Annotated in this window: 112 protein-coding genes (2 of these 112 cut by a window edge); 50 read left to right on the top strand and 62 right to left on the bottom strand. The window is 71.4% G+C overall.

What is annotated here, in order from left to right; genetic code table 11:
- Positions 1 to 656 carry the 3' portion of a hypothetical protein gene (locus HQQ88_RS16155; protein ID WP_131881870.1) on the top strand. The gene continues 22 nt to the left of window position 1, outside the view, so only the last 656 of its 678 coding nucleotides appear in the window; its start codon lies off the left edge, out of view; its stop codon occupies positions 654 to 656.
- 26 nt (positions 657 to 682) lie between these two features.
- Here HQQ88_RS16155 and HQQ88_RS16150 read toward each other — a convergent pair whose 3' ends face one another.
- The gene (locus HQQ88_RS16150; RefSeq protein ID WP_123339097.1) at positions 683 to 1,291 is read right to left on the bottom strand and encodes a helix-turn-helix domain-containing protein; all 609 of its coding nucleotides are present in this window, start codon (positions 1,289 to 1,291) and stop codon (positions 683 to 685) included.
- Between the two features lie 67 nt (positions 1,292 to 1,358).
- On the opposite strand from HQQ88_RS16150, the gene HQQ88_RS16145 reads away from it, so the two are divergent.
- On the top strand, positions 1,359 to 2,345 hold the full coding sequence (locus HQQ88_RS16145) for an NAD(P)/FAD-dependent oxidoreductase (protein WP_173170257.1): 987 nt from the start codon (positions 1,359 to 1,361) through the stop codon (positions 2,343 to 2,345).
- Between the two features lie 62 nt (positions 2,346 to 2,407).
- Here the strand turns inward: HQQ88_RS16145 and HQQ88_RS16140 are convergent, their stop codons facing one another.
- The 14 genes from HQQ88_RS16140 to HQQ88_RS16075 all read right to left on the bottom strand — a co-directional run bounded on the left by HQQ88_RS16140 (position 2,408) and on the right by HQQ88_RS16075 (position 13,686).
- Entirely contained in the window at positions 2,408 to 3,073 is a 666-nt protein-coding gene (locus HQQ88_RS16140) for a pentapeptide repeat-containing protein (protein ID WP_123937311.1), read from the bottom strand.
- Positions 3,074 to 3,107: 34 nt separating this feature from the next.
- The gene (locus HQQ88_RS16135) at positions 3,108 to 3,518 is read right to left on the bottom strand and encodes a DUF6314 family protein (RefSeq protein WP_173170255.1); all 411 of its coding nucleotides are present in this window, start codon (positions 3,516 to 3,518) and stop codon (positions 3,108 to 3,110) included.
- 9 nt (positions 3,519 to 3,527) lie between these two features.
- Positions 3,528 to 3,782: a c-type cytochrome biogenesis protein CcmI gene (gene ccmI / locus HQQ88_RS16130; protein WP_123294874.1), complete on the bottom strand. Its 255-nt coding sequence runs from the start codon at positions 3,780 to 3,782 to the stop codon at positions 3,528 to 3,530.
- Positions 3,779 to 4,132 (bottom strand): hypothetical protein, encoded by a 354-nt coding sequence (locus HQQ88_RS16125; RefSeq protein ID WP_173170253.1) that lies wholly within the window; start codon positions 4,130 to 4,132, stop codon positions 3,779 to 3,781. The genes ccmI and HQQ88_RS16125 overlap by 4 nt, the downstream gene beginning before the upstream one ends.
- Before the next feature lie 168 nt (positions 4,133 to 4,300).
- Positions 4,301 to 5,386 (bottom strand): NAD-dependent epimerase/dehydratase family protein, encoded by a 1,086-nt coding sequence (locus HQQ88_RS16120; RefSeq protein WP_173170251.1) that lies wholly within the window; start codon positions 5,384 to 5,386, stop codon positions 4,301 to 4,303.
- The gene (locus tag HQQ88_RS16115; RefSeq protein ID WP_133937564.1) at positions 5,386 to 6,579 is read right to left on the bottom strand and encodes a zinc-dependent alcohol dehydrogenase; all 1,194 of its coding nucleotides are present in this window, start codon (positions 6,577 to 6,579) and stop codon (positions 5,386 to 5,388) included. Before HQQ88_RS16115 ends, HQQ88_RS16120 begins: the two co-directional genes overlap by 1 nt.
- 124 nt (positions 6,580 to 6,703) lie before the next feature.
- Entirely contained in the window at positions 6,704 to 7,591 is an 888-nt protein-coding gene (locus HQQ88_RS16110; RefSeq protein ID WP_173170249.1) for an aminoglycoside phosphotransferase family protein, read from the bottom strand.
- 106 nt (positions 7,592 to 7,697) lie between these two features.
- Positions 7,698 to 8,255: a TetR/AcrR family transcriptional regulator gene (locus tag HQQ88_RS16105; RefSeq protein ID WP_173170247.1), complete on the bottom strand. Its 558-nt coding sequence runs from the start codon at positions 8,253 to 8,255 to the stop codon at positions 7,698 to 7,700.
- Between the two features lie 27 nt (positions 8,256 to 8,282).
- The gene (locus HQQ88_RS16100; protein WP_367917038.1) at positions 8,283 to 9,815 is read right to left on the bottom strand and encodes an MFS transporter; all 1,533 of its coding nucleotides are present in this window, start codon (positions 9,813 to 9,815) and stop codon (positions 8,283 to 8,285) included.
- Between the two features lie 69 nt (positions 9,816 to 9,884).
- On the bottom strand, positions 9,885 to 10,535 hold the full coding sequence (locus tag HQQ88_RS16095; RefSeq protein ID WP_173170245.1) for a DNA alkylation repair protein: 651 nt from the start codon (positions 10,533 to 10,535) through the stop codon (positions 9,885 to 9,887).
- Positions 10,536 to 10,651: 116 nt separating this feature from the next.
- Positions 10,652 to 11,848 carry a peptidoglycan DD-metalloendopeptidase family protein gene (locus HQQ88_RS19965; RefSeq protein ID WP_134196156.1) on the bottom strand — a complete coding sequence of 399 codons (1,197 nt, stop codon included), beginning with the start codon at positions 11,846 to 11,848 and terminating at the stop codon, positions 10,652 to 10,654.
- Positions 11,849 to 11,971: 123 nt separating this feature from the next.
- On the bottom strand, positions 11,972 to 12,448 hold the full coding sequence (locus HQQ88_RS16085; RefSeq protein ID WP_111085859.1) for an SRPBCC domain-containing protein: 477 nt from the start codon (positions 12,446 to 12,448) through the stop codon (positions 11,972 to 11,974).
- Complete coding sequence (locus tag HQQ88_RS16080) at positions 12,445 to 12,852, bottom strand: helix-turn-helix transcriptional regulator (RefSeq protein ID WP_131922763.1); 408 nt, start codon at positions 12,850 to 12,852, stop codon at positions 12,445 to 12,447. Before HQQ88_RS16080 ends, HQQ88_RS16085 begins: the two co-directional genes overlap by 4 nt.
- A gap of 78 nt (positions 12,853 to 12,930) precedes the next feature.
- Positions 12,931 to 13,686 (bottom strand): helix-turn-helix domain-containing protein, encoded by a 756-nt coding sequence (locus HQQ88_RS16075; protein WP_123937299.1) that lies wholly within the window; start codon positions 13,684 to 13,686, stop codon positions 12,931 to 12,933.
- Between the two features lie 76 nt (positions 13,687 to 13,762).
- On the opposite strand from HQQ88_RS16075, the gene HQQ88_RS16070 reads away from it, so the two are divergent.
- A complete protein-coding gene (locus HQQ88_RS16070; protein ID WP_173170243.1) occupies positions 13,763 to 14,581 on the top strand; it encodes a sulfite exporter TauE/SafE family protein in 819 nt (272 codons plus the stop codon).
- Positions 14,582 to 14,685: 104 nt separating this feature from the next.
- Complete coding sequence (locus HQQ88_RS16065) at positions 14,686 to 16,497, top strand: gamma-glutamyltransferase (protein WP_173170306.1); 1,812 nt, start codon at positions 14,686 to 14,688, stop codon at positions 16,495 to 16,497.
- 107 nt (positions 16,498 to 16,604) lie between these two features.
- Here HQQ88_RS16065 and HQQ88_RS16060 read toward each other — a convergent pair whose 3' ends face one another.
- On the bottom strand, positions 16,605 to 17,648 hold the full coding sequence (locus tag HQQ88_RS16060; protein ID WP_173170241.1) for an NAD(P)-dependent alcohol dehydrogenase: 1,044 nt from the start codon (positions 17,646 to 17,648) through the stop codon (positions 16,605 to 16,607).
- Between the two features lie 176 nt (positions 17,649 to 17,824).
- Here HQQ88_RS16060 and HQQ88_RS16055 point away from each other — a divergent pair, with 176 nt between their 5' ends.
- Entirely contained in the window at positions 17,825 to 18,265 is a 441-nt protein-coding gene (locus HQQ88_RS16055; RefSeq protein ID WP_111085865.1) for an OsmC family protein, read from the top strand.
- 113 nt (positions 18,266 to 18,378) lie between these two features.
- Positions 18,379 to 19,908 (top strand): threonine/serine exporter ThrE family protein, encoded by a 1,530-nt coding sequence (locus tag HQQ88_RS16050; RefSeq protein WP_123294858.1) that lies wholly within the window; start codon positions 18,379 to 18,381, stop codon positions 19,906 to 19,908.
- A gap of 37 nt (positions 19,909 to 19,945) precedes the next feature.
- Here HQQ88_RS16050 and HQQ88_RS16045 read toward each other — a convergent pair whose 3' ends face one another.
- Positions 19,946 to 20,629, bottom strand: coding sequence for a TetR/AcrR family transcriptional regulator (locus HQQ88_RS16045; protein ID WP_131881101.1), 684 nt, complete (start codon positions 20,627 to 20,629; stop codon positions 19,946 to 19,948).
- A 179-nt stretch (positions 20,630 to 20,808) separates the two neighbouring features.
- Between HQQ88_RS16045 and HQQ88_RS16040 the strand changes: the two genes are divergently transcribed.
- Positions 20,809 to 21,126: a hypothetical protein gene (locus tag HQQ88_RS16040; RefSeq protein WP_123937293.1), complete on the top strand. Its 318-nt coding sequence runs from the start codon at positions 20,809 to 20,811 to the stop codon at positions 21,124 to 21,126.
- A 90-nt stretch (positions 21,127 to 21,216) separates the two neighbouring features.
- On the opposite strand, the gene HQQ88_RS16035 is transcribed toward HQQ88_RS16040, so the two are convergent.
- Positions 21,217 to 22,143, bottom strand: a complete 927-nt coding sequence (locus HQQ88_RS16035) for an SDR family oxidoreductase (RefSeq protein WP_123294855.1) — start codon at positions 22,141 to 22,143, stop codon at positions 21,217 to 21,219.
- 198 nt (positions 22,144 to 22,341) lie between these two features.
- Between HQQ88_RS16035 and HQQ88_RS16030 the strand changes: the two genes are divergently transcribed.
- Complete coding sequence (locus tag HQQ88_RS16030; RefSeq protein ID WP_173170239.1) at positions 22,342 to 23,058, top strand: hypothetical protein; 717 nt, start codon at positions 22,342 to 22,344, stop codon at positions 23,056 to 23,058.
- A gap of 1 nt (position 23,059) precedes the next feature.
- On the opposite strand, the gene HQQ88_RS16025 is transcribed toward HQQ88_RS16030, so the two are convergent.
- The 3 genes from HQQ88_RS16025 to HQQ88_RS16015 form a co-directional block, all read right to left on the bottom strand.
- Entirely contained in the window at positions 23,060 to 23,842 is a 783-nt protein-coding gene (locus tag HQQ88_RS16025) for an endonuclease/exonuclease/phosphatase family protein (protein ID WP_173170237.1), read from the bottom strand.
- A 34-nt stretch (positions 23,843 to 23,876) separates the two neighbouring features.
- Positions 23,877 to 25,370 (bottom strand): LCP family protein, encoded by a 1,494-nt coding sequence (locus HQQ88_RS16020; protein WP_173170235.1) that lies wholly within the window; start codon positions 25,368 to 25,370, stop codon positions 23,877 to 23,879.
- Between the two features lie 88 nt (positions 25,371 to 25,458).
- Positions 25,459 to 26,811, bottom strand: a complete 1,353-nt coding sequence (locus tag HQQ88_RS16015; RefSeq protein ID WP_131881086.1) for an MFS transporter — start codon at positions 26,809 to 26,811, stop codon at positions 25,459 to 25,461.
- Positions 26,812 to 26,920: 109 nt separating this feature from the next.
- Here HQQ88_RS16015 and HQQ88_RS16010 point away from each other — a divergent pair, with 109 nt between their 5' ends.
- Together HQQ88_RS16010 and HQQ88_RS16005 are read left to right on the top strand one after the other, a co-directional pair.
- Entirely contained in the window at positions 26,921 to 29,167 is a 2,247-nt protein-coding gene (locus HQQ88_RS16010; protein ID WP_173170233.1) for an FAD-dependent oxidoreductase, read from the top strand.
- A 29-nt stretch (positions 29,168 to 29,196) separates the two neighbouring features.
- Positions 29,197 to 29,973 carry an IclR family transcriptional regulator gene (locus HQQ88_RS16005; RefSeq protein WP_123294849.1) on the top strand — a complete coding sequence of 259 codons (777 nt, stop codon included), beginning with the start codon at positions 29,197 to 29,199 and terminating at the stop codon, positions 29,971 to 29,973.
- A gap of 105 nt (positions 29,974 to 30,078) precedes the next feature.
- Here the strand turns inward: HQQ88_RS16005 and HQQ88_RS16000 are convergent, their stop codons facing one another.
- Together HQQ88_RS16000 and HQQ88_RS15995 are read right to left on the bottom strand one after the other, a co-directional pair.
- On the bottom strand, positions 30,079 to 30,729 hold the full coding sequence (locus HQQ88_RS16000) for a GntR family transcriptional regulator (RefSeq protein ID WP_123294620.1): 651 nt from the start codon (positions 30,727 to 30,729) through the stop codon (positions 30,079 to 30,081).
- Positions 30,730 to 30,741: 12 nt separating this feature from the next.
- Positions 30,742 to 32,865, bottom strand: coding sequence for an efflux RND transporter permease subunit (locus HQQ88_RS15995; protein ID WP_173170231.1), 2,124 nt, complete (start codon positions 32,863 to 32,865; stop codon positions 30,742 to 30,744).
- Between the two features lie 136 nt (positions 32,866 to 33,001).
- Between HQQ88_RS15995 and HQQ88_RS15990 the strand changes: the two genes are divergently transcribed.
- Together HQQ88_RS15990 and HQQ88_RS15985 are read left to right on the top strand one after the other, a co-directional pair.
- A complete protein-coding gene (locus HQQ88_RS15990) occupies positions 33,002 to 33,415 on the top strand; it encodes a MarR family winged helix-turn-helix transcriptional regulator (protein ID WP_173170229.1) in 414 nt (137 codons plus the stop codon).
- A 78-nt stretch (positions 33,416 to 33,493) separates the two neighbouring features.
- The gene (locus tag HQQ88_RS15985; protein WP_173170226.1) at positions 33,494 to 34,534 is read left to right on the top strand and encodes an LCP family protein; all 1,041 of its coding nucleotides are present in this window, start codon (positions 33,494 to 33,496) and stop codon (positions 34,532 to 34,534) included.
- Between the two features lie 88 nt (positions 34,535 to 34,622).
- On the opposite strand, the gene HQQ88_RS19960 is transcribed toward HQQ88_RS15985, so the two are convergent.
- The 6 genes from HQQ88_RS19960 to HQQ88_RS15955 form a co-directional block, all read right to left on the bottom strand.
- Positions 34,623 to 35,321 carry a transglycosylase family protein gene (locus HQQ88_RS19960; RefSeq protein WP_173170224.1) on the bottom strand — a complete coding sequence of 233 codons (699 nt, stop codon included), beginning with the start codon at positions 35,319 to 35,321 and terminating at the stop codon, positions 34,623 to 34,625.
- 302 nt (positions 35,322 to 35,623) lie between these two features.
- Positions 35,624 to 36,775, bottom strand: a complete 1,152-nt coding sequence (gene rlmC, locus HQQ88_RS15975; RefSeq protein ID WP_173170222.1) for a 23S rRNA (uracil(747)-C(5))-methyltransferase RlmC — start codon at positions 36,773 to 36,775, stop codon at positions 35,624 to 35,626.
- 7 nt (positions 36,776 to 36,782) lie between these two features.
- Positions 36,783 to 37,661, bottom strand: coding sequence for an SMP-30/gluconolactonase/LRE family protein (locus HQQ88_RS15970; RefSeq protein ID WP_248704356.1), 879 nt, complete (start codon positions 37,659 to 37,661; stop codon positions 36,783 to 36,785).
- Between the two features lie 37 nt (positions 37,662 to 37,698).
- Positions 37,699 to 38,319, bottom strand: a complete 621-nt coding sequence (locus HQQ88_RS15965; RefSeq protein WP_165901140.1) for a DedA family protein — start codon at positions 38,317 to 38,319, stop codon at positions 37,699 to 37,701.
- A 66-nt stretch (positions 38,320 to 38,385) separates the two neighbouring features.
- Positions 38,386 to 39,045 carry an FCD domain-containing protein gene (locus HQQ88_RS15960; RefSeq protein ID WP_173170220.1) on the bottom strand — a complete coding sequence of 220 codons (660 nt, stop codon included), beginning with the start codon at positions 39,043 to 39,045 and terminating at the stop codon, positions 38,386 to 38,388.
- The gene (locus HQQ88_RS15955) at positions 39,042 to 39,764 is read right to left on the bottom strand and encodes an SDR family oxidoreductase (protein ID WP_123294611.1); all 723 of its coding nucleotides are present in this window, start codon (positions 39,762 to 39,764) and stop codon (positions 39,042 to 39,044) included. The genes HQQ88_RS15960 and HQQ88_RS15955 overlap by 4 nt, the downstream gene beginning before the upstream one ends.
- 45 nt (positions 39,765 to 39,809) lie before the next feature.
- Here HQQ88_RS15955 and HQQ88_RS15950 point away from each other — a divergent pair, with 45 nt between their 5' ends.
- Positions 39,810 to 40,559 (top strand): SDR family NAD(P)-dependent oxidoreductase, encoded by a 750-nt coding sequence (locus HQQ88_RS15950; RefSeq protein ID WP_159570658.1) that lies wholly within the window; start codon positions 39,810 to 39,812, stop codon positions 40,557 to 40,559.
- 4 nt (positions 40,560 to 40,563) lie between these two features.
- On the opposite strand, the gene HQQ88_RS15945 is transcribed toward HQQ88_RS15950, so the two are convergent.
- On the bottom strand, positions 40,564 to 40,971 hold the full coding sequence (locus HQQ88_RS15945; protein WP_111085883.1) for a MarR family winged helix-turn-helix transcriptional regulator: 408 nt from the start codon (positions 40,969 to 40,971) through the stop codon (positions 40,564 to 40,566).
- Positions 40,972 to 41,052: 81 nt separating this feature from the next.
- Here HQQ88_RS15945 and HQQ88_RS15940 point away from each other — a divergent pair, with 81 nt between their 5' ends.
- From HQQ88_RS15940 to HQQ88_RS15905, 8 genes are all read left to right on the top strand, one after another.
- The gene (locus HQQ88_RS15940; RefSeq protein WP_173170218.1) at positions 41,053 to 41,997 is read left to right on the top strand and encodes a zinc-binding alcohol dehydrogenase family protein; all 945 of its coding nucleotides are present in this window, start codon (positions 41,053 to 41,055) and stop codon (positions 41,995 to 41,997) included.
- Positions 41,998 to 42,106: 109 nt separating this feature from the next.
- Positions 42,107 to 45,019 carry a Na+/H+ antiporter subunit A gene (locus HQQ88_RS15935; RefSeq protein ID WP_173170216.1) on the top strand — a complete coding sequence of 971 codons (2,913 nt, stop codon included), beginning with the start codon at positions 42,107 to 42,109 and terminating at the stop codon, positions 45,017 to 45,019.
- Positions 45,016 to 45,468, top strand: a complete 453-nt coding sequence (locus tag HQQ88_RS15930; RefSeq protein WP_243648937.1) for a Na(+)/H(+) antiporter subunit C — start codon at positions 45,016 to 45,018, stop codon at positions 45,466 to 45,468. Before HQQ88_RS15935 ends, HQQ88_RS15930 begins: the two co-directional genes overlap by 4 nt.
- Entirely contained in the window at positions 45,465 to 47,156 is a 1,692-nt protein-coding gene (locus HQQ88_RS15925; protein WP_173170214.1) for a Na+/H+ antiporter subunit D, read from the top strand. Before HQQ88_RS15930 ends, HQQ88_RS15925 begins: the two co-directional genes overlap by 4 nt.
- A complete protein-coding gene (locus tag HQQ88_RS15920; protein WP_173170212.1) occupies positions 47,153 to 47,737 on the top strand; it encodes a Na+/H+ antiporter subunit E in 585 nt (194 codons plus the stop codon). The genes HQQ88_RS15925 and HQQ88_RS15920 overlap by 4 nt, the downstream gene beginning before the upstream one ends.
- Positions 47,734 to 48,078, top strand: a complete 345-nt coding sequence (locus HQQ88_RS15915) for a sodium:proton antiporter (RefSeq protein WP_131844853.1) — start codon at positions 47,734 to 47,736, stop codon at positions 48,076 to 48,078. Before HQQ88_RS15920 ends, HQQ88_RS15915 begins: the two co-directional genes overlap by 4 nt.
- 5 nt (positions 48,079 to 48,083) lie before the next feature.
- Positions 48,084 to 48,431 (top strand): monovalent cation/H(+) antiporter subunit G, encoded by a 348-nt coding sequence (locus tag HQQ88_RS15910; protein WP_254067182.1) that lies wholly within the window; start codon positions 48,084 to 48,086, stop codon positions 48,429 to 48,431.
- Positions 48,432 to 48,498: 67 nt separating this feature from the next.
- Positions 48,499 to 49,731 (top strand): ATP-binding protein, encoded by a 1,233-nt coding sequence (locus HQQ88_RS15905; RefSeq protein ID WP_173170208.1) that lies wholly within the window; start codon positions 48,499 to 48,501, stop codon positions 49,729 to 49,731.
- A gap of 55 nt (positions 49,732 to 49,786) precedes the next feature.
- Here the strand turns inward: HQQ88_RS15905 and HQQ88_RS15900 are convergent, their stop codons facing one another.
- Positions 49,787 to 51,052 carry an MFS transporter gene (locus HQQ88_RS15900; protein ID WP_131881058.1) on the bottom strand — a complete coding sequence of 422 codons (1,266 nt, stop codon included), beginning with the start codon at positions 51,050 to 51,052 and terminating at the stop codon, positions 49,787 to 49,789.
- Positions 51,053 to 51,258: 206 nt separating this feature from the next.
- Here HQQ88_RS15900 and HQQ88_RS15895 point away from each other — a divergent pair, with 206 nt between their 5' ends.
- On the top strand, positions 51,259 to 52,305 hold the full coding sequence (locus HQQ88_RS15895; protein WP_123294602.1) for an aldo/keto reductase: 1,047 nt from the start codon (positions 51,259 to 51,261) through the stop codon (positions 52,303 to 52,305).
- Positions 52,306 to 52,313: 8 nt separating this feature from the next.
- Here HQQ88_RS15895 and mgrA read toward each other — a convergent pair whose 3' ends face one another.
- Positions 52,314 to 53,357 (bottom strand): L-glyceraldehyde 3-phosphate reductase, encoded by a 1,044-nt coding sequence (gene mgrA, locus HQQ88_RS15890; RefSeq protein ID WP_173170206.1) that lies wholly within the window; start codon positions 53,355 to 53,357, stop codon positions 52,314 to 52,316.
- A gap of 147 nt (positions 53,358 to 53,504) precedes the next feature.
- Between mgrA and HQQ88_RS15885 the strand changes: the two genes are divergently transcribed.
- From HQQ88_RS15885 to soxR, 3 genes are all read left to right on the top strand, one after another.
- On the top strand, positions 53,505 to 53,960 hold the full coding sequence (locus HQQ88_RS15885) for an iron chaperone (protein ID WP_133938943.1): 456 nt from the start codon (positions 53,505 to 53,507) through the stop codon (positions 53,958 to 53,960).
- Positions 53,961 to 54,010: 50 nt separating this feature from the next.
- Positions 54,011 to 55,057, top strand: a complete 1,047-nt coding sequence (locus HQQ88_RS15880) for a YdcF family protein (RefSeq protein ID WP_173170204.1) — start codon at positions 54,011 to 54,013, stop codon at positions 55,055 to 55,057.
- Positions 55,058 to 55,154: 97 nt separating this feature from the next.
- On the top strand, positions 55,155 to 55,637 hold the full coding sequence (gene soxR / locus HQQ88_RS15875; protein WP_173170202.1) for a redox-sensitive transcriptional activator SoxR: 483 nt from the start codon (positions 55,155 to 55,157) through the stop codon (positions 55,635 to 55,637).
- Here soxR and HQQ88_RS15870 read toward each other — a convergent pair.
- Positions 55,634 to 56,074, bottom strand: coding sequence for a MarR family winged helix-turn-helix transcriptional regulator (locus HQQ88_RS15870; protein ID WP_216834907.1), 441 nt, complete (start codon positions 56,072 to 56,074; stop codon positions 55,634 to 55,636). The genes soxR and HQQ88_RS15870 overlap by 4 nt on opposite strands.
- 46 nt (positions 56,075 to 56,120) lie before the next feature.
- Here HQQ88_RS15870 and HQQ88_RS15865 point away from each other — a divergent pair, with 46 nt between their 5' ends.
- The gene (locus HQQ88_RS15865) at positions 56,121 to 57,362 is read left to right on the top strand and encodes a multidrug effflux MFS transporter (RefSeq protein ID WP_173170200.1); all 1,242 of its coding nucleotides are present in this window, start codon (positions 56,121 to 56,123) and stop codon (positions 57,360 to 57,362) included.
- A gap of 9 nt (positions 57,363 to 57,371) precedes the next feature.
- Here HQQ88_RS15865 and HQQ88_RS15860 read toward each other — a convergent pair whose 3' ends face one another.
- Positions 57,372 to 58,070 carry a phosphatase PAP2 family protein gene (locus HQQ88_RS15860; RefSeq protein WP_173170198.1) on the bottom strand — a complete coding sequence of 233 codons (699 nt, stop codon included), beginning with the start codon at positions 58,068 to 58,070 and terminating at the stop codon, positions 57,372 to 57,374.
- 89 nt (positions 58,071 to 58,159) lie between these two features.
- On the opposite strand from HQQ88_RS15860, the gene poxB reads away from it, so the two are divergent.
- Positions 58,160 to 59,884, top strand: coding sequence for a ubiquinone-dependent pyruvate dehydrogenase (gene poxB, locus HQQ88_RS15855; protein ID WP_173170196.1), 1,725 nt, complete (start codon positions 58,160 to 58,162; stop codon positions 59,882 to 59,884).
- Positions 59,885 to 59,950: 66 nt separating this feature from the next.
- Here poxB and HQQ88_RS15850 read toward each other — a convergent pair whose 3' ends face one another.
- Positions 59,951 to 60,634 carry an SDR family NAD(P)-dependent oxidoreductase gene (locus HQQ88_RS15850; RefSeq protein WP_173170194.1) on the bottom strand — a complete coding sequence of 228 codons (684 nt, stop codon included), beginning with the start codon at positions 60,632 to 60,634 and terminating at the stop codon, positions 59,951 to 59,953.
- 101 nt (positions 60,635 to 60,735) lie between these two features.
- On the opposite strand from HQQ88_RS15850, the gene HQQ88_RS15845 reads away from it, so the two are divergent.
- Positions 60,736 to 61,578, top strand: coding sequence for a helix-turn-helix transcriptional regulator (locus HQQ88_RS15845; RefSeq protein ID WP_173170192.1), 843 nt, complete (start codon positions 60,736 to 60,738; stop codon positions 61,576 to 61,578).
- 146 nt (positions 61,579 to 61,724) lie between these two features.
- On the opposite strand, the gene HQQ88_RS15840 is transcribed toward HQQ88_RS15845, so the two are convergent.
- From HQQ88_RS15840 to HQQ88_RS15830, 3 genes are all read right to left on the bottom strand, one after another.
- Positions 61,725 to 62,024 carry a Dabb family protein gene (locus HQQ88_RS15840; RefSeq protein ID WP_173170190.1) on the bottom strand — a complete coding sequence of 100 codons (300 nt, stop codon included), beginning with the start codon at positions 62,022 to 62,024 and terminating at the stop codon, positions 61,725 to 61,727.
- 29 nt (positions 62,025 to 62,053) lie between these two features.
- On the bottom strand, positions 62,054 to 62,941 hold the full coding sequence (locus HQQ88_RS15835) for an SDR family oxidoreductase (RefSeq protein WP_173170188.1): 888 nt from the start codon (positions 62,939 to 62,941) through the stop codon (positions 62,054 to 62,056).
- A 121-nt stretch (positions 62,942 to 63,062) separates the two neighbouring features.
- Positions 63,063 to 63,794, bottom strand: a complete 732-nt coding sequence (locus HQQ88_RS15830) for a trypsin-like serine protease (RefSeq protein ID WP_123671152.1) — start codon at positions 63,792 to 63,794, stop codon at positions 63,063 to 63,065.
- Positions 63,795 to 63,965: 171 nt separating this feature from the next.
- On the opposite strand from HQQ88_RS15830, the gene HQQ88_RS15825 reads away from it, so the two are divergent.
- Positions 63,966 to 64,589 (top strand): TetR/AcrR family transcriptional regulator, encoded by a 624-nt coding sequence (locus tag HQQ88_RS15825; RefSeq protein ID WP_173170186.1) that lies wholly within the window; start codon positions 63,966 to 63,968, stop codon positions 64,587 to 64,589.
- Entirely contained in the window at positions 64,586 to 65,293 is a 708-nt protein-coding gene (locus tag HQQ88_RS15820; RefSeq protein WP_173170184.1) for an NAD(P)-binding domain-containing protein, read from the top strand. The genes HQQ88_RS15825 and HQQ88_RS15820 overlap by 4 nt, the downstream gene beginning before the upstream one ends.
- Positions 65,294 to 65,309: 16 nt before the next feature.
- On the opposite strand, the gene HQQ88_RS15815 is transcribed toward HQQ88_RS15820, so the two are convergent.
- The 5 genes from HQQ88_RS15815 to HQQ88_RS15795 form a co-directional block, all read right to left on the bottom strand.
- Positions 65,310 to 66,347 (bottom strand): carboxypeptidase-like regulatory domain-containing protein, encoded by a 1,038-nt coding sequence (locus tag HQQ88_RS15815; protein WP_173170182.1) that lies wholly within the window; start codon positions 66,345 to 66,347, stop codon positions 65,310 to 65,312.
- Between the two features lie 97 nt (positions 66,348 to 66,444).
- A complete protein-coding gene (locus HQQ88_RS15810; protein WP_173170180.1) occupies positions 66,445 to 67,707 on the bottom strand; it encodes a type II toxin-antitoxin system HipA family toxin in 1,263 nt (420 codons plus the stop codon).
- Positions 67,704 to 67,919 (bottom strand): helix-turn-helix domain-containing protein, encoded by a 216-nt coding sequence (locus tag HQQ88_RS15805; RefSeq protein ID WP_173170178.1) that lies wholly within the window; start codon positions 67,917 to 67,919, stop codon positions 67,704 to 67,706. The genes HQQ88_RS15810 and HQQ88_RS15805 overlap by 4 nt, the downstream gene beginning before the upstream one ends.
- A gap of 250 nt (positions 67,920 to 68,169) precedes the next feature.
- Positions 68,170 to 70,305: an Ig-like domain repeat protein gene (locus HQQ88_RS15800; protein ID WP_173170176.1), complete on the bottom strand. Its 2,136-nt coding sequence runs from the start codon at positions 70,303 to 70,305 to the stop codon at positions 68,170 to 68,172.
- A gap of 114 nt (positions 70,306 to 70,419) precedes the next feature.
- Positions 70,420 to 71,724, bottom strand: a complete 1,305-nt coding sequence (locus tag HQQ88_RS15795) for a HupE/UreJ family protein (protein ID WP_173170174.1) — start codon at positions 71,722 to 71,724, stop codon at positions 70,420 to 70,422.
- A gap of 122 nt (positions 71,725 to 71,846) precedes the next feature.
- Here HQQ88_RS15795 and HQQ88_RS15790 point away from each other — a divergent pair, with 122 nt between their 5' ends.
- Entirely contained in the window at positions 71,847 to 72,587 is a 741-nt protein-coding gene (locus HQQ88_RS15790; RefSeq protein ID WP_173170172.1) for a hypothetical protein, read from the top strand.
- 23 nt (positions 72,588 to 72,610) lie between these two features.
- Here HQQ88_RS15790 and HQQ88_RS15785 read toward each other — a convergent pair whose 3' ends face one another.
- The 5 genes from HQQ88_RS15785 to HQQ88_RS15765 all read right to left on the bottom strand — a co-directional run bounded on the left by HQQ88_RS15785 (position 72,611) and on the right by HQQ88_RS15765 (position 79,017).
- Positions 72,611 to 73,534, bottom strand: a complete 924-nt coding sequence (locus HQQ88_RS15785) for an ROK family protein (protein ID WP_207895507.1) — start codon at positions 73,532 to 73,534, stop codon at positions 72,611 to 72,613.
- Complete coding sequence (locus HQQ88_RS15780) at positions 73,531 to 75,219, bottom strand: ABC transporter ATP-binding protein (RefSeq protein ID WP_173170170.1); 1,689 nt, start codon at positions 75,217 to 75,219, stop codon at positions 73,531 to 73,533. Before HQQ88_RS15780 ends, HQQ88_RS15785 begins: the two co-directional genes overlap by 4 nt.
- Complete coding sequence (locus tag HQQ88_RS15775; protein WP_111085912.1) at positions 75,219 to 76,112, bottom strand: ABC transporter permease; 894 nt, start codon at positions 76,110 to 76,112, stop codon at positions 75,219 to 75,221. The genes HQQ88_RS15780 and HQQ88_RS15775 overlap by 1 nt, the downstream gene beginning before the upstream one ends.
- Before the next feature lie 55 nt (positions 76,113 to 76,167).
- Entirely contained in the window at positions 76,168 to 77,127 is a 960-nt protein-coding gene (locus HQQ88_RS15770) for an ABC transporter permease (protein ID WP_123294582.1), read from the bottom strand.
- Positions 77,128 to 77,220: 93 nt separating this feature from the next.
- A complete protein-coding gene (locus HQQ88_RS15765; RefSeq protein WP_173170168.1) occupies positions 77,221 to 79,017 on the bottom strand; it encodes a peptide ABC transporter substrate-binding protein in 1,797 nt (598 codons plus the stop codon).
- Between the two features lie 216 nt (positions 79,018 to 79,233).
- Here HQQ88_RS15765 and HQQ88_RS15760 point away from each other — a divergent pair, with 216 nt between their 5' ends.
- Genes HQQ88_RS15760 through HQQ88_RS15750 form a run of 3 tightly spaced genes read left to right on the top strand, consistent with a single transcriptional unit; the run spans position 79,234 to position 82,704 of the window.
- Positions 79,234 to 80,418 carry an ROK family protein gene (locus tag HQQ88_RS15760; protein WP_123294580.1) on the top strand — a complete coding sequence of 395 codons (1,185 nt, stop codon included), beginning with the start codon at positions 79,234 to 79,236 and terminating at the stop codon, positions 80,416 to 80,418.
- A complete protein-coding gene (locus HQQ88_RS15755; protein WP_367917037.1) occupies positions 80,411 to 81,967 on the top strand; it encodes a M81 family metallopeptidase in 1,557 nt (518 codons plus the stop codon). The genes HQQ88_RS15760 and HQQ88_RS15755 overlap by 8 nt, the downstream gene beginning before the upstream one ends.
- Positions 81,964 to 82,704 (top strand): copper homeostasis protein CutC, encoded by a 741-nt coding sequence (locus HQQ88_RS15750; protein ID WP_173170164.1) that lies wholly within the window; start codon positions 81,964 to 81,966, stop codon positions 82,702 to 82,704. Before HQQ88_RS15755 ends, HQQ88_RS15750 begins: the two co-directional genes overlap by 4 nt.
- A 13-nt stretch (positions 82,705 to 82,717) precedes the next feature.
- On the opposite strand, the gene HQQ88_RS19650 is transcribed toward HQQ88_RS15750, so the two are convergent.
- The 5 genes from HQQ88_RS19650 to HQQ88_RS15725 form a co-directional block, all read right to left on the bottom strand.
- On the bottom strand, positions 82,718 to 83,905 hold the full coding sequence (locus HQQ88_RS19650) for a Fic family protein (RefSeq protein WP_123294577.1): 1,188 nt from the start codon (positions 83,903 to 83,905) through the stop codon (positions 82,718 to 82,720).
- A 161-nt stretch (positions 83,906 to 84,066) separates the two neighbouring features.
- Positions 84,067 to 85,407 (bottom strand): extracellular solute-binding protein, encoded by a 1,341-nt coding sequence (locus tag HQQ88_RS15740; RefSeq protein ID WP_173170162.1) that lies wholly within the window; start codon positions 85,405 to 85,407, stop codon positions 84,067 to 84,069.
- Between the two features lie 64 nt (positions 85,408 to 85,471).
- On the bottom strand, positions 85,472 to 86,422 hold the full coding sequence (locus tag HQQ88_RS15735) for a carbohydrate ABC transporter permease (RefSeq protein WP_243648935.1): 951 nt from the start codon (positions 86,420 to 86,422) through the stop codon (positions 85,472 to 85,474).
- Entirely contained in the window at positions 86,419 to 87,330 is a 912-nt protein-coding gene (locus tag HQQ88_RS15730; protein WP_123294575.1) for a carbohydrate ABC transporter permease, read from the bottom strand. Before HQQ88_RS15730 ends, HQQ88_RS15735 begins: the two co-directional genes overlap by 4 nt.
- Positions 87,327 to 89,360, bottom strand: a complete 2,034-nt coding sequence (locus tag HQQ88_RS15725) for a beta-galactosidase (RefSeq protein WP_173170160.1) — start codon at positions 89,358 to 89,360, stop codon at positions 87,327 to 87,329. The genes HQQ88_RS15730 and HQQ88_RS15725 overlap by 4 nt, the downstream gene beginning before the upstream one ends.
- A 216-nt stretch (positions 89,361 to 89,576) precedes the next feature.
- Here HQQ88_RS15725 and HQQ88_RS15720 point away from each other — a divergent pair, with 216 nt between their 5' ends.
- The 4 genes from HQQ88_RS15720 to HQQ88_RS15705 all read left to right on the top strand — a co-directional run bounded on the left by HQQ88_RS15720 (position 89,577) and on the right by HQQ88_RS15705 (position 94,016).
- A complete protein-coding gene (locus tag HQQ88_RS15720; protein WP_131881010.1) occupies positions 89,577 to 90,599 on the top strand; it encodes a LacI family DNA-binding transcriptional regulator in 1,023 nt (340 codons plus the stop codon).
- 81 nt (positions 90,600 to 90,680) lie between these two features.
- On the top strand, positions 90,681 to 91,700 hold the full coding sequence (locus HQQ88_RS15715; protein ID WP_173170158.1) for a Gfo/Idh/MocA family protein: 1,020 nt from the start codon (positions 90,681 to 90,683) through the stop codon (positions 91,698 to 91,700).
- On the top strand, positions 91,697 to 92,725 hold the full coding sequence (locus tag HQQ88_RS15710) for a Gfo/Idh/MocA family protein (RefSeq protein ID WP_367917036.1): 1,029 nt from the start codon (positions 91,697 to 91,699) through the stop codon (positions 92,723 to 92,725). The genes HQQ88_RS15715 and HQQ88_RS15710 overlap by 4 nt, the downstream gene beginning before the upstream one ends.
- Positions 92,726 to 92,774: 49 nt before the next feature.
- Positions 92,775 to 94,016, top strand: a complete 1,242-nt coding sequence (locus HQQ88_RS15705) for an MFS transporter (RefSeq protein WP_173170156.1) — start codon at positions 92,775 to 92,777, stop codon at positions 94,014 to 94,016.
- A gap of 15 nt (positions 94,017 to 94,031) precedes the next feature.
- Here the strand turns inward: HQQ88_RS15705 and HQQ88_RS15700 are convergent, their stop codons facing one another.
- Positions 94,032 to 94,664 (bottom strand): ATP-binding cassette domain-containing protein, encoded by a 633-nt coding sequence (locus tag HQQ88_RS15700; RefSeq protein ID WP_367917035.1) that lies wholly within the window; start codon positions 94,662 to 94,664, stop codon positions 94,032 to 94,034.
- Positions 94,665 to 94,714: 50 nt separating this feature from the next.
- Here HQQ88_RS15700 and aztB point away from each other — a divergent pair, with 50 nt between their 5' ends.
- Genes aztB through HQQ88_RS15680 form a run of 4 tightly spaced genes read left to right on the top strand, consistent with a single transcriptional unit; the run spans position 94,715 to position 98,962 of the window.
- Positions 94,715 to 95,593, top strand: a complete 879-nt coding sequence (gene aztB / locus HQQ88_RS15695; protein WP_173170154.1) for a zinc ABC transporter permease AztB — start codon at positions 94,715 to 94,717, stop codon at positions 95,591 to 95,593.
- A complete protein-coding gene (locus tag HQQ88_RS15690; protein ID WP_173170152.1) occupies positions 95,590 to 96,831 on the top strand; it encodes an ABC transporter in 1,242 nt (413 codons plus the stop codon). The genes aztB and HQQ88_RS15690 overlap by 4 nt, the downstream gene beginning before the upstream one ends.
- Positions 96,832 to 96,866: 35 nt before the next feature.
- On the top strand, positions 96,867 to 97,757 hold the full coding sequence (locus HQQ88_RS15685) for a metal ABC transporter substrate-binding protein (protein WP_173170298.1): 891 nt from the start codon (positions 96,867 to 96,869) through the stop codon (positions 97,755 to 97,757).
- Between the two features lie 26 nt (positions 97,758 to 97,783).
- On the top strand, positions 97,784 to 98,962 hold the full coding sequence (locus HQQ88_RS15680; RefSeq protein WP_173170150.1) for a hypothetical protein: 1,179 nt from the start codon (positions 97,784 to 97,786) through the stop codon (positions 98,960 to 98,962).
- Positions 98,963 to 99,041: 79 nt separating this feature from the next.
- Here HQQ88_RS15680 and HQQ88_RS15675 read toward each other — a convergent pair whose 3' ends face one another.
- A complete protein-coding gene (locus tag HQQ88_RS15675; protein ID WP_123294566.1) occupies positions 99,042 to 99,398 on the bottom strand; it encodes a VOC family protein in 357 nt (118 codons plus the stop codon).
- Between the two features lie 177 nt (positions 99,399 to 99,575).
- Here HQQ88_RS15675 and HQQ88_RS15670 point away from each other — a divergent pair, with 177 nt between their 5' ends.
- Entirely contained in the window at positions 99,576 to 100,034 is a 459-nt protein-coding gene (locus tag HQQ88_RS15670) for a DUF4383 domain-containing protein (protein WP_111086495.1), read from the top strand.
- A 144-nt stretch (positions 100,035 to 100,178) separates the two neighbouring features.
- On the top strand, positions 100,179 to 101,000 hold the full coding sequence (locus tag HQQ88_RS15665) for an aldo/keto reductase (RefSeq protein WP_123294565.1): 822 nt from the start codon (positions 100,179 to 100,181) through the stop codon (positions 100,998 to 101,000).
- A 71-nt stretch (positions 101,001 to 101,071) separates the two neighbouring features.
- Here HQQ88_RS15665 and HQQ88_RS15660 read toward each other — a convergent pair whose 3' ends face one another.
- Together HQQ88_RS15660 and HQQ88_RS15655 are read right to left on the bottom strand one after the other, a co-directional pair.
- Positions 101,072 to 101,659, bottom strand: a complete 588-nt coding sequence (locus HQQ88_RS15660) for a HEAT repeat domain-containing protein (RefSeq protein WP_173170148.1) — start codon at positions 101,657 to 101,659, stop codon at positions 101,072 to 101,074.
- Positions 101,659 to 102,066: a hypothetical protein gene (locus HQQ88_RS15655; RefSeq protein WP_173170146.1), complete on the bottom strand. Its 408-nt coding sequence runs from the start codon at positions 102,064 to 102,066 to the stop codon at positions 101,659 to 101,661. Before HQQ88_RS15655 ends, HQQ88_RS15660 begins: the two co-directional genes overlap by 1 nt.
- Positions 102,067 to 102,229: 163 nt before the next feature.
- On the opposite strand from HQQ88_RS15655, the gene msrA reads away from it, so the two are divergent.
- Positions 102,230 to 102,751 carry a peptide-methionine (S)-S-oxide reductase MsrA gene (gene msrA / locus HQQ88_RS15650; RefSeq protein ID WP_173170144.1) on the top strand — a complete coding sequence of 174 codons (522 nt, stop codon included), beginning with the start codon at positions 102,230 to 102,232 and terminating at the stop codon, positions 102,749 to 102,751.
- Between the two features lie 90 nt (positions 102,752 to 102,841).
- On the opposite strand, the gene HQQ88_RS15645 is transcribed toward msrA, so the two are convergent.
- The gene (locus tag HQQ88_RS15645) at positions 102,842 to 103,843 is read right to left on the bottom strand and encodes an aldo/keto reductase (protein WP_131844884.1); all 1,002 of its coding nucleotides are present in this window, start codon (positions 103,841 to 103,843) and stop codon (positions 102,842 to 102,844) included.
- Between the two features lie 159 nt (positions 103,844 to 104,002).
- On the opposite strand from HQQ88_RS15645, the gene ppk2 reads away from it, so the two are divergent.
- The 3 genes from ppk2 (at position 104,003) to HQQ88_RS15630 (ending at position 106,046) form a co-directional block, all read left to right on the top strand.
- Positions 104,003 to 104,911 (top strand): polyphosphate kinase 2, encoded by a 909-nt coding sequence (gene ppk2, locus HQQ88_RS15640; RefSeq protein ID WP_243692344.1) that lies wholly within the window; start codon positions 104,003 to 104,005, stop codon positions 104,909 to 104,911.
- A gap of 86 nt (positions 104,912 to 104,997) precedes the next feature.
- Positions 104,998 to 105,534 (top strand): hypothetical protein, encoded by a 537-nt coding sequence (locus HQQ88_RS15635; RefSeq protein WP_173170142.1) that lies wholly within the window; start codon positions 104,998 to 105,000, stop codon positions 105,532 to 105,534.
- Positions 105,531 to 106,046, top strand: a complete 516-nt coding sequence (locus tag HQQ88_RS15630; RefSeq protein WP_173170140.1) for a DUF6611 family protein — start codon at positions 105,531 to 105,533, stop codon at positions 106,044 to 106,046. Before HQQ88_RS15635 ends, HQQ88_RS15630 begins: the two co-directional genes overlap by 4 nt.
- Positions 106,047 to 106,088: 42 nt before the next feature.
- Here the strand turns inward: HQQ88_RS15630 and HQQ88_RS15625 are convergent, their stop codons facing one another.
- Entirely contained in the window at positions 106,089 to 106,898 is an 810-nt protein-coding gene (locus HQQ88_RS15625; RefSeq protein ID WP_165901286.1) for an N-acyl homoserine lactonase family protein, read from the bottom strand.
- Between the two features lie 76 nt (positions 106,899 to 106,974).
- Here HQQ88_RS15625 and HQQ88_RS15620 point away from each other — a divergent pair, with 76 nt between their 5' ends.
- Together HQQ88_RS15620 and HQQ88_RS15615 are read left to right on the top strand one after the other, a co-directional pair.
- Positions 106,975 to 107,625, top strand: a complete 651-nt coding sequence (locus HQQ88_RS15620) for a cyclase family protein (protein WP_173170137.1) — start codon at positions 106,975 to 106,977, stop codon at positions 107,623 to 107,625.
- On the top strand, positions 107,622 to 108,308 hold the full coding sequence (locus HQQ88_RS15615) for an alpha/beta hydrolase (RefSeq protein WP_173170135.1): 687 nt from the start codon (positions 107,622 to 107,624) through the stop codon (positions 108,306 to 108,308). Before HQQ88_RS15620 ends, HQQ88_RS15615 begins: the two co-directional genes overlap by 4 nt.
- A gap of 30 nt (positions 108,309 to 108,338) precedes the next feature.
- Here HQQ88_RS15615 and HQQ88_RS15610 read toward each other — a convergent pair whose 3' ends face one another.
- The 3 genes in view from HQQ88_RS15610 to HQQ88_RS15600 are tightly spaced (at most 19 nt apart) and all read right to left on the bottom strand, a layout consistent with a single transcriptional unit that may run on beyond the window.
- Positions 108,339 to 109,616, bottom strand: a complete 1,278-nt coding sequence (locus HQQ88_RS15610) for an amidohydrolase family protein (protein WP_173170133.1) — start codon at positions 109,614 to 109,616, stop codon at positions 108,339 to 108,341.
- Positions 109,617 to 109,635: 19 nt separating this feature from the next.
- Complete coding sequence (locus tag HQQ88_RS15605; protein WP_111086467.1) at positions 109,636 to 110,454, bottom strand: ABC transporter ATP-binding protein; 819 nt, start codon at positions 110,452 to 110,454, stop codon at positions 109,636 to 109,638.
- On the bottom strand, positions 110,451 to 111,035 hold the end of the coding sequence (locus HQQ88_RS15600) for a dipeptide/oligopeptide/nickel ABC transporter permease/ATP-binding protein (protein ID WP_367917034.1). Its footprint extends 1,176 nt past the window's final position; only the last 585 of its 1,761 coding nucleotides appear in the window; its start codon lies beyond the right edge, outside the window — the gene reads right to left on this strand; the stop codon is at positions 110,451 to 110,453. The genes HQQ88_RS15605 and HQQ88_RS15600 overlap by 4 nt, the downstream gene beginning before the upstream one ends.

Below are 111,035 nucleotides of genomic sequence, written 5' to 3'. Positions count from 1 at the left end.
CGACATCCGGGATCACGGCGACGCTGACGGCGGCACTGGCGGTCGGACTCGCCCTGACGGGCTGCGCCCAGAGCGCACCAGCGGGGCCGGGTACGCCGTCCGCGACGACGGCGGAGAGCACCGGCACACCGAGCGCCAGCCCGAGCAGCACTCCGGAGCCGACATCGACGATCACGCAGGTCCCCGGGGTCGACTACGACGGCGGCACGGTGCCGACGAGCTGCACCGATCTCATCACCGCCGGCAAGTGGGACGACGCGTTCGCCTCCGCTCCGCTGAACGACCCCTCGGTCGTCGGCGACCCGGTCGCGATCCCGAAGAGCGCCTTCACCCCCGTCCTGCAGGCCGACGGCAAGCGTCTGTACTGCGTGTGGCGGGAACCGCAGGCCGACATCTCCTACCTGTCGATCGCGGTCGACGTCGTGGACTCGGCAACCGCGAGCGCAGCGCTGCAGAAGCTGCCGGACGACGGCTACGACTGCGGCAACGAGGCCGGTGGCTACCAGTGCCAGAAGGTGTCGAAGAACGAGCAGTACCCCGTCACCGACGGGGACACCTACTTCACGCGTGGTGACATCGGCATCCACATCCAGCAGTCGAACATCGAGACCTCGGGTCTCCTCGACGACGTCATGGACCACGTCTTCACGGCGTAGATCGAGCGGGCCCGCGGGCCAGCGGGTCAGCGCGTCGGTCGCGACCGCACGTGCGCCCGCTCCCCCTGCGGCCCGTACAGGCACAGCACCTCGGTCACCGAATCGGTGACGTTGCCCATCCAGTGCGGGGTGTGGGTGTCGAACTCGGCGACCTCCCCCGGCCCGAGGTCGAGGTCGTGTTCGCCGAGCACCAGGCGCAGGCGGCCGGACAGCACGTAGAGCCACTCGTACCCCTCGTGCGTCTTGAGCGACGGTTCACCGCCCGGTGTGTTCGGCGGGAACAGCTGCTTGAACGACCGCACGCCGCCGGTTCGCTTCGTCAGCGGCACGACGACCCGGCCGCCGTGCACCTCGGGTTTCATGTGCACCCGGGGGTCGCCGGTCTGGGGCGCTCCGACCAGGTCGTCGAGCGGCACCTGGTACGCCCGCGCCAGTGGGAGCAGCAGCTCGAGCGTCGGCTTGCGCTGCCCTGACTCGAGCCGCGAGAGCGTGCTCACCGACACCCCGGTCTCCTCCGACAGGGCGGCGAGCGTGACGTCCCGGTGGGCACGGAGCGCGCGCAACCGCGGCCCCACCCCGTCGACGACCTGGGCGGTCGTGCGGGGGGCGACTGGTTCCTGCGGGCCGTGGGACATGCTGTCCAGTTTGCCACATCAGCAAGGTTCCTTGCTGTCCGCGACCCATCGGCCGCATGCTCCTTGCATGCGTGATCACTACGACGTCATCGTCATCGGCGGAGCAGCCGCCGGCCTCTCCGCCGCCCTCGCCCTCGGGCGCTCCCGCCGCTCCGTCCTCGTCGTCGACGCGGGCGAGCCCCGCAACGCGCCGTCGGCCGGCGCCCACAACTACCTCGGGCGCGAGGGCGTCGCCCCCGCCGAGCTGTCCGCGATCGGTCGCGGCGAGGTCGCCGCCTACGGAGTCGAGGTGACGGCCGGGAGGATCGTGGCCGCGTCCGCCACGACGGGTGACGGCACCGACCCGGTCGGCTTCTCGGTCACGTTGGACCCCGGCACGGTCGTCACCGCCCGCAGGCTCGTCGTCGCCTCCGGCGCCGTGGACGTCCTGCCGCAGGTACCCGGCCTGGCCGAGCAGTGGGGGCGCGGGGTCGTGCACTGCCCGTTCTGCCACGGGTGGGAGATCCGCGACCAGCGCATCGGCGTGCTCGTGACGACACCGAACGGCGTGCACCACGCGCTGATGTTCCGGGCGTTGAGCGAGCACGTGACGGCGTTCGTCACCGATCCGGCACTCGTCGACGACACCGCCCTGGCCGGTTTGCGGGCCCGCGGGATCGAGGTCGTGGACGACACGGTCACGCAGGTCCGCTCGTCGGAGGGCACGCTGACCGGGGTCACGCTCGGCTCCGGCGAGGTCGTCGAACTCGACGCCCTGGCCGCGGCGAGCACCGCTGAAGCGCGCGTGGACTTCCTGTCCGGGCTCGGCCTGGTCGCCACCGACCAGTTCATGGGTGACTTCCGGTACGCGAGCGCGCTGACGGTCGACCCGGCCGGGCAGACCTCGGTGCGCGGTGTGTACGCGGCCGGCAACGTGGCGGCCCCGATGGCGACGGTCATCGCGTCCGCTGCCGCCGGGGTCCAGGCCGGGGCTGCGGCCCACGGCGACCTGGTGCAGGCCGACCTCGCGGCAGCGCTGGCCGCCGCGGCGGGCTCCGGGCGAGTCTCGGCCTGAGCGACAGTCCTCGCGCTCGGAGCCGCGAGGAGTGTCGTCCACCCCGAGACTCGGGGCAGCCGTCAGTCGACGCGGTAGCCCGCCTGCGCCGCCAGCAGCGGGGCGAGCGTGTACAGCTGGTCGGCGCCGATCGTCGCACCGCGGAACCCCTCGAGGCGCTCGACCCGGTCGAGGTCCGCACCCCGCAGGTCCACGTGGTCGATCCGGGTGTTGGACCCCTCGGCGTCGCGGATGCTGCTGCCCTCGAACGACACCCGGAGCAGCTTCGCGTCCGCGATGTCGAGCTCGTCGATGACGCAGTCGCGGAACACCACGTCGGTGAGCGTCGATCCGCGCAGGTTCACGAACCCGAACTTCATCCCGACGAACTCGACGCCGTTCAACCCGGAGTCGTACAGCTCACCCGAGCCGATGCGACCGCCGGACACCCGGACCTCGCGCCACGAACTGCTCGACGCCCGCAGCACGGGGGCGTCGAGCGTGTCGATGATCGAGTCGTGCACCCGCAGGCCACGGAAGTCGGCGCCGTCGCCCCGGAGCGTGTCGATGACGCACTCCTCGATCTCGAGGTCGGGCAGCCGCTCACCGGCCAGGTCGAGCACGCCGATGCGCTTCCCCTCGATGCGGTCGCCGGTCAGGACGTCGCCGGGTCCGGGGACCCAGTCCTGCAGGTCGACGGGCTCGGTCAGGGTGATGCGCGGGGCTTCGGTGCCGGAGGAACGTGCCATGGACTCAGTCTGGCGCGTGCCGGTGACGTCGTGGTCACGCCGGCAACCGGGTCAGCACGCTGTCGAGCCGGTAGTCCTTCGCCGGGCCCCGGGCTTCCCAGCGCACGGTCCACCGCTGCTCGTCGCCGTCCAGTGCCCCGGTGTAGTCGTCCGGTGCGCAGGCGTGGGCGACGCTCGCGCCCCACACCCAGTCGTGGAACACCCGGCCGTCGGCGAAGTGCACGGTCCACGCGTGGTCATCGTCGCGCCGGACGGTCAGCGTCCGGGACACCGCGGTGGTCCGGCCGCCGAAGGTCATCACGCCCGCTTCGTCCCAGCGCACCTCGTCCGCGCCGACCGCGGTCAGCGTCGTGGTGCCGGTGACGACGCCCTGCACGCCGGCACGCCGGTCGTCCAGGGTCCGGCGGAGCACCCACTCCCCCAGCAGGTCCGTCGGCAGCAGCACCGCCCCAGGCTAACCGCGCAGGGCCTCGGCTCGGGCCGCCCGGTGCTCCTCGTCGGAGATCACACCGCGAGCGTGCAGGTCGTCGAGTTCCGCCAACCGCTGCTCGCGGAGCGTCCGGGGCGCACCGTTCGAGCGACGGCTCCGGACGACCGCGATCCACACGGTGACGACGACGGCGACCACGATGAGCCCCATCGCCACGCTCCACACGATGTCGTACAGCGGCGGGATGAGCGGGTTGTGCAGCTCCTCGGAGGCGATCATCCGCGCAGGGCCTCGGCTCGCGCCGCCCGGTGCTCCTCGTCGGAGATCACACTGCGAGCGTGCAGGTCGTCGAGTTCGGCGAGCCGCTGTTCGAGCGGCTTCTCGGGCGCGAGCGTCCGGCTCTGCATCGCCTGGTACGCGATGTCCTCCTGCAGGGTGAGCGGGTTCTGACCGCGGTCGGCCATCCGCTTGCCCCGGTAGAGCGTCAGGACGACGATCGTCAGGGTGGTGAGGATCGTCAGGGCTGCGACGACTCCGAACGCGATGCCGAACCAACCGCCGAACAGGTCGGGCATCCCCGAGCCGCCCGGTCCCTCGAGTTCGCTGAACGCCGACCAACTGAGCACCATCGCGCTCCCCCTTCTCACAACGACGAGCGAAGCGTAGCGCGACCCGAGCGCCCGTTCCTTCCCAGAACACCCGCGATGGGAAGCGGAATCGGGCGTACCTGGTCGAAACTTCCGACCAGGTACGCCCGAAAGCACCCGCAACGCCCCGGCAGCACCCGCCCAGCCCAGCTACCCCCGCAGCGGATCCGACGCGGCCACGTGCGCACCGTCCGCGAACCCGGCCACGAGCGCACGCAACGCGTCTTCGGAGGTGTGCCGGGCCTCCCATCCGAGCACCGACCGGGCACGGTCGGTCCGCATGATCGGCACGCCGGCCGCGATGTCGATCCAGCCGGCATCCGTCGGCTGCAACCGCAGCCGCCACGTCAGCGTCACGATCCCGCGCAGCAGTCCGAGCGGGATCCGGACGGCACCGAGCATGCCGAAGGCCCGGGCCAACCGCGGCGGGTTGAGCACGGGCGACGCAGCGATGTTGAACGCTCCGCCGGCCCGCTGGTCGACGGTCCGCCAGTACGCGTCCGCGACGTCGTCGGCGTGCACCGCCTGGAACACGAACGGGTACGGCAGGGGCAGCACGAGCCACCGGATCCACCGCACGATCGACATCGGCACGAGGTGTCCGAGGAACAGCCCGCGGATCTCGGCGGCGGCGTCCCGCTGGAAGATCAGCCCCGGGCGCAGCCGCGTGACGACCACGGACGGATGGTCTGCCTCGAACGCGTCCATCGCCGCTTCGTTTGCGGCCTTGTGGATCGAGTACGTCGCGGTGGGGATGCCGTCGGTCGGCCAGCTCTCGTCGACCGGGGTCCGCTTGCCCGCGGCATCGACGCCCCGGTAGGTCCCGACCGACGACGCGACGACGACCTGCGGCACCCCTGCTCGCGCCACGGCCGACAACACGTTCGCGGTGCCGGTGACGTTCGTCCGGTACTGCAGCGGGATGTCGTGCGTCGGCTGCAGCGCCCAGGCCAGGTGGATCACGGCGTCGGCACCGGTGAAGACCGCGGTGAGCTGGCCGACAGCGTCGGACGCGCCGATGTCCACGGCGTGCCAGACCGCGGAACCGTACGGCTCCGCGTGCACGTCCGGCAGCCGCCGCGCGACCCCGACGATCTCGACGCTGCCGCCGCGCCCGTCGCTGTCGGAGGCACCGGGCGAAGCCCCGTCCGCCCGCGCGGCGACCCGCGCCTGCGCGAGCCGACGGAGCACCGCCGTCCCGACGTTGCCGGTCCCGCCGACGACGACGATCCGCATCAGGCGGCGGCCAGGGCGGGGTCGAGCACGACCTTGACGCAGCCGTCCTGCTTCTTCTGGAACACCTCGTACATGTGCGGGGCGTCCTCGAGCGACACCCGGTGGGTGGTCAGGTCGAGCGTGCCGAGCGGGTCCGACGGGTCCTGCACGAGCGGCATGATGTCGTCGATCCAGTGCTTCACGTTGCACTGTCCTTCGCGGATGGTGATCTGCTTGTCGAAGAGCGTCATCATCGGCATCGGGTCGGCCATGCCGCCGTAGACGCCGCTCAGGGACACGGTGCCGCCGCGACGGACCAGGTCGATCGCGGCGTGCACGGCTGCGAGCCGGTCGATGCCGGCCACCTCGATCGCCTTCTGCGCCAGGGCGTCGGGTAGCAGCCCGGCCGCACGCTGCGCGAAGCCGGCGACGGGGTTACCGTGCGCCTCCATGCCGACGGCGTCGACGACCCCGTCCGGGCCGCGGCCGTCGGTCAGGTCGACGAGCTCCGGCACGGTGTCCTTGGTCAGGTCGAAGACCTCGGCGCCGTGCTTCGCCCCCAGGTCGCGTCGGACCTGTTCGGGGTCGACGGCGAGCACGCGGTAGCCCAGGTGCTTGCCGATGCGGGCGGCGAACTGGCCGACGGGGCCGAGCCCGAGCACGGCGAGCGTGCCGCCCTCGGGCACGTTCGCGTACTGCACGGCCTGCCACGCGGTGGGCAGGATGTCGCTGAGGAACAGCCACCGGTCGTCGGGCGAGCCGTCGTCCGGGATCACGATGGGCCCGTAGTCCGCGTGCGGGACCCGGAGGTACTCGGCCTGGCCGCCGGGGACCTGGCCGTACATCTTCGTGTAGCCGAAGAGCGCCGCTCCGGAGCCGTACTCGGTGACCTGGGTGGTCTCGCACTGCGACTGCAGGCCGTTCTTGCACATCCAGCAGTGGCCGCACGAGATGTTGAAGGGGACGACGACCCGGTCGCCGACCTTCAGGTTCGTGACGGCGCTGCCGACCTCCTCCACGATGCCCATGGGTTCGTGGCCGAGGACGTCGCCCTTGTCGATGTACGGGCCGAGGACCCGGTACAGGTGCAGGTCGGAGCCGCAGATCGCCGTGGACGTGATCCGCACGATCGCGTCGGTCGGTTCCTGGATGGTCGGGTCGGGGACGGTCTCGACGGACACCTTCTCGGTGCCCTGCCAGGTCAGTGCGCGCACGTCGCGTTCCTCTCGTGGTCGCTTCGGGCCGGCCGGGAGGCGCGGCTCGCTTCCCCCTCTTCGGTACGCGCCCGCCCCGTGGTGCGTTCACAGCCCCGCCTGGGTTCGGGGCTCCGCCGCCCGGTCAGACGACGGGATCCGCGAGCACCGTGGCGAGCACGCGCTCGTGCTCCGCGCGGTCGCCCGGGCCGGCACTGCCCGCGAGCATGATGAGCGCCTTCCACAGCGCCCAGCCACGCGCCCGCGCCCACGCGTCGGCGTCGAGCCCCACGGCTTCGCGGAACACCGGGCGCGCCGCCGGTTCGAGGAACGTCCACGCGAGCACGAGGTCGCAGGCCGGGTCGCCGACCCCGCACGTGCCGAAGTCGATCAGGGCGGCGAGGCGTCCCGCGTCGTCGACGAGCAGGTTGCCCGGCGCGACGTCCCCGTGGAACCAGACCCCCGGACGGTCCCACGCGGTGGCGACCGCGTCGTCCCAGATGCGTTCGCACGCGGCACGGTCGACCTGCGCGCCCAGGGTGTCGAGCGCCGCGACGACCTCGGCGCCGTACACCGAGGGGTGCTCGCCACGGTGGAACGAGTGCACGCCGGCGGTCGGGCCCCCGGTGGCGGGGAGGCTCCGGAGCTGCCGGAGCACCGCGCCGACGTCGGCGGCGAAGCGCTCGTGGTCGAGGTCGACCGCACGCGCGGCCGCCGTCCCGTCGAGCCACCGCCGGACCGACCACGGGAACGGGTACCCCTCGCCCGGTTCGCCGAGGCCGACCGGCTCGGGGACCGCGACGTCCAACCGGCGTGCCAGGTACGGCAGGACATCCTGCTCCTTCTCGACCCCGGGCACGTAGCCGGCGGCACTCGGCAGCCGGACGGACAGCGCGTCGCCGAGTCGGTACGTGCGGTTGTCCCAGCCCTGGTGGTCGACCTCGCGCACGGGCAGGCCGTTCCACTCGGGGAACTGCGTCGCGACGAGTCGTTCCACGAGTGCGACGTCGATCCGGGGCACTTCGGTGTGCATGGCCCCAGGGTAGGCCGACACCGCCGACCGGACCACGGGGGTCGGGCCGGCCGCCTGCCCTGGTGACCGGCGGGGCGGGCCGGCACCGGGCCTCCTGGCCGGGTCGTCAGGCGGGTTCTGCCAGGGTGAGCAGCGCGTCACGGGTGACCGCCAGCTCGCGTGCGTCCAGGTACGGCGGCATGGCGACAGCTGCTGCGAGCCCCTCGGCCGCGTGCCGGACGACCAACGTGCGGTCCTCGGGCAGGCCGTCGCGCGCGAACACCGCGCGCCAGTCCTCGGCGTCCGCGGCGACGACCGCCTCGACCCCCGGCACTGCCATCAGGCCGGTCCAGTGCGCCGTCGGCGAGAAGACCTCCATGGCGCGTTGGCTGCCGCCGCACAGGGTCCGCACGTAGGCGCGGAGGACCTTGCCTGGGCGGTTCTCGGCCAGGTCGACGTGCCGGAGCACCTCGTCCTTGAACGTCGTGAGACCGTGCGCGGCGACCGCGAGGAGCAGCTCGTCCTTCGACGGGAAGTGGTGGAGCAGGCCGCTCTTGGAGACGCCGGCGTCCGCCGCGATCTCGGCGACGCTCACCCGGGTGCCGCGCTCGGCGAGCAGCCGCTCGGCGGCCTCGAGGACCGCCTGGCGGGTGCGCTCACGATCGCGGGTGCCGTCAGTGCTCATGACGACCCTCAGTGCTCATGACGACCTTCAGTGCTCATGCGGTCCATCCTGCCGGTTCGGGATCACCCGGAGTGCGACCGCGGCGGCGACGGCGAGCGCCACGGCCGCGCAGATCGACGCGAGCTGCATGCCACCGGTGAAGGCGTGCCGCGCGTGTTCGAGGATCGGGTCGCCGTCCTGCAGGACCTGGGACGCCGACGCCAGGGACTCACGGATCCGGTCGCCGACACCGCCGCTGACCGCGCCGCTCGTGACGACGAGGTTCGACCGGTAGAACGCGGTCTGCAGCGAGCCGAGCACCGCGATGCCGAGCGCGACGCCCAGTTCGTAGCCGGTCTCCGAGATGGCCGAGGCCGCACCGGCACGCTCCCGGGGTGCCGCGGCGACCACGGCGTCGGTGGCCAGGGTCATCGAGACCCCGACGCCCAGGCCGACCACGGCGAGCGCGATCGCGATGCCCCAGTACGTCGGCAGCCCCTCGGCGAACGCGAGACCGGCCATGCCCACGGCGGCGACCGCCAGGCCGAGGCCGATCGACCGGCCGGGTCCGACCCGCCGGGACAGCAGCCCGATGATCGCGATCACCGCGATCGAGGCCAGGGTCGCCGGCAGCTCGGCCGCTCCGGCGAGCAGCGGCGTGAACCCGCGGACAAGCTGCAGGTACTGCGAGAAGAAGAACAGCAGGCCGCTCAGTGCGAAGACCGACAGCGAGTTCGCGACGACGGCGCCCGAGAACGCCGGGATCCGGAACAGCTGCAGGTCGATGAGCGGCGTCGTGAGGCGCTTCTGGCGGCGGACGAACCACCAGCCGGCGCCGATGCCGAGGAGTGCCGTCAGGGGCACCGTCCAGTCGAACCCGTGCCCGGCGACGTGCTTCACGGCATACACGAGCGGCACGATCGCCAGGACCGAGAGGACGGCGGAGAGCAGGTCGATCGGGGTGCGCGAGCCGCCCTTCGACTCGGGCAGCAGGATCGCTCCGGCGATGACGATCACGACGATGACGGGGATGTTGATGAGGAAGACCGAGCCCCACCAGAAGTGCTCGAGCAGCGCACCGCCGACGAGCGGTCCGGCGGCGGCACCACCCGTCGCACCCGCCGACCACACGGCGATCGCGGTGGTGCGCTGCCGGGCGTCGCGGAAGATCGTGCGCACCAGCGACAGGGTCGACGGCATCAGGGTCGCTCCGGCGATGCCGAGCAGTGCCCGCGCGGCGATGAGGAGTTCGGGCGTCTGCGCGAACGCTGCGGCGGCCGAGGCCAGGCCGAACGCGACCGCGCCGATGAGCAGCAGGCGCTTCCGGCCGATCCGGTCGGCGACGTTGCCCATCGTCACGAGCAGCCCAGCGAGCGCGAACGAGTAGACGTCGCCGATCCAGAGCACCTGCGTCGCGGTCGGGTCGAGGTCGGCGGTCAGCGACGGCACGGCGAGGGCCAGCACGGTGCCGTCGATCGCCAGCAGCACCACGGCCAGGGTGAGGACGCCGAGGGACGCCCATTCACGGACGGAGGCGCGGTGGATCGGGGCGGTGCTGGTGCTCGGGGTGGTTTCGGTCACCCGGAGACCCTAACCGACCACATGGTCGGTAGAGCCGACTGCACAGTTGGTTGTCAGCGTCGTTCGTCCTCAACCCCGCAGGCGGTCGCGATCCGCCGGCGGCAGGTGCTCGGTCGCCGTGTGGCGCGCCGCAGGCGTCAAGAACCGTCCGCTCTTCTCGAGGAACGCCACGAGCGCCGGCTCCGACGCGCGCTTGCCCGTCTCGCGCAGGACCCACCCCAGCGCCGACTGCACGGTGTCGCTCCGCTCCCGCACCAGGCGTCCCGCGATCCCGAGTGGCACCTCGGCGTCGCCCTGCTTCGCGAACGCCAGCGTCGCCACGACCGCGATCCGGCGCACCATCGCCACGTCGGACTTCACGAGCGCGAACAGCGGCCCCGTCGAGCCACCCACGAGCGGCGCACCGACGAGCTCCTCGGCTGCCAGGTCGACCAGCGCCGGGTCGTAGAACCGCTCGGCCTTCGCTGCCGACAGGTACTCGTCGGTCAGCTCCGGATCGGGGCGCTCGCGCATCGCCTGCACCAGCAGCAGCACGGCGATGAGCTTCGCGCCGTCGTCGTCGCTCCACAGCAGCGCCGAGCGCTCGCCGTCGTCGAGGCCTTCGAACCGCCGTGCGACGCGACGCGCCGCCGCGACGCCGCCGTCGGTGCGCGCGAAGGCGACGAGCACGGCCTCCGCGTCGGCCCCGTTCCCAGCCCCGGTCCCGCCGCGCGATGTCATCCGGTCAAGGGTATCCGCGCCGCCCTGCCCGCACTTCGTGAGCAGAAATGGTCGGGTGCCCGAAGGCGACCCGACCATTCCTGCTCACGAAGCGGTGCGCCGCCAGCGACCCCGGATCAGCGGAAGTGCATGTTCTTCAACGGGTCGACGAGCGTGCCGTTGCGCCGCGTCTCGACGTGCACGTGCGGGCCGGTCGACTGCCCGGTGTTGCCGGACTTCGCGATCTCGGTACCGAGCTTCACGATCTGGCCCTTCTTCACCTCGATCTTGCTGAGGTGGGCGGTGAGCACCGCGGTCATGCCGTAGGTCACGACGATGTAGTTGCCGTACGAGGCGTCGTTCGCCACGGTCTTGGTCACCTCGCCGGTGCCGGAGCCGTACACCGGGGTGCCGACGGGCACGGGCGCGTCGGTGCCCTGGTGGTAGCGCGGGACGTGTCCGGCGCCACGGTCGTCGCCGTACTTGCCGGTGATCTTCGTCCCGTTGACGGGCCATGCCAGTCCGGTGACGGGTCGGCTCGACCAGACGCGGGTGTCCTTGGCCCCGTAGAGCACGACGTTGCCGTCGACCTGCACGAGCAGGTTGCCGGAGCCGGCCGTGCCGGTGCGCGAGGTCCAGAGCGCGACCTTCTTGCGCGATGCGTCACGGGTCCAGATGACGAAGTTGCCCTTGGGCTGCAGTTCGGCCCAGGCGCCGGGGTGGCCGCCGGTGCGCGACTGCCAGACGACGCGGCCGCTGACCTTCTGCACCAGGTTGCCGTCGGTGCGCATGTTGAGGATGCGCGTGTTCGTGGTGTCCGAGCGCAGCACGGTGCCGCCGAGGAGCGTGTTCCCCGAGGCGACCCGGTCCTGGTAGGTGGTCCAGTTCACGACGACGGACCTGCCGGCGAGCAGCGCCATGGTGCCGTCGGCGCGGATCTTCAGCGCCGTCGAGTTCACGGTGCCGGCCGAGGCCCAGCGGGCCAGACGCTTGCCGTTCTTGGTGATGTCGAGGGCACGGTTCTTACCGACGACCGCGATCGCACCGGGGGAACCAGCGGTGTTCGAGGCCCACAGCACGCGGTTCCCGATGCCGTACTCGACCAGGTTGCCGTCGCCCTGCATGATGAGCTTGAACTGGCCGTTCGGCGACGTCACCTGGTCGCCGGGGTTGATCTTGGTGCCGGCAGGTGCCGATCCGACCCACACCGCCGATGCTGCGGCGGGTTCAGCGGTCGCGACGAGGGCACCGGCGGCCAGGGCCAGCACCGTGAGCGCGCCGGCGAAGCGTGGGAGTCGGCGCGCACGTGCGACGGTCGACGGAGTGGTGGTCATGGATCCCCTGACTCGGAACCGACCACGCCCCTGCGCGGTCGTTCGGCGCTCGCCCTGTACGAGTCACCGAACGATGTTCGCTTTTCTGCGCGGGGCGCACAACCCCTTGACAGGGGGGTGCGGCTACGGCTGCTGGAAGAACTCCTTCGGTGTCGCCAGCAGTGCTTCGAGCTTGTGGAACGACTGCGTCCAGCCGGCGATGTTCATGTCGCGCATGAACTCGGGGAAGGGTCCCTGCGTCAGGGTGACGATCGTGCCGTCGCCGTCCTCGGCGAACTCCAGCGTCAGGGACAGTGCGGTGCCGTCCTCGACCCCCGGGATGCCGTGCGCCGTCGAGGTGCCGACGATGATCCGGTTCTCCTCGATCTGCTCGAGGGTCGAGGTGACGGGCGACGACCACTCGGCGTTGTCGTTGCTGACCATCGTGAGGTTCCAGGCGCCACCGACCCGCGCGTCGACCTCGACGGTGGCGACGGGGACGTGGAAGCCGAGGGGTCCGAACCAGAGCGCGAGCAGCGCCGGGTCGACGAACGCCCGGTAGACGTCGGCGACGGGGTGGGCGAAGCGGTGGGTGGCGTGGGCGGTGAACTGTTCGGTCATGACTGCTCCTGCGGATCGACGGTGAAGGCGGAACTGGCGGAACTGGCGGGTGGGGCGGTGGAAGGGCTGCCCACCGGGGCGGGCGTGCGCTGGGCGGCGAGCAGGGCTTCCAGGCGGTCGAACCGGCGGTCCCAGTCGGGACGCAACCGGCCCAGCCAGGCGCCGAGCTCGTCGACGGCCTCGGGCCGGAGACGGCACGTGCGCCACGTGCCGTGCCGCTCGCGCGTGATCAGGCCGGCGCGTTCGAGCACGCCGAGGTGCCGCGAGATCGCCGGGGCGCTGACGTCGAACGGCTCCGACAACTCGGAGACGGTCGCCTCACCCTTGCCGAGCCGTTCGACGATGCGCCGTCGGATCGGGTCGGCGAGCGCCGACAGGACGACGTCGGTGTGGTCGGGTTCCATCGTCGCCTCCTCGGTGAACCAGACGGTTAATTAACCGTTGCGTTCAGTATGCGCTCGCACCCGCGGGAGCGCAAGGCCTCACCGGAACCGGGACGGCGGGGCCCCGAACGCCTTCGAGAAGGCGGCGGTGAACGCCGCGGGGGTCGCGTAGCCGAGTCGGCCCGCCACCTCCGTCACGGTGCCGCGTCGCAGGGCCGGGAGGCTCGCCAACAGTCGCGCACGCACGCGCCAGCTCGCGGGACCCACCCCCGTGGCCGCACGGAAGTGGCGGTCGAGGGTGCGTTCCGAGACGGCTGCCGCACGTGCCCAGTCGGTGTTCGTCACGTGGACGTCGGGCTCGGCCAGGTACGCCCGACACAGGTCGCGCAGGACGCCCCGTGGCGGCAGCGAGACGCTCAGCGGGATCGGTGCGACGCGCTGCAGCTCGTGCAGGGCGAGCCGGACGAGGGTGCCGTCCCGGCCGCCGTCGTCGTACGGCACGTCGAGCGCGTTGGCGGCGCGCAGCACCTCGCGCAGCAGGGGCCCGACCTCGACGACGGTGCACCGTGTCGGCCACCAGGGCACGGCGTCCGGCTCGACGTACAGGCTCCAGGTGCTGACGTCGAGCATCCGGACCTCGTGGGGCACCCCGGGCGGGATGAGCACGGCCCGGTCGGTCGGCACGGTCCACGAGCCGTCGTCGGTCTCGACGAGCATCACGCCGCTCGCACCGTAGAGCAGCTGCGCCCGTCGGTGCTCGTGCCGGGCGAGCAGGTGGTCCGGCGGGTAGTCGGTGCCGATCGGCAGGACGTCGAACGGCTGGTGGTCGAACTCGGAGACCGGGACGTTGCGCACACGTCGAGGCTAGGTCTCGAAGGAACGTGCCGCACACCCGATCGTCCGCCGTGGTGATCCCCGCTGGGATGGAGGCATGTCGTTCGTCGTGCTCGTGGTCATCGGGGTCCTGGTCGGGGTCACCACCGTCCTGTTCGGGTTCGGCGGTGGGTTCGTCACCGTGCCGATCATCACCGTCGCCGACGCAGCCCTCGGTGGCGACGCCGTCCGGGTGGCCACGGCGACCTCGGCCCTCGTGATGCTGGTGAACGCCGCCGTGGCCACCGTCTCGGCCCGGCGCGGCGCACTCGCACCGCTCCGGGGTCGTTCGTCGCTGTTCGTCCTGCTCGGGGTCGGCGGCACGGTCGGGGTGCTCGCCGCACGAGAGGCACCGGACGCGCTCCTGCGCTGGGGCTTCGTCGTCTACCTCGGGGTCACGGTCGCCGACCTGCTCCTGCGCCCGGGCTTCCTGCGCAGCTCGGCGACGGATCGAGCAGTCGCGACCCGCGGCGGTGGACGCGACCACGGACCGACCGGTACCGGCGTCCCGACCGCCACGGGCCTCCCGATCGGTGCGGTCGCGGCGTTCCTCGGCGTCGGCGGCAGCGTGGTGACGGTCCCGATGCTGCGCCGGTCCGGTGCCACCATGACCGCGGCGACCACGCTGGCGAACCCCCTCACGCTGGCGATCACGCTGCCTGCCGCCGCCGTGACCATGCTGCTGCCGGCGGTCGTCCCGCACGCCGCCGGACTCGTCGGCGCCGTCGACGTCCGGGCTGCCGTGGCCCTGCTGGTCGGCGCGATGCCGGTCATCGTGCTGCTCCGACGTCGCCCGCCGCACCTGCCCGAGGTCGTGCACGCCTGGGGGTACGTCGCGCTGCTCGTCGCAGCGGGGATCGTCGTGGCCCTGGGCTGAGCGGCGAGCCCCGGGGACAGGATGGGTGCATGCCGACGCCGAACCCCGCCTTCGTCCCGCCCACCACGCAGACCTCGCGCCCGGACCTGCAGGGCACGTTCGGCATGGCAGCCGCGACGCACTGGATCGCGACCGCCACCGCGCAGTCGGTGCTCGAACGCGGCGGCAACGCCTTCGACGCAGCCGTCGCGGGCGCGTTCGTCCTGCACGTGGTCGAACCGCACCTGAACGGCCCGGGCGGCGACCTGACGGCGGTGTTCGCGACGGAGTCGGACCCGACCCCGGTCGTGCTCGTCGGCCAGGGACCGGCGCCGGCCGGTGCGACGCCCGAGCACTACCGCGCCGAGGGCCTCGAGCTCGTCCCCGGCTCCGGCGCACTCGCCGCCACCGTCCCGGGTGCCGTCGACGCGTGGCTGCTGCTGCTCCGCGACCACGGCACGTGGGAGCTCGCGGACGTCCTCGCGCCGGCGATCGGCTACGCCCGTGACGGCCACCCGGTCGCAGCCGGGGTGGTCCGGACGATCACCGCCGTGCAGGGCCTGTTCCGTGACCACTGGCCCACGTCCGCCACGCAGTGGCTGCCAGGAGGCACGGTGCCGGCCCCCGGGGACCTGGTGCGCAACGAGGCGCTGGCTGCAGTGCTCGACCGGCTCCTCGACGCCGGTGACGGCTCCGGCAGCCGGACCGCCCGCATCGACGCCGCGCGGAGCGAGTGGGCCGAGGGCTTCGTCGCCGAGGCGATCGACCGTTTCGTGCGGGCGCCGCACCGACACGCGTCGGGCACCGACCACGCCGGGGTCGTCCGGGCGTCGGACCTGGCGGCGTTCCGGGCGTCGTACGAGCCCGCGGCGACGGCGGAGTTCCGCGGCTGCACGATCGCGAAGACCGGGCCGTGGGGCCAGGGTCCGGCGCTCCTGCAGACCCTGCGGCTGCTCGAACCGCTCGACGACGCACTGCTCGACCCGTCGACGTCGGTCGGCGCACACACCATCGTGGAGGCGCAGAAGCTCGCCATGGCCGACCGTGAGGCGTTCTACGGCGACGGCGACGTCCCGCTCGACGTGCTGCTCTCCGACGCGTACACGGACGAGCGGCGTGCGCTGATCGGCGAGCGGGCCTCGGCCGAGCTGCGACCGGGCACGATCGCGGGCGTCGAGCGGGCGATGCCGCCGGCCCGGACGTCGTACTCAGCTGGCGACGGCGCTGGTCTCGGCGAGCCGACCGTGCAGGTCGCGCGGGACACCGAGCGCGCGCCGGTCGCTCCTGTCGCGCCGGTCGCCCCGGTCGAGGACCGCGGCGAGCCGTTCGTGGCCCCGGACGGCGAGACCCGGGGCGACACCTGCCACATCGACGTTGTGGACCGCTGGGGCAACATCGTCAGCGCGACACCGTCCGGCGGCTGGCTGCAGTCGTCGCCGACGATCCCGGAGCTCGGGTTCTGCCTGGGCACCCGGCTGCAGATGACCTGGCTCGAACCGGGCACGGCGTCGACGCTGCGCCCCGGCGAGCGCCCGCGGACGACCCTGACGCCGACCCTGGTGCTCCGTGACGGCGTCCCCGTGGCCGCGGTCGGCTCACCCGGCGGCGACCAGCAGGACCAGTGGCAGCTGCTGTTCCTGCTGCGGTGGATCGTCGGCGGGTACACCCCACAGCAGGCGATCGACGCCCCGGCGCTGCACACGACGTCGTTCCCGGGGTCGTTCTGGCCGCGCACGTGGGAGCCGGCGGGGCTCGTGGTCGAGGACCGGCTCGGCGACGACGTCATCGCGGAACTCGAAGCCCGCGGACACGTCGTCACCCGCGCCGGCGACTGGAGCCTCGGCCGTCTGACCTGCGTCACCCGCGACCCAGCGACCGGTGTCCTCGGCGCCGCGGCGAACCCCCGCGGTGCCCAGGGCTACGCCGCAGGCCGCTGACCCGGGGTCGTTCCTTCCCATAACACCCGCGCTGGAAAGCGGAATCGGGCGTACCTGGTCAGAACTTCCGACCAGGTACGCCCGATTCGACCAGGGACGCCGCGAGGTCAGAGCGTCGGGACGACCACCGCGCGGCCCGACAGCTCGCCGGCCTCGAGCTTCCGGTAGGCCTCGAGAGCGTCCGACAGCGCGTACCGCTCCACGTCGGGGACGATCTGCCCGGCGCGGTACATCGCGACGACCTCGTGCAGGTCCTCGATCGTGCCCCAGTAGGTGTTCGTGATCGTCGACTCGTACGGCGTCGCGAAGAAGTTCCACTCGGTGGTACCGCCGGCGATCCCGACGACGGTGAACCGGCCGCCGACCGCCATCGAGGCCTGCGCGACCTTGATGGTGGGCGTCGCTCCCACGAAGTCGAACGCAGCGTCGACCCCGCGGCCGCCGGTGATCTCGCGGATCGCAGCGGCCTGGTCCGGCCCGCCGGGGACGGTGATCGCGCCCCGGGCGGCGGCGCGGTCCATGGCGTCCTGCTTCATGTCCGTGGCGATGACCGTGGCGCCGGTGAGCGCGGTGATGATCTGCACGGCGATCTGCCCGAGGCCGCCGAGCCCGACGACGAGTGCGAAGCGACCGCCACCCGCCAGGTTCGGCAGCGCGTTCTTGATCGCGTGGTACGGCGTGAGCGCGGCGTCGCTGAGCGGTGCGGCAGCGATCGGGTCGGCGTCGCCGAGCGGCACGAGGTTGCGGGCGGGGACACTGACGTACTCCGCCATACCGCCATCCCGCCCGAGACCGATGCCCATGTAGGGGTTCGTCGCGGCGTTCTCGCAGTAGGTGTCCTGCCCCTTCGAGCAGTACGAGCAGTGCCCGCAGCCGACCGGCCCGTAGACCAGGTAGGCGTCGCCCTCGGTGAACCCGGTCACGCCGTCACCGACGGACTCGACCCAGCCGGAGTTCTCGTGCCCGAGGACGAACGGGGGCTGCTGCGACCCCGGAGCCCCGGCGGCGAACTCGCGGTACACCGCGACGTCCGAGTGGCACGCGCCGGCACCTGCGACCTTGAGGAGCACCTCCCCCGGACCCGGGGTGGGCTTCGGGACCTCCGTCAGGGACGGGAAGGTCTGGTACTGCTCGAACACGACGGCGCGCATGATGGGTCTCCTTTGAACACCATCACGCTACACCTGTTGTTTTGGGCAACACCTGTCGCTCAGAACCGCGAAGCCTGCGTCTTCGCCGTGAGCCGGTTGCGAGAACGTGCGTTCTCCGCTTGACTCGGCTGCGACGGTCCCGCTCGGGTCCGATCCCCCACACGAAAGGAGCGGCCATGCCCACGCGCACCGCACGCACCGCCTGGAACGGCGGCCTCAACGACGGTTCCGGCCAGGTCGAACTCTCCAGCTCGAAGGTCGGCACCTACGACGTCTCGTTCCCGAAGCGCGCTGCTGACGAGGCCGGTGGCAGCACCAGCCCCGAGGAGCTCATCGCCGCCGCACACTCGGCCTGCTACGCCATGCAGTTCTCCGCCGTCCTCGGCGAGGCCGGCGGCACGGTGGAGGCCCTCGACGTCAAGGCCGACGTCTCGCTCGGCCCGGACTCCGCCGGCGGCTTCAAGCTCACCGGCATCGCCCTGACCGTGCACGGTGAGGTCACCGGCATCGACGAGGCGACCTTCCTCAAGGCCGCCGAGGACGCCAAGGCGACCTGCCCGGTCAGCAAGGCACTCACCGGCGTCGACATCACGCTCGACGCGACGTTCGAGCAGTAGTCGGGTCGCGTCCGAGACGCGACCGACCACCTGACGGGAGGCCCGGTGCCAGCTGGCACCGGGCCTCCCGTCCGCTCTGGTCGCGTCCAGATCGCGACTGGCACCATGGTCGGATGGCCGAGCAGCACTTCCCCGGCGAGCCCAAGCCGGGGCGCCCGCACCGGCCGCCCCGCCCCCGACGCCGCAGCCTGGCGCAGCACGACCTGCGCGACGCACGTGCGCGACTGCGCGGCACGATCTACGAGCACGTCGAACCCGACGCCAAGGGGCGCGACCAGTACACCGCCGCGCAGATCGTCGACTTCTGCCTCGACCTGGCCGAGGTGATGCTCGCGTCCGGCGCCGACACCCGCAGCGTCGAGACCGCCGTCGTCGCGGTGTCGACGAAGTGGAACCTGGCCCCGCTCGACCTCGACTTCTCCGGCAGTTCGGTGACGATCCAGTACGCGCCGGCCGACATCCCGCCGCTCGTGAAGGTCCGGACAGTGAGTTCCGACGGCTCCGACCTCGACCGGCTCGCGCGCGCGAACCAGATCGTGGACGACCTGATCCACGACGAGCGGGACATGACCTCGGGCGTGAGCGCCCTCGTGGCGGTGCTGCGGATGCCGCCGCGCTGGCCCACGTGGCTCGCCGACGTCGGACTCTCGATCCTGGGGACCTCGATCGCGATGCAGGCCGGTGGTGGGTGGCGAGCGGGCATCGGCGCCTTCGTGCTGATGTTCGGGATCATCCTGTCCGGGCGCTGGCTGACGGGTCGTGGCTACCCGCAGTTCTTCGTGTCCGGGGCGCAGGGAGCGGTCGCGTCGGTGATCGGCACCCTGGCCATCGGAGTGGGCGTCCTGCACCCGGCGGGTGCCGCCACGATGGTGGCGGCCCTGGTGGTGCTGCTCCTGCCGCACGTCTCACTCGTGACCTGGGCCCAGGACGCGATCTCCGGCTTCCGCGCGATGGCGGTCGCCCGGGCGTTCTACATCGGCTTGGTCATCGCCGCCATCGTCGTGGGGGTGCCCGCGGGGATCGCGATGACGAAGTGGCTGCACCTCGAGGTCGACCCGTCGGGCATCGTCACGCAGGCGTTGCCGTTGTGGGCGTCACTCTCGCTCACGGTGGTGTCGGCCGGGGCGAACTGCTTCGTGCAGCAGGCCAGTGCGCGGGTGATCCCCGTCGCCGTGGTGTTCTCGGTGGCCGCGGGGGCCTCGCTGTGGGGGCTGCGGCAGCTCGGCCTGCCGCTGCTCGGCGCGACGTTCCTGGCCGCGGTCCTGCTCGGCGTGCTCTCCACCTACGCAGCGGCGCGGATGCGGACCGCGGTTGCGGCGATCGCGGTGCCGGCGTTCTGCGGAGCGCTGCTGCCCGGTGTCGCCGTGTCGAACGCACTGCTGAACTTCATGTCGGGCTCGTCGAGTGCGGCCCTCGACTTCGTGGCCGCGGTCTCCGTGGCGCTCGGGATCGGCGCCGGGCTCGTGCTCGGCGGCCTGTTCGCGACACCTGGTGCGCGCCGTGCGCTCCGGCGGACCCGTCGGGTCGTCGTGCACTCGGTCCACAACGACACCACGGCGCTCCGGGTCATCCGCGACACCGGGTACGACCCCGGCGACGGCTCGGTGCCGCGCGGGTCGCGGTCGGCGCCGGACGGACGCTGACGGCGCGGCGCTCCGGACGGGCGCTGCCGGTGCGGGCTCAGATGTCCCAGCTGCCGTCGTCGCCGTCGCTCCACGTCGCGTGCCGGCGGGCTGCCTGCGGCTCGTAGCGCTCCATCCAGCCGCGCTCGAGTCGGGCCACCGCACGGTCGAACGCCGGCACCAGGTCGAGGTCCGTGCGGAGCAGGGCCTGGAGCTGCAGGCCTTCGTACAACGCGATGAGCTGTTCGGCTCCCCGCCGGGGTTCCATGGTGTGCGGGGCGCGGCCGACGGCGATGTCGTGTTCGAGGCCGCGCTTCACCTGGGCGTAGAAGAGCTGGTAGCGCGACCGCAGGTAGGTCGCCATCGGGTGCTCGGGGTTGCCCGCGACGGACAGCAGGGCGACGAGCAGACGCATGAGCGCGGGGTCCTCGGCGTTCGACGCGACGATCGCGCGCAGGAGCTCGACGGTCGAACCGTCGCCGACCTCGCGGGTGACCTCGTCCATCCGACCGCCGTTCCAGCGGTCGACGGCTGCGAGCACCAAGCCGTCCCAGGACGGGAAGTGCTGCTGGAGCTCCTCGACGGAGATGCCCATCCGCTCGGCCACGTGCACGGCGCGTGCTTCGTGGAAGGGGACGTCACGGAGCAGGTCGACGGTGGCCCCCACGATCGTGATCCGGAGGTGCAGGGTGGCCGCCGCGGCCGCTGCGGCCTGCGTGTCGGCGCTGGTGTTCTCGAGCATCGTGCCCTCCGTCGTTCCACGGACGTCCTGTCCGAGGTCTCCCCGAGTCCGGGGCACGTCCATCCAAACGCAGAACGGGGGACAACAGAATCCCCGGTACGGGTGTCAGCACATGGGGGGACACGGACACCGACACCACGCCCAGCGCGTTCGCACGGATCCGTGTGACGATGCCGGGCATGACCCCGAACGACCCCACCGCACAGGGACTCGCGACGATGGCCTCGGCCGGCTTCGAGTTCGGCGGCGACCCGGAGCAGGTCGCGCACGACGTCCGCGCGATGTGGGAACAGCTCGGGCGGCCCGCGGGCGCGTTCGGGGCGGCGGCCCAGGCGATCGCCGTGCTGCCCCAGCGCCCCGAGGTGCCGATCGCCGACCAGGCCCGGCGCCGCGCGTTCGAGCACGCGATCGGCATCAACCCGGTCGAGGTCGAGCTCGCGGCAGCACTGTCGGCGCGGGAGCTCCTCGAGCGGATGGCGCGCGCGGTCACCTGCTGACGTCGCCACGGCCCGCAGACGGGACCACCCGGACGACGGGAGGCGCGGTACCCACCGGCACCGCGCCTCCCGTCAGCCCGCAGCGGCGCCCTACGGCGTCGGCATCCCGCCGTCGACGTGCAGCGTCTCGCCCACGACGTACGACGACTCACCGCTCGCCAGGAACACGTAGGCCGGCGCGAGCTCGGCCGGCTGGCCCCAGCGGCCCAGGTAGGTCTGCTCGCCCGCGGACGGCAGCGCCTCGGGCGGCTGCCCACCGGCCGGCTGCAGCGGCGTCCAGATCGGCCCCGGTGCGACGGCGTTGACGCGGATGCCCTTCGGCGCGAGCTGCGCAGCCAGGCCCTTCGCCAGGTTGTTCACGGTGGCCTTCGTGGCCGCGTAGTGCACCAGGTGCGGCGACGGCGCGTAGGCCTGGATCGACGTCGTGTTGATGATCGTGGAGCCCGGCTGCAGGTGCGGCACGGCGGCCTTCGTGATCCGGAAGGTCGCGTAGGCGTTCGTCTTGAACGTCTCGTCGAACTCCTCGTCCGAGATGTCCTCGATCGAGGAGACGTTCTGCTGCTTGCCCGCGTTGTTCACCAGGATGTCGATCCCGCCGAGCTGCGCGACGGTGTCGGCGACGATCTGCTCGCAGACCGCGAGCGAGGTGATGTCGCCGGGCAGCGCGACGGCCTTGCGGCCGGCTGCCTCGATGAGCGCGACGATGCGGTCGGCGTCCTCCTGCTCCTCGGGCAGGTACGAGATCGCGACGTCGGCGCCCTCGCGTGCGTAGGCGATGGCGACCGCTGCGCCGATGCCGGAGTCGCCACCGGTGACGAGGGCCTTGCGGCCCGTCAGCCGTCCGGAGCCGCGGTACGTGTCCTCGCCGTGGTCGGCGGGGACGTTCTCCGCCATCTCGGCGTCGGTGCCGGCGCCCTCGAGGTACTGCTCGTCGGGCTTCTTGTCGGCGTACATCTTCGTCGGGTCCTGCATGGCGTATTGGTCGAGCCCTGCCTGGTCGTTCTGCTGGTCCGTCATGCCGCCGACGGTACGCAGGGGCGCACCACGGGCCGTCCAGGAGGCTGTCCCCCGGCGCGCGGTGCGGCCAGCGTCCGCCGGCCGCACCGGTCCAGGGCCGCAACTGCGTCTTCCTCGTTTGTCACGGTCCGGTGACGGCCAGGACCCGATTCGGTAACACCTGTCGTTCTGGACGGATCGGGGTCGTACCGTCGAACGGTGACCCCTCGGACCCTGCTGGCGCTCGGCGCTGCCGTGCTCGCCTTCTCGGCCGGTGCGCTGGCGCTCGACGGCACCACCGGGCTCGGTGCGGAGACCGCCGTGGCGGCGGAGACGTCGCACGACGCCGCTCCGGTGCACGTGTCCAACGCGAAGCTCCGGCGGGTCGACTCCATCGAGCTCGACGCCGAGTCCCTGGTGCTCCGCAACGGCGGGAAGACCGTCGTCGAGTCGTCGATGCGCGACTCCCGGTTGACCGTGAGCCTGCTCGACCGCCTGCTCGGCACCCCGTCGCGCACCCAGACCGCCGAGGGCGACGGCGGCGCGTGCTTCCCGGCCGGCACCACCTACACGTGGGGCGGCGCCATCCGGGTCGCGGCCCTGACCACCGATGCGCAGGCGGGCAACGCCGTCGAGGTCCGTGTGCTGCGCGACCAGGTCCGCAGCCGGCTCGGTGCACGGATCGAGCTGACCGGCCCCGGCGGCGTGCAGGTCGGCGACGACATCGCCGACGAGATCGCGGACGCCCCGCGCTCCGAACGGGTGTCCTTCGGCTCCGACGACTTCCGCGCGTGGCAGTTGCTGCTGCGCGCAGGCTGGGGCTCCTCCGACGACCAGGACTCCTCCGGCACGAACGGCGTCTCGGCCCTGACGGACGACACCTCGGTCACGGTGCTCGGCTCCCCGATGCCCGTGCACGCCCAGCGGAGCTGCTGACTCACACGCGGATCGTCGCGACCACCGGGAAGTGATCGCTCGCGAACCACGTCTCCGGACCGTCGTGGTCGATGACGACCCGGTCGACGCCGGCGATCCCGCGGGTCAGCACCCAGTCGATGCGCTCCCCGGTGTCCACCGGCGGCTGCCAGTCGTTGAACGTCGCCGTCCGGTCCCCCGGGTCGCCCGCGAGCAGCCAGGTGTCGTCGAACCCGGCCTCGGCGAAGACCCGTGACGCGGTTCCGGCGCCGGCCGGCTCGTTGCAGTCCCCGGCGACGATGACCGGACCGGTCTCCCGCGCCAGCCGTTCGACGATGAGCGCCGCGCTCTTCCCGCGCACCTCGTCGCCGTGCTCGCCGAGTTCGTGGTCCAGGTGCGTGGTGAGCACCGTGACCGCCGGCCCGTCGGTGTCCAGGAACACGGCGTGGTTCGCGATGCGCGGGAACAGGCTGCCCCACGTGTTCGAGACCGGTTCGTCCGGGGTGTCCGACAGCCAGAACGACCCCTCGTCGGTCGGTCGGAACCGGTCGCGTCGGTAGAACACCGCCGGGTGCTCCCCCGCGGTGCCGCCCTCACGCCCCTGTCCGACGTCGGCGTGGTCCGGCAGCCCGGCGCGCAGGTCGTCGAGCTGGTGCGCGAAGGCCTCCTGCACGCACACCAGGTCGGGGTCGTGCCGGCGGATGACGTCGAGGAGCACGGGGAGCCGGGCCGGCCAGTCGTGCTCCGGATCCGGGTTCTTGATGTTGTAGGTCATCAGGACGATCGGACGCGTTGCGCTGCTCACCCCTCGAACCTAGCGACCCGGTCCGGCCACGGCCTCAGTTGATGCAGGTGCCCTCGGTGCCGTAGTTGTGCACGTCGGTGGACTTCGGCGCGGGTTCCTTGGACGCCTGCTTGCTCGGCTTCGACGCGGAACCGGTGCTCGCGGGCTTCGACGCGGTCGCGCTCGGCTCGCTGGCGGCCTTCGCGGTCTTGCCGTCGGTGCCGAGCACGAGCGTGACGCCGGTGACCGCGCTGGTCCGGACGGCGACGGCACCGGGCACGGCCGCCGCGATCGCCTTCGCCTGCGACTCCTGGCCGGCCGGGTACTGCACCTGGGTGACCTTCGTGGTGGCCGAGGAACCAGCCGGTGCGACCTGGAACCCGCGGCTGGTCAGGACCTGCCCGGCTGCGGTCGCGGCACCCTCGACGCCGCTGCCGTTCATCACGGTGACCGAGGTGTTCGCCGGCTGGGCGCGACCGGCCTTGGCGTAGGCCTCCGGTTCGCCGACCAGGCCCTGCACGAAGGCGGGCAGGCCGACGGTGTCGACCTCGACGATGGACAGCGCCGAACCGTTCACGTAGATGGTCGGCGTGCCGAGGGTCGGGATCGTGGCCGACTGGATGTTCGCGGGGCGCAGGTTCCGCATCTGCGAGGCAAGGTCGATCAGGTTGGTGTCGGTCTGGATCGATCCCCCGACGGCCTTCAGGATGTTGCCCATCTTGACCGGGTTCAGCAGCGTGCCGGCGGACGTGACCTTCCGGGCCTCCTGCGACAGGAAGTACTGCTGGCGGACGTTGCGGTCGAGGTCGCCGTTCGGCAGGCCCTTGCGCTGTCGGACGAAGGACAGCGCCTCCTTGGCGTTGAGCGTCGACTTCCCCGCGGGCAGGTCGACGCCGGAGTCCTTGTCCTGGGCAGCCTGGTTGAGGCAGACCTCGACCGGGCCGAGCTCCTTGACCACCTGGTAGAAGCCGAGCAGTGAGACGCGGACGTAGTGGTCGATCTGCAGACCGCTCAGGTTCTCGATGGTCTTGATGAGCATCTTCGCACCTCCGGTGTCGCCGCCACCGTTGAGCGTGCCGTAGTAGAAGGCGCTGTTGAGCTTGCCCTTGCCCACGTCGGGGATGTCGACGTACGAGTCACGGGGGAACGAGATCATCGTCGCTTGCGTGCCGTCGGCGTTGATGTGCAGGACGATCATCGTGTCGGTGTTCGTCGCGCCACCGTCCGACGTCGTGCTGAGTTCCGCCATCTGCTCGGGGGTGGCGTTCTCCGGCCGGTGGTCGTCACCGACGAGCAGGATGTTCTGCGCCTTGCCGTCGACGTCGTCCTTCGTGTCCTTCTTACCGGTGATCGCGTTGACGATCGTGACCCCGCCGGACAGCTGGTTGTACGCGTACGCCGCGTAGCCACCGCTCAGCAGGACGGCCATGGTGAGCACACCCGCGATCGCCGGGAACACCACACCCGCTCGTCGCTTCTGGCGCCCGTGGCGCGGCGTCACGGCACCGCGGCGCGCGGGCTCCGTCGTCTGCTCGGGTTCGTTGCTCACCGGGAAACCATAACCGGAGCGCGCGCAGGGGACATGGAATCCGCCTGGAAGGTCACTCCACAGCCCCTGCGACCAGCCCGCGCTCGACTCACTCGGCGACGAGTCCCCGCTTGTTCGTCTCGCGTGCCCGGAGCACCGTCACGCCGGTGATCGCGGCGGCGGCCATCACGTAGAAGGCCGGCGCGAACGTGTTGCCCGTCGCGCTGATCAGCCACGTGGCGAAGTACGGGGTGATGCCACCGAAGAGCGCCACGCTGATGTTGTAGGCGATGCCCATCGACCCGTAGCGGATGGCGGTCGGGAACAGTTCGGCCATCGCGGCGCTCACCGCCCCGTCGAACGCCGCCATGAACAGCCCGAGCAGCACCATCGCGGCTGCGGCGGCCCAGAAGTTGCCGGCGTCCATGAGCATGAGCGTCGGGTAGGTCAGCACCAGGAACCCCGCGCACCCGGCGAGCATCACGGGCTTCCGGCCGATCTTGTCCGACAGCAGGCCGAAGAACGGGACGAGGCCGGCGATCACCAGGAAGCCGATGACGACGACCCCGTACGAGACGAGCGGCGAGTACCCGAGGTCCGCCTGCAGGTACGAGGGCATGAAGGTCTGCAGGATCCAGTGGCCGACGGCCTTGAGGACGACGAACCCGACGCAGAAGAGCAGGGCCTTCCACCCGGTCCGGAGCGAGCGACGGAGCGGGTTCTTCGCGAGTTCCCCCTTGGCCTTGAGCGCGCGGAACTCCGGGGTGTCCTCGAGCTTCGTGCGCAGGTACAAACCGACCAGACCGAGCGGCACCGCGACGAGGAACAGGACACGCCACCCCCACGACTCGAGGGCTCCGTCCCCGGCGATCGCCGTGAACAGGAAGACCAGGCCACCACCGACGATGAACGCCGCGAAGCCGAAGACGTCGATGAAGCTCGTCACGAAGCCGCGCCGGTTCGACGGGGCGTACTCGGCCAGGAGCGTCGTCGCCCCGGCCCCCTCGCCACCGGCGGCGAAGCCCTGCACCAGCCGCACCACGACGAGCAGGATCGGTGCGAGCATCCCGACGCTCTGGTACGTCGGCAGGATGCCCATCACGGCGGTCGCGCCGCTCGTGATCAGGATGACCGTGGCCAGCGTCGTCTTCCGGCCGACCCGGTCACCGAGCGACCCCCAGAACAGCCCGCCGAGCGGACGCATCACGAAGCCGGCACCGAACACGGCGAAGGCCGACAGCAGTGCGACCTGCGGGTCGCCCTGCTTGAAGAAGTACAGCGAGATGACGGTCGCCAACGTGCCGTAGAGGCCGAAGTCGAACCACTCGACGAAGTGTCCGACGCCCGCGGCGACGATCACCTTCCGCATGCCCTGGCGGCGTGCGTCGTCGCCCAGGGCCACCTGGACGTCGGGGGCGGTGGCGGCATCGACGCTGGGTTGCGTCCGGGTTCCGTCGCTCATGGGTGGGGCCTCACACTTCGTTGTCGAGAATTCGTTGACGATAGCACTCGCCGGGCACACATTGCCACACAGTGGGAAAGACACGCCACCGAGTGATACCGTTCCGACCATGCAATCCCGTGAACAGCACCACGACGTCGTGGTCGTCGGCGGCGGTCTCGCCGGTGTCAGCGCGGCCGTCGCCGCCGCCCGCCTCGGCTCGAGCGTCGCCCTCGTCACCAACCGGCCGGTCCTCGGCGGCAACGCCTCGAGCGAGATCCGGGTGTGGGTGGTCGGCGCGACGGCGCACGGCACGCAGCGGTTCGCCCGCGAGACCGGGATCATGGGCGAGCTCTTCCTCGAGAACCAGTACCGGAACCCGCAGGGCAACGCGGTCTACTGGGACCAGGTGGTGCTCGACCTGGTCCGGGCCGAGCCGAACGTGCACCTCCACCTCAACACCGACGTCCGGACCGTGCAGACGACGGACGACGCCGGCGGCGCACCGCGCATCACCGCCGTCACGGGCTGGACCATGGGGTCCGAGATCGAGACGACGTTCACGGCACCGGTGTTCCTCGACTGCACGGGCGACGGCCTCGTCGGGGCCCTCGCCGGCGCCGAGTACCGCATCGGGCGCGAGGGCCGCGACGAGCACGGAGAGGAGTGGGCGCCGGAAACGGCCGACGACGAACTGCTCGGCAGTTCGATCTTCTTCTCGACGCACGACACCGGCCGCCCCGAGAAGTTCGTGCCGCCGTCGATCGCGAAGGACCTCGGCACGACGCCGATCCTGGCGAACCGGGCGATCCGGACCGGCGACAACGGCTGCAACTACTGGTGGATCGAGTGGGGCGGCGAACTCGACACCGTCGCCGAGAACGAACGCATCCGCGACGAGCTCTGGGGCGTCGTCTACGGCATCTGGGACCACATCAAGAACTCGGGGGCGTTCGACGCGGACACCCTGACGCTCGACTGGGTGGGCGCGATCCCCGGCAAGCGCGAGTACCGCCGGTTCGTCGGCGACCACACCCTGACGCAGCAGGACCTGCTCGAGCAGCGCTCGTTCCCCGACACGGTGGCGTTCGGCGGCTGGTCGATCGACCTGCACCCCGTCGAGGGCGTCTACGCCGAGACCGCCGGCGCCCAGCAGCGGTACACCGATGGCACCTACGACATCCCGTTCCGGTCGCTGTACTCGGCGAACGTGTCGAACCTGCTGTTCGCCGGCCGCGACATCTCCGCGTCGCACGTCGCGTTCGGGTCCACCCGGGTGATGGCCACCTGCGCAGCCCAGGGGCAGGCAGCCGGCACCGCCGCGCACCTGGTCGCCCGGCACGGCACGACGCCACGGTCCCTCGGCACCGAGCAGATCGCCCTGCTGCAGCAGACCCTGCTGCGCGAGGACGCACCGGTCATCGGGGTCCGCGCCGACGACCCCGCCGACCTGGCCCGCACCGCCCGAATCACCGCGAGCAGCGAGCTGACCACGATCGACACGACGCCGTTCGCGACCGCCGACCGCTTCGACCTGGACCGCGACGTCGCGACCCTCCTGCCCGCCGACCCCGCGCTCGGCGAGTTCCGGCTCCGCACCGAGGCGGACGACGACACCGACCTCACCATCGAGCTCTGGACCACCGGCAAGCCCCAGAACTACGCCCCGATCGACCACGTCAGCACGCACTCCGCACACGTCGCCGCCGGACCGGGCGAAGCAGTGGTCGACCTGGACTTCCACCCGGACGCACCGTGCAACGCGGTCGTCGTGGTCCGTCGGCAGCCCGGCGTCCGACTGGTCCTGACCGACGGCCACCCCTACGGCGTGATGGCCCTGCGCGCCCGCGCCGCCGACGACGAGCAGTTCGACGACCACATCCCCGAGGAGTCCGGACAGCCCGTGACGGACTGGGAGGCGCGCGCCCTGCGCGGACACGCGTTCGCGTTCACCGCAGCCGGCGAGACGGACGCGTGGCGGGCCTCCCGGGTCAGCGACGGCCACCAGCGCCCGTTCGGCGGACCGCACATGTGGTCGTCCGACGCGGGTGCCGGCGCAGCCGTGCTCTCGCTCGACTGGGCGGAGCCCGTCGACGTCCGCCAGGTGCGCATCGTCTGGAACGACGACGTCGACGCCGACCTCATCAACCTGCACCACCACCGCACCCCCTGGGACGCCGTGCCCACCCTCGCCCGCGACTACCGGATCGAGGCGTGCGTCGACGGGACCTGGCGGACGCTCGCCGCGGTCGACGCGAACCGACACCGCCACCGCATCCACGACGTCGATCCGGTGCGCACGGCCGCCCTGCGGGTCGTCGTCACCGCGACGAACGGATCCCCGTTCGTCACCGCGAGCGCCGTGAAGGTCTCCTGACGCGCGCCGGGACGGGCCAGAATGAGGGGATGGCGACCACCCCTCCGAACCAGAGCATCGAGCGAGCCGCAGCGGTCCTCGGTGCGCTCGGCGCGTCCGACGGCGCGGTGCGCGCCTCCGACATCGCGCGGGCGATCGGGCTGGGGACCTCGACCACCGGGCGGCTCCTGGCGACGCTCGAGTCGCTCGAGTACGTCCGACGCGACCCGGAGACCCAGGCGTACTCGGTCGGTCGGGCCGTGCTCGAGCTCGCCAGCCAGGGGCTCAACCACAACCCGGTGCACCGCGAGAGCCGCTCGGCGGCGCAGGAACTCGCGCACCGGGTCGGCCTGACCGCCAACGTCGGCGTGCAGGACGCCGCGTCGTGCATCTACCTCTGCCACTTCGAGGGGTCGCTCGCGCCGAAGTCGCACACGATGATCGGGATGCGGCAGCCGATGCACGCGTCCGCACTCGGCAAGGCGCTGATGCTCGACCTGTCGCCGGACGAGCGACGCTCGCTGCTCGGGGACGACCTGGCCCGGTACACCGACCACACGATCACGACGCACGACGCCCTGACGGCCGATCTCGCCGCCTCGGCGAAGCGCGGTTGGTGCGAGGAGAACCAGGAGCTCGCGCTCGGCCGGTTCTGCATCGCGGCACCGATCCGCAACGCCTCGGGGCGGATCGCAGCGGCGCTGTCGATCTCGGGGCGCCTGACGCAGCTGCGTGACCGCGACCTGGACTCCCTCGCCGAGGACCTCATCGAGGTCGCCGACCGCATCAGCGTCGGCCTCGGGATGATCAGCGCCGTCGCGCACTGACGCGGGCGTCGCGGCTCGAGACGCGCGTGACGGCGGACGGGAGGCCCGTGGCGGGATCGCCACGGGCCTCCCGTCCGTCTCCTGGTCGCGCTGGGCGACGGGGCGCTACGCGCGGGACGGCAGCAGGTGGATGGCCTCCATCGCGAGCTCTGCCGCGATCGGGTCCTTCGCCAGGACGGCTGCCTTGAGCTTGTCGAGCTCGGGCAGGATCACTGCGGCCGGGATCAGCTCGGCGAGCTCGGGGACCCGGAGCTTGAAGGACAGCCCGTCGGTGGTCGACCGGCAGAGCTGCACGAGCGACGGGTTGCCGCAGGCGTCCGCCCACTGCGAGTAGATGTCGGCGCCGTTGCGGGCGACCTGGTCCTGCTCGTCGGCGCCGACCCGCGCGATGACGTCGTCGAGCATCTTCACGATCTTCTTGCGCTGCGGCTCGGTGAAGTTGGGCACCGCGAGGCGCACGACGCCCCCGTAGATGACGCCGAGCGTGCGGTAGGCGTCGAGGAGCTCGTCCTTCGTCGGGGCCGCCACCCGGGTGTAGCGGTTCGGTGCCATCTCGATCAGGCCGGCGCGGGCGAGTTCCGCGAGCGCCTCGCGGATCGGGGTGCGGGAGACCCCGAGCCACGCGATCAGGTCGTCGTCGTTGAGTCGCTCGCCGGGCTCCAGCGTGCCGTCCATGATCGCGTCGCGGATCTTGTCCTGCACGGTGTCACGGAGGAGTTTGCGCTCGGCGGCGGGCTGCGTCGAAGGAACTGGCATGCACCCAGCGTGTCACATGTGATGGTTCGCGCGCGAGAGGCGCGACGGCCACCAGGCCCGCCGACCGAGGTCGTACGCGATCGCCGGCACGAGCAGCGAACGGACGACGATCGTGTCGAGCAGGACGCCGAACGCCACGACGAACGCGATCTGCACGAGGAACAGGATCGGGATGACACCGAGGGCCGCGAACGTCGCCGCGAGCACCACGCCGGCCGAGGTGATCACCCCGCCGGTGACCCCGAGTCCGCGCAGGACCCCCTCGTGCGGACCGTGCCGCAGCGCCTCTTCCCGCACCCGTGTCATGAGGAAGATGTTGTAGTCCACCCCGAGCGCGACGAGGAACACGAACGAGTACAGCGGCACACTCGGGTCCGCACCGGGGAAGTGGAACACGTGGTCGAACACGAGCGCTCCGACGCCGAGTGCTGCGGCGAACGACACGATCACGCTGCCGATGAGCACGAGCGGGGCGACGACGCTGCGGAGCAGGAGCATCAGGATGAGCAGGATCACGACCAGCACCACGGGGATGATCAGCGTGCGGTCGCGGATCCCGGTGTCGTTCGTGTCGACGGCCGTCGCGGTGACGCCGCCGACGATCGCGCCGGGATCGACCCGTTCGACGGCGGTGCGGAGGTCACGGACCGTCTGCTCGGCGGCGTCGGAGTCGGCCGGGTCGGACAGCGTGGCCTCCAGCAGCACGTCGCCGCGCGACACCGTCGGAGCGGCGGCGGCGGCGTTCGAGGTCGGGTCGCCCGTCACGGGCACCGTGCCGGCCGGGGCGTCCTTCGCGGCAGCGACGACCCCGTCGACGCCGTCGACCCCCGTGACGGCGTCGACGAGTGCGTCGAGGTCGCGCTCCGACCCGATGACCTGCGCCGGGCTGCCGGAGCCGCCGGGGAAGTGGTCGGCCAGGACGTCCTGCCCGTCGCGTGCCTGCGAGGCCCCGATGACCAGGTCGCTCTGCGGGACCCCGTCGGCCTTGAGCCCGACCAGTCCCGTGCCCATCGCGAGCAGCCCGACGGTGCACACGATCCACACCACCCGGGAACGCTTGGCGACGAGCCGACCGACGCGAGCCCAGATGCCGCGCGCGTCCGGACCGGTGAGCACCGGGTGGGCGCTGCCGTACGCGGGACGGAGCGGCCAGAACGCGGCGCGACGGAACGCGAGCAGCAGGGCGGGCAGCAGCGACAGGGCGGCGAGCAGGCTGAACGCGATGCCGATCGCGGCGACGGGACCGAGCGCCTTGTTCGAGTTGAGGTCGGAGAGCAGCAGGCAGAGCACGCCCACGATGACGGTGCCGCCCGAGGCCAGGATCGGCTCGAGGCTCCCCCGCAGGGCCGCCTTCGTCGCACCCCAGCCCGTGCGGTGGTCGCGCAGCGCCTCGCGGAAGCGCGCCGTGTAGAGCAGGGCGTAGTCCGTCGCGGCGCCGATCACCAGGATCGACAGGATCCCCTGCACCTGGCCGTTCACGGTGACGATGTCGGCCTTGGCGAGCCACCACACCACGAGGATCGAGGCGCACAGGGCGAACGTCGCGGTGCCGAGCACGAGGATCGGCAGCAGCGGCGACCGGTAGACGATGATCAGGATCACGAAGACCGCGGCGAGCGCCACCCCGAGCAGCAGGCCGTCGATGCCGGCGAACGCCTCGGTCAGGTCGGCGGTGAAACCGGCGGGCCCGGTGACGTACCCGCTGACGCCGCTGGGCAGGGCGTCGTCGACGTCGGCGCGGATCGCCTCGACCGCGTCACCGGTGTCGGCTGCCGTGGTGAGGGTCGCGACGATCTCGACCGCGTCGCCGTCCTCGCTCGGGATCACCGGGCTGACGGCTTCGACGTCGTCGCGGTCACCGAGCTGGGTCGCGAGGTCCTTCGCCGCGCTCAGGTCGGAGGACGACATGCCGCCGTCGCGCTCGAGCACGATGATCGCGGGTGCGCCCGACTCCTGCCGGAACTCCGACGACCGCTCCTGCACCTTCGTGGCGTCGGCCGACGCCGGCAGGAACGAGGTCTGGTCGTTCGTCGACACCTCGGAGATCTTGCCGAAGTACGGACCGCCGACGGAGGCGATCGCGAGCCAGACCACGATGACGAGCGCGGGGAGGACGATGCGGAGGAAGCGGGACACGACGGTGAGCGTACACCGGTCGTCAGCATGCTGATTACTAGACGGTCGCGACGCCGGTCGCGACACCGGTCGCGACGCCGGTCGCGACACCGACCGCGACACCGACCGCGACAGCTGTCGACCGTAGACTGCGCCCATGGACGACACGACCGAGCAGTGGCCGCTCGGCCGGCTGTTGTCGGCCGCGGCACGCTCGGTCGAGCGGGACTGGGATGAACGCCTCCGCGCCATCGGGCTGCCGCACGCGGCCCTCATCGCGGTCGACATCCTGATCCGCACGGGCCCCACCGGTGCCGACACGATCGCCCGCACGGCACGGGTGCAGCCGCAGACGATGTCACGGACCCTCGAGCGCATGGAGCGGGACGGCCTCGTCGAGCGCACCCCGCACCCCGACGACCGACGCCGGCGTCTCGTGACCGTGACCGATCACGGGCGCCGAGCGTGGGAGACCGCTCGGCACATCGAGCGCGAGGTCCTGCCGGACGACCCGGCACTGCGGACCGCGCTCACGGAGCTGCTCGGGAAGTCACGGCTACCGAACAACTGACACGCTGTACCTGAAATACCACATGCGGTACGATGGGTCGGTCGGTGGCACGCCGACGCGAACCCGTTGGAGTCCCGCATGTCCGAACGACGGGCGGCCCGCCTGGCCGCCGACACCACCACCCGAGGCGAACGCCACCCGCGGCGCCGACGCCCGTTCCTCGTCGCACTGCTCGCGACGGTCGGCTCGCTGGTCGGCATCGCCACCGTGATCGCCGTCGTCGCGAGCATCTTCGTCGGCGGCCTGGCGCGCAGCTTCGACGCCCGCCACGACACGATCGCGAACCCGTTCCCGAGCGGGACCCGACCCGCTGCGTCCGGCGGTCAGGACATCCTGCTCATCGGGTCCGACTCACGAGCTGCACGCGGACCGGACGGCAAGCCATCCGAGGCCGGTGGCCGCTCGGACACCCTGATGCTCGCGCACGTCCCGGCCGATCGGCAGGCTGTGTACCTGATGTCGATCATGCGTGACTCGTGGGTCGACGTGCCGGGTCACGGGCGCGCGAAGATCAACGCCGCGTACTCGTGGGGCGGGGTCCCGCTCACCGTGCAGACGGTCGAACAGCTGCTCGACGTCCGCATCGACCACGTCGCGGAGGTCGACTTCGCCGGGTTCGAGGACATGACCGACGCCCTCGGCGGTGTCACGGTCGACTCCGGGCAGGCGTTCGCCGCAGGCAAGCACGAGTTCGTCGCCGGCGCGAACCGACTCGACGGCGACGCCGCACTGGCCTTCGTCCGCGAGCGCCACGCCTTCGCCGACGCCGACCACACCCGTGTTCGGAACCAACAGGCGTTCATGCGCGGGGTCGTCGGCGGGCTGCTCTCCCGCGGCACGATCACGAACCCTGGGCGCATCCAGGACTTCGTGACCGCGACGAGCGAGCACCTCGCCGTGGACGCCGGACTCTCGTTCCCCGCCCTGGTCGGCCTCGGGTGGTCACTGCGCGACGTCCGGACCGACGACCTCAAGACGTTCACGGTGCCGACTGCGGGGTCCGGAACCTCGCCGGACGGGCAGTCCATCGTCATGCTCAACGATCTGACGGTCGGCTCGCTGTCGCAGGCGTTGCGCTCCGACGACGTCGCGGCCTGGTTGGCCGACAACCAGCAGTAGCGCTCCCGTCCCTCCCGACACGCACCACGCACGACGACGCCCCGCGACCGAGGTCGCGGGGCGTCGTCGTGTTCGTCCGGTGGAACGATCAGGCGGGGAGCTGCAGCTCCTGGCCCGAGTAGATGAGGTTCGCGTCGTCGATGGTCGACGTGTTCGCGGCCCACAGCTTGTTCCAGCCACCGTCGATCTTGAGCTTGGTGGCGATGGTGTCGAGCGTGTCGCCCGAGGCGATCGTGTACGTCTTGCCGCTCGTCTTCACGGCGGCGGGCTTGCTCGGCGTGGTGGCTGCCGGGGCGGCCTCCTGCGCCGGCGCCGGCGCAGGAGCCGAGGTGCTCGGTGCGGCCTGCTCCGGGGCAGCGGGGGCCGGTGCGGCCTGCTGCGTCGGGGCCGGAGCAGCGGGGGCTGCCGGAGCCGGAGCAGCGGCGGCCGGTGCGGCACCGCTCGTGCCGCTCAGCCCGAGCTGGGCCGAGCAGGCGGGCCAGGCGCCCCAGCCCTGCGTGGCGAGGACACGCTCGGCGACGGCGATCTGGGCCTCGCGGCTCGCGCCGGCGGGGCTGCCGACGCCACCGTTCGCCTGCCAGGTGCCGAGGTTGAACTGCAGGCCGCCGTAGTAGCCGTTGCCGGTGTTGATGGCCCAGTTGCCGCCGGACTCGCACTGCGCGAGGGCGTCCCAGGTCGAGCCGGACGCAGCGTTCGCGGGGGTTGCCGCGAGGCCGACACCGGTCGCGGCGATGCCGGCGAACGCGAGGCCGCCGACGATGGTGCGGGTACGGGAAAGCTTCTTCATGTGATTGCTCCACCGGGGTCACGAGCCGCTTCGAACGCGGAATCCACTGCCCACCCCGACCGATCGCGGTCAGTTGTGGGGTGCGCCACCGGGGGCAGTGGTCATCGGGCCGGCGGCACCTCGGTCGGCAACCATAGGAAACTCTTCACCGTTATCAAACCGAGACAAACGGTTCTACCCGTTGGTGCTATGTACCCCGCACCAGAACCTGTACGCCTCGATGCCCATGGCCATGGTCATCGACCCGTACCCGGGTACGTCACCTTGGCAATTCCCTGGCAATGCCGACCAGGAGGCCCGGATCACGCCCGCGACAGCAGCGTGACGGCCTCGAGATGGCCGGTCTGGGGGAACATGTCGAGCACACGAGCGCGGCGCAGCCGGAACGAGGGCATGCGCGCGAGGTCCTTCGCCAGGGTCACCGGGTTGCAGCTCGAGTAGACGACGTGCTGCACGTCGGACTCCTCGAGCCAGGTCGACAGCGCCTCGCCGATCCCGCGTCGCGGCGGGTTCACCAGGACGAGCTCGGGCACCGTGTCGGGCCGGGCGCGGAGTGCGTGCTCGGTGGCGTCGTCGGCGGCGAACCGGAGCCCCTCGAGCCCGGCCTCGCGCGCGGACTGCTTCGCCGAACGGATCGCCTCGGCACTCGTCTCGATGCCCGTCACCGCTCGGCCCGGTCGCGCAGCGTGCAGGGCGAACCCGCCCACGCCGCAGTACAGGTCCCACATCGACGCCGGGTCGAGCTCGTCGATCCACGCCGAGGCCTGCGCGTACAGCTCGGTGGCGACGGCGGTGTTGGTCTGGAAGAAGCTCTGCGGCCGCAGGTGCATCGTGATCCCGCCGAGGCGCATCGGCAGCGTCTCCTGCTCGGTGAGCACGATCTCCCGGTCACCCTCGGTCACGGCCTTGTGCTCGGGAAGCAGGTTCGCCGTGACGACCACCACGTTCGGCAGGGCGTCGCGCAACACATCGAGGTACTGCCGGATCCGAGCCACCTGCCCCTCGGACCGCAGGACGAACCGCACCATGAGTTCGCCGTCGGGCGACTCGGTGACCAGGACGTACTTCAGCTCGCCGCGTCGGGCAGCGACGTCGTACGGCATCAACCCCGCGGTCGTGACGAAGTCGGCGAGCAAGGGCAGCGCGTGTCGGATGCCGGGCGTGCAGATCCCGCAGTGCCGCAGGTCGACGCCGCGCTGCCGGTGGTCGAGGATGCCGACGGTCGGGTGCTCCGTCGAACCGCCGACCACCATCTTCGCCTTGTTCCGGTACCCGGACTCGGGGCTCGTGATCGTCGGTGACCACGTGACGGCTCCGGGGCCGCCAGCCGCCTCGACGGCGTCGTGCAGGAGTTCGCGGGTGCGGAGCTCCTTGTCGAGGACCTGGTCGGCGTAGGGCTGCCCCATGAGCGTGCAGGACCGGCACACCCCGCGGTCGAAGTAGTCGCACTGCATGGCCGAGTCAGGATACGGCAGCGTCCCGCGTCGTCGTGGCGATCCGGTAGACCGACGTCGTCGCCGTCAGGAACAGCGTCGTGCCGTCGTCGCCGCCGAAGCACAGGTTCGACGTCACCTCGGGGACGGCCACCTCGCCGATCCGCTCGCCGGAGGGGTCGAACACCACGACGCCGCGGTGCGACGACGACCACACGTTGCCGTGCTCGTCGACCCGGATGCCGTCCGGTGCGCCCTCGCCCGGCTCGAGTCGCGCGAACACCCGGCCGTTCTTCAGCAGGTCGCCGCCGTCACCGCCGCGGTCGTAGGCGCGGATGACCGGTTCGTCCCCCGACGAGCTCGCGATGTAGAGGACCTGCTCGGACGGGTCGAAGGCGAGTCCGTTCGGCTCGTCGACGTCGGTCGCGACGGGGCGCAGGTCCTCGCCGGACGGTCCGCAGCGGAACGTCCAGTGGTCGCCGTACTCGCGCACGCCGGGGTGGCCTTCGCGCGGCTGGGTGATGCCGTAGGCCGGGTCGGTGAACCACACGCTGCCGTCCCGCGCGACGACGACGTCGTTCGGCGAGTTGAACCGCACGCCGGCCCAGGCGTCGACGATCGGCGTGACGACGCCGTCGCGGTCGCGCTCCACCCGCCGGAGTCCGTGCGAGCACTGGACGACACTGCCGTCGCGGTCGAGCGTCCGGCCGTTGGTGAACTCGACGCCCTCGGCGTACGTGGAGGTCTCGCCGGAGTCGGCGTGCCACTGCAGGACCCGGTCACCGGGGATGTCCGACCAGCGCAGGGTACGGGACGCCGGGATCCAGCAGGGTCCTTCGGCCCACGTGCTGCCGGTGGCGATGCGCTCGAGCGCGTCAGGGTCCGGTACGAGGTCGTCGAGCAGCACGGGTTCTCCTTCGAACGGTGTCCCCACCCTACGTTCGTCAGGCCGCAGCCGCCGCCTCGCTGCGTCGTCGCACGGCCTTCTCGATCGCCGAGATCGCGAGGCCGAGCAGGATCGACGCCACGACCGCGAGGGTCGTGACGAGGAAGGGCTGCTCGCGGCTCCAGCGCCCGGTGGCCGCCGCGATGCCGACGCAGTACGCGGCCCACACGACGTCGGCGAGCACGCAGCTGACCAGGAACCGCCGAACGTCGAGCCCGCTGTCCGCGCCGACCAGGTTCGTCGTCAGCCGGCCCATCGGGATGAAGCGTCCGAGCACCGCGATGCGCCCGGGAGCGGCACGGTAGCGGCCGTCGATGGCGTCCCGGGCCTTGCGGACCTTCGGACGCGCGAACCACGACCTCGAGCCGAGGTCGACCGAGCGCGCCAGGTGGTACAGCCCGAGGTCGCCGAGGACCATGCCGATCGAGGCCGCGACGACGAGGACGAGGACCGGCAGGAGGCCGCCGTCACCGCCCACCAGGAGCGTGCCGACCGCGACGACGAGCGCCTGGCTGGGGAGGAAGACCGCGACACTGCCGACGGCGAGCACGAGGCCGACCACGACGAACGTCCACGGGGTGCCGATGAGCTGGACGACCAGGTCCTGTGCTGCGTCCACGCTCACCCTCCACGGGCGCCGGAGGAGCGCACCGGACTCCATCTTCCCAGGTCGGCGGGGCACCGCTCACGTGCGCTCGACGATCGCCCGCATCGCCGCGGCCGCGTCGTCCGGGTGGCCGTCGACGACGGCACCGGCGAGCACGAGGTGGAGGCCGACGTCGTGCCGGTCCGGGCGGATGCTCCCGCGTTCGCGCAACACCTGGCCCACGACGCGGTGCAGGCGTCGGTACAGCGTGTTGTCGGACAGGTCGAGCACGAGCGCGTGGAGCCGCACGTCCGCGGCCACGAAGTCGAGGCGGTCGTCGCGGGCCGCTGCGGCGGCGAGCTCGTCCGCGGTGGTGCGGAGCGCCTCCCGTCGGTCCGCGCACTCGTCGAGGGGCGCCCGCCGGGCTGCTGCGGCGGCTGCGGCGGGTTCGACCGCCGCGCGGAGTTCGCGGAGCTCGACCGCCACGCGGTCACCGTCCGGGCCCCGGAGCCGCCACCGCACGACCCGCGGATCCAGGACGTCCCACTCCAGCACGCCGAGGACGGTCACGCCGACCCGGCGCCGCGCGGTGACCAGGCCGAGGGCGACGAGGACGCGGACGGCCTCGCGGACGATGCTGCGACTGGCCCCGGTCGACGCCACCAGGTCGTCGATGCTCCGGCGACTGCCCACGGCGATGACGCCGGAGACGACGGCGGCACCGATCTGGTCGAGGACGCGGTCGAACGTGCTGGTCACCGCTGGGACACCGGGCTGACCACGAGCTCGTCGACGCGCATGTACGACGGCGCCTCGAGCACGAACGACACCGCGCGGGCGATGTCCTCCGGCTGCAGCATCACCGATCGTGCGGCGGCGTCGGGCACCGATGGCCGCTGGTCGAGGAAGTCGGTCGCGACGTCACCGGGGCACAGGTGCGTCGCCCGGACCCCGTGGTGCGCCTCTTGCTGGTTGAGGCTCCGGACGACCGAACCGAGCGCGGTCTTCGAGGCGGAGTACGCGACGCCGGCGCCGGGCTGGAAGGACCACCCGGCGTAGGACGACACCACGACGACCACGCCGCCGGACTCGCGGAGCGCAGGCAGTGCGGCGTCGACGACCGCGACCACCGCGGTGAGGTTCGTGTCGACGATCGCGCGGAAGTCCGGCAACGACTGGTCGTCCCACCGGCGCCGCGGCGCGTTCAGCCCGGCGGCGAGCACGACCGCGTCGAGTCGTCCGAACCGCTCGAGCACGGTGTCCCGCGCAGACGCGACGGCAGCGGGATCGGCAGCGTCGAGGGGCAGGACCGCCGCCGTGCCGCCGGAGGCCGTGATCGTCGCCGCGACCTGCTCGAGCCGGTCCACGCGCCGCCCGCTCAGGACCACCGTCCACCCGTCGCGCGCAGCGGCCTCGGCACTCGCGGCCCCCATGCCGCTGCCGCCGCCGGTGACCCAGAGCACCCGTTGCTTCGCCATGCTGCAATAGTATGCCTATTGCAGCAACCGACGACAGGAGCAACGATGCACCTCGACCTGACCGACCGTGTGGTGGTCGTGACCGGCGCAGCACGCGGGATCGGACGCACGCTCGCCGATCGCTTCGTCGCCGAGGGGTGCCGCGTGGTCGCCCTCGACCTGGCCTTCGAACCCGACTTCCCGCTCGACCACGTCGTGTGCAACGTCGCCGACCCGGATTCGGTCCGGGCCGCCGTCGACGAGGTCGTCACCCGGCACGGCACGATCGACGTGCTCGTGAACAACGCCGGCATCAACGTCGAGGGCACCGTCGCCGAACTGCAGTGGGACGCCTGGCGCCGGTGCATGGACGTCAACCTCGGCGGCACCTTCCTGATGAGCCAGGCCGTCGCGCCGGTGATGCAGGCCGCGGGGCGGGGGCGGATCATCAACGCCGCCTCGTTCGCCGCGATCATCCCGAGTGTCGGCAGCGCTGCCTACGCGGCGTCCAAGGCTGCGGTCGTCTCGTTCACCCGGGTGCTGGCGTCGGAGCTCGGCCCGTGGGGCATCACCGTCAACGCGTACGCGCCGGGCATGGTCCCGACGGCGATGAACGGGTTCGCAACCATGCCGGCCGAGGCCCAGGACCGCCTGCTCGACACCCTGTCGCTGCGCCGGTGGGAGACCGCGGACGACGTCGCCGACCTGCTCGTCTTCGTGGCGAGCGACGCCTCGGGCTACGTCACCGGCACCCTGCTCGACGTCTCCGGCGGCAAGCTCGCGACGCAGATCCCGGCACGCGCGCACGGCCGCTGAGGGTTCAGCGCAGCATCCGCTCCAGGAGCGCGCGCAGCTGCCGCCGGTCCCGCTCCGGCAACCGAGCGGTGAGCGGCAGCAGTGCATCGCGGATCGCGCCCTCGAGCGAGCGCGCCACCTCGAGACCGGCGTCGGTGATCACGACGTCCACCGCGCGGGCGTCGTCCGCGTTCGGCTGCCGTGCGAGCAACCCCTTCTTCTCCGCGCGCGCCACCAAGCCGGTCATCGTCGACTTCTCGAGCCCCAGGTACTGCGCCAGGTCACCGATCCGCAGACGACGGTCGCGCAGGATCGCGAGGACCCGCAGCTGCGTCAGCGACAGCCCGGCATCGGCCGCGAGCCCGGTCAGCGGCCCCATCGTCCGGAACGCGGCCTCGCCCAGGGCATCGACGAGCTGCTCGTCCTCGGTCATCTCAGGCACGGCTCCAGCCTAGTTGACGAACTTCGCGATGCGAACTACTTTGTTCGTAACACGAAGCAATTGGAGGACACCATGTACGCAGCAGTCGTCACCGAGTTCGGCCACGCCCCGACCTGGCAGGAGTTCGACGAACCGACTCCCGGACCCGGCGAGGTCGTCGTCGACGTCGTCGCGGCCGGTCTCCACCCGCGGGTCCGCTCGCAGGCCGACGGTTCGCACTACACCAGCGAGGGCGCGCTCCCCCTGGTCCCCGGCGTCGACGGCGTCGCGCGGTTCCCCGACGGCACGCTCCGCTACGTCGCCGTCGCGAGCGACACCCGCGGCACCATGGCCGAGCGCGTCGCGGTCGACCCGCGGGCGAGCGTCGTCCTGCCCGACGGTGCCGACCCGGTCACCGTGGCCGCCGGCGTGAACCCGGTGCTGTCGTCGTGGGTGGCCCTGCGCCGGCGGATCGACTTCGCCCCGGGCAGCCGCGTCCTCGTGCTCGGCGCTACCGGGGCCTCGGGCACCGCGGCGGTGCAGGTGGCGAAGCACCTCGGTGCCGCACACGTCGTCGCGAGCGGGCGCAACCCGGAGCGGTTGGCGGCGCTCACCGCCCTCGGCGCCGACGTCGTGCTGCCGTTGGCCGACGTCGACGCCCTCGGCGCAGCGGCAGCCGACGTCGACGTGGTCATCGACTACGTCTGGGGCCAGCCCGCGGCCGACGTGATGCGCGCCGTCGTCACCGCCCGCACCGAACCGGGTCGCCGACTCGACTGGATCGCGATCGGTTCCACCGCGGGCCACGAGGCGACGATCCCGTCCGCGGCACTGCGCGCCTCGGGCCTGACGATCGTCGGCAGCGGGCAGGGGTCGGTCGGGCGTGCCGGTTTCGTCGCCGAGCTCCCGGGCATCGTCAGTGCGATCGCGGACGGCACCGTCCGGGTGGACGCGACGGCCGTGCGGTTGGCGGACGTCGAGGCGACGTGGGCCGGACAGCCCGCCGGGAGCACGGGCAGAGTGGTGTTCACAGTGTGAACCGAGCGCGAGCAGGCTGTCCGGTCGCACAGGTTCTCCACATCCCACTCTTCGTAGGCTGTGAGGGCCCAGTGAGCCGGACTGCAGCCCGACCCCGAGGAGGTGCCCGATGGTCCTCGTCCTCGTCGCGTTCGCGATCGTCGCCCTGATCGTCCCCGCCCTGACCCCCGTCCTCGGCCGCCGCGTGTTCTACGTGGCCGCCCTCGCGCCCGCAGCCGCCGCCGTGCTGACGGTGCTGCAGACGGACGCGGCCCTGCACGGCAGCGTCGTCGAACGGCACCGGTGGGTCCCGCAGCTCGACCTCGAGATCACGCTGCGGATGGACGCCCTGTCGTGGGTGCTCGCGCTCGTGGTGTCGATCGTCGGGGCCCTCGTGCTCGTCTACTGCGCCTCGTACTTCGGGCGCGACGAACCGGGGATCGGCCGGTTCGCGGGCGTGCTGACCGCGTTCGCCGGGTCGATGTTCGGGCTCGTCCTCGCCGACGACGTCATCGTGCTCTTCGTCCTGTGGGAAGCCACCACGGTCTTCTCCTACCTGCTCATCGGACACGACGCCGACAAGCGTGCGAGCCGTGCGGCCGCGATGCAGGCCCTCGTCGTCACCACCGCCGGCGGTCTGGCGATGCTCGCCGGTCTGGTCATGCTGTCGGTCACGGCGGGCACGACCTCGCTCTCCGGCATCATCGCCGCCCCGCCGACCGGACCGATCGTCACCGTCTCGGTGGTCCTCGTCCTGCTCGGCGCGCTGACGAAGTCGGCGATCGTGCCGTTCCACTTCTGGTTGCCCGCGGCCATGGCAGCTCCGACCCCGGTCAGCGCGTACCTGCACGCCGCAGCGATGGTGAAGGCCGGCATCTACCTCGTCGCCCGGCTCGCTCCGGCGTTCGCACTGCTCGACGGCTGGCGCGAGACGATCACCGTGCTCGGTGTCCTCGGCATGCTCATCGGTGGCTACCGGGCGCTCCGCCAGACCGACCTCAAGCTCCTGCTCGCCTACGGCACCGTCGCGCAGCTCGGGTTCCTCGTGCTCGCCGCCGGGTGGGGAGCGCCCGCGGTGGCGCTCGGCGGGGTCGCCCTGCTCGTGGCGCACGCCGCGTTCAAGTCCACACTCTTCCTCGTCGTCGGGGCGATCGACCACACCACCGGCACCCGCGACCTCGGCCGCCTGAGCGGCCTCGGCCGGAAGGCACCGTGGCTGGCCGTCGTGGCCGCCCTCGCGCTCGTGTCGATGGCCGGCATCCCGCCGACGATCGGCTTCGTCGCGAAGGAAGCCGTGCTGACCGGCTTCACCGAGTCGCTGCACGGCCCCGACGCCGGCTGGGCCTGGTTCGCCCTCGTCGGTGTGACGCTCGGCTCGGTGCTCACCGTGGCGTACTCGCTCCGCTTCTTCTGGGGAGCGTTCGCCCGCAAGCCCGACGTCGCCCAGACGGAACCGCACGCCCTGCACGGTCTGGGTGTGGTGCCGTCGATCCTGGCGCTGACCGGTCTCGCCCTCGGCCTGCTGACCCCGGTCGTCGCGCACGGCATCGAGCCCGCCGCGACGGTGGCTTCGCTCCCCGGCGAGGAAGTCCCCCACCTCGCGCTCTGGCACGGCCTCGAACCGGCGCTCGGCATCTCGGCCGTCACCCTGGTCGGCGGTCTCGCACTGTTCGCCCTCCGACGTCCGGTCGAGGCGCTGCAGCACCAGCTCGCCGGGTTCCCGAGCGCCTCGGGCACCTACCGGCACCTCATGCGCGGCCTCGACCGGTTCGCGACGGGCCTGACCGCCGGTGTCCAGCGGGGTTCGCTCCCCTACTACCTGACGGTGATCCTGTCGGTGTTCGTGGCGGGTGCGCTCGCGAACCTCGTGCTCGGCGGGCCGTGGGAGTTCCACGTCCGGTTCTCGGACTCGTGGGGGCAGATCCCGGTCGTCATCGTGATGTCCGTCGGCGCCATCGCCGTCCTCACCGCGAAGACCCGGTTCGCCGCCGCCGTCCTGGTGGGCGTGACCGGCTACGGCATGTCCGTCCTGTTCGTCCTGCACGGCGCGGTCGACCTCGCCCTCACGCAGCTCGTGGTCGAGACCGTCACCCTCATCGCGTTCGTCCTGGTGCTCCGGCGGCTCCCCCCGCGCATCGCGACGACGAACCCGAGCCGGTTCCGCATCGTCCGTGCGCTCTTCGCGGGGCTCGCCGGCCTCACGCTGGCGATCGTCGTCATCGTCGCCGCCTCGGCGCGCACCGCCGAACCGATCTGGCCGGACCTGCCGGCACTCACGAGCTCGTTCGGCCACGGCCTGAACGTCGTCAACGTCGCCCTCGTCGACCTGCGCGGCTGGGACACCCTCGGTGAGCTCACCGTCGTCGTCGCCGCGGCCACGGGCGTCGCGAGTCTCATCTTCGTGAACTCCCGCGAGGACACGCTGCCCCGGCTCCGTGACCTGCCGGAGAAGCTGACGGCCGACGGCCAGCGCACCGACGGCGAGCCGCGCGCCTGGCTGCCGACGAGCGCCGCCATCCCGACCGGCCGCTCGGCACTCCTCGACGTCGTGGTCCGACTGCTGTTCCACGGGCTCATCGTCCTGTCGGTCTACCTGCTGTTCGCCGGGCACAACGCGGCCGGCGGCGGCTTCGCCGGTGGCCTCGTCGCCGGCATCGCGCTGGCGGCCCGGTACCTGGCGGGCGGCCCGGCCGAACTCGGCGCCGCCGCCCCGGTGCGGGCCGGTCGACTGCTCGGACTCGGTGTCGCGACGGCAGCGATCACCGCGATCGTGCCGCTGTTCTTCGGGCGCGAAGCGCTGTACTCCGAGTTCTTCGAGGCGACCGTCCCGATCCTCGGCCACGTCGAGTTCGTCACCGCGACGTTCTTCGACATCGGCGTGTACCTGGTCGTCGTCGGCCTGGTGCTCGACGTCCTCCGCAGCCTCGGCGCCGAGGTGGACCGGCAGCGCCTCGAGGATGCCGGGGCGCCCACCCGCGACACCACCGAGGGGTCCGTCCGCGACACCCTCGAGGCCCCCACCCCGGAAGGGAGCGCCACATGACCGTCACCCTCGTCCTCGTGATCGCGATGGCCGTGCTGTTCTCCTGCGGCGTCTACCTGCTGCTCGAACGGTCCCTGACCCGGATGCTGCTCGGCTTCCTGCTGCTCGGCAACGCCCTGAACCTGCTCCTGCTGGTGATGTCGGGCGCCGCCGGCAACCCGCCGATCGGCAAGTCCGCCGAGGGCATCACCGACCCGCTCCCCCAGGCCTTCGCCCTGACCGCGATCGTCATCACCTTCGCCGTCAGCGCGTTCCTGCTCGCCCTCATCCACCGCTCGTGGCAGCTGTCCCGTGCCGACGAGGTCGAGGTCGACGAAGCGGACGTCGCCATCGGCCGCACGCGCGACGACCCCGACGACGACCCGGAAGCCGACTTCGACCCGAAGTCCCCCGAGGACGCCGACGATCCGCACGAACACCAACCGCACCAGGACGGAGTGAACCGATGACCTGGCTCGTCCCGCTCCTCGTCCTCGTCCCGCTGCTCGGCGCCGCCGTCGCACTCGGCCTCCTGCGGCACCAGAAGCTCCAGCGGGCGATCACCGTCGTGGTGCTCGTCGTCGCACTCGCCGTCGCCGCGACCCTCATGGTGCTCGTCGACCACCACGGCACCATCGTCGTGCAGGTCGGCGGGTGGGACGCCCCGTACGGCATCTCGCTGGTGGTCGACCGCCTGAGCGCCCTGCTCCTCACGGTGAGCGCCAGCGTGCTGCTCATCGTCCTGCTGTTCTCGATCGGCCAGGGGCTCGCAGCCGACGACGCTGAAGCTCCGGTCACGATCTTCTACCCGACCTACCTCGTGCTGGCCGCGGGCGTGCTCGACTCGTTCATCGCCGGCGACCTGTTCAACCTGTACGTGGCGTTCGAGATGCTGCTCGTGGCGAGCTACGTGCTCATCACCCTGGGCGGCAGCGAGCAGCGGGTCCGGGCCGGCACCACGTACATCGTCACGAGCCTGATCGCGTCGGCGATCTTCCTCGCCGCGATCGGCCTGGTGTACGGCGCGACCGGCACGGTCAACATCGCCCAGATCAGCGAGCGCGTCGCCGATCTGCCCGAGCACGTGCAGCTGCTCCTGCACACGATGCTGCTCATCGGCTTCGGCATCAAGGCGGCGGTCTTCCCGCTGGCGTTCTGGCTGCCGGACTCGTACCCGACCGCCCCGGCCCCGGTCACGGCCGTCTTCGCCGGCCTGCTGACGAAGGTCGGCATCTACGCGATCATCCGCCTCGAGACGGTGATCTTCCCCGGGCCGCAGTTGAACAACGTGCTGCTCGTGGTGGCGGTGTTGACGATGGTCGTCGGGGTGCTCGGTGCGGTGTCCCAGACCGACGTCAAGCGCCTGCTGTCCTTCACGCTCATCAGCCACATCGGCTTCATGGTGATGGGTGTCGGGCTCGGGACGGTCGCGGGGACGGCGGCTGCGGTCTTCTACACGGTGCACCACATCGTCGTGCAGACCACGTTGTTCCTGGTGTCCGGCCTGATGGAACGCGTCGGGGGGACCACGTCGACCCGGTCGCTCGGCGGGTTGTTGAAGGCCGCGCCGCTGCTGGCCGCGCTGTACCTGATCCCGGCGTTCAACCTGGGCGGCATCCCGCCGTTCTCCGGCTTCATCGGCAAGCTCGGGCTGTTCCGCGCCGCCGCCGAGGACGGCTCCCCGCTGGCGTACGTCACGATCGCCGCCGGCGTGGTCACGTCGCTCCTCACGCTGTACGCGCTGATGCGCGTGTGGGACGCCGCCTTCTGGCGGCCGAAGCCCGCGGCCGAGGCCGCGGCGCCGCACGCGACGACCGCCGAACCGCACGCAGCCCTGCGGTCGCCGGAACCCGCCCCCTTGACCGTCTCCGAGGAGACGGGTGAGGCCTTCCACCCAGGAGGCTCGGTGACGGTCACCGACGCACCCCACGCGAGCAGTGCCTCCCGTCCGACCACCGGGTCGACCGAGACGGTCGGCGAAGCGCCGACCAAGGTCCGGCTGCCGCGCATGCTCGTCGGCGTGACGACCGTCGCGGTCCTCGGATCCGTCGCCCTCACCGTGGTCGCCGGCCCGCTCTACGGGTACGCGAGCCGCGCAGCGGAGTCGCTCGAGTCACCGGACCGGTACGTGCAGGCCGTCCTCGGGGGTGACCGGTGAACACCGACACCCGACACGTCGCGAACGCCCGCCGCATCGCGGTGGCGTGGCGGTACGACGTCCCGCTCGTCGCAGGCCTGACCGTCCTGTGGGCCCTGCTCTGGGGCTCGTGGACGCCACTGACCCTGCTCTGCGGCATCGTGGTGGCGCTCCTGGTCACCCAGGCGCTGCCGCTCCCGCCGGTCCCGCTGTCGGCCCGGTTCTCGATCGTGCACGCCGTCCGGTTCCTCGTGGTGTGGTCCGGACTCGTCATCACGGCGTCGTTCCGGGTCGCCTGGGTCGCGTTCCGCCCGCGGGGCGTCCGCCGCAGCTCCATCACGCTCGTGCAGCTGCACTCCACCGCCGAGATGACCTTCACGCTGGCGACCCTCGCGATCTCGCTGGTGCCCGGCTCGTACGTCGCCGACGTCGACCTCCGCCGTCGGCGCCTGCTGCTGCACGTGCTCGACACCGAGCGGTTCGAACAGGTCGAGGCCGCCCGTCGCGAGGCCCTCGGCATCGAAGCCATGGTCATCCGTGCCCTCGGTTCGAAGCAGGACGTCTCCGAACTGTCCGAACCGCTGCCGGAGGTCACCCGATGAGCGCCGCCGTCGTCGTCATGGGGATCGGCATCGCCCTGGTCCTGGCCCTGCTCGGCGCCACCCTCGCGCTCGCGGTGTTCCGGATCGTGCGCGGCCCGACGATCCTCGACCGGATGATCGGATCGGACATGGTCCTGACGACCGTGCTCGTGGTGATCGCGGCGTCGATGGTGGTCCGGCGCGACCTGACCGGGATCCCCGTGCTCGTGGTGATCGCGGCGACCAGCGTGTTCGCGACCGTCGCGGTGGCCCGAGCGGTCACGCCGTCGTCGGACCCGTCGGACGAGGGCCTGAGCGTCACCACCCCCGAGCACGCCGCCGAAGAAGAGGAGCAGTCGTGACCGAGATGATCCAGGCGTTCCTCGACGGCGCCGGCGTGCGGGCGTGGATCGCGCTCGCCCTCCTGCTGATCGGCTCGCTGCTGTCCCTCGGCGCCGGGGTCGGCATCGTGCGGTTCCCGGACCCGCTCGTCCGCCTGCACGCCATGGCGAAGCCGCAGGTGCTCGGGCTGGCGTTCGGGCTGGCCGCGATCGTCGTCGCGGTGGGGACCTGGTCGGCGTTCTGGGTCGTCCTGCCCATCATGGTGTTCCAGCTGTTCCTGGTGCCCGTCTCGACGCACATGATCGCGCGCGCCGGGCTGCGTGCCGACGACTACCGGCACGAGGACCTGTTGGTCGACGACACCGAGTCCTGATCTTTCGGGGTTTATCCCATTTTATCTGCGATGACTAAAACGCGGTAAATCCGCTAAGGTCTCGCGCATGGACAGCGTGAGGAATCCCTACACTCCGAACGCCGGAGCGACTCCCGAGATCGTTGCGGGACGCTTCGAGCACACCCGCGCTTTCGAAGTGCTCCTCCAGCGGCTCGCCCGTGGGCGTACAGACCAGTCGCTGATCATGACCGGGCTCCGAGGCGTCGGGAAGACGGTGCTGCTCAACGAGTTCGCGGAGTTGGCGCGAACGGCGAACTGGGAGGTCGTCGAGCTGGAGGCGAGCAAGCACGACGATGGACAGTTCCGGCAGACGATGGCCTCGCTCCTCCGGTCGGCACTGCTCCAGATCTCTCCACGCAAGCGATGGACGGATCGCGCGCGGCGGGCGGCCGAAGTCCTGACCGCCTTCGGCATGTCCGTGGACCACACCGGTACGTGGTCGATGACCTGGGACGTCGAGCCGGCCGAGGGGCTGGCTGATCACGGAGACCTCGCCCTTGATCTGACGGACGTCCTCGTCGCGCTCGGACAGGCTGCGCAGGAACACGGTCGGGGCGTCGCGATCCTCGTGGACGAAGTACAGTTCCTGCGGTCAGTGCAGCTCGAAGCCATGATCCAGGCCCTGCACAAGACAGTCCAGCGCAAGCTCCCGATCACCTTCGTCGGCGCCGGGCTCCCCCAGATCGCCGAGCTCGCTGGCGACGCGAAGTCCTACGCGGAGCGCCTCTTCAGATTCCCGGAGATCGACTCGCTCGGGGACGACGACGCCAGGGAGGCGCTCATCCGCCCCGCCGAGCTGGAGGAGGCCTCATTCGCTTCCGACGCCGTCGACCTCGCACTGGAGATCACCAAGGGCTACCCCTACTTCCTCCAGGAGCTCGGGTACCAGGCCTGGGAGATCGCAGCTGGTCCCGAGATCACCGCCGACGACATCGACGCCGCTCGCGAGGGGTACCTCACCAAACTCGACCGGTCCTTCTTTCGGGTGCGCCTCGACCGCGCAACAGGACTGCAGACCGCCTACCTCCGTGCCATGGCGGAGCTCGGACCGGACGCGCACAAGGCCGCTGATGTTGCTCGAGTCCTCAAGCGGGAGTCCACGCAACTCGGGCCGACTCGAGCGGAGCTGATCGACATGGGCCTCCTGTACACCCCCGAACACGGATACGCAGCGTTCACTGTCCCGGACTTCGACCAGTTCATGCTTCGAGCCGTGCCGGAGCTCGTGGTCCCGGAAGTCCGACGCCGCGCTCGTCGAAACAGCGACGGCCATCCCTGAACGGCGACAGGGACCGGACGCCGAGGAGACCGCGATCGGCCCGGTGCGATCTGCTTCAGGCGGCGGTACGGCGCCGCAGCAGCAGGTTGACGACGGCCGCGAGCACGACGACCGCTGCCGAGGCCGCGGGGAGCACCATCGCGACGGACGTGCCGTGCTGCTCGGCCAGGTCGCCCGTGATGGCGGAGGCGATCGACTGCCCGACGATCACGGCGGATCCGAGGATCGTCATCGTGGTCGCGGACCGGCCGACCGGTGAACGGTCCGACCCGAGGCTGTACTGGGCGACGAGGGTCGGACCGATGCCGACGCCCATGATCGCCAGGACGATGCCGACCGCCACGACGGAGTCGGCCTGCGAGAACGCGATCGCGCCGCCGAGCAGGACGACACCGAACACGAGCCAGCGCCAGCCGAGGCCGAACGACCGCGGGAACGCTGCGGACCCGAGCGCGAGTCCGGCCGAACCGATGCCCATCAGGCCGTAGAGCAGGCCGGCCTGGGACGCCTCGCCGTGGGTCTCCATGAACGCCGTCAGCGACGTCAGCGTCGAGCCGAAGAACAGGCCGATGCCGAGGATCCCGACGACCACGACGACGAGCCGCGGACGCAGGAGCTGGCGCGCCGGGGCCTGGGTCAGTTCCTCGTGCTGCCCGAGCACGAGCTTGCCCGTGGGGTGCAGCGCGAAGGCGGTCACGAACACGAAGGTCAGGGCCGAGGCGCCCGCCACGGCGACCCACGGTGCGATCGCGCTGGCGAGGATGCCGACCAGGAACGGGCCGATGATGAAGACGGTCTCGTCGGCGGCGGACTCGTACGCCATCGTGCCGCTGAGGGTCTTCTCGCGGCGGGCCGGTCGCATGCGCTGCGCGATGATGGCGACGAGCCGGGTCCGGGACATCGGCGCGACCTGGGGCGCGGACGCCCCGATGCAGAACGCCATCGCGAGCACGGCGAGGTCCGGCGCGCTGCCGCTGACGACGAAGGGGAACGCGCCGAGCAGCGCGGCGTTGACGAGGCCGACGGGGACGAGCACGGCACGCTGGCCGAACCGGTCCGCGGCGGCGCCGACCATCGGTCCGAACACCGCGGCACCGATGCCGACCGAGGCGGAGTTGACGCCACCGAGGGCGACGGAGTCACGCGCGGCCACGACGAGGGTGAGGACCCCGACGACCATCATGGCGAACGGCAGGCGGGCGATGAACGCCACCGGGAAGTACCAGCGTCCGGCGAGGGAGACGAGCGAGGCGTCTCCGGCGGTCGCGGTGTCCGTGCGCTCCGGGGCGGGCGCAGACGGGGTGGGACTGGTGTGGAGCATGGGGGTGTGCCTTCTCGGCCCGGCCCGGTTCGGTGGGGGCGGACCCATCGGGTGCCGCCGTTGTCCGCCGGGGAGCCGGCGGCCGGTAGATACACACTGCGTGTTTCAGAACTGCGCCCATCGTACCAACCGTTCCGGTCGGGGCCAGGGGTAATGCTTCGTCACCGGACCGTCCTGCGGCCCGCACGGCCAATATCGTGGCGCGCATGGAACAGCGACGCATGGGGCGCACGGGGGCGCCCGTCAGCTCGCTGACGCTCGGGACGCGTGCCGTCGCCGGCGTCGCGGCCCACGACCCGTCGGCCGGTGTGACCCTCGTGCTCGAGGCGCTCACCCGCGGCGTGACGTCGGTCGACGTCTCGGACGCCGACGGCGCGGGCCTGGCCGAGACCGCGGTGGGCGCGGCGATCGCCGGACGGCGCGAGGACGTGTTCCTGTCGGTGCGGTTCGGCGCCCCGGTCGACCAGGACCCGGCGCACCGGGGCAACGGGCGGCGGTGGATGTTCCGTGCCGTGGAGCGGAGCCTGCAGCGACTCGGCACCGACGTCATCGACCTGTACCAGCCGGCACTGCCGGACCCGGCGACGTCGCTCGACGAGACGCTCGACGCCCTCGCCGACCTGGTCGCACAGGGCAAGATCCGCGCGTTCGGCCTCCCCGGGTTCCCGGCCGAGGAGCTCGTCGAGGCGCAGTGGCTCCGGTCCGGGTCGAAGAGCGCCACCGCGACGCACGTGCCCTACTCGATCCTCACCCGCACGGCGGAGCGCACGGTGTTCCCGGTCGCCCGTCGCTTCGGTCTCGGGGTCCTGGCCGGAGCACCCCTCGCCGGCGGCTGGCTCGCGGGCACCTACCGCAACGGCACCGTTCAACCACGCTCACCGCACGTCGACGAGCACCCGGACGCGTACGACATCGGCGCCCCGCGGAACCGTCGGAAGCTCGAGGTCGCCGACCGGCTCGGACGCCTGGCCGACGACTCCGGCTTCACGGTGTCGGAGCTCGCGGTCGCCTTCGCCCTGACCCACCCGGACGTGTCCTCGGTGGTGATCGGGCCGCGCACCGTCTCCCACGTCGACGCCTACGTGCAGGCGTCCGAGATCGTCCTCGACGACGGGCTGCTCGACGCGATCGACGCGATCGTCGCGCCGGGTACCCACGTGCTCGAACGGGACACCGGGTTCGCGCTGCCGGCGCTCAGCCGCGAGCGACTCCGCGGTCGCACCCCGGTGGGCGCGGGACCGAACCGCTCGTAGGTCCGCGGTCAGGAAACCTCGCCGGCACGCGCTCCCGCCCACAGGTCGACGTCGGTGATGCCGACGGAGTGCTCGTCGATGGTGCGGAGCTCCTCGTCGGTGAACGAGGTGTTCGCCAGCGCCGCGACGTTGTCCTCGAGCTGCGACACCTTCGACGCCCCGATCACGAGCGAGGTCACCCGCTCGTCACGGAGCGCCCAGGCCAGGGCGAGCTGCGCCAGGGACTGTCCACGAGCGGCGGCGACGTCGTTCAGTGCTCGGAGGTGCCCGACGACCTCCGAGGTGATGCTCGACGCGTCGAGCGACTTGCCGGCGGCGGCTCGGGAGTCCGACGGCACCCCGTCCAGGTACTTGCCGGTGAGCAGGCCCTGGGCGAGCGCGGTGAACCCGATCACGCCGAAGCCCAGCTCGCCGGCGGCGTCGAGCAGCCCCTCGGTCTCGATCCAGCGGTTGAGCATCGAGTACGACGGCTGGTGGATGAGGAGCGGGGTACCGAGGTCGCGCAGGATCGCGGCGGCCTGGCGGCTGCGTTCCGCGTCGTACGACGAGATGCCGACGTACAGCGCCTTGCCCTGCTGGACCGCCGTGTGCAGCGCGCCCATCGTCTCCTCGAGCGGGGTCGAGGCGTCGAGTCGGTGCGAGTAGAAGACGTCGACGTAGTCCAGGCCCGTCCGCTGCAGGGACTGGTCGAGCGAGGCGAGCACGTACTTCCGCGAACCGCCGCCCTGGCCGTACGGACCCGGCCACATGTCCCACCCGGCCTTGGTCGACACGACCATCTCGTCGCGGTACGGCCGGAAGTCCTCACGCATCAGGCGCCCGAAGTTCACCTCGGCCGCACCGTAGGGCGGGCCGTAGTTGTTCGCGAGGTCGTGGTGCGTGATGCCGAGGTCGAAGGCCCGACGGCTGATCGCGCGCTGCGTCTCGAACGGCACGTCGTCACCGAAGTTGTGCCAGTACCCCAGGGAGAGCAGCGGCAGGTCGAGGCCCGAGCGGCCGGTGCGGCGGTACGTCATCGAGTCGTAGCGGTCGTCGCTGGCGATGTAGGTCATGGTCCGAGCCTGCCACCAGCGCCATCGGACGAGCGCAACGAGCGCAACGAGCGCGTTCGGACGAGCGCGACGAGCGCGACGAGCGCCACGAGCGCCACGAGCGTGATCGGGTGCATGATCGACGCACCGACACGGAAGGCCACCACCATGGCACGGACGACGAAGACCGAGGGCACCTTCACCGACGAGGAACGCGCGGCGATGCAGGAGCACGCCGCCGAGGTCAAACGCACCCGCGGCACGAAGGGCACCAAGGCGGAGAAGGCGGCAGCGGACGCCGCCGCGGTCGAGGCGAAGATCGCCGAGATGCCCCAGCCGGATCGCGGACTCGCGGAACGCATCCACCGCATCGCGCTCGAGGTCGCGCCCGACCTCGCGCCGAAGCTCTGGTACGGCATGCCCGCGTACTACCAGGACGGCAAGGCGGCGTTCTTCTTCCAGGACGCCGCGAAGTTCAAGGCCCGGTACGCGACGCTCGGGTTCCAGGACTCTGCCGCACTCGACGACGGGACGTTCTGGCCGACGTCGTGGGCGATCACGCCGGAGTTCTCCGAGGCGGACGAGGCGACCGTCGCCGACCTGATCCGCCGCGCGGTCGCCTGACCCCGCGGCCGGTACCGTGAGCGCATGACCGCGCTCCGTTCGGCCGACCGATGACCTCCGTGGGGGTGCCGGCCTGCTTCGCGCTGGTCTTCCTGCTGCTGTACGTCGTGAGCAGGCGGCGTGACCCGCGGATGCTCCGGAACGGCGTGTTCCTGACGGCCGCCGCGTTCTTCGCGCTCGCGACGGCCGTGACCGCGCTGACGCTCGTGGTCCCCGGGTTCAGCCTGGTCGTCGGCACCGTGCTGCTGCTCGTCCCGCTGGCGGTGGTCGTCCTCGGCGTGGCCCTCATCGCGAACGGGTTCCGGATGCTCCGCTCCGAGGGGCGCAGTCTCGGCAACACCCTGTCGTTGGTCGCGGGGGTGCTCGTGTTCGTGCTGCCGGCGGTGGCGATCGCGCTGTTCGTGTCCGCGAGCGGTGAGGGGTTCACGCTCTGGGACGGCGCCCGGATCGCGGTCGCCGTGCTGATGGTGTTCGTGTGCGGGTACTTCGCCGTGTCCCTCGTCGCGTTCGCCGTGTACTCCGTCGTCTACGGCCGGATGCGTCACGGCACCGTGCCGGACACGATCGTCGTCCTCGGTTCCGGGCTGGTCCGCGGTGAGGTGCCGCCCCTGCTCCGCAGCCGCCTCGACCGCGCACTCGTCGTGTACCGTGCCGAACGGGCCGCCGGGCGTCGGCCGCTGCTGATCCCCTCCGGCGGGCAGGGCGACGACGAACCGCGCGCCGAGGGCACCGCGATGGCCGAGTACCTGCTGGCGAACGGGGCGGACCCCGACGACGTCCGGCCCGAGACCGAGTCCCGCAACACCCGCGAGAACCTGCGGTTCTCCCGCGCCGTGCAGGCCGAGGCCGGGCGCGACGGTCAGGTCGTCGTGGTCACGAACGACTACCACGTGCTCCGCGCCGCCACCCTGGCCCGCCGGCTCGGCCTGCCGGCGCAGGTGGTCGGCTCGCCGACGGCGCCGTACTACGTGCCGAGTGCGTTCCTGCGCGAGTTCGTCGCGGTGGTCGTCGAACACCGCTGGCTCAACGTGGTGGCGTGCACGCCGTTCGTCCTGTTCACCGCGTTCCTGCTCTGGGAGTCGTTCCAGCAGCGGTAGACGCGACCAGCGGACCGTCGGGAGGCCCGTGGCGGGCCCGCCACGGGCCTCCCGTCCGCCCGTTCGTCGCGTGGAGATCCACCGTAGGATCTCGACCATGGTCGAGATCCAGCCGCCCCGCCCGACCGACCTGCTCCCGATCGGCGAGATCGTCCGACGCACCGGCGTCGCCGCGTCGGCCCTGCACTTCTACGAGCGCAAGGGCCTGATCCGCCCCGAGCGCACCGACGGCGGCACGCGGATGTACCCGCGACACGTCGAACGGCGGATCGCGATCATCCAGGTGGCGAAGCGCCTCGGCATCCCGCTCCGTGAGGTCGCCGAGCAGTTCGGCACGCTGCCGGCCGACCGGATGCCGTCCCTGCGCGACTGGAACCGGCTGAACGAGCGGTGGCGCGCACGGCTGCGGGCCCGTCAGCTCGAACTCGAGCGGCTGCAGCAGGAGATGACGCAGTGCATCGGGTGCGGCTGCGTCTCGCTCGGGGCGTGCTCGGTCGTGAACCCGGGCGACACGCTCGGCGACGAAGGCCACGGCGCTCGGCGGCTGCTGCCGATCGAGGACGACGCCCCGCAGGACTAGACCCCGCGGAGTGCCTCGTCGATCCGGTCGAGCAGCGCGAGGGCCTCGGGCAACCCGGCGTCGTCGTCGCCGAGCGCGTCGCGGAGCTTGCCGGCCCAGTGCGCGCGGAGGCGTCCGATGCTCTCCCGCGCCACGTCGGTCGAGTGCAGCTGCACGGTCCGCGCATCGTCCGGGTCCTGCCGACGTTCGACCATCCCCTTCTCCACCAGGGACCGCAGCGCGACGCTGAGGTTGCTGCGCTTGAGTGCCGTCGCCTCGGCCGTCGCGCTCGGCGAGGTGCCGGGGTTGCGGTCGACCCAGCGCATCACGAGCGCCTCGGTCCCGGTGAGCGGCACGATGTCGAGCGCCCCGGCACCGTGCGGGTCGATCTCCCGCGAGATCCGCAGCACGACGTCGGCGAGGTCGGCGAGGACGTGGTCGGACACGGCGGAGTGCATGTCCGTACTGTACCGAGGATCGGCAATGAGTTATGCTTTCATAACAATGACCACGGACACCGGAACCATCCGCGCGCACGCCGCGACACCCACGACCAAGCAGCAGGGCATCACGACACCGCTGCTGCTGGTGCTCGGCCTGCTCAGCGCCGTCGCCCCCTTCGCCACCGACCTGTACCTGCCGGCGTTCCCGCAGATGACCACCGAGCTCGGCGCGAGCGCCACCACCGTGCAGCTCACCCTGACCGCGTTCCTGGTCGGTGTCACGGCCGGCCAGCTCGTCTTCGGCCCGCTGTCCGACCGGTTCGGCCGCGTGCCGCCGCTCATCGCCGGCGCGGCACTGTGCGTCCTCGCGAGCGTCGCCGCCGTGTTCGCACCGAACATCGGCGTGCTCATCGCGGCCCGACTCCTGCAGGGCCTGGGCGGTGCGGCCGGCATGGTGATCAGCCGTGCGGTCATCTCCGACCTGGCGACCGGCAAGCCCGCAGCCCGCGCGTTCTCGCTCATGATGATCGTCGGCGGGGTCGCCCCCGTCGTCGCTCCGCTGCTCGGTGGCCTGCTCACCGGCCCGATCGGCTGGCGCGGCCTGCTGTCGATCGTGCTCGGCCTGTCCGTGGTCATGCTCGTCGCGGTGCTCGCCGTCATCCGTGAGACCCACCTGAAGGCGCACCGCGACGTGCTGCGCGAGGAGCGCAAGGGCTCCGGTTCGCCGCTCCGTGCGCTGCGCTCCCGCACCTTCCTCGGGTACATCGCCGTGTTCGGCTTCGCGTTCGCCGTGATGATGGCGTACATCTCGGCCTCGCCGTTCCTGTACCAGGACATGATCGGGCTCGGCACCGTCGGCTACGGTCTGGCGTTCGGGCTGAACGCGCTGGCCCTGATGGGCGTGAGCATCGTGTCCGCCAAGCTCACCGAGACGCGCTCGGTCACCGGCGTGCTGTCGCTCGGCATCGCCCTGGTGTTCGCGTCGACGGTCGCGTTCGCGCTGCTCGTCGTCTTCGCGGCGCCGGTGTTCTGGCTCGCGGTCCCGCTGTTCACCGCGGTCGGGTCGCTCGGACTGGTGCTCGGCAACGCCACGGCGCTGGCGCTCGGTGCGGTCCCCGCCGCTGCCGGCAGCGCGTCGGCCGTGCTCGGCGCGCTGCAGTTCGGGCTCGCGGCGCTGGTGTCCCCGCTCGTCAGCATCGGCGGCTCGGTGACGGCGGCACCGCTGGCGATCGTGATGCTCGCGTCCGCCGTGGTGGCCGTCGTGGCGCTGCTCGTCGCCCGGGGTCGCACCCGCCTGGCCTGACCCGGTCGGTCACCGCGCCCGCAGGAACGGGATCCGCGGCATGAGCCAGTCGACCCACACCACCCGCACCCCCGGGGCCACGGCGAGCGCCCACAGGATCGAGGCCACCGCGTCGGTCGGGTAGTGCACCGCGTCGATCGACACCGAGAAGAACACGACCACGATCGCGACGACCCCGAGCGTCAGTGCGAGTCGGTGCCACCGGGTCTCGCGCAGCAGCCAGATCAGCGCGATCACGAACGCCGTGATGTAGACGGTGTGCCCGCTCGGGTACCCGGGGTCGGGCTGCACCGGGAACGGGTGCGGCAGCACGGCGACGTCGGGCCTGGCGCGGTGGACGATCTCCTTCACGACCGCGGACGGCACCCACGTGATGGCGATCGTGCCGCCGAAGGCCAGGGCCGGACGGAGACTCCGGGTGCGCCACCAGATCACGGCCGCGACGACGACGGTGATCCCGATCGCCGGCCCAGGACTGATGACGTGGTAGACCGCCGTGGTGAACGCCCCGATCGCGCCGGTGTGCAGGGCGTTCAGGGCCTTCGACAGTCCGAGGTCGACCGTGCCGAGGGCGAACCCGACGAGCGTGATGACGACCACGGCGATGACCGCGATCGCGACGGAGACGAGCGGGTAGGGCGACGGCTCGAGGATCCCGGTGCCGTCGGACTCCGGTCGGCGGGGGCGGAGCAGCGGCGCGTCGGTCATCCGACCATCGTCCCAGCCCGGACTCCGACCACGGGTCCGGCGAGCCTCTGAAAGCACTCAGCGCAGCCGCCCGCGAGTAGACAGGAGGCATGCCAACCGTTGCCGAGAACATCGTCGCCACCCTCCGCAAGAACGACGTCGCCCGCGTCTACGGCCTGCCGGGGGACTCCCTCAACGGCTTCACCGACGCCCTGCGAAAGGACGGCACGATCCGGTGGGAGCACGTCCGCCACGAGGAGGCCGCTGCGTTCGCCGCGAGCGCCGAGGCCGAACTGACCGGCGAGCTCGCGGTCTGCGCCGGCAGCTGCGGCCCGGGCAACCTGCACCTGATCAACGGCCTGTTCGACGCCAACCGGTCGCGCGTCCCGGTCCTCGCGATCGCCGCGCACATCCCCACCGCCGAGATCGGCTCCGGCTACTTCCAGGAGACCCACCCGCAGGAGCTGTTCCGCGAGTGCTCGGTCTACGTCGAGTACGTCGCCGACCCGACGCAGATGCCCCGCCTGCTCGAGATCGCGATGCGCGAGGCGGTCGAGAAGCGCGGGGTCGCGGTACTCGTGATCCCCGGCGACGTCCTGCTCGCGGAGGCGAAGGACGACCGCACCACCCGCATCGAGCGCACGACGCCCCGCATCGTGCCCAGTGAGGCCGAGCTGCTCCGCACCGCCGAGCTGCTGAACGGCGCCGACAAGGTCACGATCCTGGCCGGCGCCGGTGTCGCCGGGGCCCACGACGAGGTCATCGCGCTGGCCGAGCGCCTGCAAGCCCCGATCGTGCACGCCCTGCGCGGCAAGGAGCACATCGAGTGGGACAACCCCTACGACGTCGGCATGACGGGCCTGCTCGGCTTCGCGTCCGGGTACCGCGCGATGGAGGACGCCGACGTCGTGCTCATGCTCGGCACCGACTTCCCCTACCAGCAGTTCTTCCCCGCCAAGGCGAAGCACGTGCAGGTCGACATCCGCGGGTCGCAGCTCGGCCGGCGGCACCCCGTCGACATCGGCCTGGTCGGCACCGTCAAGGACACCGCGCTCGCCCTCATCCCGCTGCTGACCGGTTCGCACCCGACGAAGCACCTCGAGGAATCGCTGAAGCGCTACCGGAAGACCCGCGAGAAGCTCGACGACCTGGCCGTCCCCGCGGGCCGGAAGAAGCCCCTGCACCCGCAGTACGTCGCCCGGGTGCTCGACCGGATCGCCGCGCAGGACGCCGTGTTCATCCCGGACGTCGGCTCCCCCGTCGTGTGGGCGTCGCGCTACCTCACGATGAACGGCAAGCGTCGCCTGATCGGCTCGTTCGTGCACGGCACGATGGCGAACGCTGTCCCGCAGGCGATCGGTGCGCAGACGGCGTTCCCGGACCGCCAGGTGATCGCGCTCGCGGGTGACGGCGGGCTGACGATGCTGCTCGGCGAGCTCATCACGATCGTGCAGAACAAGCTGCCCGTGAAGATCGTCGTGTTCGACAACTCGTCGCTGAACTTCGTCGAGCTTGAAATGAAGGCCGCCGGGTTCGTGAACTACGGCACCGAGCTGCAGAACCCGGACTTCGCCGCGGTCGCCGAGGCGATCGGCATCAAGGGCTTCAAGGTCGACGTGTCCGACGACTTCGAGGAAGCGATGGCCGCCGCGCTCGCGCACGACGGCCCCGCGCTCGTCTCGGTGCGCGCGAACCGGCAGGAGCTGTCGATGCCCCCGGCGGTCACGCTCGAGCAGGCGAAGGGCTTCACGCTCTACGCCATCCGCACGGTGCTGTCCGGTCGCGGCGACGAGCTGCTGGACCTCGCGTCGACCAACGCGCGGCAGCTGCTGTAGACGCGACCGGATGACGGCCTGGAGGCCCGTGGCGGCGCAGCCACGAGCCTCCAGGCCGTCACGACGTCACCACCCGAGCGGCTGGCCGTCCTCCAGGAACACGCCGGTCGGGCCCTCCGGGCCCACGCTCGCGGCGGCCGCGACGGTCGCCGCGCTCACCTCGACGGGGCGACCGTGCGGGTTCGGCACCCCACCGAGCTCGGTCGCCGTGTAGCCGGGCTCGAGGACCACGAAGCGCACCTCGGGTGCGATGCGGGCGTACTGCACCGTGAGCATCGAGACGGCCGACTTGCTCGCGCCGTAGACCGCGGCCTGCACGGTCGACGCCGCACTGTCCGGGTCGTGGACCGCCGTGAACGAGCCGAGCGCGCTCCCGACGTTGACGACGAGGGGGCTGGCCGATCGGCGCAGGATCGGCAACGCGGCCTCGGTCGTGCGGACGATGCCGACGGCGTTCGTGTCGAACACGGCGAGCGCGTCCGGTCCGTTGAGACCCCACATCGCGATGCCGGCGTTGTTGACCAGGACGTCCAGGCCGCCGTTCGCGTCGATGTGCGCGAAGGCCGCGCCGATCGAGTCGTCGTCGCGGACGTCGAGCTGCACGGAGCGGGCGCCGATCTCGGCGGCGACGGCCGCTCCCTGGCCGGCGTCGCGAGCGCCGATCCAGACGGTGTGGCCGGCTGCGACGAGTTGGCGGGCGGTTTCCTTGCCGAGGCCACGGGTGGCGCCGGTGATGAGTGTCGTTGTCATGGGTCCAGCGTCACGCTCGACGCGGTCGGCAGGGAGTCGCCCGGTTGTCGTAGGACTGCTGGGGCCAGGACGCGGCCGCGACGTGCGCGCAGACTGGTGACATGGCGGACACGGACTTCGGGCACACCCTGCGACGGCTCCGCGACCACGTCACCCCGGCTGCGGCCGGCATGACCGTCGGGCCACGACGTCGGGCGGCCGGGCTGCGGCGCGAGGAGCTCGCGGGCCTCGCGGGGATCTCCGCCGACTACCTGACCCGCCTGGAGCAGGGTCGCGCGACGTCGCCGTCCGCCCAGGTGGTCGAGGCACTGACGCGTGCCCTCCGGGTCTCGGACGCCGAACGGGAGCTGCTGTACCGGCTCGCCGGACATGCGACGCCGGGCGCGGACGTCGTGCCGTCGCGGATCCCGCCGAGCGTGCAGCGGCTGCTCGACCGGCTGGCGGACACCCCGGTCGCGGTGCTCGACGCCGCCGGGAACCTGCTCGTGACCAACGCTCCACACGAAGCCCTGATGGGACCGATCGGCGGGATGCGTGGGAACGAACGGAACACCGCCTGGCGGCACCTGGTCGGTGCCGGCAGCCGCGCCGTGCACACGCCCGCGGAACAGGCGGCGTTCGAGGAGAACCTGGTCGCCGGACTCCGGATGACCGCGGCTCGCTACCCGCTCGACCGGCAGTTGCAGCAGCTCGTGCGGGACCTGCGGGCGGCGAGCCCGCGGTTCGTCGAGCTGTGGGACTCGGGTGCGACGACCTTGGGCGAGACGGCCCGCCGCAAGGTGATCGACCACCCCGACGTCGGGCTCATCACGCTCGACTGCGACACCCTGGTCGTCGGGCCGGAGGACCTGCGGATCCTGGCGTACACGGCGGTGCCGGGGTCGGTGGACGCCGAGCGGTTGGCACTGGCGATCGTGCTGGGGACGCAGTCGTTGGTGGAGTGAGCTGGGGGGGGGCGGCGAGGCGCGGCGCGGCGCGGACGCACTGCGCACAACCACAGTGACCGCGAACCGTGTGTTCGCGCGGTTCGTAGTGACTTTGGTTGTGCCGCACGCAAGGAGCGCACCGTGTCGCGGAACGGTGCGCTGCTCTACGCGGAGTCTTCGACGTCGAACACCACGACCCGGGCACTCGCCCCGCCGATGAACTGCGCCACCGGCCGGTGCTCCGGATGCGGCAGGTACCCGGCGAGCGCCGCCCGGTCGCGGAACCGCACCACGAGCATCCAGTGGAACCCGCCCTCCAGCCCCTCGGTGCTCACGCTCGTCCCCGACTGCACCGACTCGACACCGTCGATCCGCGGCAGGTGCTCGCGCGACAGGGCATCGGCCTCGGACGACCGGTCCGCTCCGTCCCACTCGACCAGCACGGTGTGCGTCACTCCTGACACGTGGTCTCCTTCGTCTGTCACGACGCCGATCAGAACGCGGGCGTTCCGCCGGCGATCGTGATCGTCGACCCTGACTGGTAGCTCGACTCCGGGCTCACCAGGTGCACGTACGCGGCACCGAGCTCGGCAGGCTGTCCCGGACGGCCGAACGGCGAGGTCTCGCCGAAGTGCGACACGGTCTCGGCGTCGTCGGATCCCGGCTGCAGCGGCGTCCAGACCGGTCCGGGGGCGACGGAGTTCACACGGATGCCCTTCGGTGCGAGCTGCTGGGCGACGGCCTCGGTGAAGAGCTTGATCGCGCCCTTCGACACGGCGTAGTCGATCTTGTCGGCCGAGGGCGTCGATGCCTGGATCGAACCGGTCGTCACGATGGTGGAGCCCGGCTCGAGGTGCGGCACCGCTGCCTTGGTCAGCCAGAACAGCGAGTAGATGTTGGTCTTGAACGTCGAGTCGAACATCGACGTGTCGAGGGTCAGGATGTCCTCGTTGCTGTCCATCCGGCCGGCGACCATGACCAGGGTGTCGAGGCCGCCGAACTCGTCGACGCCCTTCTGCACCAGGTCCTTGCAGTACTGCTCGTCGGAGATGTCCCCGGGGAACAGGACGGCGCGACGCCCCTCGGAATCGAGCAGGTCGCGGACCTGTTCGGCGTCCTCCTGCTCGTCCGGCAGGTAGGACAGCACCAGGTCGGCACCCTCACGCGAGAGGGCGATGGCGGCGGCGCGACCGATGCCGGAGTCGGCGCCGGTGATGATGCCGCGGTAGCCGGTGAGGCGTTCCCGGCCGACGTAGCTCTCCTCGCCGTGGTCGGGCTTCGGGTCCATCTTCCACGCGGCACCCGGCAGCGACTGCTCCTGCTTCGGGTACGGCGGGGCCGGGTAGAGGGTGTTCGGGTCGCGCTTGTCGTACTGGCTCATGCGTTCCACTGTCGTCGTCGCGCGTGGACGCGCGTTCAGCCGCTGCGGTCCTGGGACACGGCTGATGACGGACGGGAGGCCCGTGGCGGCGTCGCCACGGGCCTCCCGTCCGCCACGTGGTTCAGACGCCGGCCGTGGTCCGGATCCAGGACGAGGCCTGCGACAGCAGGGCGTAGTTCGAGCCGGCCTTGGTGTCGGCGCCGGGGTCGGCGCTGTCACCGGTCGAGCAGACGGCGACGACCTTGCCGTTCACGAGCAACGGGCCGCCGGAGTCACCGTGGTTCGAGGCGCCGGTCACGCCCGTGAGGTGCTGCGCACGACCGCTGTAGGCATCGGTGCTCGCGCCGGTGAGCGAGACGGTGGCCTGGTAGAGCCCGTCGGACTGGGTCGCGTTCGCGCGCAGGCCGTAGCCCTGGATGGTGCCGGTCCCGCTCGACTTGGCGGTCGCGGTGAGGTCGAGGGGCGCGTAGGTGGACAGCGAGTAGGCGGTCCGCAGGTGGACGAGCGCGATGTCGCCCGCAGGCGAGGCACTGACGCGGTCGACGGCGACGGCCGTGCCCCGGTTGGTCGTGGAGTTCGAGTGGTAGACGTTCATCGCGCCGATGCCGTCGATGCAGTGGCGGGCGGTGAGGATCCACGAGGCGTTGATCTGCTCGCCGGTGCAGTTGCTGACGTAGCCCGACGGGATGGAGCCGCCCGACGCTTCGAGCTGGACGGCCCACGAGGTGGTGGGGGCCTTCTCGCCACCGACGACCTTCGTGCTGGCCGGCAGTGCCGAGGCGGGTGACGCGGCGAACACACCCGCGGTGATGACGGCCGCGGCGGCGAACGCGGCTGCGATGGACTTCTTCATGACGACTCCTCTGTCGGGGGAAGCACCTGACCCGTTGCGCTGTGCAACTAGGCAGCATCCTGACCCTCGTTCGGGGGCCGCGCCAGTCCGCACTTCGGCGGACGGCCGAAAGGGAGATAGTCTCCTCTTGCGAGTTCCGGAGACAGTCTCCGGTGAGAGGACTGAACCCGTATGGCGACCACCACCCGAGCAGGCCGCGCTCCCCGAGCTGACGCGCAGCGCAATCGGGACCACATCCTGGACGTCGCCGAGCAGCACTTCTCGGCGCACGGCGTCTCCGGCTCGCTCGATGCGATCGCGAAGCAGGCCGGCGTCGGCGCCGGCACCCTGTACCGGCACTTCCCGAACCGGGAGTCCTTGCTGGCAACCCTGCTCGCCGCCCGCGATGACGCCCTCGTCGCGCGACGCGATCGGCTCCTCGCCGGGTCGGTGGCCACCGCCGACGCGCTGGCAGGCTGGCTCGACGCAGTCGTCGAGTGGGCCAGCGCCTTCGACGGGCTGCCGGACCCGTTGCGCACCGCGACGATGACCGACTCTTCCCCGCTGTCGATGACCTGCGAGGGGTTCGTCACGACGACCGCTTCGTTCCTGCGCGCTGCGCAGGAGGACGGCAGCGCCCGACGCGACGTGCGCGCACGCGATCTGTTCCTCGCGGCATTGGCCATCAGCTGGGTGCGAGGAGCAGCCATGGCGGACGCCACGACCACCGGTGCCCTCACGGCGCTGCTCAGGAGCGGCTGGACGGCCCCACCCACCGACGACCACGAACCAGCGACGCAAGGAGCACGACCATGACACGCATCGGCATCATCGGCAGCGGAGCGATCGGGAGCGCGATCGCCAGACGGGCCGTCACGGCCGGGCTCGAGGTCCTCGTCGCGAACTCACGCGGGCCGGAGTCGCTCGCCGACCTCGTCCACGAACTCGGGCCCCGCGCGCAGGCTGGCGACGCTCGAGCTGCCGCCCGGTTCGGGGACGTCACGGTGCTGACGGTCCCACTCGCTTCCTACCGGGCCCTGCCGCTCGACGCGCTGGCCGGCAGGACGGTGCTGTCCACGGGCAACTACTACCCCTACCGAGACGGCCGGATCGAGGAGCTGGACACGCTGACGAGCACGACCGCCGAGTACGAGCAGTCGCTGCTACCGGGTGTCGCGCTGGTCAAGGCGTTCAACAACATCGTGGCCCACCACATCCCGACGCAGTCCGGCTCCGAGCCGCGCACGGCACTGGCGGTCGCGGGGGACGACGCCGGGGCGAAGGCGTCCGTCTCGTCGATCGTGGACGCCCTGGGGTTCGACACCGTCGACTCCGGGAGTCTGGCGGAGTCGTGGCGCTCCGAGCCGGAGTCCGGTGCCTACACGCCGATCTACGCGGCCGATCCGGAGGGGTTCGCACGCGACCACCTCGCCGACCCCGGCGCACCCGTCAGCGCGGACCAGCTCCGTAGACTCCTCGCGGCGTCGCAGCGACCCGACGTCGCCGCCCGCGAGTTCTGAGCAGACGACGAAGCCGTCAGCGGGTGCTCCAGAACGAGATCGAGCGGCTCTCGTCGCGGATGACGATCGTGTGCGACGCCGCACGGTCCGCCACCGGACGGTTGCCCTCGCCGCCGTACCAGTACGAGACGTACCGGCGCTGGCTCGGCGACCAGCCGACGACCTCGACCTTGTAGCGTCCGGGGCTCAGCACCGCGCCGAAGGTCCCGCCCCGACCGGGCGACCAGTAGCTGAGGTGCGTGTCGAAGGTGCTGCCGATCGACTCGCCGTACACGTGGACGGTGGCGCCGGTGAAGTCGGTGTCGAGCTGCGGGTTGAGGATCCCGGTGAGGGCGACGCCCCGGGTCGAGCTCGCATCGATGCCGTCCACGACCGTCTCGGTGCGGCCCCCGACCTGGTGCGCGACCCGGACGTACGAGCGCTCCGCAGTGGAGCCGGGATCACGGTGGAAGCCCCACGACTCGTTGCGCAACGCCGGCCACGAGTCGAGCGTCTCGTCGTGCGCGTTGACCTGCACGCTGTAGTCGTCGCTCGGCAGGCCGTGCACCCAGTAGTGACCGTCGGGCGAGGTGACGGTCCGCCGCACGGTGCCGGTGTTCCAGCCACGGACGACGACCGCTGCGCCGGACAGGTCCGCGCCGTACGGGTTGTGGGCGGTGCCGCCGATCGAGGCACCCCGCCGCACCACGAGCACGACGGTCTCGTGCCCACCGGCGCTGACCACGACGCCGGTCCGCTCCGCCGGGACCACGTCGTCGAAGCCGTACGAGCCCTCGCGTTCACCGTGCAGCGTCCAGGTGCCTGCCGGGACCGCGTCGAACGTCATCCGGCCGCGGCGGTCGCTCGTCGCCGAGTCAGCGGTGCTGCCGTCCGGGGTGCGGAGGTCGACGACCACGCCCTCCATCGCGAGCGGCCGCTTCTCCGGGTCGGTCAGCATGACGGTGAGCGCACCGTCGTCCGGAGCGGCCACCGCCGCGGTGACGGGCGCGATGAGCACGCCGATCAGTGTGAGTGCGATCGTGATCCCGACCGTCGCGCGTCGTCGTCCCGTCATGGTGTGCCCCTGGTCCCCTGGTGGGGCCGCCCCTGGCCCCGGTGGAGTGGAGCGTAGCCGCGACCCGCGCGGAGCGCGCGGTCGCTCTCCGCTCAGCTCACCAACCGCGACGCGTCGCGTTCCGTGCCACAGCGTCGGCGAGCTCTCGACCGAATGGCTCCTCCACCGTTGCCGCCGCCTGCGCGAACGCTGCGGCGACGCCGGAGGTGATGTTTCGGTAGCGATCGGTTGCCTCGTCCGGAGCGATGTCCAGGGACCTGCCGATGTCACGGAACTGCTCCTCACCGATCCCGTCGAAGCGGTACTCGTCGCCGACGGACATCGCGCCGCGCAGCGTCGAACCGTCAGCTGACGGGTACGCAGCGTGTGAGCCGAGGTCGTACAGAGGCGCCAGGCGGACAGAGGGGCCGTCGAGGAGGAGCGAGTAGTTCTTCGCGTGAGCATCCGTTCCGAGCATCGCGACGTTCAGCACCAGCGCCTCGAAGAACCGTCGCTGCGCATCACGGCGTTCGTCGGGCTGCGCGATGGCTCCGCGGAGGAGCACCGCGATCTGCTTCGCCGATGGTCCGCCCTCTTCCTGGTACTTCCTGGACGGGTAGACGGACAGCGCTTGGCAGAGGTCCTCCTGGTGGAGCCGACGCCATGACCCGTCATCGTCACGGACTCGGTCGTACCGCTTGCTGACGAACACCCGGGCGCCGGTTGAGGTCCGCAGCAACTCGTGGTCCGCGACCTGCAGCCCGAGGAGCCGAGCGGCCTCCATCGACACGTACTCGTTCACGTCGTGGTCCGGCATCGTCGCGATGACCGGCTTGATGATGTGGGTCGTCGGGGTCGAGTCCTGCGGCACACCCCAGGTCCCGTCGTCGAAGCGGAACAGGGCGGCTTTGCTCTGCGCGCCCGCGAGCGACCACCGTCCGGCGTTCATCGTGCCGCCCCACGATCCCGGGTTGCGCGCGAGCGCGTCGACCAAGCCGTCGAAGTCGTCGTCCGTCAGGCGGTGCACGGCACCACGCCGGACCGCCGCGTCCGAGGAGTCCGTCGCCGGAGGGAGCAGCTGCACGGCACCAGCGGCATCACGGCCGAGGCGCTCAAGCAGCCGGAACGGGTTCTCGGTGACGTGGTGCTCCGAAGCGAGTTCGCGCAGCCGCTCCGGGCTGTCGGGAAGCAGTCCCGCGAGGAACGGTCCGGCCGCCTTTGCCTTCCATCTGGCGCGGCCGGTTCGCATCGACAACGACACCGGGGTCGCGTCGGGCAGGTTCCGGTACGCCTCGTCGTAGGTGAAGGTGGTGTTCCCACCGGTGCTCATCTCGAAGGCGCCGACCGGCACGCCGTCGAGGAACGTGCGCAGCTCGCTCATCGGTCGCGCTCGTGCGCCTCGAGGACCAGGCCCAGGACGGTCAGCGCGTCGAAGGCAAGACGGAGCTGTGCGGTGCCTTTCCCGCCCTCGAACTCGTTGACCCATCGGCGGCTGACACCCATCCGCTCGGCGAGCTCAGCCTGGGACCAACCGAGATGCGTGCGGCGCTCGTGGACGAGATCGCCCAGTGCAAGGGCAGTGTCGACTCGCATGTACGCCTCCGCTGTAATCGTCCGGTTACAGCGTAACCCTGTCACCGATCGCTTACAAGCACCACCAGTAACCCATCGCTTACACAACGTGTTCGGAACCGATCGATCCCACGGAGCCTTGCGGTCGTGGTGGTCGCCGTGGTCGGCACGCCCGTGGCGACCGTCGTCCTCGCTTCACGATTGCGCAGTCCTGAGCGACGTACGAGGGCCCCGCGACCGGAGTCGCGGGGCCCTCGCTGGTGCGCTGGTGTTACTTGATGACGATCGACTGCACCGGGCTGGTGCTCGTCGTCAGGGTGTCGGTACCGGCGAAGACGGCGTGCAGCTTGTGCGTGCCCTTCTTCAGCGCGAGCGCCGAGGTGACCTTGCCGTTCTTGACGGTGACGGTCGCCAGGCGCTTCGTGCCCTGGTAGATCCGCGCGGTGCCGTTCACGGTGAAGCCCGTGGCCTTGACCTGCACGGTCGCCTTGCCACCGCTGTACTTGAGCGCCGTGCGGGACGGGGCCTTCGTGACGGTGACGGTGGTGGCCTTCGCGGTCGCCGAGTCGGTGCCCGAGAAGGTCGAGTCCGCGTTGGCGAACTTGGCGGTGAGCGAGTGCGTGCCGATGGCCAGGGCGCTCGGGAGCGTCATGGTCGCGGTGCTGTTCTTGACGGGGACGGTGCCGAGGACCTTCTTGCCGTCCGAGACCGTCAGCGTGCCCTGCTGCTTGCCGATGCCACCGGCGATGGTCGCGGTGACCGTGGCCGGCTTCGCCGCGTTGACGGTCTGCGACGCGGCGGAGACCGCGAGCGTCGTGGTGGTCGCGGGCAGCGTGGCGTGCAGGTCGAACTGGTCGACGGTCGAACCGATCGCGGCCGGGTCGGCGGTGGCGGTCGGCTGGAGCGTCACGCCGCAGCTGTCGACGTTGCCGTGCTGGACTGCCGAGTTGAGCGTGGTGCAGTCGCCGGCGCGGATGTCCTGCACGGAGAGCTTCTCGTCGGTGACCGAGACCTTGACGAAGGAGCGGACGTGCTCCTGGTTCTCGACCGAGTTGGCCCAGTGGCGCTTGCCCGTCGGGTCGAGCGGGTCTGCGCCGTAGCCGCTCTGGGTGGCGTCCGGAGTGGTCAGGTCGTAGTACTTCGAGCCGGAGGCCGAGTTCGCCGTCATGTAGATGACGCCGCCGGGGCCGGAGAAGACCTCGGGAGCAGCGGGCTGCTCGTTGACGTTGGCCTTCTTGCCGTTCTTGATCGCGTAGCTGCGCGAGTAGGAGTGGTCGTGGCCCTGCAGGACGAGGTCGACGCCCATGTCGGAGAACGCACGCGTGAAGTCGAACCGGCGCTGCTGGTTGTCCTTGTCGTTCGCGTGGTCGGCCGGCGAGTAGATCGAGTGGTGGTAGACCAGCGTGGTCCACTTCGCGTCGTCGCCGTAGCGGTTGATGACGTCGCGCACGTAGTTCACGTGGGCAGCGTCCGATCCGGCCGCGTAGGCGTTCGAGTTGATGTCGATGAACAGGACGCCCTTGTACATGTACCAGTAGTCGCCACCCGAGTTCGCGGTGGTGTTGCCGCCCGGGTAGAAGTCCGGCACCTTGAGCGAGTTCGGCACCTGGTTGTGCTGCTCGTACGCCTTGCCGCCGACGTCGTGGTTGCCGATGGTCGAGGCCCACGGGTAGCGCTTGAGGACGTCGCTGCTGTCGGCGAACGCACCCCACTCGTACTCGTTGTTGGCGTGCTCGATCTGGTCGCCACCGGAGACCAGGAGCTCGGCGTCCGGCTCGGTCGTCGTGGCGTACCGCAGCGTGTCCGCCCAGCCGGCGCCGTCGTCGTCGACGTAGCCCGACGAACCGATCTGCGGGTCACCGAAGAACAGGAAGTCGAAGTCGCCGGAGAAGCTCTTCGTGGTGAACGTGTACGACGCCGACCAGGCCGACCCGTCCGCCGCACCGACGTGGTACGTGTACGAGGTGTTCGGCTCGAGGTCCGAGATCGTGGCGTGGGCGTTGATGTAGCCCGACTCGGCGGCGATGCCGTCGATGCTCTTCGTGTTCGAGTCCGTCGTGCTCGTGTCGACTGCGGTGTTCGCGGCCTTCGACGCGGCGATCGTCGACTTGGCGTCGGTGAAGACCCCGTCGGTCATCGATGCGGTCTTCTGGATCTCGAGCGACTGCGCGACGTTCGTCGGGAAGTACCACGAGGCGATGCGCTGGCTCTCGGTGGCACCGACGCCCAGCAGGATGTGGAGCGGGCCGCCGGTGGAGATGTTGGTGGTGGGGGTGTTCGTCGCGGCGGAGGCGACGTTCGTGCCGACCATCGAGGCGCCGGCGATGAGCGCGGCCCCGAGGACGGCTCCGCACACGCGGAGGGTGGTGGTTCTGCGCCGTGTGGTGGCGCCGGACAGGAGACTCATGGTGGTCCGTTTCTCAGACGTGGGATGGTGCAGCACGGAAGACTCTGCATGCACTGCGAAACGTCTTGGTAAACGCTGAGTGACAAGTCGTCGCTGTTCAGGAGCGGACCACCGTCATCCCGCCGCGAGTCGCTCGACGAACCAGATCATCCCCATCACGAACACCCCGGCGGTCACGAGTCCGGTGACCCAGAGCGAGACCCGGTGGGCCTTCCGACGCAGGAGCGACAGCGGTGGGAAGACGATGACGATGATCGCGAGCTGCACCGCCTCGATGCCGACGTTGAAGACGAGGAGCGACACGAGCAGCTGCCACGAGAACGCCTCGTGGATGCCCAGCGCCCCGGCGAACCCGAGCCCGTGGATGAGCCCGAACGCGAACACGACGGCCAGGCGTGTCCAGCCCGCCCGGTCGAGCGAGAAGTGCCCGTGTTCACCGACCACGAGTTCGTCGGCCCGCGACCGGCGCCGCCAGAGCCGCCACAGGTACCAGCCGGCCACGGCGGCGATGGACAGGGCGATGAGCGGCTCGACGACGATCGCGGGCGGGCTGACCACCCCGAGCGCGGCGAGGATGAACGTGATCGAGTGCGCGATGGTGAACGCCGACGCGGTGTAGACCACCTCGCGCAGGCGCCGTGACCCGGCGATGAGCGCGACGAGGAACAGGATGTGGTCGATGCCGGTCAGCAGGTGCTCGGCACCGAGGCGGAAGAACTCCCAGAAGCGCTGCCCGGCCGACTGCTCGGTCGAGAACGACGGCTGCGAGGCATCGAGCGTCGCCGATCCCTGCTTCGCGTCGACGTTGTAGGTGACGATCGTCTTGGTGTCGCGCACGAAGGTCTCACTGTCCGGGAACAGTGTCGACGTCACGACGTGTCCGGTCTGCGTCTCCGACTGCGGCGGGCAGGTGAAGTCCGCCGTCACGTGGGCGTACGGCACCTCGTCCTGCAGGTCGACCGTGACGCTGTCGCCGAGCACGCCCGTGCAGGCCTGCCCACCCGCGCCGGACACCGAGAACCGGTCGAACACGTACTGCCCGAGCGCGTCAGTGTGCGCCTCGGCCGCCGACACCATCCCCGGGAAGTCGCCGTCGTCCCAGGCCTTCTGCCCCTGCGTGTGGAATGCGTCGTCGTGCTCGCTCGTGGCGACCGACACGAGCATCAGGTCGTACTCGAGCCCGAGTTCCGCGTGCACGACGGTCGGTTCCGTCGACGTCACCTTCGCGTAGACGACCGAGCTGAAGCCGTGCGCCGATGCCGGCGACGCCCCGGCCAGCACGCCGACGACGACCACCCCGAGCAGCAGGAGCGCGGCGACGACCCGTGCGATCAGCGCGGACGGGCGGGACGGACGGACAGGGCGGGCAGGACGGGCAGGGCGGGCGCGCAGCAGCGCGACGGGGGTTCCGGAAGGCACGCGCAGACGATCCGGCCCTCGGACGACCGGCAGGTGAACAGGTGGTGACCAGCAGTGGGACAGGTGCCGGACAGCCGGCGGAGCCGGCCCGGTGCGGCACACCGACGTGTTTCGATGATGCAGTGACCCGCCTCGCTGCCCGGACGACCGTCCTGCTGACCACCGTCGCCCTCGTCGGCACCGGCGTCGCCCTGCTGGCCGGGTGCTCGGCGACACCCGGCGGGACCGACGCAGGAGCCGGAACCGACGCCGGCACCGGCACCGGCACCGGCACGTCGGCGACGGCGCACGCCACGGCCGGTGCCCTCGGCGCGGGCTTCTCCGACCCGACGCAGCCGCCGGCACCCGAGGCCACCATCCACCCGGAGCCGGGTTCGTGGTCCGGGGTCCACGCCCCCGACGACTACGACGTCGTGCTGCTGTCGGACGCCGGTGACGCCGACGACGCCCCGACCCGGACCCTGCTCGACGCCGTCGCGTCGTGGGCGGCGGACGAGGACGTCACCGTCACGAGGGTGTCGGCGACGGACGCCGACGACCGGATCGCGGCGGTCACCCGGGCGATCGACGAGCGGTCCGACTTGGTGATCAGCGTCGGCAACCACATGGTCGACCCGCTCGCCGCGGTGTCGCCGACGGCACTGCACCAGCAGTTCCTGGTCGTGGGTGCCGAGATCGCCGAGCCGACGTCGAACGTGACGGCCGCGGACTGGACCGGCGGCGGCTTCCGCGGCGAGGGGCTCGGACCGTCGAGCCACTACGACCCGTCCACCTTCACCGAGGAGCGCGCCGACCGCGCAGTGCGTGCGGGTCTGGCGGCCGTGCTGCACGACCTGCGCGGCATCGTCGTCTGGGTGCGCTGACCCGACCCGCCCCGGGTCCGTCGCTACGCCGGCTCGGCCTCGAGCACGAGCGCGCGCACCTGCGACGCGGCACCGAGCGCCACGGCGTCCGACCCGAGGGTCGACTGCGCCAGCCGGATCGTCGCACCGCTCACCGGGGGCTCGGCCGCGATCGCGGCGGTGATGGCCGGTTCGAGCAGGTCCCACGACCGCGCGATGCCGCCGCCGATCACGATCGTCGTGACGTCGAGGATCCCCGCGGTGAGCAGGGCGGCGCGCGCCAGGCCCCACCCCGCGGCCTGGAAGACGGCAGCGGCGTCCGTGTCACCTGCACGCGCGGCGACCGCGACGTCACGCGCCGACAGCCGCCGGCCGGATCGTTCGGCGTACCGGTCGGCGATGCCACGCGCGCCCGCGATCGTCTCGAGGTGTCCGATCTGTCCGCAGGTGCACAGCGCGTCACCGAAGCCCGGCACGTGGCCGATCTCACCGGCGGCGCCGCGCGGCCCCGCGAACAGCCGTCCGCCGAGCACGAACGCACCGCCGACCCCGGTGCCGAGGGTCATCCCGAGCACGTCGGACTCCCCCGCGACGGCACCCGTGGCGATCTCGCCGAGCAGGAACGCGTTCACGTCGTTGTCGAGCGTCGCCGGCACGCCGAGGGCGTCGTTGACCGCGCGTGTCACGCCGTAACCGGCCCAGCCGGTGAACGAGTTGCCCGTCACCAGGACGGTGCCCGTGGCCGCGTCGACCACGCCGGCCGCGCCCACCCCGACACCCGTCAAGGAGGCCCGGTGCCGGACGAGCAGGCCCGTCACCGCCCCGACGGCGGCCGTCACGATCGCCGCCCCGCCCGCGTGGGCGGGCGTCGGCAGGTCGACGCGGTCGATGACCTCGAGGTCGGGGGTCGTCAGGACGACCTTGGTGTTCGTGCCGCCGACGTCGACGCCGGCGATCACCCGGGTCACGCGGTCACCGCCGCGAGCGAGGCGAGACGCTCCGTCCGACGCTGCCGTTGCAGGACGGGGTCGGGCACGGGTACGGCGGCGAGCAGGCGCCTGGTGTAGTCGGTGGTGGGGTGGAGCAGCGTCGTGCCGGTGGTGCCCTGCTCCTCGACGACGCCCTGGCGCATCACCACGACGCGCTCGGCGAAGTGCTGCACGACGGCCAGGTCGTGCGAGACGAACAGGCACGCGAACCCCAGGTCGTCCTGCAGTTCACCGAGGACCTCGAGCACGGTCTCCTGCACGCTGACGTCGAGCGCCGAGGTCGGTTCGTCGGCGACGAGCAACCGCGGCTCGAGCACCAGGGCACGGGCGAGCGAGACCCGCTGGCGCTGCCCGCCCGAGAGCTCGCGGGGTGCACGCGAGGCGAGGGACCGCGGCAACCGGACGGCGTCGAGCACCTCGTCGATCCGCCGACGACGGTCCGCCGACGAAATCCCACGGCGGTGCACGGCGAGCGGTTCGGCGATGCACTCCGCCACGGACATCCGGGCGTCGAGCGAGGCCACCGGGTCCTGCAGCACGACGCCGATGCCGGCGCGGAGTGCACGGCGGTCACGGCCCTTCGCGGTCCGCAGGTCCTGCCCGAACAGCGACACCGTGCCGGACGTCGGCGTGATGAGCCCGAGCGCCACCCGGGCCGCGGTGGACTTGCCGGAGCCGGACTCGCCGACCAGGCCGACCGTCTCGCCCGCGTGCACGGCGATGTCGATCCCCTGCAACGCGTGGACGGCGCGCGCCCCGCGCCCGAACGTCACCGTGACGTCCCGCAGGTCGACCACCGGGGCCGCTCCGGGCCTCCCGGCCGCCGCGTCAGCGGACCCCGCGTCGACCGGGGCGGCAGGACGGTCGCCCGCCACGTCGAGCCGCGGCACCGCGGCGAGCAGCCGCTTCGTGTACTCGTGCTCCGGACGGAGCAGGACGTCCTCGACGCTGCCGGTCTCGACGATCTCGCCCTGCAGCATGACCGCGACGCGGTCTGCGAAGTCCGCGACGACGCCCATGTTGTGCGTCACGAGCAGCACGCCCGTGCCGGTGTCGACGGCGAGCTTCCGGAGCAGTTCGAGGATCTCGGCCTGCACGGTCACGTCGAGTGCGGTCGTCGGCTCGTCCGCGATGAGCAGCTTCGGCGAGTTCGCGATCGCCATCGCGATCACCACGCGCTGGCGTTGCCCGCCCGACAGCTGGAACGGGAACGACCGGGTGCGCGACTCGGGGTCGGGGATGCCGACGCGGCGGAGCAGGTCGACGGCCTCGGCCGCGGCCTGCGCGGCGGTGACCGTTCGGTGGTTCCGGATCACCTCGGCGATCTGCGCGCCGACCCGGGTGAGTGGGTCGAGGGCCGTCGCGGGCTCCTGGAAGACCATCGACACCGTCGAGCCCCGCAGGGCACGGAGCGACGGTTCGGGAGCACCGACGACCTCGTGACCGGCGACGAGCGCGCTGCCGGTCGCGGTCGCGTTGCCGGAGAGCAGCCCCATCGCGGCGAGCGCCACCGTGGACTTGCCGGAGCCGGACTCGCCGACCAGGGCGAGCGTCTCGCCGGGCGCGACCGACAGGGACACGCCCCGCACGGCTGACACGGTGCCGGACTCGGTGCTGAACGAGACGCCGAGGTCGGTCGTCCGCAGGATCGGTTCGGTGGTCATCAGCGGCCCCTCACGTCGAAGGCGTCCCGGAGTCCGTCGCCCACGGCGTTGAACGCGCAGACGATCAGGATCACGGCCAGTCCCGGCGGCACGATGAGCCACCAGCGTCCGGAGTAGGCGGCGGTGAGTCCCGCCGAGAGCATGCCGCCCCAGTCCGTCGCGGGCGGCTGCACGCCGAGCCCGAGGTACGAGACGTAGGCGACGAGCAGGATCGCGTCGGCGACCTGGAAGGTCGCGGCGACGACGATCGTGGACACCGAGTTCGGCAGCAGGTGCTTGCCGATGGCGCGGGCGTGCGAGCCGCCGATCGCGCGCAGGGTGAGCACGTAGTCGCGGTTCTTCAGCGTCAGGGTCTCGGCGCGGATCAGGCGGGACGGCACCAGCCACGACACCAGCCCGAGGATCAGGATGAGCCCGGCGACACCGGGGGTCGTGATGGCCGAGATGACGAGCAGGATGAACAGCGCCGGGATCGCGATGCCCGCGTCGACGACGCGCATCATCAGCGCGTCGACCCAGCCGCCGACGTAGCCCGCGACCGAACCCCACAGGGTGCCGACGACGGTGGCCAGGACCCCGGCGGCGATGCCGACCATGAGCGAGACCTTGCCGCCGTACATCAGCCGGCCGAGCACGTCGTGGCCGACGGCGTCGGTGCCGAGCCAGTGCGCCGCGCTCGGTCCCTGGTTGGCCTGCTCGAGCAGGGTGTGGGTCTGGTCGGTCGGGTACAGGAACGGCCCGACGAAGCAGAACAGGACGATGACGACGATCACGGCCAGGCCGATCACGGCGAGCGTGTTGCCGCGGAACCGGCGGGCGGCGAGCCGGAACCCGGTGGCCGCGACGGTGACGGGAGCGCCCGGTGCTTCGGGTGCCAGTTGTACGGCGCTCATGCGCGGCTCGCCTTCACGTCATGGGTGGACGCAGTGTCGATGATTGACGCGGCGGTCATGCGCGGCTCGCCTTCACTCGCGGATCGATGAGGGACTGCGCGACGTCGGCGAGCAGGGTGCCGATGACGGTCGCGATGGAGATGACGAGGACGCAGCCGAGCAGCGTCGGGTAGTCCGACGACTGCGCCGCGTTCCAGAACAGGAGCCCCATGCCGGGGTAGTTGAACAGCTGCTCCGTGACCAGGGCACCGCCGAACAGCACGGGCAGGTAGTAGCCGAGCATCGCGACGACGGGCGTCAGCGAGTTCCGGAACACGTGCCGGCGCAGGATCGTCATCGTCGACGCACCACCGGCGCGGGCGGTGCGGACGTAGTCCTCCTGCAGGTTCTCGAGGGTCGAGGCCCGCATGTACCGGCTGAACACGGCGATCATCGCGAGCGCTCCGGTGACGACGGGCAGGACGAGCCCGGCGGGGTCCTGGAACACCTCGGCGAGCGTGGTGCCGCTCGGCGCCTGCGAGGGCAGCCACGGCAGTTGCTGGCTGAACACGATGATCAGGATGAGGCCGAGGAAGAAGGCCGGCGTCGAGTAGAAGACGAAGGCCAGCGCGGTGGCGGCGTAGTCGACCGCGCCGTTGCGGCGGGCGGCCTGGAGCATGCCGACCGGGATCGCGATGACGAGGCCGAGGACGGCGGAGATGCCGGTGAGGACGAGGGTCTTCGGCAGGCGTTCCGCGATGAGCTGCGACACCGGTTCGTTGAGCGTGTACGAGGTGCCGAGGTCACCGGTGAGCAGGCGGCCGAGGAACCGCAGGTACTGCACCGGCAGCGCCTGGTCGAGTCCCTGCGCCTGGTTGAACGCGGTGATCTGCGCGGGGGTCGCGGAGACGCCGAGGACACCGCGGGCGGGTCCGCCGGGCAGCGCGTGCAGCAGGCAGAACACCACGATCGTGACGATGAGGATCACCGCGAGCGCCTGCAGGACGCGCCTGGTGAGGTAGAGAGCTGTGGTCATGCGGCTTCCGATGGTCGGATTGGAGACGTGCGAGGGACGGGAGGCGCGGTGCGCGTCGGGCGCGCACCGCGCCTCCCGTCCGTGGTCACGGTCCTACTTGTTCCACTTCCACTGGGCCGGGTGGAAGTTGGCGAGCGAGTCCTGGTCGAACCCGGACAGGCCCTTCTTGACGACCGAGATCTGGTAGTCGGGGCTCGGCAGCCAGATCACCGGCAGGTCCTTCGCGACCGCGGCGCTGTAGTCCTGCACGGCGGTGGCGTCGGTCGAGGTGGTGGTCGCATCGATGAGGTCGTCGACCTGCTTGTTCGAGTAGCTGCCGAAGTTCGCCGAACCACCGGTCGAGAAGAGCGACTCACCGGTCGGGTAGGCCGGGAAGTACCAGCTGCCCGCGGTGCCGAAGAACGACAGGTCCCAGTCGCAGCTGGCCTCGTCGCTCGTGCACGTCGGGGTCTGCGACAGGACGCTCGACACCGGCGCGGTCTTGATGGTGAAGCCGATGCCGGTCTTCGCGAGCGAGGACTGGATCGCGCTCATCATGTTGTCGGTCACGGTCGAACCGGACTGCGACAGGACACCCATGGTGAACTTCGTGCCGTCCTTCACGCCCTCACCGCACTGGCTGTCGGACGTGCCCGGGTCGGTGCAGACCATGGTGCCGCCCTGCTCCTCCCAGCCGTGGTCGGTGAGGAGCGCCTTTGCCTTCGACGTGCTGAACGGGTACGGGTTGTCCTTCTGCACGTCGGAGACGTAGTCGGACTCCTGCGCCTGCGGGATCGGGCCGTAGGTCGAGGTGGCGGTGCCGTTGAAGACGACCTTCGACAGGGACTTCTGGTCGATCGACATCTGCACGGCCTGGCGGGCGTACAGCTGCTTGAAGACGGCGCCCATGTCCGGGTTGTTGAAGTTGTACGGCATGTAGGTGATGGCCCAGCCGGTCCACGGCTCGACCTCGTAGCCCTTCGCCGTGAACGAGGACTCCTGGTCCATGTCCGTGGCGTTGATGTAGCCGTAGTCGACCTCGCCGGAGCGGACCGCGTTCACCTCGGCGTCGGCCGTCGTGAACGGCAGCAGGTTGACGGTCGTGATCGAGGGCTTCTCGCCGCCGTCGTACTTCGTGTTCGCGGTGAGGGTGACCTTGCCGGCGGTGGTGAACGCCTTCACGCCGTACGGACCGGAGATGGTCTTCCACAGGTCGTCGGTGGCGTAGTCGGAGATCTTGCCGGCCGCGGTGTTCAGGTACTTCCAGACCTGCTTCGCGCCGGCGGTGGTCTCGTCGGCGTCGGTGACCTTCGCGCTCGCGCTCGTCTTGTCCCAGGCGTGCTGCGGCAGCGGGATGATGTGGCTCAGCTGGTTGGCGAGCATCCAGTCCGAGTTGTACGCCTTGTCGAACGTGATCGTGAAGTGGGTGTCGTCGACGGTCTTGAACGAGGTCCAGTTGTCCGGCGCCTTGCCCTTCGAGTACGAGCCCCACTGGTCCTTGTTCGCCTTGATCAGGTTGAACCAGAACTCGACGTCGCGGCTCGTGATCGCCTCGCCGTCGGACCAGTGCCGGTCACCGAGGGTGATCTCGACGCTCTTGCCGTCGTCGGCGAACTCCGCGTCCGTGGCGACGGAGCCCGCTTTGTTCCACGCGATCTTGCCGGTGGAGCCGTCGTACGCGACGAGCGGCTCGTACAGCGACTGCGCGATGGAGCCGTTGTTCGTGTTGAGGTGCGCGGCGGTGCCGATCGGCAGGATCCAGTTGGGCGTGAAGTTCGCGGGGAGGGCGTAGTCGATCTCGTCCGGGTTCGCGTTCGAGGTGGCGGAACCGCCCCCGGAACATCCGGCGAGCAGGGCGCTCACGGCGATCGCTGCTCCGGTGAGGAGCGCCCAGCGGCGGGGCTTGGTCATGTGTGTCTCCTGGTGCGTGGGAGTTCTGGGGAGGTGGAGCACGCGTGCCGAGCGGCACGGACACAGTCAATGGCCAAAGCCGTTGGAAAAACAAACATCTTCGTGTAAAAACTGCGTTTCTGCCGTTTGGACGAAAGGGTGAACGGGCCGTTCCGCCGATTAGGCTCCGGGTGTTCGGTCGGTTCGGCCGTCGTTTCCCCCGGATTGGAGAAAGTCGTGACGGACCTCTCTGCTCGCGTCCTCGAACTCGTCGCGTCGGGTCAGGCCGCGAGTCGCACCGAGATCGCCACACTGCTCGGCGCCGCTCCGTCGACGGTGTCGCACGTCGTCACCCAGCTGCTGTCGCACGGGCTGCTCGCAGAAGAAGGCACCGACGTCTCGACCGGCGGCCGTCCCCGCAAGGTGCTCCGCATCGGCGGCGTCGACGAGTACGCGGTCGCCGCCGACGTCGGCGGTGGGCACGCGCGGGTCGGCATCGTGCTGCCGGGAGGCGCGCTCGAGTCGGTCGCGAACGTCCCGTTCGCGCTCTCCGACGGTCCGACCGCCGGCCTGCAGCGGTTGGCCGGCCTGCTCGAGCGGCTCGCCGACGACCGTGGCCGCGCCGGTCTGCGCGGGGTCGGGCTCAGTCTGCCCGGACCCGTCGACGTCGAGGCCGGTGTCGTCGACCTGCCGAGCCGGATGCCGGGCTGGAACGGGTTCCCGGTGGCCGCCTGGCTGTCCGACCGATTCGGCCTGCCGGCGATCGTCGACAACGACGCGAACTGCATGGCCGCCGGCGAGCAGAGCGTGCAGCCTCCGGGACGCCGGCAGACCATCACGATCAAGGCCGGGTCGGCGATCGGCGCGGGCATCGTCATCGACGGTCGCCTGTACCGCGGGTCCACGGGCTCGGCCGGGGACATCACCCACGTGCGGATCGACGCCGCGGGCGACACCCCGTGCTCGTGCGGGAACACCGGGTGCCTCGAGACCGTCGCGTCCGGAGCCGCCCTGGTGCGGATCCTGTCGGGCGCCGGGGTCGACGTCTCCTCGACCGCCGACGTCGTCCGACTCGCCTCGGACGCCCACCCCGAGGCCACCCGTGCCGTGCGCCTGGCCGGTCGGTACCTCGGCGAGGTGCTCGCGGCCAACGTGAACTTCTTCAACCCGGACGCCGTCTACCTGGGCGGCATCCTCTCCACCCTCGACCCGTTCATCGCGGCCGTGCGCAGTCAGCTCTACGAGAGCTGCCACCCGCTCATGACGCAGCACCTGGCGATCGAGCCGGTGTCGCTCGGCGCCGATGCCGGGCTCGTCGGTGCCGGCCAGTTCGCACTGCAGCGGGGCCTCGCCGCCTCGCTCGAGGAGCTGTCCACCCCCATCCCGCAGTCCACCACCAGGAACAGGAGCGCCCGTGTCTGAGACCGTGCCCGCCACCCCCGCCGTCCCCGCCGGTGCCCGTCGTCCGGTCGTCGCCATCGCCGGACTGGCCATCGAGACGTCGACCTTCACCCCCACCCGCACCCACGCACCGGCGTTCCACCCGGACCGTGGCGACGAGGTCGTGGCGCGGTACCCGTTCCTGTCCGCGATGTCCGACACTGCGGACTTCCGCGGGGCGCTCATCGGGCACGCGCTGCCCGGTGGCATCGTGGACCGGGCGTCGTACGAGGAGCTCGCGGCCGAGATCGTCACGCGACTGCGCGCGATCGTCGACGCCGAGCACGTGGACGGCCTCTGGTACGACATCCACGGCGCGATGGTCGTCGAGGGCCTCGACGACGCCGAGGCGGACCTGCTCGGCCGGATCCGTGCGGTGATCGGCCCGGACGTCATCGTGTCGGCGTCGATGGACCTGCACGGCAACGTCACGCGCGAGCTCGCCCACCAGGTCGACCTCGTCACCTGCTACCGGATGGCCCCGCACGAGGACGCCATGGAGACCAAGGAACGTGCCGTCCGGAACCTGGTCGACGTGCTCACCACGCGTCCTGCCGGAGCGCAGCGCCCCGTGAAGGCCTGGATCCCGATCCCCGTCCTGCTGCCCGGGGAGCAGACCTCGACCCGCCTCGAACCCGCCGCCTCGTTGTACGCGCAGGTGCCGCTCGTCGAGCAGACCGACGGCGTGCTCGACGCCGCGATCTGGGTCGGCTACGCCTGGGCGGACCAGCCCCGCGACCAGGCCGTCACCGTCGTCACCGGGTGGGACGAGGCCGCCGTGGCCGCCGGTGCCGAGCGACTCGCCCGTGCCTTCTGGGACGTCCGCGAGGACTTCGTCTTCGTCGCACCGACCGGCACGTTCGACGAGTGCCTCGCCGCCGCGCTCGCACCCGGCGCCGCACACCCCTACTTCGTGTCCGACTCCGGCGACAACCCCACCGCGGGCGGCTCCGGCGACATGACCTGGGGACTGACGCAGGTGCTCGCGAACCCGGCCTTCGCGAGCGCCGACGGCCCCACCCTGATCTACGCGAGCGTCCCCGGCGCCGCCGCCGTGGCGACCGCGGTCGAGGCCGGTGTGGGTGCGACCGTCACGGTGACCGCAGGTGCGTCGGTCGATGCCGTGCACGCCGGACCGATCACCATGACCGGGCGGGTCCACGCGATCAAGCACGGCGACCGCGACGCCGAGACCGAGGTCGTGCTGCAGGTCGGCAGCGTCTTCGCGATCCTGACGAAGCTGCGCAAGCCGTACCACCACGAGCACGACTTCACCGACCTCGACCTGGCACCACGGCAGGCCGACGTCGTCGTGGTGAAGATCGGGTACCTCGAGCCGGAGCTGTTCGACATGGCCGCCGACTGGATGCTCGCGCTCACCCCGGGTGGTGTCGACCAGGACCTGCTGCGCCTCGGGCACCACAGGATCGAGCGGCCGATGTTCCCCTACGATCGAGTGTTCCCCGAGGCCCCGGACCTGACCGCCAGGATCATCCCGGCCTCGGACCAGCCACTCGGAGCCTCTGCATGACCCCTTCGCCCGTTGCACTCGAGATCGCGGTCACCTCGCCGCAGGGTGCGGTCGTCGCACGGGACGGCGGGGCCGACCGGGTCGAGCTCTGCGTCGGGCTCGAGCTCGGCGGGCTGACCCCGTCGCAGGCCCTGGTCGAGACGACCCACGAGACCGGGATCCCGGCGCACGCGCTGGTCCGGTGCCGCCCCGGCGGGTTCGTGCACACCCCTGACGAGGTCGAGCTCATGGTGCGCGAGGTCCGGACGGTCCTGCGCTCCGGTGCCGCCGGTGTCGTCGTCGGCGCGCTGCGCCCGGACCGGACACTCGACGAGGACGCCCTGCGCCGCTTCGTCGACGCCGCCCGCTCGGTCAGCACGACCGCCGAGATCACCCTGCACCGGGCGATCGACCACGCGGAGGACCCCGTCGCCGCAGCAGCCACGCTCGCCGCCCTCGGGTTCACCCGCGTGCTGACCTCCGGCGGAGCCCCCACCGCGGGAGCCGGCGCTGCCACGATCGCCCGGATGGTCGACGCCGCCGGGCCGGTGCAGGTCATGGCCGGTGCCGGCGTCACCCCGGCCGACATCCGGGCGCTGGTCGCGACGGGCGCCGCCGCCGTGCACCTGTCGGCGAAGCGTGCCGCGCCGGACAGCGCCCACGCCGGGGTCCCGATGGGTGGGGCCGACGACGGTTCGGCGCACTTCGTGACCGATGCCGAGGTCGTGGCGGCCGCCCGGCGCGCCCTCGACGCCTGACACCGAGCCCGCGTCAGCCGCGACGCCCGGCTCGCGTGGCGAAGGCGTCGAGCGCTGCCAGGACCTCGTCGTTGCGGTACAGGACCCCGTGCTGGTACTCGTTCTTCGACACCAGGATCCCTGCTCCGACGAGTTTCTGGAGGTGCGGGTACGCGTTCCGCGGTTCGATCCCCATCTGGGAAGCGAGTACCGTCGCGTTCAGCACCGGCTGCCGCGCGACGACGTCGAGTGCGGCCCAGACGCCCGAATCGCTCCGAGCATCGACGCGGTCGCGCCAGCCCTGACGGATCCGCTGGATGTCGTCGACCAGTTCCGTGGCGTTGCCGATGGCGGTGAACGACGCTTCCGCCACCCGTCGGATGATCGGCTCGACGGCACCGCGGCGGTACGCCGTCAGCGCCTCGACGTAGCTGTCCGTGTCGGTCAGGAGGCCCGCCGACACGGGAACCGTCACGTTCCGGGTCAGCTCGTTCGAGCGCAGCATCGCCTGCAGCAGGGCACGCCCCGTGCGACCGTTCCCGTCGGTGAACGGGTGGACCGTCTCGAACTGAGCATGCGCCACCGCGACCTGCGCCAACCGCGGCAGGTCGAGGCGCCGCGCGAACGCCATCACGTCATCGATCAGCGTTGGGACACGCTGCCAGGCCGGAGCGACGTAGTCGGCACCGACCGGGGAGCGTCCGTCCGTGCCGATCCAGACGGGCTCCCGCCGGAACGCACCGGCGTCGTGATGGGGATCGCCGTCCATCAGCACCGCGTGCATCGCGAGCACGGTGTCCGCTGTCAACTCATCGGACAACTCGATCGCGGTGCGCATGGCTCGGGTGTTGGAGACGATCGCCGTGGCGTTGCGTTTGCCCGGAGCACCGATCTCGGCGGCGAAGACCTGTCGGGCACTGGCCGTCAGGTGCTCGATCTGCGAGGACGCCGCGGCTTCGGACCGCAGGAGCAGGGACGAGAACGGTGCCACCTCGCCACCGAGTTCGCCGTCGAAGCGCACGAGCGCCGTGGAGGCCTCGTCGACCAGCGTCGCCACCTCGTCGCGCAACCGGAGGGCGGCCGCGGAGATGTGCGGCGGCACGGCGGCGAGGTACTGTTCGCGCACCGTGTTGCGTCGAGCGGCACGAGGACCGTAGTCGGCGTCACGCCGCTCCCAGTCGAGTTGCTCGTACTCCAGCGCGGGCCAGGTGCTCGTGGCCACTCCTGCCTCCAGACCTCAGAACAACCGCGTCAGATTTTCTGACTTGTGCCACTATCTCAGAAAATCCGTCCGACCGGTTCTGACATCGGCCCGACAACGTGACGGGAGGCACGGTGCCCGCTGGCACCGCGCCTCCCGTCCGCCGTCAGCGCGTCAGCGCGTCAGCCCTTGACCGGGATCGACTGCGCCTTGAGCGCCGCCACCGTCTTGGACTGCCCGGACTCGAGTGCCTCGAGCAGCGTGCCGTCACCGGACGCCGCCGAGCCGAAACCGTCGGAGACGTCCGAGTAGGTCTGCGTCATCGTCGGACCCCAGGTGAAGGGCTGGATGTCCTTCGCCGCGGTCGCGAACTCCTCGTAGATCTTCTGGTTGCCGTAGAACGGGAGTCCCTCGGTCAGCGCGGGGAGCTCGGCGCCGGTGGAGGACGCCGGGTAGAGGTTGGCCTCCTTGTTCAGTGCGGACAGCGCCTCGGTCGAGGTGTTCAGCCAGACCAGGAACTTCGACGCCTCGGCGGGGTGCTCGCTGCCGGCGAAGACGACGTTCGACGAACCGCCCCAGGCGGCCGACTTCGACTCGCCCTCGCTCCACTGCGGCATCGGCGCGACGGCCCACTTGCCGGAGGTCGACGGCGCACCGCTCGAGATGGTGTTCGCACCCCAGACGGCGGAGACCCAGGTCCAGTCCTGGCCGCTGTCGTACGCGGCGTTCCACTGGTCGGTGAAGCTCGGCAGGGTGTTGACGAGCTTCTTGTCGATCAGGTCCTGCCAGTAGTCGGCGACCTTCTTCGACTTCGCGTCGGTCAGGTCGACCTTCCACGAGTCACCCGAGTTCGCGAACCACTGGCCGCCGGCCTGTGACACGAGCCCGGCGAACTGGTTGACGTCACCCTTGGCGAAGTTCGTGATGTTGCCGCCGAGCGCCTTGATCTTGACGGCGTCCTCGGCGTACTCCTCCCACGTCTTCGGGGCGTCGAGCCCGGCCTTCTCGAACAGGTCCTTGCGGTAGTACAGCGCCATCGGACCGGAGTCCTGCGGCACGGCGTAGACGGACTTCGACTCGCCGAAGGTGACCTGGTTCCAGAGGCCGTCGGAGAAGTCCTTCTTCGCCGCCGAGATGCCGGAGCACGCACCGATGTCCTCGAGGCCGCCCTGCACCCGGAACGCCGGCAGGGTGTCGTACTCGACCTGGCCGATGTCGGGCGCCTGCTTCGCCTTGAGCTGGTTGAAGAAGTTCTGGTACGTGCCGCTGTTGCCGTTCGCGACGATCGAGGTCTTCACCTGGATGTCCGGGTTCGCCTTGTTCCAGATGGCGACGACCTTGTCCATGTTCGGCACCCAGGTCGTGAAGTCGAGCGTGACCTTGCCGCTCGAGGGCTTGCAGCTCGCGGCTGCGGTGTCGGAGGAACTGCCGCCGCTGCCGCTGCCGCCGGCACTGCAGCCGGCGAGGGCGACGGTCGCGGCGACCGCCAGGGCGGCGACGCTGAGGAACTTCGTTGTCTTCATGCTGTTTCCGTTCGGGATGTGGTGTGGGGAGGGCTGGTGTGCGGAGGCAGTGCTGGTCGGGTGGCTACTTCAGACCGCCGGACCCGAGGCCGGAGCGCCAGAAGCGCTGCAGGCTCAGGAACGCGATGAGCAGCGGGATGATCGAGACGAACGATCCGATGAGCACGAGGGTGCGCAGGTCGGGGTACTGGTTCACGCTCGAGTTCCACGTGTAGAGGCCGAGCGTGACGGGGAACAGCGACGAGTCGCGGAGCATCACGAGCGGCAGGAAGAAGTTGTTCCAGACGGCGACGAACTGGAACAGGAAGATCGTCACGAGCGCCGGCGACATGAGCCGGACGGCGACGGTGAAGAACGTGCGGACCTCGCCGGAGCCGTCGATGCGCGCGGCCTCGATGATCTCGTCGGGCACGCTCGACGCCGCGAACAACCGCGACAGGTAGACGCCGAACGGGCTGACGATGCTCGGCAGGAACACCGACCAGAACGTGTCGGTCAGGTCGACCTGGCTGAAGATGAGGAACAGCGGCAGGGCGAGTGCCGTGGCCGGCACGAGGACGCCGCCGAGGAAGGTGTTGAACAGCGCCTCACGCCCACGGAACCGGTACTTGGCCAGGGCGTACCCGCACATCGCCGACAGCACGGTGCCGAGCAGCCCGGCGACACCGGCGTACGCGATGCTGTTGAGCAGCCAGCGCAGGTAGATGCCGTCCTGCCGGGTGAACAGCTCGGCGAGGTTCGCGAAGAAGTCCTGCACCGAGGTCGCGCTGAACCACAGCGAGAACGTGGTGTTGAAGTTCGCGGCCGTCTTGGTCGACGAGACCAGCAGCCAGAAGATCGGCAGCAGGAAGTACAGGGTGAAGACACCCATCACGATCATCGCGGCGCTGCGCGAGATGACGCTCTCCCGCGGCCCGCGTGCACCGTGCTGGTGCGGACGGGAGGCCCGGTTCGGCTCGAGCGGTCGGCCCGCGTCGCGCACGGTGTCGCCCGGGGTGGGTGCGTGGACGGTCACTGGGCGGCCTTCCGCTGGGTCAGTCGGAGGAACCCGATCGACAGGATGAACGTGGCGAGGGCGAGGACGACCGAGAACGCGGCCGCCAGGTTGAAGTTCGGCACCGACGAGGTCGAGTAGACGAGCATGTTGGGCGTGAAAGTCGACGAGATCGTCGAGGTGAACTGCCGGAAGACGGTCGGCTCGGTCAGCAGCTGCAGCGTCCCGATCACCGAGAACACCGCGGTCAGCACGATCGCCGGCACGACCAGGGGGATCTTGATCGACAGCGCGATCCGGAGCTGCGAGGCCCCGTCGAGCTTGGCGGCCTCGTAGATCTCGGCCGGGATCGCCAACAACGACGAGTAGATGATGAGCATGTTGTAGCCGACGAAGACCCAGGTCACGACGTTCGCGACGGCCCAGAGCACGGTGCCGGACCCCAGGAAGTCGACCTTCGAGGTCACGGCGGAGAACGGCGACAGGTCCGGGGCGTAGAGGTAGCCCCACATGATCGCGGCGATGACACCGGGGACCGCGTACGGCGCGAAGAAGGCCAGGCGGAAGAACCGCTTGCCACGCAGCAGCGGGGAGTCGAGCAGCAGCGCGAACAGGAGCGCGAGCCCGAGCATCACGGGGACCTGCACGACACCGAACAGCAGCACGCGGAGCACCGAGTCCCAGAACGCGCTGTTCTGGAACACGAGCGCGTACTGGCTCAGCCCGCCGAACACCTGTGTCGGGGCGCCGAACGTGCCCTGGCGCTCGATCTTCTGCAGCGACTGCCACACGGCGTACAGGATCGGGACGAGGTAGAACGCGGTGAACAGCAGGGCGAACGGGACCACGAAGATCGCGATCGCCAGGCGGTAGCGGGAACCCCCGCCCCGACGACGGACGGCGCGGGGCCGCTGGGTGGTGGTGGTCATGATCGGTTCCTGTCGGTGCGGATGATCTGGGTGCTGCCGGCGTCGAGGACGGTGACGCCGTCGACGGGTCGGTCGGTGACGAGCTCGTGGCCCGCGACGGTGTGCGAGGCGGGCTGGTCGGAGTGGTTGAGCAGGAACACCCACTCGTGCTGGTCGTCGCGGCGCCGGACGACCTCGACACCCGGTGCGGTCGCGGGATCCGGGGAGACGCCGGCCTCGGCGAGCACGCGGCGGAGCAGGTCGCGCAGCGCGTTGGCCTCGAGCACGGTGGACGTGTACCAGGCGGATCCGGCGCCGTGGTCGTTGCGGGTGACCGCGGCCGAGCCGGCGAGCGGGCCCTCGGCGTACTCGACGACGCTCGTGGCGCCGCGCAGCGCGACGGGCTCCGACCACACGGTGCCGGTGGTGCCGTCGGACAGCGCGATCGCCTGGTCCGCGGCGAGCGGCAGGAACTCGTCGACCCGGATGCCGAGCAGGTCGCGGAAGGCGCCGGGGTAGCCGCCGGTGCGGACCCGGTCGCGTTCGTCGACGATCCCGCTGAAGAAGGTGACGACCGCGTGGCCACCGGCAACGACGTGGTCGGCGATCACGGCGGCGTGCTCGTCGCGCACCAGGTACAGCTCGGGGACGACGACCGCGGCGTAGCCGTCGAGCGGGGCGCCCGGCGCGACGACGTCGACCGTGACCCCGAGGTCCCGGAGCGCGGCGTGGAACGCGTGCACCTGCTGCAGGTACCGGAGCGCAGTGGTGGGGTGGGCCTCCAGGTCGGCGGCCCACTGGTTCTCCCAGCTGAAGACGAGCGCGACCTCGGCGACGACCCGGGATCCGCGCAGTTCGCCGAGCCGCTCGACGAGCGACCCGAGGGCGACGACCTCGCGCCAGGTGCGCGAATCGGTGCCGGCGTGCGGCAGCAATGCAGAGTGGAACTTCTCGGAGCCCTGCACCGACGCGCGCCACTGGAAGAAGCAGACGCCGTCCGCGCCCCGGGCGATGTGCGCGACGGTGTCCTGCAGCATCTGGCCCGGTGCCTTCGCGACGTTGTGCGGCTGCCAGTTCACGGCGCCGGTCGAGTGCTCCATCAGCAGCCACGGGGCTCCGCCGGCGAGCCCGCGGGTGGTGTCCGCGGCGAAGGCGAGCTCGGCGTGCGGGCGGGGCAGGCGGTGGTCGAGGTAGTGGTCGTTCGCGATGACGTCCATGTCGGCCGTCCACGACCAGTAGTCGAGCGCGGTGATGTGCGCGGCGACCATGAAGTTCGTGGTGACGGGCTTGTCGCTCAGTTCGCGCAGCACGGCGGCCTCGGCACGGTGGTGGCCGAGGAGTTCGTCGGACGAGAACCGGTCGAAGTCGATGGTCTGCGCGGGGTTCGTGGACGACAGCGTCGCGCGGGGCGGCAGCACCTGCTCCCACGCTGAGTAACGCTGGCTCCAGAACGAGGTGCCCCACGCGGCGTTCAGTTCGTCGACGGTGCCGTAGCGGATACGGAGCCAGCCACGGAACGCCTCGGCCGAGACGTCGCAGAAGCAGTGCGCGTTGTGGCAGCCGAGCTCGTTCGACACGTGCCAGAGCTTGACCGCGGGGTGGTCGCCGTAGCGCTCCGCCGTGGCGCGGACCAGGGCGAGGGCGAGCTCGCGGTACACCGGTGAGCTCGGGCAGAACGCCTGCCGCCCGCCGGGCCAGCGCGTGGTGCCGTCCGCCACGACGGGCAGGACCTCGGGGTGCAGCGTGGTGAGCCACGGCGGGGTCGAGGCGGTGCCGGTGCCGAGGTCGACGCCGATGCCCGCGCCGTGCAGCAGCTCGATGACGGTGTCGAGCGCGGTGAAGTCGTACTCGCCCTGACGCGGCTCGACGTGCGACCAGCCGAAGACGTTGATCGCGACCAGGTTCACCCCGGCCTCGCGCATCAGCCGGACGTCCTCGACCCAGACCGCAGGGTCCCACTGCTCGGGGTTGTAGTCGCACCCGAAGGCGAGCCCGGTCGAGCCGAGCCCGAGCGCCCCGGTGGCGGGCGTCGGCAGGGTGGTCGTGGTCACGTCAGGGTCCTCGCTGATCGGGGCGACCGCTGCCGCTCCGGTCGTTGACGACCCCTTCGACGGCGAAGGTCACCCAGGTTCTGGGAGCGCTCCCAGTCCAGCCGGATCGAACGGGTTCGGATCGTTCTGGGAGCGCTCCCAGAGTGAACACCAGAAGCGGACCGCTGTCAACAAGACGCGTGCTGGAGCCCGTCGTGGGACGGATATGGTTGCCGCATGTCCGAGGTCCGAACCGCACGCCAGCGCGCCACGATCCAGGACGTCGCCGACGAATCAGGACTCTCCCGGGGCACCGTCTCACGGGTCCTGAACGACGAACCGTACGTGTCGCCCGAAGCCCGCGAAGCCGTGCAGGCAGCCGTCCGGCGCGTCGGCTACGTGCGCAGCGCGGCGGCCCGGAGCCTGGTCACCCGACGCTCCGGAGCGATCGCCCTGATCGTGCACGAGCCGTCGGTCCAGGTGCTCGACGACCCGAACATCGGCAACATCCTGATCGGCACCAACACGGTGTTGTCGCAGGCCGACCAGCAGCTCGTCACGATCATGGTCGACTCGGCCCGCGACAACGAGCGCGTCGTCGAGTACCTGCGCGGCGGGTTCGTCGACGGTGCCATCGTGCTGTCCGCCCGCGACGGCGACCCGATCACCCGGGCGATCGAGGAGATCGGCATGCCGGCGTGCTTCGTCGGCCACCCGTCCGACGCCGCGAACATCTCGTACATCGGCATCGACAACCGCGCGGCCGCCGAGCAGATCACCCGGCGCCTGGTCGCCACCGGCCGAAAGCGGATCGGCATGCTCGCGTCCGGACTCGACCGCGACTCGGGGCAGGACCGACTGGCCGGCTTCACCGCGGCCCTCGGCGACCGCTTCGACCCCGAGCTGGTGGCCCGCAACCCGCTGTTCAGCTACACCGCCGGCGCCGACGGCATGCGTGAGCTCCTCGACCGGGCCCCCGACCTCGACGGGGTGTTCGCCGCCTCGGACGCCGTGGCTGCCGGCGCGATGGACGTCCTGCAGCGCAGCGGCCGGTCGGTCCCCGGTGACGTCGGCGTGGTCGGCTTCGACGACAGCGCCTGGGCACTGCGTTGCGATCCGCCGCTGTCGACGGTCCGGCAACCCGCGCACACCCTCGGCGAGAGCGCGGCGCAGCAGGTGCTCGCGCAGATCGCCGGTGCCGACGAGGGCCCGCACGGACTCATCCTGCCGACCGAGGTGGTCTGGCGCGGCTCAGCCTGAGCACCACCCTCCGACCGCCGGCTCGGTAGCATGGCCCGGTCCCCGTCACCGTCGACCGGTCCACCCCGCGAAGGAGCCCCGATGCCCCCGACCCCTCCCCGGATCGGCCTCGTCGGCGCTGGCGGCATCGCCCACGCGCACATGCCCGGCCTGCTCCGCCTCGGCCCGGTCGTCGTGTACGCGCAGGACGGTGCACCGGAGCTCGCGGCGGCGTTCGCCCCTGCTGCAGCCGCCGCGGGGTCGTCGATCACCGTCGTCGACTCGCTCGACGACCTGTTCGCGGCCGTCGACGTCGTGGACGTGGTGACGCCGACCTTCGCCCACGCCGAGGTCGTGCGGGCCGCACTCGCCGCCGGCAAGGACGTCGTGTCGGAGAAGCCGCTCGCCCGGACCGACGCCGACGCTGCCGACCTGGTGGCCCGTGCGCGGGACGCTGGCCGACAGCTCTTCCCGGCCCACGTGGTGCGCTTCTTCCCCGCGTACGTGCGCCTGCACGACGCCGTCACCACGGGCCTCCTGGGCGACCTGGCCGTCCTGCGGTTCGTGCGCTCCGGGGCCTTCCCGATCCGCACCGCGTGGTTCGCCGACCGGGCACTGTCCGGCGGCATCGTGATGGACCAGATGATCCACGACCTCGACATCGCGCGGTGGGTCGCCGGGCCGGTCAGCACGGTGTCGGCGGTCGGCGTCCGTGCCGGCACCGAGGCCGAGCCGGTGGAGGCAGCACACGTCCTGCTCACGCACGAGTCCGGCGCGATCAGCCACGTCGCCGGGATCTGGGGACCGCAGCACCTCGCGTTCTCGACCGAGTACTCGGTGACGGGCACGCGCGGCAGCCTGGCGCACCGGTCGCTCGACGAACAGGACTACGTCGCCGACCTCGCGGTGCCCAACGCCGCGGACGGCTTCCTGCCCGAGGTCGACCCCGCCGACGACCCGTACGGGCTCGAGCTGGCCGAGTTCCTCGGAGCGTTCGCCGGCGGCGCCGCTCCGCGGGTGACGGCGGCGGACGGCGCCGAGGCAGTCCGGATCGCGAACGCGGCACTCGATTCGATGGACACCGGGCAGCCGGTGTCCCTGACGACGGGGGCTCGCGCGTGACCGCTCTGAAGATCGCCGTGATGTCGTTCGCCCACACCCATGCGATCGGCTACCTCACCGCCCTCACCGCGATGCCGGGGGTCGAGGTCTGCGGTGCCGATCCGGGCGGCGTCAGCACGGGCGAGACCGTCATCGAGCTCCGCGGCCGCGACCTGGCCGACGAGCTCGGGGTCGACTACGCGGAGACGTACGACGAGCTGCTCGCCTGGGGCCCGGACGCCGTCGTCGTCACGAGCGAGAACGCCCGGCACCGCGAACTCGTCGAGGCCGCGGCCGCCGCCGGTGCGCACGTCCTGTGCGAGAAGCCGCTCGCGACCACGTTGGAGGACGGCCTCGCGATCCGCGACGCCGTCGAGGCGGCGGGCGTCATGCTCATGGTGGCGTTCCCGGTGCGGTTCACCTCGGCGTTCGACAAGCTCCGCGCAGCGCACGACTCCGGGGCGCTCGGGCAGCTGTTCTCGGTCCGCGGCGCGAACAACGGCATGCTCCCCCTGACCCGGTCGTGGTTCACCGAGCCGGAGCTGTCCGGCGGCGGCGCGATCGTCGACCACGTCGTGCACATCGCGGACCTGCTCGAGGGCCTGATGGGGTCGGCACCCGTCACCGTGACCGCGGTGGCGAACCGCACACTGCACGCGGCCCGGGCGCAGGCGGAGACCGCCGGACTCGTCACGATCACGTACGCGAACGGCGTCGTCGCCGCGATCGACTGCTCGTGGAGCAAGCCGGACACCTCGGCGGTGTGGGGTGGGCTGACGCTCGACGTCGCCGGGACGGGCGGCACGGTGTCGCTCGACTTCTTCGGGGCGGCTGCTCGCGGGATCATCGCGGAGACCGGGCTGCCGATCGAGTCCCGTTACGGCGCCGACCCCGATGCCGCGATGCTCCGGACGTTCGTCGATGCCGTCCGGGCGGGCGTGCAGCCGCAGCCGGACGTGCACGTCGGGCTGCGGACCCTGTCGATCGTGCTCGCGGCGCAGGAGTCGGTGGCGTCGGGCCGCACCGTGCCGGTACCCGCCGAGTAACGACACGACACGCGGGAATGGCCTGCGACCGGCACTGCTTGACGAACCCATGACCTCGTCAGCAGAGCGCCGCGGGTGGCTCGGTGTCACGTCCGTCGCACTCGGATCCTTCGTCCTCGTGCTCTCCGAGTTCCTGCCGATCGGACTCCTGCCCGCCATCGCCGCCGACCTCGACGTCGGGATCGGCACGGCCGGGCTCATGGTCGTCGCCACCGGGCTGGTCGGTGCCGTCGCGGCGCCGGTCGTCACGGTCCTGACCTCGCGCGTGGACCGCCGTGTCGTGCTCGTCTCGCTGACCGTGCTGCTCGTGGTGGCGGACGGGCTCGCGGCGATCGCGCCCTCGTTCGGTGTGCTGCTCGTGGCCCGGATGCTCCTGGGCGTCGGCATCGGCGGGTTCTGGGCGATCGGCGCCGGCATCGCCGGTCGACTGGTCCGGCCGGCCGCCACGATCCGGGCGACCTCGCTCATCACCGCGGGCGTCTCGGTCGCGACGGTCGTGAGCCTGCCGCTCGGCGCCCTCGTCTCGTCGCTCGCCACCTGGCGGCTCGCGTTCGTCATCGGCGGCGTGCTCGGCCTGGTCGCGCTCGTCCTGCAGCTCGCGATGCTGCCGCGCATCCCCGCGCAGCAGCAGGTCCGGTTCGCGACGCTCGGCTCGCTGCTCCGCGTCCCCCGTGCCCGTGTCGGTCTGATCGCCGCCGCGTTCCTGTTCGCCGCACAGTTCGCCGCCTACACGTACATCGCGCCGTACCTGCAGGACCTGGTCGGGGTCGGCCCGGACACCGTCACGCTCGCGCTGCTGGTGTTCGGCGTCGCGGGGATCGTCGGGAACTTCGCCGCGGGCTTCACCCTGGGGCGGAGCGTGCTCGGGACGATCAGCGTGTCCAAGATCGCCCTCGCGGTCGCCGTGGTCCTGCTCCCCCTGCTCGCGCACTCCGTCGTCGGGGTGTTCGTGCTGCTCGTGGTGTGGGGGCTGGTCTGGGGCGCGTTGCCGCTCGGCATGCAGACGTGGATGTCCACCGCCTCGCCCGCCGGGTCCGAGACCGGGCTCGCGCTGTTCGTCACGACCATCCAGCTCGCGATCGCCGCGGGATCGGTGCTCGGCGGCGCAGCGGTGTCGTCGTTCGGCCTCGCCGCGGACTTCTGGTTGTCCGGAGGGGTCGCCGTCGTGGGCGCGATCGTGCTCGTCTCCCTCGGGCTGCGCCGCTCGAGCGCGGTGCCGGTCGCCGACGAGGCTCCGGCACCCGTGCCGGTGACGACCTCGACGGGTTCCGTCGCCGTCGCCTGCCCCTGACCGCCACCCGCGCCGTCAGAGCGCGGGGAGGGTGACCACGGCGTCGGCTGCGGCGATCGCCACCGGATCGTGTGCGGCGTGCACGACCACCACGCCGTCGGCAGCCTCGGCGGCGAGCGCCGCCACCACGAGCGCCGCGGACGCCGCGTCGACGCCGGCCGTCGGTTCGTCGACGAGCAGCACCCGCGCCCGCTGCGCCAGCCCGAGTGCCACGAGCGTGCGCTGCCGCTGGCCGCCGGACAACGCGTCGAGCGGGCGGTCGGCCAGGTCCGCGATCGCCATCCGCTCGAGCTGCGCGTCGACGACGACGCGGTCGTCGCGTCCGAGCGGTCGCCACCAGGCCCGGTGACGCCACCGCCCCATCGCGACGGTCGCGCGGACCGTGAGCGGGAGCGTGGTCGGCGGGACGGACTGGCTCACGTGGGCGACGCCGTCGGACGGGAGGCCCGTGATGCGCCCGGCGGTCGGCCGCAGCACGCCCGACACCACGTCGAGCAGCGTCGACTTGCCGGACCCGTTGGGTCCGGTCAGCGCGGTGACCCGGCCGGCCGGGAAGGCCGCGTCGAGGCCGTCGAGGACGGTCCGCTCCCCGCGCAGGGCGGTCACCTGCTCGAGGCGGACGGCTGGTCGTGTGTCGGCTGCTGGCACCTGAACACGCTATCAGTATCGATAGTCGTTTTCATGTAGCGTCTCGGATCGTGACCTGGCTGACCGACCCCTTCACCGTCGACTTCATGGTGCGCGCCCTGACCGGCGGCTCCCTGGCCGCGGTGCTGTGCGCCGTCGTCGGGACGTGGGTGCTCGTGCGCGGGATGGCGTTCCTGGGCGAGGCACTGTCGCACGGCATGCTGCCCGGCGTCGCGATCGCAGCGCTCACCGGAGTCCCCGCGGTGCTCGGCGCCGCCGTGAGTGCCGGGGTGATGGTGTTCGGCGTCGGGGCGCTGCGACGGCGCGGTGGCTTGTCCTACGACACCTCGATCGGGCTGCTCTTCGTCGGGATGCTCGCGCTCGGGGTCATCATCGTGTCGGCATCGCGGTCCTTCGCCACCGACGTCACCGCGATTCTGTTCGGCGACGTGCTCGCCGTCACCCGCGCCGACCTCGTCGGCCTGGCGATCGCCGTCGCCGTCGCCCTGCTCGTCGCCGCCGTGTTCCACCGACCGTTCACGGCACTCGCCTTCGACGTCCGCAAGGCCGCGACGCTCGGCCTGCACCCCCGCCTCGCCGAGGTGGTCCTCATCGGACTGGTCACACTCGCCGTCGTCGCCTCGTACCGCGCGGTCGGCACCCTGCTGGTCGTCGGACTGCTGCTCGCGCCCGCCGCCGCGGCCCGCGCCTGGACGAAGCACGTGGCCTCGACGATGCTCCTCGGCGCGGTGCTCGGTGTCGCCGCCGTCCTGGTCGGCCTGCTCGTCTCGTGGCACGCCGGCACCGCCGCCGGCGCCAGCATCGCGGCCGTCGCCGTCGCCGGGGTCGCCCTGTCCCGAGGGCTGGCAGCCGTCGCACGCAGCACCGCGCGCGCGACCACCAGGCCCGTCGAACACCCCGTCCGAGCACCAGCACGAGAGGCACCATGAACCACGACCCGACCACCGACCGCCCACACACACGCGCACGACAAACGCGACTCCTCGGCGCCCTGGGCCTGACGACCGGCCTCGCGCTCACCGTCACGGCGTGCTCCACCGCGTCGACACCGCCGGCCGACGACGCCAGCGCGACCACGGCCCCGCACGGCTGGGTGGCGGGCGCGACCGAGTCCCAGGAACCGCAGCTGGGCCTCCTGGCCGTCTCCGCGACCGGCGAGACGGCGCTGCACGACCTGCTCACCGGCGAGACGACCGACCTGGACCGCGTCGGCGCAGCCGAGCACTCCGCGACCGACGGTCGGTTCCTGGTGACGAGCGGCGGCAACCGCACCACGGTCATCGACGGGGGCTCCTGGACCGTCGACCACGGCGACCACACGCACTACTACGCCGCCGAGCCGCGCGTCGTCGGGACGCTCGAGGGCGGCGGTCCGGTCCAGGTGCACTCGTCGGAGACGATGACCACGATCGCCTGGCCGGAGCGCGGCGAGGCGGTGGTGCTCGACCGCGCAGCACTCGGGCAGGGCGAGCTCGACGAGACCGCACGACTCGACGCGACCGTGCTGCTGCCGCTCGGCGAGCACCTGGTGGCTGCCGAGGGCGATACCGTCCGCGTCCTCGACACCGACGGAGAGCAGACCGGGTCGACCGAGCCGACCGGGTCGACCAGCGCCGGACAGGCCTGCACCGACCCCGCTGGTGGGATCGTCACCCGCGCAGGCGCCGTGGTGGGCTGCGCCGACGGAGCGGTCGTCGTCGACGATGCCGGCGCGACCTCGTTCGTCGCACTGCCGGACGACGCCGAGCGTCCGACCGCCTTCGCCGCACGGGCCGGCCGCCCCACGGTCGCCGGACTCGCGGGCGACACCGGCTTCTGGTTGCTCGACGTCCGACAGGGCTCCTGGCAGCACGTGCCGACCGAACGGCCGCTGCGTGCGGTGGTCGCCGTCGACGACCAGGACGAGCACGCGGTCGGGGTCGACGACGCCGGTCGGGTGGTCGTGGTGACCGCCTCGACCGGGAAGGTCGCGACGACCGACCCCCTGGTCGACAGCGACACCGACACCGACACCGCGCCGCTGCTCCAGCTCGACGCGCAGCGCGCCTACGTGGCCGACCCCACGGCCGCCGTCGTGCACGAGGTCGACTTCGCGGACGGCGCCCGCGTGGCCCGGACCATCGAGCTCCCGTTCGCGCCCGTCGCGTTCGCCGAGGTGGGACTGTGAGCGGAACCACGCCGGTCGGGCGCACCGCGCGTGCGGTGGCAGCGGCCCTCGTCGTCACCGCCCTCGCCGTCACGACAGCCGGCTGCACCACGACCGGGTCGGACCGTCCACTCGTCGCCGTGACGACGAACATCCTGGGCGACGTCGTGACCGAGGTCGTCGGCGACGACGTCGACGTCATGGTGCTCATGCCCCCTGGCGGCGACCCGCACTCGTTCGAGGTGTCCGCGCAGCAGGCGGCGCGACTCCGGAGCGCAGACCTGGTGGTCGAGAACGGCCTCGGGCTCGAGGAAGGGGTGGCCCACCACGTCCGCGCCGCGGCCGACGACGGCGTGGCCGTCTTCACCGCCGGAGACGCGATCGGCGCCCTGGAGTGGACCACCGACGACGACAGCGGCCCGGACCCGCACTTCTGGACGGACCCCGCGCGCATGGTCGACGTGGTCGAGGCCCTCGACGACGAGCTGGACGCCGTCGGCATCGACGCTCCCGGCGCCGAGGCCTACACCGACCGGCTCGAGGCCCTCGACGACGACATGACCGCCGCGTTCGACACCATCCCCGCCGATCGCAAGGCCCTGGTGACGAACCACCACGTGTTCGGCTACCTCGCCGACCGCTACGGGTTCCGGGTGGTGGGTGCCGTGATCCCGAGCGGCACGACCCTGGCGTCCCCGAGTGCCGCCGATCTGCGTGACCTGGCGGACGCGATCGAGCACGCGGGCGTCCCGACGATCTTCGCCGACGCCTCCCAACCCGCACGCCTGGCCGAGGTCCTGGCGGACGAGGTCGACGTGCAGGTGTCGATCCGCTCGCTGGCGAGCGAGTCCCTGACCGAGGACGGCGCTGCGTCGACCTACCTCGGGATGATGCGCTCGAACACCGACTCGATCGTCGACGGCCTGACGGCTCCGATTTCTAGATGAGAATGAGAATCAGTACAGTGATGCCCATGACCAGAACCAAGACCCTCCGCGCCGCAGCACTGCCGGCCGCGCTGCTCGGCACCGTTGCCCTGGCCCTGACCGGGTGCGCCACGAACGCAGCCGACGCCGAGAGCACCTCGACCCCGAAGGCGGACAGCACCCGCATCACGCTGACCTACGACGGCGGCCTGCTCGTGCTCGACCAGGACCTGCAGGTCGTGGCCGACGACGCCGTCGACGGCTTCACCCGCGTGAACCCCGCCGGCGACGGCCGCCACGTGCTCGTCACGGTGCCCGAGGGCTTCCGGGTGCTCGACACCGCAGCGGACCCGGCCCTCACCGACGAGGTCTTCCCGGCCGACACCGGTGGGCACGCCGTCGTGCACGGCGACCGCACCGCCCTGTTCGCCGACGGAACCGGCGACGTGACGACCTTCGACAACACCGACCTCGACGGCGACGCCCCGCCCGACGCCCGGACCACCGAGTCCGAGGCGGCGCACCACGGCGTCGCGATCGAGCTCGAGGACGGCACGCTCCTGACCACCATCGGCACCGAGGAGAGCCGGAGTGGCGTCCGAGCCCTGGACGCCGACGGCGAGGAACTCACCCGCTCCGAATCGTGCCCGGACGTGCACGGCGAAGGTGCGGTCCAGGACGAGGTCGCGGTCTTCGGCTGCACCGACGGCGCGCTCGTCTACGCCGACGGCGCGTTCGAGAAGCTCGACGCCCCGACCGAGTACGGCCGCACCGGCAACCTGTTCACCACGGACACGTCGTCGGTCGCGGTCGGTGACTACAACGACGACCCGGACAGCGAGGGCTACCTGCTCGACCAGATCGCCCTGATCGACGCGGCCTCGGGGAAGTACACCGTCGCGGACCTGCCCGACGGCGTCGGCTTCACGTTCCGCGACCTGGCGCGCGGCCCCGGCGACGAAGCGGTGGTCCTCGGTGACGACGGCGCCCTGCACACCTTCGACGAGACCAACGGGGAGCAGCTCGACTCGTTCCCCGTGATCGACGCGTGGGAGGGCCCGGCCGAGTGGCAGGACGCCCACCCCGCCGTGAAGGTCGCCGGCGACATCGCCTACGTCACCGACCCCGCCGAGCGGAAGGTGCACGCCGTCGACCTGACCACCGGCAAGATCGTCGCCTCCAGCGACGCACTGCCGGGCGTGCCCAACGAGATTGCGGTCGCGTAGCGCTCTCGACGGAACCAGACGGCGGACGGGAGGCCCGTGGCGACACCGCCACGGGCCTCCCGTCCGTCCTGGGGTCGCGTCAGCCCTGCGGCGGCGCGTAGAACTGCAGGTCGTTGCCCTCGCTGTCCTTGAACGGGACGATCTTGCCCCACGGGTGCTCACTGATCTCGCCCTGCACGTCCGCACCACGCTCGCGGATGCTGGCCAACTCGTCTTCGATCGACCCGTCCGGCTGGAACGTGATGACCGCTCCCCCGCCGCTCGACGGACTCGCCGACTCACGGCCGTTCAGCCCGATCATCAAGCCGTTCGCGTCGATCTCGCTCCAGTCGTCGGACTCGTCCGTGACCGTCAGTCCGAGGGTGTCGCGGTAGAACGCGACCGCCCGCTGCATGTCGGTGACCGGGACCCATACCGCTGCGACTCCGCTTGCCATGGTGCTGCCTTCCGTCGGTGTTGCCGTACGGCGGAGCGTAGGCAGCACGCGATGCGCACCGACTCAGCGGTCCCTCGTGCGTTCGGAAATCGGATGGCACCTGCAATCCGACTGCGCATCGGCCTCGAATGCCCTGTGCGCGACATCCGTGGCGCGCTCGACAAGAGAGGTCTCACCATGACCAGCAACGCAGCAACCGCTCGCAACCGCACCGGCTCGACGTGGACCCAGAAGGGTGCGCTCCTCTTCGGTGTCGTCTTCCTGATCGTCGGCATCGCCGGCTTCATCCCCGGACTCACGATGGACATGGGCTCGATGTCGATGGCCGGTCACGGCTCCATGGCCTTGCTCCTGGGCCTGTTCCAGGTGTCCGTCCTGCACAACATCGTGCACCTGCTCTTCGGCATCGTCGGACTCATCGCAGCCCGTTCGGCGTCGGGCGCTCGCCTGTACCTGATCGTCGGCGGCATCGTCTACGCGGTCCTGTTCGTCTACGGTCTGTTCACGGCCGGCATGGCGGACCCCGCGAACTTCGTCCCCCTGAACAGCGCGGACAACGTCCTGCACGCGTTCCTCGCCGTCGCGATGATCGTCCTCGGCTTCGTGCTGCCGCGCATCGGCGCGCGCACGCGCTGATCGCTCCGGACGCGACCAGAAGCGCTCCGGACGCGACCAGAAGACCGACGGGAGGCCCGTGGCGACACCGCCACGGGCCTCCCGTCCGTCTCCGCGTTGCGTCCCGTGACCGCCCCCGGAACCGAGCGGCGTACTGTCCGCAACATGCCTGCTCTCACCGACACGTTCACCCTGTCCAACGGCCTGCACATCCCGAAGATCGGCTTCGGCACCTGGCAGATCCCGTCCGGCGACGACGCCTACGACGCCACGAAGACCGCCCTGGACGCCGGCTACCGCCACATCGACACCGCCCTGGCCTACGGCAACGAGGCCAGTGTCGGCCAGGCCATCCGTGACAGCGCCGTCCCCCGCGACGAGGTCTTCGTCACGACGAAGCTGCCCGCCGAGATCAAGACCGCCGACGGCGCCCGTGAGGCCTTCGAGACCTCGAGCCGCAACCTCGACGTCGGCGTCATCGACCTGTACCTCGTGCACGCGCCGTGGCCCTGGGACGCCATCGGCTCCGACCACCGCGACGGCAACGTCGAGGTGTGGAAGGTGCTGGAAGAGGTCTACGACGCCGGCCGGACCCGCTCGATCGGTGTCTCGAACTTCGCCGTCGCCGACCTCGAGGACCTGCTCGGCCGCACCGACGTCGTCCCGCACGCCAACCAGATCCGTTGGTTCATCGGCAACACCCAGGACGAGACCACCGCGTTCGACCGCGAGCACGACATCCTCACCGAGGGATACTCGCCGCTCGCCACCGGTGGCCTGCTCGAGAACACGCAGATCGCCGAGATCGCGGCGAAGTACGACAAGTCCGTCGCCCAGGTCGCGATCCGCTACCTGCTCGAGAAGGACGTCCTGCCGCTGCCGAAGTCCACCACCCCGTCGCGCATCGCCGCGAACGCCGACGTCGACTTCGTGCTCTCCGCCGACGACGTGGCCGCGCTCGACGCACTCGAGGACACCACGAACTGACGCGGCCCCACCCCGGATCGGAGGCGCGGGGCCCGCTGGCCCCGCGCCACCCGTCAGTCAGACCGCGGGCTTCACCCGATCTTCCGCAGCCCGAGCGCAGCCTTCTTCCGCACCCACGGGCGGTCGTCGGTCAGCTTTTCCTCCAGGGCCTCGCGCGCTCGCGGGTTCGGCCGCTTGCTCACTGCGAAGACGGCATGCCCGCTGATGTCGTGGTCGTCCATGAGTTGCAGGAGGACGTCGACCGCTTCGGGCCGCTTCGACTTCCCCAGCGCGAGGGCCACCATCTGCCGTGCACGTCCGTACTGAGGATCGAGCGCGAGCGCTGCCACGTCATCGAAGTAGGTGTCCACGTACGCGGTCTCGATCGAGTTCCCCACAGCCCAGCGCGTGCCCGCTTCGTCAGGGAAGTTCCGGAACGCCTCGATCAGCGCGGGCATCGCGGTTCCCTTCGCGGATGGATTGCTCAACGCCCGAGCGACGTCCTGTTGCATTGCCGGCGTCCGTGCCTTCCGCAGCCACTCGATCAGCAGGGGGACCGCGTCCTTGTAACGAATCCCGGCCTGGGCGAAGACGGACAGGTTCGAGAAGTCGTACCCCAGCTTGCGGAGGCCGGCCAGGATCGCCGATTGCTCGGCGGCTTCTTCTGGAGTGAACGGCATCAGGTCCTCAGGAGCTCGTATCGGCGCGGCACGCGCAAGAACATCATCGGACCGACAGGTCCATCGCGACGACCGCGAGCGCGAAGACCAGGATGATCACCACGAGACCGACGATCCGGCGTCAGCACCCGCCGCCGGATCGTCGGTGGGCCGGAGGCACCGAACACCCACGTCACGATCGTGACGATCAGCGCGACCAGCGGCACGAGGAACTGCGCGGTCTCCCCGACCGCGTACGAACACTGCAAGGTGACGTCGGAAGCACAGGGCGTGTACTGCTCCAGCTGCGCGGCGAGCATCCCCGGCAGCGAACCGATCGTCGCGAACACCTCGAGGAACACCAGGCAACAGAGCGCGAGGCCCAGCGGCCACGAACGTCGCGGGTGGCGCAGGCCATCGTCGGGCAATGCTGACCTCTTCATGTGAGCCCGACCGTACCGCAGAGGCGACGCAGAGCACGTCCTCGTACTGTCGAGGTGTGCCGGCCCGGCGACGGGAACAGACAGCCCCGGTTGTCGGTTGCACCACACGGTGCCGCAGCCAGCGGCACGACGACCTCAGGAGGCCACCATGACCACCACCGAAACCGCCATCCTCGCCGGCGGCTGCTTCTGGGGAGCGCAGCAGCTCCTCCGCCGCCGACCCGGCATCATCAGCACCCGCGTCGGCTACTCGGGTGGCGACACCCCGAACGCGACGTACCGCAACCACGGTGACCACGCCGAGGCGGTCGAGATCGTCTTCGACCCGTCGGTGATCTCGTACCGCGACCTGCTCGAGTTCTTCTTCCAGATCCACGACCCGTCGACGAAGGACCGCCAGGGCAACGACGTCGGCCGTGCCTACCGTTCGGCGATCTTCTTCACGTCGCCCGAGCAGGAGCAGGTCGCGCGCGACACCATCGCGGATGTCGACGCGTCGGGCATCTGGCCCGACAAGGTCGTCACCGAGGTCGAGCCCGCTGGCGACTTCTGGCAGGCCGAAGAGGAGCACCAGGACTACCTCGAGAAGTACCCGGCCGGGTACACGTGCCACTTCGTGCGTCCGGGGTGGAAGCTCCCGCACCGCGACGAGGCGACCGCGGCGGTCTAGGGCAACCCACCAAGAGACGGGAGGCACGGTGCCAGCTGGCACCGTGCCTCCCGTCTGCTCTTGGGTCACGCCCACTGCATCCGGCGTGCGTCAGCCGCGCGGCACCAGTGCGTCGATCGCGGCGAGCTCCTCGTCGGTGAGCGGGGCACCCGCGAGCGAGTCGAGCGTGCCGTCCAGCTGACGGACGCTCGATGCCCCGACCAGCGCCGACGTGACGGCGGGCTGCCGGAGCACCCACGTGATCGCGAGCTGCGCGAGCGTCTGCCCGCGGGCCGCAGCGATGTCGTTGAGCGCCCGCGCCGTGGTCAGGTACTCGTCGTCGATGCGGTCCGCACCGAACCAGCGGCCCTCGGCCGCACGCGACCCCACCGGAACCGAACCGTCCAGGTACCGGTCCGTCAGCAGCCCACCGGCCAGCGGCGAGAACACGATCGCACCGGTGCCGAGACGCGTGAGCTCGTCGAAGAGCCCGTCCTCGGGGACCCGGTCGAACATGTTGTAGCGCGGCTGGTGGATGAGCAGGTGCATGTTCTCGGCGGCGAGCGCCTCGGCTGCCGCGGCGGTCTGCGCCGGGTCGTAGTTCGAGATGCCCGCGTAGAGCGCCTTGCCCGAACGGACCGCGGTCACGAGCGCGCTGACCGTCTCCTCGATCGGGGTCTCGGGGTCGGGACGGTGCGAGTAGAAGACGTCGACGTAGTCGAGCCCGAGGCGCCCGAGCGACTGGTCGAGCGACGCGAGCATGTACTTGCGGGAGCCCCGGTCACCGTACGGGCCCGGCCACATGTCGTAGCCGGCCTTCGTCGACACCACGATCTCGTCACGGTACGGACGCAGGTCCGACTCGAGGATGCGGCCGAACTGCTCCTCGGCCGACCCGGGAGGCGGACCGTAGTTGTTCGCCAGGTCGAAGTGGGTGATCCCGCGGTCGAAGGCGTGCAGCACGATGTCGCGCTGCGTGGCGAGTGCACGGTCGGCGCCGAAGTTGTTCCACAGGCCGAGGGAGATGCGCGGCAGCATGAGGCCACTCCTTCCCACGCGCTGGTACGGGAGCTGCTCGTAGCGGTCGGCGGCAGGCAGGTGGACGTCAGGCATCGTTGCTCGATCCGGGGTCGGGGACAGGCCATCGAGAACGCTACCGCTTCGGGTCACGCAGCCGCTTGGTCACCTGAGGGACACGTCCGGTTGGGCAGTTGTCGGGTCACACAGGACAGGATGGGACCAGCCGACCGATCGGCGGGCAGAGGAGACACCGTGGACACAGCGCCGTACTCGCAACCACTCCGGGAGTACATCGAGCAGCTCCGGACCGAGGGCTACAGCGTCGCCGACGGGCACACCGCCGACCCGGACCTCATCGACCCGCACGGCAACCCCGTCCTGACGTGGCGCGACGACTACCCGTACGACGAGCGGTTGCCGCGCGAGGAGTACGAGTTCGCGAAGTACCAGCTGCAGATCGAGCTCCTGAAGTGCCAGTACTGGCTCGAGGACACCGGCCAGAAGGTCGTCGTGCTGTTCGAGGGGCGTGACGCCGCGGGCAAGGGCGGCACCATCAAGCGGTTCACGGAGCACCTCAACCCCCGCACCTCGCGCGTGGTGGCGCTCAGCAAGCCGAGCGAACGGGAACGCGGTGAGTGGTACTTCCAGCGCTACGTGCAGCACCTGCCGTCGGCCGGCGAGATGGTCCTGTTCGACCGCTCCTGGTACAACCGCGCCGGCGTCGAGCGGGTGATGGGGTTCTGTGACGACGCCGAGTACGAGTCGTTCATGACCCAGGTGCCGCAGTTCGAGCGGATGCTCGTCGACTCCGGCATCCACCTGACGAAGTTCTGGTTCTCGGTCACCCGCCGCGAGCAGCGCACCCGGTTCGCGATGCGGCAGCTCGACCCGGTTCGCCGGTGGAAGCTGTCCGACATCGACCTGCTGTCCCTCGACCGCTGGGAGGACTACACCGAGGCGAAGATGGCGATGTTCACGCGCACCGACAAGCGGTACGCGCCGTGGACCATCGTGCGGTCTAACGACAAGAAACGCGCCCGACTCAACGCGATGCGGTACTTCCTGACGCAGTTCGACTACCCGGACAAGGCGGTCGACGTGATCGGCAAGCCGGACCCGCTCATCGTGCGGCGCGGCAAGCGGGACGTCGACATCGAGTGAGCGGACCGTCAGGAGTCGGCGCTCGGGCGTAGGGGTTCCGTCAGGGCACCTTCCCCCTTGCCCGTCCGCGCGGGAACGTGTCCGGTGTGACACTGACAGCGATCATGCCGACGCTCCGTGCGTCCCTGCCGGATCCGATGGACCCGGTCCTGTGGCCGGCCCACACCGTGGCGACCACCGACGACCTGGTGGTCGCCGCGATCTCGATGGTCCGGCTCGCCGACCTGACCGGCACCCCGAGCGTGCACACCGCGGAGCAGTCGCCGCCGCGCTACCGCCCCCGCGGCTGGACCCCTCGTGACGTCAGCGTCGCGGTCGCGTCGGTCACCCGGGTCCGACGGCCGCGCACCGGGGTGGTGCTCCTGGAACTGGACGCGGTCCTGCCGACCTGCGCCGTGCTCGACCAGGTGCGCCTGATCGGACGCCGGAGCACCGCTCCCCTCGCCACGATGTACGTCGTCACCCGATGTGACGGTCAGGCCGACGGTCCGTTCCACCGCCTCCCGGCTCCGCTGCCGGCCGACGTCCGCGATGGCGACCTGGTCTGCTTCCCCTGCCTGACGACCGTCCGGCACCGGGACGTCGTCCCGGTCCGCGCCGAACTCCTGCCGGTGGGACGGTGACCACGGCGACGTCCGTCCGCGACCGCCTGCTCGACGGGCCGCACCTGTGGGGCCGCTACACGATCCGGCCGGTGGGACGCACGATGTGGACCTCGCGGACCCTCGTCGTGTTCCCGCCCGGGACGAACACGAGTGAGCGCCTGCTGCTCCGGGCGTGGCACGTGTGGCCCGCCGTCGGGGCGTTCTCCGCGCTCGTGGTCGTGGTCCTGGCGGTCTCGGTACCGGCGGCGGGCATGCCCGTCGGGCTCGCGCTGTACGCCGCGGGGTTCGTCGTCCTCGGCCGGGCCACCAGGCGGCTGCGGCCGCGGGTGCGCTCGATCACCGTGACCACGTTCCTGGGCACCGGTCGGCCGGAGGTGCACGGCGACGAGCGACTCCTCGCCGGGTCGCTCGACGCGCTCTCGATCTTGGAGCGGGCGGTGCGGGCGCACCGGCTCGCGCCCGTCGACTTCGAGCTCATCTGGGCGGACGTGTGGGCTGCACTGCCGGAGCAGCCGCCACGGGCAGGGTGACCCATCCCGAGCGCGGTGCCCCGCTGGCTCGGACCCGCCGGCTCAGCGCCGCCAGGCCGCCCACTCGGGGTCGTGCCCGGGCCAGACCTCGACGCCGGGCTCGGCGGCCAGGTCCGCCAGCCGGTCGATCGAACGCTGCGCCTCGAGCTCGTCCCCGGCCCTCCCCACCCACCCGCACGGAGTCCGCTCGGTGAGGTTCCGCTCGAGGTCGGCGGCGTCGCACGCGAGCACCACGGTCCGATCCGGCAGGTCGACGCGGAACGACTGGTGCCCCGGCGTGTGTCCGCGGGTGTCGAGTGCAGTCAGGCCGGGTGCCAGTTCCGTGTCCCCGTCGAGCAGGAACACCCGGACGTCGGCGTCGAGCACGTCGTCGACGACGACCGTCTCCCGCCGGCCGATGCCGCTCCGCAACCAGTCCCACTCCCGTCGCTGCAGCGCGACCGGGGTGCCCGGTGGGACGAGCCGCAGGCCGCCCGTGTGGTCGAGGTGCACGTGCGAGATAGCGCAGAGCGCCAGGTCGTCCCAGGCCAGTCCCGCAGCCGCGACCCCCTCGGCGAGCGCGTCGCCCGGCGGCACGACCGCCGTGTAGCTCTCGTACTCGTAGTGCGCGGCCCGCTCCTCGGGGTCGCGCACGCGGTCGACGTTGAACCCACCGTCGAGGAGCACCCAGCCGTGGTCGAAGACGACGGCCGCGGCGGTGACGGGTTCGAGCAGGAAGCGTGCGGGATCGCCGCCCCGCAGGGAGATCGACTCGGGGATCGGTTCCCACCCGAGCACGAGCGGCACGACCCGCTCTGGCCGACCGCCGACCACGAGTCCAGCGCGCGTCGTCTCGTCGAACGCGTTCGCCATGCCTTGCACCTCCGTGATGATTGGATACAATTTGTAGCAATCCGAATCCATTGTGCCGGAGTTCCGGGAGGACGCCATGACCGACGCGATCGACATCAACATCCCCATCTCCCCCGAGATGCTGCACTGGGGCCGGCGCCCCACCTTCGAGATGGTCGAGGAGATCGCGGACGGGTACCCGTCGGACGTGTCCCGCTGGCTGATCGGTGCGCACACGGGCACGCACGTCGACGCCCCGTCGCACTTCGTGCCCGGCGCGACGACCGTCGACGAGATCGCGCTCGAGAGCATGGTCGGCCCGGTCCGCGTCCTCGACCTGCGACACGTCGTCGAGGAGATCACCGCCGACGACCTCGAGGAGGCGGGTGCGGCCGGCGCCGAGCGCGTGCTGTTCCGCACGCGCAACTCGACCGACGCGCTGACCCGGAACGAGCGGTCGGAGACGTGGGTCGGCCTCGGCCCGAGCGGCGCGCAGTGGCTGGTCGACCGCGGGGTCCGGTTCGCCGGCATCGACTACATGACGATGGAGGCCCCGGCGCACACCGAGGCGTGGCCGACACACGTCGCCCTGTGCGGCGCCGGCGTCGTGATCCTCGAGAACGCGGACCTGTCCGAGGTCGAGCCCGGCGACTACCTGATGGTCTGCCAGCCGGTGCCGTTCGCGGGGCGCGAGGCCGCTCCCGCTCCGACCGTCCTGCTCCCCCTCGCCGTGGCGACCCACGCATGAGCGTCCACGTGGTCCTGGTCCACGGTGCCGGCGGTTCGCCGTCCACCTGGTCGTCCGTCGCCCCGCTCCTGCGCGACCGCCGCATCCCGTACACGCTCGCCGACAACGCGATGACCTCGCTCCGCGACGACGAGGCCTCGGTCCGCGCCCTGGTCGACGGCATCGACGGCCCGGTCCTGCTCGTCGGCCACTCCTACGGCGGCGCCGTCATCACGAACGCGGGCACACACGACCGCGTCGTCGGACTGGTCTACGTCGCGGCCTTCGCTCCGGACGCGGGCGAGTCGGTCTCCGGGATCGTCGAGACCCGGGAACCCGCTCTCGTCTCGCAGTACATGCACCGCGGCCCGGCCGGCGAGTGGATCGCACAGGACGACGAGGAGTCGCGGCTGGCGCTCGCCTGGGACGTCCCGGAGGACGTGCTGCTCGCCGCACGTGCCGAGGGGCGGGTCACCGCCGACGCCGCGTTCCAGCAGTCCACCGGTGAGCCCGCGTGGCGGACCCGCCCGAGCTGGTACCTGGTCGCCACGTGCGACCGGCACCTGCTGCCCGCGATCCAGCGCGACTTCGTCGCCCGGATGGGTGCAGTGGTCCACGAGGTCGACACGAGCCACGCGGTCGCGCACGCCGCTCCGGACCGGGTCGTCGCCGTCATCGAGCGCGCGGTGGTCGCGCTGCGCTGACCACCGTCGGCTGCGCGGGTGGTGCCACGGTCAGGAGGCCGTGGTCACCAGTCCGTCCAGGTCCTTGACCACACGACCCGCCTGCAGGACCGCGCGCACGCTGGCAGCGTCGGCCAGCGCGCCGACGTCGGCGAGCGGGTCGACGCCCGAGACGACCAGGTCACCGGCCTTGCCGGGCTCGACGGAGCCGAGCCGGGCCTCCAGACCGAGCAGCCGGGCACCCTGCAGCGTGCCGGACGTGATCGCGTCGAGCGGCGAGAGCCCGACCTGCACGAGGCGGGCGAGCTCGGCGAGGTTCCGACCGTGCGGGTGCACACCCGCGTCGGTGCCGAGCGCGACGGGCACGCCGGCGGCGACGGCACGTCGCACGCTGTCGAGGCCGCGAGCGTGCAGTGCCGCGCGCTGTGCGAGGCGTTCCGCAGAGGCGGTGGACGGGTCGAGTTCGCGCAGGAGCGTGCTGAGGGTGGGGACGAGCACCGTGCCGCGTTCGACCATGAGCGCGATGGTCTCGTCGTGCAGGTCGTAGCCGTGTTCGATGCTGGCGGCTCCGCCGAGCACGGCGGCACGGACCGCGGCGTCGGTGAGCGCGTGGGCGGTGACCGGGCGGCCGCCGCGTTCGCCGACCAGGTGGACGACGAGCCGTACCTGGTCCTCGGTGATGCCGACGTCGTCCGGGTCGTCGGTCGGCGAACCGACCCCTCCGGACGTGGAGACCTTGATCGCGTCGGCACCGGTGCGGAGCAGCGAGCGGACCGTCCGGACGACGTCCTCGTCGGTGTCGACGACGCCCGGCGCGGGCATGCCCGGCCGGACGGCCCAGGCCGGCAGCGACCCGTTCGGCCGGACCGGGTCGGCGTGGCCACCGGTCGGCGAGAGCATGGCGATCGCGAGGTGCAGGCGCGGACCGACGACGGTGCCCCGGGCGACGGCGTCGCGGTAGCCGGGGGTCAGCCCGTCCAGGTCCCGCGCGGTCGTGACGCCGGCGTGCAGGGTGCGCCGGAGCACCTCGGCGACCTCGAGCACGTGCTCCTCCGGGAACCGTGCCCGCTGTTCCTCGGGCGTCGTCGGCACCATGCTGAGGTGCACGTGCGCGTCGACGAAGCCGGGCAGCAGCCACCGGCCGGTCAGGTCGACCGTCGGCACGTCCGCGGCCGGGGCGCGCCGGGGACCGACGTAGGTGACGTCGCCGTCACGCAGCTCGACCTCGGCGTCGGCGCGGGGCGGCGCACCCGTGCCGTCGACCAGGGTCGCGCCGACCAGTCGGAGCACGCCGTCGGCGTGCGGGGTCGTCGGGAGTCGTGCCGCCACAGCGGGCCTTCCGGGTCGGTCAGCCGGCCAGGCTGAAACGGGCGGAACCGGGGTCCGCGTCGAGGAGACGACGCGTGTACCAGTGCTGCGGATCGGCGTAGATCTGCTCGACCGGACCGGCCTCGACGACCTCACCCTGGTACAGCACGACGACCTCGTCGCTCACACGCTGCACGACCGCCAGGTTGTGCGAGATGAACATCATCGTCAGGCCGAGGGACTCCTTGATGTCGGCGAGCAGCTCCAGGATCTGCGCCTGTACCGAGACGTCGAGCGCCGAGGTGATCTCGTCGGCGATGACCAGGTGCGGGTCGATGACGAGGCCGCGGGCGATGGCGATGCGCTGCCGTTGCCCGCCGGAGAACTCGTGCGGGTAGCGGTGCATCATGTCCCGGGACAGCCCGACCCGCTCGAGCCAGCCGCCGATGCGGTCCTCGTGGGTGGCGACCCGGGGGCGGACGGGGTCGATCGCCTCGGCCAGGGTCTGCGCGACGGTCCGTCGCGGCGAGAGCGACGAGTACGGGTCCTGCGGGATCATCTGGATCCGGCGGCGGTACCCGCGCAGGGTCGACCGGTCGGCCGCGGTCAGGTCGACGCCGTCCACCGCGGCGCTGCCCGAGGCGGGCTTCACGGTGCCGACCAGGACCTTGGCGAGGGTGGACTTGCCCGAGCCGGACTCGCCGACGACGCCGACGGTGCGACCTCGCTCGAGGCGGAGGTCGACGCCGTGCAGGACGGTCGTCGAGCCGAACGCGACGTCGAGGGCGCGGACGTCGATCATGGGGGCCGTGCCGGTGTCGGTTGCGCGGCGTTCGCGTGTCGTCGTGGTGTCGGTCATGCGTGTGCCTCCGCCTGTTCGGTGCGCGTGGACTCCGTGGGCACGGTGGACTCTTTGCGCACCGTCACGACCGGGGTGGCCGCGAGGAGCTGCTTCGTGTACGGGTGGTCGACGGTGTCCGGGGAGAGCCCGGCGACGTCGTCGATGCGCTCGACGATCTCGCCGTTCCGCATCACCAGGACCCGGTCGCACAGGGCCCGGACGACGCCGAGGTCGTGGGAGATGAACAGCACGGCGGTGCCGGAGTCCTCGTTCATCCGCTTCAGCACGGTCAGGACCTCGCGCTGGACGGTGACGTCGAGTGCGGTCGTCGGTTCGTCCGCGATGAGCAGGTCGGGCTTCGTGCTCATCGCCGACGCGATCATCGCGCGCTGCTTCATGCCGCCGGAGAGCTGGTGCGGGTACTGGCGCAGTCGACCCTCGGGATCGGTCAGCATCACGGCGCGGAAGCCCTGTGTCAGGAGTCGGATCGCGTCACGTCGGCTGTGTCGCAGCCGCATCCGCAGCACGTCGGACAACTGAATGCCGAGCACCATGGCCGGGTTCAGCGCGGTGCCCGGGTCCTGGTAGACGAGCCCGAT

It is taken from the genome of Curtobacterium sp. VKM Ac-2861 (assembly GCF_013204965.1).
Taxonomy (GTDB): Bacteria; Actinomycetota; Actinomycetes; order Actinomycetales; family Microbacteriaceae; genus Curtobacterium.
This window is presented reverse-complemented; position numbering and strand designations above follow the sequence as displayed.

Bases quoted from the DNA above. Each gene is read 5' to 3' on its own strand.
- HQQ88_RS16150 (WP_123339097.1), bottom strand. From the start codon at position 1,291: ATGTCCCACGGCCCGCAGGAACCAGTCGCCCCCCGCACGACCGCCCAG.
- HQQ88_RS16145 (WP_173170257.1), top strand. From the start codon at position 1,359: ATGCGTGATCACTACGACGTCATCGTCATCGGCGGAGCAGCCGCCGGC.
- HQQ88_RS16140 (WP_123937311.1), bottom strand. From the start codon at position 3,073: ATGGCACGTTCCTCCGGCACCGAAGCCCCGCGCATCACCCTGACCGAG.
- ccmI (WP_123294874.1), bottom strand. From the start codon at position 3,782: ATGATCGCCTCCGAGGAGCTGCACAACCCGCTCATCCCGCCGCTGTAC.
- HQQ88_RS16125 (WP_173170253.1), bottom strand. From the start codon at position 4,132: ATGGTGCTCAGTTGGTCGGCGTTCAGCGAACTCGAGGGACCGGGCGGC.
- HQQ88_RS16120 (WP_173170251.1), bottom strand. From the start codon at position 5,386: ATGCGGATCGTCGTCGTCGGCGGGACCGGCAACGTCGGGACGGCGGTG.
- HQQ88_RS16110 (WP_173170249.1), bottom strand. From the start codon at position 7,591: ATGCACACCGAAGTGCCCCGGATCGACGTCGCACTCGTGGAACGACTC.
- HQQ88_RS16105 (WP_173170247.1), bottom strand. From the start codon at position 8,255: ATGAGCACTGACGGCACCCGCGATCGTGAGCGCACCCGCCAGGCGGTC.
- HQQ88_RS16095 (WP_173170245.1), bottom strand. From the start codon at position 10,535: ATGACATCGCGCGGCGGGACCGGGGCTGGGAACGGGGCCGACGCGGAG.
- HQQ88_RS19965 (WP_134196156.1), bottom strand. From the start codon at position 11,848: ATGACCACCACTCCGTCGACCGTCGCACGTGCGCGCCGACTCCCACGC.
- HQQ88_RS16085 (WP_111085859.1), bottom strand. From the start codon at position 12,448: ATGACCGAACAGTTCACCGCCCACGCCACCCACCGCTTCGCCCACCCC.
- HQQ88_RS16080 (WP_131922763.1), bottom strand. From the start codon at position 12,852: ATGGAACCCGACCACACCGACGTCGTCCTGTCGGCGCTCGCCGACCCG.
- HQQ88_RS16070 (WP_173170243.1), top strand. From the start codon at position 13,763: ATGTCGTTCGTCGTGCTCGTGGTCATCGGGGTCCTGGTCGGGGTCACC.
- HQQ88_RS16065 (WP_173170306.1), top strand. From the start codon at position 14,686: ATGGCAGCCGCGACGCACTGGATCGCGACCGCCACCGCGCAGTCGGTG.
- HQQ88_RS16060 (WP_173170241.1), bottom strand. From the start codon at position 17,648: ATGCGCGCCGTCGTGTTCGAGCAGTACCAGACCTTCCCGTCCCTGACG.
- HQQ88_RS16055 (WP_111085865.1), top strand. From the start codon at position 17,825: ATGCCCACGCGCACCGCACGCACCGCCTGGAACGGCGGCCTCAACGAC.
- HQQ88_RS16050 (WP_123294858.1), top strand. From the start codon at position 18,379: ATGGCCGAGCAGCACTTCCCCGGCGAGCCCAAGCCGGGGCGCCCGCAC.
- HQQ88_RS16045 (WP_131881101.1), bottom strand. From the start codon at position 20,629: ATGCTCGAGAACACCAGCGCCGACACGCAGGCCGCAGCGGCCGCGGCG.
- HQQ88_RS16040 (WP_123937293.1), top strand. From the start codon at position 20,809: ATGACCCCGAACGACCCCACCGCACAGGGACTCGCGACGATGGCCTCG.
- HQQ88_RS16035 (WP_123294855.1), bottom strand. From the start codon at position 22,143: ATGACGGACCAGCAGAACGACCAGGCAGGGCTCGACCAATACGCCATG.
- HQQ88_RS16015 (WP_131881086.1), bottom strand. From the start codon at position 26,811: ATGAGCGACGGAACCCGGACGCAACCCAGCGTCGATGCCGCCACCGCC.
- HQQ88_RS16010 (WP_173170233.1), top strand. From the start codon at position 26,921: ATGCAATCCCGTGAACAGCACCACGACGTCGTGGTCGTCGGCGGCGGT.
- HQQ88_RS16005 (WP_123294849.1), top strand. From the start codon at position 29,197: ATGGCGACCACCCCTCCGAACCAGAGCATCGAGCGAGCCGCAGCGGTC.
- HQQ88_RS16000 (WP_123294620.1), bottom strand. From the start codon at position 30,729: ATGCCAGTTCCTTCGACGCAGCCCGCCGCCGAGCGCAAACTCCTCCGT.
- HQQ88_RS15990 (WP_173170229.1), top strand. From the start codon at position 33,002: ATGGACGACACGACCGAGCAGTGGCCGCTCGGCCGGCTGTTGTCGGCC.
- HQQ88_RS15985 (WP_173170226.1), top strand. From the start codon at position 33,494: ATGTCCGAACGACGGGCGGCCCGCCTGGCCGCCGACACCACCACCCGA.
- HQQ88_RS19960 (WP_173170224.1), bottom strand. From the start codon at position 35,321: ATGAAGAAGCTTTCCCGTACCCGCACCATCGTCGGCGGCCTCGCGTTC.
- rlmC (WP_173170222.1), bottom strand. From the start codon at position 36,775: ATGCAGTGCGACTACTTCGACCGCGGGGTGTGCCGGTCCTGCACGCTC.
- HQQ88_RS15955 (WP_123294611.1), bottom strand. From the start codon at position 39,764: ATGGCGAAGCAACGGGTGCTCTGGGTCACCGGCGGCGGCAGCGGCATG.
- HQQ88_RS15950 (WP_159570658.1), top strand. From the start codon at position 39,810: ATGCACCTCGACCTGACCGACCGTGTGGTGGTCGTGACCGGCGCAGCA.
- HQQ88_RS15945 (WP_111085883.1), bottom strand. From the start codon at position 40,971: ATGACCGAGGACGAGCAGCTCGTCGATGCCCTGGGCGAGGCCGCGTTC.
- HQQ88_RS15940 (WP_173170218.1), top strand. From the start codon at position 41,053: ATGTACGCAGCAGTCGTCACCGAGTTCGGCCACGCCCCGACCTGGCAG.
- HQQ88_RS15935 (WP_173170216.1), top strand. From the start codon at position 42,107: ATGGTCCTCGTCCTCGTCGCGTTCGCGATCGTCGCCCTGATCGTCCCC.
- HQQ88_RS15930 (WP_243648937.1), top strand. From the start codon at position 45,016: ATGACCGTCACCCTCGTCCTCGTGATCGCGATGGCCGTGCTGTTCTCC.
- HQQ88_RS15925 (WP_173170214.1), top strand. From the start codon at position 45,465: ATGACCTGGCTCGTCCCGCTCCTCGTCCTCGTCCCGCTGCTCGGCGCC.
- HQQ88_RS15915 (WP_131844853.1), top strand. From the start codon at position 47,734: ATGAGCGCCGCCGTCGTCGTCATGGGGATCGGCATCGCCCTGGTCCTG.
- HQQ88_RS15910 (WP_254067182.1), top strand. From the start codon at position 48,084: ATGATCCAGGCGTTCCTCGACGGCGCCGGCGTGCGGGCGTGGATCGCG.
- HQQ88_RS15905 (WP_173170208.1), top strand. From the start codon at position 48,499: ATGGACAGCGTGAGGAATCCCTACACTCCGAACGCCGGAGCGACTCCC.
- HQQ88_RS15900 (WP_131881058.1), bottom strand. From the start codon at position 51,052: ATGCTCCACACCAGTCCCACCCCGTCTGCGCCCGCCCCGGAGCGCACG.
- HQQ88_RS15895 (WP_123294602.1), top strand. From the start codon at position 51,259: ATGGAACAGCGACGCATGGGGCGCACGGGGGCGCCCGTCAGCTCGCTG.
- mgrA (WP_173170206.1), bottom strand. From the start codon at position 53,357: ATGACCTACATCGCCAGCGACGACCGCTACGACTCGATGACGTACCGC.
- HQQ88_RS15885 (WP_133938943.1), top strand. From the start codon at position 53,505: ATGGCACGGACGACGAAGACCGAGGGCACCTTCACCGACGAGGAACGC.
- HQQ88_RS15880 (WP_173170204.1), top strand. From the start codon at position 54,011: ATGACCTCCGTGGGGGTGCCGGCCTGCTTCGCGCTGGTCTTCCTGCTG.
- soxR (WP_173170202.1), top strand. From the start codon at position 55,155: ATGGTCGAGATCCAGCCGCCCCGCCCGACCGACCTGCTCCCGATCGGC.
- HQQ88_RS15870 (WP_216834907.1), bottom strand. From the start codon at position 56,074: ATGCACTCCGCCGTGTCCGACCACGTCCTCGCCGACCTCGCCGACGTC.
- HQQ88_RS15865 (WP_173170200.1), top strand. From the start codon at position 56,121: ATGACCACGGACACCGGAACCATCCGCGCGCACGCCGCGACACCCACG.
- HQQ88_RS15860 (WP_173170198.1), bottom strand. From the start codon at position 58,070: ATGACCGACGCGCCGCTGCTCCGCCCCCGCCGACCGGAGTCCGACGGC.
- poxB (WP_173170196.1), top strand. From the start codon at position 58,160: ATGCCAACCGTTGCCGAGAACATCGTCGCCACCCTCCGCAAGAACGAC.
- HQQ88_RS15850 (WP_173170194.1), bottom strand. From the start codon at position 60,634: ATGACAACGACACTCATCACCGGCGCCACCCGTGGCCTCGGCAAGGAA.
- HQQ88_RS15845 (WP_173170192.1), top strand. From the start codon at position 60,736: ATGGCGGACACGGACTTCGGGCACACCCTGCGACGGCTCCGCGACCAC.
- HQQ88_RS15835 (WP_173170188.1), bottom strand. From the start codon at position 62,941: ATGAGCCAGTACGACAAGCGCGACCCGAACACCCTCTACCCGGCCCCG.
- HQQ88_RS15830 (WP_123671152.1), bottom strand. From the start codon at position 63,794: ATGAAGAAGTCCATCGCAGCCGCGTTCGCCGCCGCGGCCGTCATCACC.
- HQQ88_RS15825 (WP_173170186.1), top strand. From the start codon at position 63,966: ATGGCGACCACCACCCGAGCAGGCCGCGCTCCCCGAGCTGACGCGCAG.
- HQQ88_RS15820 (WP_173170184.1), top strand. From the start codon at position 64,586: ATGACACGCATCGGCATCATCGGCAGCGGAGCGATCGGGAGCGCGATC.
- HQQ88_RS15815 (WP_173170182.1), bottom strand. From the start codon at position 66,347: ATGACGGGACGACGACGCGCGACGGTCGGGATCACGATCGCACTCACA.
- HQQ88_RS15810 (WP_173170180.1), bottom strand. From the start codon at position 67,707: ATGAGCGAGCTGCGCACGTTCCTCGACGGCGTGCCGGTCGGCGCCTTC.
- HQQ88_RS15805 (WP_173170178.1), bottom strand. From the start codon at position 67,919: ATGCGAGTCGACACTGCCCTTGCACTGGGCGATCTCGTCCACGAGCGC.
- HQQ88_RS15800 (WP_173170176.1), bottom strand. From the start codon at position 70,305: ATGAGTCTCCTGTCCGGCGCCACCACACGGCGCAGAACCACCACCCTC.
- HQQ88_RS15780 (WP_173170170.1), bottom strand. From the start codon at position 75,219: ATGACCACCGAACCGATCCTGCGGACGACCGACCTCGGCGTCTCGTTC.
- HQQ88_RS15775 (WP_111085912.1), bottom strand. From the start codon at position 76,112: ATGAGCGCCGTACAACTGGCACCCGAAGCACCGGGCGCTCCCGTCACC.
- HQQ88_RS15770 (WP_123294582.1), bottom strand. From the start codon at position 77,127: ATGACCACAGCTCTCTACCTCACCAGGCGCGTCCTGCAGGCGCTCGCG.
- HQQ88_RS15765 (WP_173170168.1), bottom strand. From the start codon at position 79,017: ATGACCAAGCCCCGCCGCTGGGCGCTCCTCACCGGAGCAGCGATCGCC.
- HQQ88_RS15750 (WP_173170164.1), top strand. From the start codon at position 81,964: ATGACCCCTTCGCCCGTTGCACTCGAGATCGCGGTCACCTCGCCGCAG.
- HQQ88_RS15740 (WP_173170162.1), bottom strand. From the start codon at position 85,407: ATGAAGACAACGAAGTTCCTCAGCGTCGCCGCCCTGGCGGTCGCCGCG.
- HQQ88_RS15730 (WP_123294575.1), bottom strand. From the start codon at position 87,330: ATGACCACCACCACCCAGCGGCCCCGCGCCGTCCGTCGTCGGGGCGGG.
- HQQ88_RS15720 (WP_131881010.1), top strand. From the start codon at position 89,577: ATGTCCGAGGTCCGAACCGCACGCCAGCGCGCCACGATCCAGGACGTC.
- HQQ88_RS15715 (WP_173170158.1), top strand. From the start codon at position 90,681: ATGCCCCCGACCCCTCCCCGGATCGGCCTCGTCGGCGCTGGCGGCATC.
- HQQ88_RS15705 (WP_173170156.1), top strand. From the start codon at position 92,775: ATGACCTCGTCAGCAGAGCGCCGCGGGTGGCTCGGTGTCACGTCCGTC.
- HQQ88_RS15690 (WP_173170152.1), top strand. From the start codon at position 95,590: ATGAACCACGACCCGACCACCGACCGCCCACACACACGCGCACGACAA.
- HQQ88_RS15680 (WP_173170150.1), top strand. From the start codon at position 97,784: ATGACCAGAACCAAGACCCTCCGCGCCGCAGCACTGCCGGCCGCGCTG.
- HQQ88_RS15675 (WP_123294566.1), bottom strand. From the start codon at position 99,398: ATGGCAAGCGGAGTCGCAGCGGTATGGGTCCCGGTCACCGACATGCAG.
- HQQ88_RS15670 (WP_111086495.1), top strand. From the start codon at position 99,576: ATGACCAGCAACGCAGCAACCGCTCGCAACCGCACCGGCTCGACGTGG.
- HQQ88_RS15665 (WP_123294565.1), top strand. From the start codon at position 100,179: ATGCCTGCTCTCACCGACACGTTCACCCTGTCCAACGGCCTGCACATC.
- HQQ88_RS15660 (WP_173170148.1), bottom strand. From the start codon at position 101,659: ATGCCGTTCACTCCAGAAGAAGCCGCCGAGCAATCGGCGATCCTGGCC.
- msrA (WP_173170144.1), top strand. From the start codon at position 102,230: ATGACCACCACCGAAACCGCCATCCTCGCCGGCGGCTGCTTCTGGGGA.
- HQQ88_RS15645 (WP_131844884.1), bottom strand. From the start codon at position 103,843: ATGCCTGACGTCCACCTGCCTGCCGCCGACCGCTACGAGCAGCTCCCG.
- HQQ88_RS15625 (WP_165901286.1), bottom strand. From the start codon at position 106,898: ATGGCGAACGCGTTCGACGAGACGACGCGCGCTGGACTCGTGGTCGGC.
- HQQ88_RS15620 (WP_173170137.1), top strand. From the start codon at position 106,975: ATGACCGACGCGATCGACATCAACATCCCCATCTCCCCCGAGATGCTG.
- HQQ88_RS15615 (WP_173170135.1), top strand. From the start codon at position 107,622: ATGAGCGTCCACGTGGTCCTGGTCCACGGTGCCGGCGGTTCGCCGTCC.
- HQQ88_RS15605 (WP_111086467.1), bottom strand. From the start codon at position 110,454: ATGACCGACACCACGACGACACGCGAACGCCGCGCAACCGACACCGGC.